Source organism: Kistimonas ophiarachnellae (genome assembly GCF_057552235.1).
The window spans coordinates 1-114606 of sequence record NZ_BAAJPA010000006.1 but is presented as its reverse complement, the minus strand read 5'-3'; the positions used below and the strand labels follow the sequence as shown (position 1 = coordinate 114606).

The following is a 114606-nucleotide window of genomic DNA, read 5'->3' as shown; positions in this document are numbered from 1 at the left end:
CGTTGAATGTAAAAACCATTGCGTTGGCCGTCTTCTCGCCAGCGTGGTAGCAGAAAACAGGAAAGGCCTTTTTCGGTCTGAGCCAGTGCCAGGAAAGCGTCACACATGGGAGCGGAGCAGAACCACTTGTGACCCGTGAGTGTATAGAGGCGCCCGGGGCCACTCTCGCCCAGTGGGCGGGCCCGGGTGGTGTTGGCTCGTACATCCGTTCCGCCCTGTTTTTCTGTCATGGCCATACCGATCGTGACACCGGGTTTCTCGAACCAGGGTTTATTAGCCGGATCATAGTGGCGCGCAGTAATCAGGGGGAGCCAGTGAGCGGCAATATCCGGCTGATGCTGGATGGCCGGCACGGCGGCAAATGTCATCGTCAGCGGACAGCAGCTTCCGGCTTCCACCTGGTTGTGGAGGTACATCATTGCAGCACGGGCGACATGGGCGCCCGGTTGTGGTGTTTGCCAGGGGGATGAGGGCAGCCCGTGTTCAATGGCTGTTTGCATCAACTGGTGGTAGGCGGGGTGAAAATCGACCTGGTCTATCCGATGTCCAAAACGGTCATGGGTGCGCAGTTCGGGCAGGTTTTCGTTGGCGAGAAATCCGGCATGAAACAGTGTATTCCCAGCCAGTTGGCCGTAGCCATGAAGTTCCGTTTCAACCCATTTTGTCTCTACTTGTATGGCTTCCCGAAGGGCGGTATCCGTTGAGAAGACATTATAGGGTTCCAGTGCGGGTGGCTGATTGAGGACTGTGTGGGTTTCTGTGGTATTGCAGGGATCGTTCATGGGTGTGTTCCCCGTTGACCTATCTGCTTATTGTTATCAGTTTGTTGAGGGTTTGGTGGGTTTATAGGCCAAGGTTCATGGCAACCAGTTTCTTGATCACAAAGCCCAGTACGCCCAACCCTAAAACGCCAAAAAGTATTAATGTCCCGAATTTGCCGGCGTTCGAGTGCTTTGCCAGGTCCCAGACAATAAAGGCCATGAACAGGATAAGTCCGGGTACCAGTAGTGTCAGCATCAGATCATCAAAGGCGGCTATATCCATGGTTCGTTCCGTATTTGAAGTTTGGCTGGATTATATCGGCTGGCGGCTGTTTTGACAGTCAGACTGCGGTCATAAAACTGTCACAACAGGTCAGGGCAGCGTGACCGTTTTTGTCAGGCCAGATTGAGGGTGGCCATGAAATAAAAGTTGAAAGTATCAATGGACAGATTGATTGCACATTAATTGATCGATTGCCTGATCTATTCTGTGACAGTGTTGGCATTTTGGGTGGTGTTTGCGGTGCTGTGAAAAGACTTGTCTTCAGTGGCACAGTCTGTGCGATAAGGCGCTGCAGACAAGAATAAATATAACAGTCGCATGGCTTTTTGCTGTCACGGGGGAGGGAGTATGAGTCAGTCTGTCGAGGCCGTTGCCTTTAACGGCTGGCGAGAGCTGCTGGACAGGGAAGATCTGGGGTGGGATCCGGGCAGTATTGATAATCGTTCCGAGGCGCTCCATTTTTTAGCGCGATTCGAAGGGTGCTTTTGCCTGTATTCCCGTTCAGAAGAAGTATTATATACGCAATACCGGTTTGTTCTGCCGGATGAGGCGGAGCAGTCCGTGATGATCCTGCTGCCGGATGATGCCATGAATGCCTGCTTCCGGCCGTTGCCGCCAGACGCTGTGGTAGATACTGGGATCAAAGTGTTTCCCGGTGAATGTGTGGGTGCTTCGGGTCTTTATCTCAAGATTCCGGCACAAAACAAGCTGGTGGGTTCTCGCGAAATGCCTTTTCAGGTGGGGCTCAAGAAACTGGTGAATCGTTACCTTACCCTGGGGCAGGATTTCCTGCCGGTGCTTGTCCGGGAAGAGCTGGATGATTATGAGCAGGGGATGCCGGCGCTAGCACTTCATGCACTGGATGTTAGCCAGCCAGCTGGCTTGTCGGCGATAGATATTGGCAATGTTCGGAAAGTGATTGTGGAAAACCTGGAAAGGCTTTATCGGTAAGCGTTGCCCCTGTTGTGACGGTAAGGCCATAACAGGGGATGGGTTGCCCATTAACCGTCCAGGCTGATGCCCAGGTGGCTGGTGTTGTCGTTGGCGGCCAGTTCCCTGAGGGTTTTCTTCATTTCAGGCTTTTGTGTCGGCGCCTTTTCCAGGCAGCTGATGACTTCACTGATGAACGCCTGTTGTGCCTCATACAGTTCGTGTTCTTCAATGTACTGGGCGAGTTCTGTACCGCTCAGTTCATCGGCCTCGCGGAAGCGGATAAAGCGACCGATCGTGGCCAGCGTCAGTGCACCGGTACTGGCGGCTTCTTCCAGTGAGGGCTGCATGGCGCACTGAACCGCGGTGGTGATGGCAACAATCGCGTCCAGTGCGGGGTAGACGCCATACATGTCAAACTGATCCACATCCGGTGTCTGGTCTTCCAGCCGTTCCAGCAGTCGCTCGAAATTTTTGGATGACTGTTGTCCTGCCACATAATCCCAGAGCATATTGAGGCAGTGGCGGACTTCGTCCGGCTCGCCAAATTCAGCCACATCGGCAAACAGGGCGAAGTTGGGCCAGCCCCGTTCCGCCATGGCAATGGCAAAGGCAGCCTGCTGCCAGGGTTTCAGTGTCTTCAGTCGGTGGCTTAGCTGGCGGGCGTTGGCCCGGCTGTCGAGGAGGGTTGCTTGTGTGTTCACGGTCATCAACCTGTGCGTGCGATCTGACCGGCGATGGTGCCGGTCATCCCTTTCAGTATCCTGTCCTGACGATTTAAGCCCGGGACATGAATTTGCCGGTTTCAGTGTTAATCTTGATTTTTTCACCCTGCTCCAGGTATTCCGGCACCTGAACTTCCAGGCCGGTGGCCATGCGGGCCGGCTTGGTGCGCGCCGCCGCGGTGGAGCCCTTGATGGCCGGGCTGGTTTCAACCACTTCCATGATGACGGACTGGGGCAGTTCCAGTGCCAGTAGGCTGTCGTCTACCAGCAGGGCGGTGATGCCTTCCATGCCGTCCTGAATGTAGGGCAGCTGGTCTTCCAGTGCGGAGGCTTCCAGGGTGTACTGGCTGTAGTCTTCCTGGTCCATGAACGTGTACAGGTCACCTTCCTTATAAAGGAAGGAAACCGGCTTGCGCATCATGTTTACGTCGGTCAGCATGTCGTTGCCGGTAAAGGTGTCGTCGTATTTACGGCCACCGGGCACCTGGTTGAAACGCACCTTGTAAAGCGTCTGGGCACCGCGGGATGACGGGCTCTTGGACTCGACGTTTTTGACCATGTAATAGTGGCCGTTGATTTCAACAATCTGGCCTTTCTTGAGTTCGTTGGCGCTAGGCATTGTCAGTCATCTCTGATAAAAGTCTGTGGTGCGCTCTGATGTATTAATGCACTGTCTGATCGGGTTGCAGGTATAGCTGATGGGGTGACGAGTGTTCATCTGTCGTCTCATCGGGCAGGTCCAGGTGAAGATCCAGAACTTGCCGTCTGACAATGCAGAAGTAGCCGGCATATCGCTGTTCCCCTGTTGTGGTGAACGCAAACCGGTATTCCCGACGCAACACCCGTGGCCCGCCATTGACTCGAACCAGCCGGCTGCGTGTCCGCTCGACGGTCTGGTCGAGCAATTGCAGACCGAGTTCCCTGCAGGTTCGACGACACTGGCGCAGGGCGATCTCCCGGGCCAGGGCGGTGTCCTGCCAGTACCAGATACCGGCAATCAGCAACAGCAGTGCTATCAGTTCGCTCATGGCGCGTATTGTATGAGAAAGCCGGGCCGGTTGCGACGGATTGCGCCTTTATAAAGAAGGTATAGAAAAGACGGCGGTTCGGTTTGCCGCATATTGACTCAAACAGCGCGTATCTCTATAGTTCGCATCCCGTAAGGAAGTGCGCTCGTAGCTCAGCTGGATAGAGTACCTGGCTACGAACCAGGCGGTCGGAGGTTCGAATCCTCCCGAGCGCGCCATGCTTACTCAGGCAATATCATGCGATGTTGGCTGACAAGTCTGCAGTTTAATGTGCGTCCGTAGCTCAGCTGGATAGAGTACCTGGCTACGAACCAGGCGGTCGGAGGTTCGAATCCTCCCGGACGCGCCATTTCCTGACAGTCTTTTGGGTGATTTCATCATCCTGATTTATTTTTGCGCGCTCGTAGCTCAGCTGGATAGAGTACCTGGCTACGAACCAGGCGGTCGGAGGTTCGAATCCTCCCGAGCGCGCCATACTTGCTCAGACAATATCATGAGATGTTGGCTGGAAAGTCTGCAGTTTAATGTGCGTCCGTAGCTCAGCTGGATAGAGTACCTGGCTACGAACCAGGCGGTCGGAGGTTCGAATCCTCCCGGACGCGCCATTTCCTGACAGTCTTTTGGATGATATTAATCATCCTGAATCCGTTTTTGCGCGCTCGTAGCTCAGCTGGATAGAGTACCTGGCTACGAACCAGGCGGTCGGAGGTTCGAATCCTCCCGAGCGCGCCAGTTCATTAGGGTATTGCTTCAGGCGGTACCTGGTGAAATTGCAGTTCATGTGCGTCCGTAGCTCAGCTGGATAGAGTACCTGGCTACGAACCAGGCGGTCGGAGGTTCGAATCCTCCCGGACGCGCCATCTTCTGCAAGTCAATTCGACAATGTAATGTTGTCACATCTTTTGCGCGCTCGTAGCTCAGCTGGATAGAGTACCTGGCTACGAACCAGGCGGTCGGAGGTTCGAATCCTCCCGAGCGCGCCATATTCACTTTAGTTCCCCGTTTGTTGGCATTGAAAAAGCTGCAAAATGTTTTTGTAGTCTTATGTATCCGTTTCGATGCGGCAGTCAGTTGTACGTAAGACTCCGTAAAGTCGGTGGTCAGTCACCGGACGCCACGTTATTCTGGGTCTGTCATCGGTTGCTTCTCCAGTGCCTGTCATAGGATGACAGGTTGCACCGGTGGTGTGGCTCAAACCCCATATCTATGGCCGCCTTGTGCGGCCTTTTTTTTGCCTTCGCTTTCTGCATTTTGTTTGTATTTCTGACAAGGATGTTATTACCAAAGGACTGTTGCCAATGTAAAAAATAGCATTGGCTATTCAGTTCATTCTGGTCGATAGCTATAGCTAATTTCATTTTTTCAGTTTCTGGTGAGACTGATTTTTTCATAGGTTAATGCTCATGGAAGGAGTGCGATTAATTCGCGAAGGTGGTTATTTATCAAGTAGCTACGAAGGAGGATCGAGCACTGAGTCGGATTATGATTCATCCTCGACGGAGGGGGCTTTAGTTGCCTTGCCCGACGATAGGCCCGGCACAGCCGGATTATCAGCTCGCACGACGCATGAAGTGGATCCGGTCAGTAGTGCTTTATTGATGGAAAGTCCGCAAATTTCAGGTGGGGCAGTATCGAAACGGTGCATCACCGGAAAAGCGAAAAAAAGAAGAGGTAGGAAGACCCGAGGGGAAACAAATGCTGCGGAAAGGGAACGGCAGGAGATAATACGAGGGATCCTGGATGAGCTTAGAGATATTCTGCCCGATGAATTCAAGGAGCATCATTATCGGGCGGGTTATTATCGGTATCGAAACATGCCGAAGAAATTTGTGATTGCCTGCACGGTTGATTTTCTCAATAGATTGTGGGCTGAAATTGTTTGGCTGAAAGAAAATATAGATTACAAGCATGCAGTTCCAATGTTTTCTGAGTCAAAAGTGATAACGGAAGTTATTAAGGAGAGCGATAGAAATAAGTTCGAAAAGTTACGACACGATGTTATTGCTGATGCATTGGACACCTTGAGAGAGTTGCTTAAGAGTATGGGGATTAATGCAGTAAACGGTATGACAGATAGTGACTTGGAAAATATGGAAATAGATATCGACAGTGATAATGTCGAAGAGTTAAAACGAAAGTTCAGTGAAAAAATAACCTTGAAAGTGTCTTTGGAAATGATTTATGCGTTGGTTGATCAGTGTATTGAATTATTCCAAGTTACCGGGCAGGGAGAGCGAAAATAATTTGTCGTACGGATTGCTTTTAGTGAGCAACTGTTGATAGATAAAGCTTGTGTGTTTTGAGTGGCAAGTCAATAGCGTCGAGATATAGTCAAATCTGGTGTTTTCGATGGCGTCAATTCCGCCATGAAAACAGCTGGTTTGGTTTTTAAACTGTTTGAAATCGATAATTTCAGCCGCCATAGCCAGTGCTCCTGCTCTACCGTTGGTCCGACTGGGGATGCCTTTTTGGTATATGCAGGTGTTCCCTCAGTTGGAATATCCCACTCCCAAAACAGAATTGTACCATCCAGATTTAAGCAAGTTATTCAGGTCCCGGGCCCCTGTTAAATGTATGGCGTCTAAAAGCAGTTTTGTCTCTGTAAGTCGCGATCACAGGCTCAGCAAGGTTCAGGTGAACAGGTTGAAAGAATGCTTAAGAACGCCATTAAGAATTGAGCCGGAGAATGCGCCCTGGGAGGTTGTCGGGGTTGTGGAGACAACGACGATCCAGACGTCGCTGAAGTTGGGAATGGGTTACCAGAAGTGGTGGCGAATGTTGCTTCGCAGGGTGGGGAAATACTAGTGCATTACTGCAAAGTTTGGGTGTTTCTGATCAGGAGCTTTACCAAAGCTTTACAGATAACTGTGATGGGTCGCAGGTATGATGCGTGATAGCTTGATACTGTTCACAGTAAAGAAGTCAGTCGTCTGTTAGGCTGTGGTTAACAGTCATTGCCCGATAGCAGGACGCTGGAGTGGGTGTCAGATATACGCCTGGTGTGGGGGGGCTATGGAAACGAATACGGATTTGCGCTGGGATTTGAAGCATATTATTTACCAGCAGAAAGCCTACGATTACATGCAGCAGTTTCGTGATGTGTTCTGCGTTTATTCTGAAAGCGTCTGCCAGCTGTACAGTAATTACCGCCTGCATTACACCGATGAATACGGCGACAACGAGATCCAGATTCTCCCTGATGAGCAGGCCTGGCATGAGACGTTTGATTCCGTCAGGGCGGAAGCGGTCAGGCCCTCCAATATCATGCTGTTTCCCGGCGAGCTTCTGGGAAAAGAGGGCTTTTTCATGCGAATGCCTGTCAAGGGAAAAGAGAAATGGGTGACTATGCCGCTGAGCGAAGCCTTTAACCGGGTGCTGAGTAAAAAAGACAGTTTCCTGCCGCTTATCAAGAAAGGTGATCTGCGTGAGTTCAAGGCCCGATCGCCTTATCTGCACCTGCATTGGCTGGATCTTGAGAGAATGAGTAATTTGTCAGCCTTTCAGCGGCTGGATATTGCTGACACTATCCTGTCCCGTTTCCATGAGATTGTGCGCTAAACATCGCATGTTTTAACCATAAAAAATGCCCCGGAAGGGGCATTTTTTGCATCAGTCTTTTTTCTGGCCCCGGATTGCGTCGACCAGTCGGTGAACGGATTTCCCGAGGTCTTCCATCGCAGACTGGGTCAGGGTGCGGAAGTCGCTGATGTGAGGTTGTGCCTTCTCGATGTATTCCTCAAGATGGTCCACTTCCTCATGTTGCATCTCGTGCCGGTCTTCCTCCAGCTCCGCCTCAAGGCGCTCCAGCAATGCCCGGGTTTCCTCAATCTGTTTTTTGAGGGCTTTCCGGTGGGCCTTGTATTCCTTCATTGTCGTCATGGCAGGATTCTCTTATGCAGTGATAACAATCAACAGGCCGGGAATAATAAAGAAGACCCCGGCAACATAGGCCAGAACGATCCACTTGCGACGGCTGGCAATCTGCGCAAAACGCCGTGCGGTGCGCAGGGGAATCTTCCGAAGCTGTGGTATGCCATAAATAAGGATAACGGCACTCAGGTTAAAAAGCAGGTGTACCAGGGCAATCTGCAGGGCAAAGAATGCATGGCTGCCTGAAACTGCCGTCGCTGCCAGCAGGGCTGTAATGGTAGTGCCGATGTTGGCGCCCAGGGTGAAGGGATAGATTTCCTTCAGTTTGAACAGTCCATTGCCTGCCAGCGGTACGATCAGGCTGGTGGTGGTGGAAGAAGACTGTACGGCGATGGTCATCAGGGTGCCGGAAGCGATACCGGTGAGAGGGCCGCGGCCAATCGCCTTGTGCAGAATCGCCTTTGCGCGCCCTACCATCAGACGCTTGAGCAGTTTGCCCAGGAAAACGATGGACAGGAAAATAAAGGCCAGACCGGTCAGGGCCAGCATGATGCCGCCAGTGATGCCTGGCAGACCAGCATAGAGGTCCTTGAAGACATCCAGCACTGGCTGGGTCATTGGCTTGATGAAATCCAGACCCTTGATGCTGACGCTGCCACCACCTGCCAGCAGGCTGGCCAGGTATTCGGACGTCTTGCCCAGGTATCCCGTCATGATTTCCAGTGGCAGGAAGATCGCCACGGCCATCAGGTTAAAGAAGTCATGTACCGTGGCGGCAGAGAATGCCCGGCGGAACTCCTTACGCTTGCCGACATGGCCCATGCTGACCAGGGTGTTGGTCACAGTGGTGCCGAGGTTGGCGCCCATGATCATGGGGATGGCTGTGGGTACCGGCAGGCCGCCAGCCACGAGGCCGACAATGACGGATGTCACTGTGCTGGAAGATTGTACCAGTGCGGTAGCCATGGCGCCGACCACCAGGCCCATCAGCGGATTGGTGGCGAAAGCGAACAGCTGGCGGGCGCCTTCAGCACCACCAGAGGCCCATTTGAAGCCCGAGCCGATCATGCTAACCGCTACGAGCAGCAGGTAGATCAGGAAGATGACACCCAGCCAGGGGGCGAAGTTAGGTTTGGCTGCCGAACGGGGAGCCGCTTGCGTCGATTGCATCTTTATACCTTTACCATGGAAATGCAAAAACCACCCGTTGTGGATGGTTCCTGTATTCGTTCAAGGTTGTCAATTCACCTGCAGGCAGGATGAGCGCGCACTTTATTCAGGCGACAGGTGTGCAACAATAGTGGTTGGCGACATGTGCTTGCGGATTGTACCTACGATGTATTGGAGGTATCTAGGTGGTAGTAAGCGGCAGAGGATATTATTTTGTGCAGAACTGCGATGAAAAAAACCCGCCGAAGCGGGTTTTTTAGGTTAAGCTAAAGCTGCTTTATTGTGACCGCTAAGAAACCTTAGGCTTGGGTGGGACAGGGGGAGGTGTTCTACGGGCATCAGCATCACCCTCACTGTTTTTACTATCTGTAAACTCTGGAAGGACAAATGTGATAGGTGCAGGTTCTTTATCGTTAACCCGTGCAGGGTCAAATGAAAGGCGACTTTTCATATTTTCAATAAACTGAGTTTGTTCGCTTTCGTCCGATATGCCTTTAAAGTGAGAGATTAACTCGTCACCTTCAGATTGAGAGCATGTATGGGAAAACTCAAAAATATCTTTGGCAAGCTGTAATAGTTCTTTCTTTTTAGGAGATGCAGTATCTTGCGTACCATTACCGGCGACATCTTCCCACGCGTCGAGTTTGCTGTTGTAGTTTACAAGCATTTCTTTCAAGCTGCCTTCGCTATGCTCAATTAGATAATCAGGCATTTTCTTGAAATCCCTTTGTGTCAGCTTTTCTGGATTGTTATGTAGTCGTAATGCGTTGAAAAATCGTTTTATTCCTTGGAAAAACATCCAGGCCTTCGAATGCTTTTTGATACCTGCTTTTGTTTCTGGTGAGGCTGATACAAGCTTTTCAGTTTCAGCGTCTGTTTTAACTAGTACATCTTCGTAAATGGGTAATTCACTGTCTTCGTTAATTTCGCTATCGGAAACGGTGATTTTTGATCTTGACTGGAGCGTTTTATCGCTAACAGCAGATTCAGCGCCAGAGCTGCCAACGTTACTTGTACCTTCAGTACGATCAACATCTTTGCTTAGAGTATTTGAGTGACCAGTAGCGGTCTCTTCTGTCTCATTTGTAACTTCATTATTGGCTGTTGGTTGTGTTATGTGTGTGTTGCCGCCTGAACCTACTGGACTTTGCATAGTGCTCTCCTCGCTTCCTTAACGTTATTTATTTTGACACTGGTTAGTATAGATAATGAATGGAGTTGTTATTTTTTTGAGGTTTTAAATTTTTTCTTTTGGAGGGAGCGATTAATTTTTTATTGGAATTTGGTTTTGAATTTATCTCTTATATGACAAAACGTTTTCTTTTTGTATAGGGAGGACATTAAAAACTTCCTGTAGCAACCAATCCCAGAGCTGAACGCCCGGTACGTCTGTCGCGAGCGACATGTTTACGCTTTCCGTTCTTGGCCGGAATTTGAGCACTTTTTCAGAGCGATGAAAACCCTGCGCCTGCTCTTTGCAAGTAAAGCCAGCATCGGTTTTCAGAAAGAGTTACCTGCAAACGGTGTTGAATAGAACTAATCTCGGAGTGATTCATCTCGGGCGCCCAGTAAGGCTTGTTTTGGGTATGTCAAGTTTGTCGAACGGGATGAGCCTCTGTGTTTCAGGCAGGTTTTCTGCGGCTGATGGGCTTAATGTCCTCCCTATGATAAATAACTAAAATCTAGCTTTGATACTCAGCAGATTGCACTGTTTGGAGAGGTGCTTGAACAGATGACGAGAAAGAAAGGTATTTCTGTTAGCTCTGTGGCGATGGGGGTTGCCAGTTGTCAGCGCTAGTGCTGCTGAATAAGACTTGGATGCGTCCCTACAGCCTGAACTAGCCCTGCATCTCATTAATTGAGTGAGTCGTTTAGGTTTTTGTATCGTTCATTTTCAGTTGTATAGGTTTTCTCCATTAAATCACATACTTTTTTATAAGCGCTGAGAAATAGAAAGTCTATCTCTGTATTGTCTTTCCATTTTGCATTGCTTGCCCGTAGTTTTGTCATTTCTTCTACGATTTCAATGTTGATGGGGGTTAAGGCAGTTAAGCTAAGCTTGCCTTCTCCAGCTAGATTTATGATTTTGTCAAATTTTGTGTAGAGAGAACGCATTTCCCTTGTCGTTTTTTCATCAGGATAACGGTCTAATTTTTTTCTGATTTCAACGACGGTGGATCGTAGTTTTTTATTTTTTACTGCTTTCGCTTCATTTTCACTGAGTCTTTGTTTTTTTTCGTTAAAGTTTTTTAGAATTTGGTTGGATTTTTCGTTAAGTTCATCCATTCTCTCTTGTAATTTGATACATTTTTTGTGCAGATAGTTTGGGTTTGTGGATGTTTTTGATGGCCATAAATTATTTACGAAGAATTCTGCGCCACCTTGTTCCAGTGCTGTTAACACCATGCCGACACAATTTTTGTGTTTGCTGAACATTTTATACGTTGCCATGTATTTTTCGTCTGTTTCATTTTTTGTGTTTTTAATGGTTTTCCAAAATAAATCCATTTTGCCCTCTTGTAAGCCGAATACAGTAAAGAATTGGCTGTTTTTTTCTCCCTGCCGTTTATTTTGGCCTAGTAACGGGACATATATCTTGTCAGCAGCAACCCCCCATGGATTTTTATCAGTGGTATCATCACTTTTCTTGATATCCCGTGATAATGGCTTTTGTCTTTCTCTTGGTTTTGTTGTTCCCTCCCTCAGAAGTTTGCGGGCACTATCAGAAAGTTCAGAATATTTGTCGTTCGCGTAGCCCTTAGCTGATCTTCCCTTTCTTACAGTGATGAGTTCCCCTAAACGGGAGTTGCTCGATAAATGATTACTAATACCACCGATTCGCCTTGTTGTGGGCCACCAGCTAATGTAAGTGTGTTTATCGTCACATTCAAGGTTGTTTTTCACTGATAAAGCCGCGTGACCGGGATGCATGATGCCTTTGAACGGCCATGTCCTTATAACAGCCTGTCGCTCGTAATTCATGGCTTTTCCTCTTTTTACGCGAGTATCAAAGCCCCGGGGGGTTATGACCCTGTCGACAAGATTTTTGTTGAGTGCGGTATCAACTTTTTCTTTGCAATCTGTCATGTAGTTTTCGGTCTTTTTATTGGCGACAATTGAGACCTTTAAACTGAAAAATGCTTTGATGGCTTCAACGATGGCTTGTTTCCCACTGTTGATCTCTATTGCAAATTTTGCTGCATCTGTCCGGTGTTTTTTTGAGAAGATAATCGTTTCACCGCCTTTGATATCAAACATGACCTGATCACTTGTAAAATGTTGATGCTATTTGTAATGGTAGAGTTTTTGCGGGCTTACTGGGTTGGGTGAAAGGTTTGTTTGTTTTTTAACGGAATTTAAACTTTGGGCGTTTTTTTTAATTTCGTTATGTTCTATTGGGTTTGGTTTTATTGTCTGAATATTGTTTTTGATAAGGTTTTTAAGGCTGTTTATCTATAATCACAACAAAGAATGGGTGAAAGCACGGAGCATTTTATGTCAAGACAGAATAATAGTATTACTGGTAATACCACTGGTGTTTCTTTTCCTGTTGGGGGGGAGGATGCCGCTTCGCATGAGGACAGCGCTTCAGAGTCAAGAGGGCGTACCAATCGATTTGATGTTGAAACAACAGAGGTTGAGTCTTCTGTGGGTGCAGGTTCTGAAAGTGGGACTTCTATGGCAAGCTCCGCGGTAAAAACACTGCAGGAGCGCAAAAATGCACTGATGGAAAACGGTCAGGGTCTGAAGATACCTATGCCGGGCAATGCCGGTAACCTGAAAACGAAAATCAGGACCGCTTCTGACACGGAAGCCATTGTTAATGAACCTTCCACTGTTACCGCTGATGCTGAACAGGTTTTACTGTTTGCATCGGTGCTCAAGCAGTTAACGAAAGAGAAAGGGTTTACTGTTAACTCGGCGGTAAAGGATGTTGCCTGTGCAGCGGCTGATGGCCCACAAGCCCTCGCACCATCTGAGCTTGATGCGATTGGTAAGACTTATGAGTCCATTGATGATTTAGTCACTGAGACAACAAAGGTTAATGAACCGACAATCGGTAAAATAAAACACTACAGTCGTTTGTGGATATTCTTTCAGGTCGTAAAGCGTTCACTTCGTACCCTTGTTATCAATACGTCTGACGGCGTTAAAGCTAAGGATTTTCGCCAGGTTAAGCCAGAGACCATGGTGTTCCTTCAAGGAACTGCGCTTGAGAACCTGGCAATACGGTATAATGAGCTGTGCAAAGAGCTGGAAAAAACGGATAAATCCTCTCTACTACGTAACCAATTGAAAGAACAGCTGTTGGCGCAGGTCAGTTGTATGGATCAGGAGATTGATCGACTGATCTCGTGTTCAGATTATCTGTTGCGTGAGACCTGTGATGACGTGAGTGCAACTGACAGGGCGATGTTGGCTGAGAAGCTACGCAGCAAAGTAGGCTTTAATCTTTCACTCTCAAAAACGATAAAAACAGCTGAGTCAGCCGCATCTGTTGATGATTCGATAGCGAGTAATGCGGATTCAACGTTGGCTGGAACGGTGCTGTCTCAATCCATGTTGCCAGAATCCGTGGAATATGATGTGCCGCCTCCGCCTCCGCCTGCCATGAGTGATGAGGAGCTTCAGGCTTTTGCTGACAATCAACATCTTGATACGTTTCCTGAACCCCCTCCGCCTCCTTCGCCGTCAGTGGTTGATCAAGCCGCTTTCGAGGCCAGTCAACGGGATGATTTTCCGCCCCCTCCTTCGGTGGAGCAGGTCAGTCAGGTCAGGCGTAAAGGCGACCGTCCTGAAGTGCCTCCTCGGCCTGCTTCTCACCCCAGGAAAGGCGAGAATCGAAACAACTGAGTCAGGATGTATTAAGACCTGCTCCGGCGGGTTTTTCTTTGTATGGGTCTATTATGGCTGCAGCCATTTTTTTGTCGATGATGTAACACCGCTGCATCCTGTCCTCCCGCTGTTCAAGTCCCGGCATTGCCGGTAAACTAGCCCGTTTTGCATCACCCGTGAATCAAGGTTCCGACGCTCAAATCCCATGGAAAATCTCGAAGTTCTGACCAACGCCGCACTGGAGGCCGTCGCCGTCGCCAGTGACGCCGCCAGCCTGGATCAGGTACGTGTGCAGTACCTGGGCAAAAAGGGTGAAATCAGCCTGCTGATGCAGAGTCTGCGTGACGTGCCGCCTGCCGAGAAACCGGCCGCTGGCGCTCGCATCAACGCTGCCAAGCAGCAGGTGCAGACCGCCATCAACGCTCGCCGTGAAGCGCTGGAAAATGCGGTGCTCGAAGCCCGCCTGGCCAGTGAAACCATCGATGTCACCCTGCCGGGCCGCGGCCAGGCCATTGGCGGCATCCACCCGGTGACCCGGACCATGGAGCGGATTACCGAATACTTCCGCACCATCGGTTTCGAACAGGCCGACGGCCCTGAGATCGAAGATGATTACCACAACTTCGAAGCGCTCAATATTCCGTCGCACCACCCGGCCCGTGCCATGCACGATACCTTCTACTTTAACCCCGGCACCGTGCTGCGAACCCATACCTCACCGGTCCAGGTGCGGGTGATGGAAAGCGGCAAGCCGCCGTTTGCGGTCATCTGCCCAGGTAAGGTTTACCGCTGCGACTCCGACCAGACCCACAGCCCCATGTTCCACCAGGTGGAAGGCCTGTACGTGGGTGAGAAGGTCAGCTTTGCCGATCTGAAGAGCGTGCTGGTGGACTTCCTGCGTGTCTTCTTTGAGCGTGACGACCTTCAGGTGCGTTTCCGCCCGTCCTACTTCCCGTTCACTGAGCCTTCTGCCGAGGTGGATATCGAGTGGGGCCGCAATGAAGACGGTTCCATCAAGTGGCTGGAAGTGCTGGGCTGCGGCATGGTACATCCGAAGGTGTTCGAATACGCCGGTATCGATGCCACCAAATACACCGGTTATGCCTTTGGTCTCGGTGTTGAACGCTTCGCCATGCTGCGCTACGGCGTGAAGGACCTGCGCTTGTTCTTCGAAAACGACATGCGCTTCCTGGAGCAGTTCCACTGATCACCTTTCCGGCAGGAAAGGGCGGGATTTGACAGTATTTGAGTGTGTCCTGACGGCATCAAAACACCGTCAGGCGATGAGGACGAACAAAGCATGAAATTCAGTGAACAGTGGTTGCGCCAGTGGGTGAACCCTGAGGCGAGTACCGAGGAACTGGCGGCCAAGATCACCATGGCCGGCCTGGAAGTGGATGGCGTTGAAGCGGTTGCCGGTGAGTTTACCGGTATCGTGGTAGGTGAGATTGTCGCCTGCGAACAGCATCCGGATGCGGACAAACTGCGTGTGACCCGTGTGTCTACCGGCAGTGAAGAGTTCCAGGTGGTCTGTGGTGCGCCCAACGCCCGTGTTGGCCTGAAAGCCCCGTTTGCCACCATCGGTGCGGTATTGCCCGGCAACTTCAAGATCAAGAAAGCCAAGCTTCGTGGCGTGGAATCCTTCGGCATGCTCTGCGCTGGCGAAGAGATGGGCATGGATATTCCGTCCGATGGTCTGATGGAACTGCCTGCGGATGCGCCTGTGGGTCAGGATATTCGTGAATACCTGAATCTGGATGATGCCATTATTGATGTCGACCTGACTCCGAACCGTGGCGACTGCCTGAGCATCGCCGGTCTCGCCCGTGAGGTCAGCGCCAACTACCTGGCGGACGTCAGTGAGCCGGAAGTCGCAGAATGCGCACCGCAGATTGATGACACCTTCCCGGTAAAACTGGAAGCGCCGGCGGGGTGCCCCCGTTATGTGGGTCGTGTGATCCGTGATGTGAATGTTGCTGCAGAAACTCCGTTGTGGCTGAGCGAACGCCTGCGCCGTGCCGGTATCCGTTCCATTGATCCGGTGGTGGATGTCACCAACTACGTGATGATTGAGCTGGGTCAGCCCATGCACGGTTTTGACCTGGATACCCTGTCCGGTTCTATTCGTGTACGTATGGCCGAAGCCGGTGAGCCACTGACTTTGCTGGATGGCTCCGAAGTGAAGCTGACTGACGACACGCTGGTCATCGCTGACGAAAGCAAAGCGCTGGCTATTGCCGGTGTGATGGGGGGCGAGAATACCGGTGTGAGCACCGAGACCCGCAACATCTTCCTGGAAAGCGCGTTCTTCAATCCGATCACTGTCGCTGGCAAGGCTCGTTCCTACGGCCTGCATACAGATTCTTCCCACCGTTTTGAGCGTGGCGTGGATTTCCAGCTGCAGCGCAAGGGCATTGAGCGTGCCACTCAGCTGATCCTTGAGATTTGCGGTGGTAAGCCGGGTCCTGTCTCTGAAGTGGCCAGTGAAGCGGATCTGCCGTCCCTGAAGCAGGTCAATCTGCGTGCCGAAAAGGTAGAATCCCTGCTGGGCGTGGCCATTGAGAATGACCACATCGAAGCCCTGCTGAGCCGTCTGGGCCTGACCCTGACTGCAACCGGTGAAGGCACCTGGACAGTAGCCGTTCCCAGCTGGCGTTTCGATATCAGCATCGAAGAAGATCTGGTCGAAGAGCTGGGCCGTATCTATGGCTACAACAATCTGCCGGAAACGACGCCTGTCGCGCGCGTACAGCTGAAGCAGATCGACGAAGGCCGCAAGGGTATTGAAGTCATGCGTCGTGTACTGGTGGCCCGTGGTTACCAGGAAGCGATCAACTTCAGCTTCATCGATCCTGCGCTGCACAAAGCGTTTGAACCGGAACTGGAACCGGTGGCTCTGTCCAACCCGATTTCCAGTGAAATGTCCGTTATGCGCACCAGCCTGCTGCCGGGTCTGGTAAAAACCGTTCAGTACAACCAGAACCGTCAGCAACAGCGTGTTCGTCTGTTCGAATCTGGTCAGACCTTCGTCACCAGAAACGGTGAACTGGCGCAGGAATTGTGGCTGGCGGGTGTTATCACCGGTTCTCGCGAGCCGGAAGGCTGGACCGGAAACAACACACCTGTCGATTTCTACGACATCAAGGGTGATCTGGAAGCGTTGCTGGCCCTGGGCGGCGATGATCGTGCCTGGTCTTTCCGTACTGCACGTCGTGCCAACATGCACCCCGGCCAGTGTGCAGAAGTATTGCGTGATGGCAAAGTGATTGGTGTAGTGGGTGCGCTGCATCCGTCCCTGGTCAAGCTGATGGACCTGAATGGTCCTGCGTACCTGTTCGAAGTGAACGTGGCTGCCGTTGAGCAAGGGCGTGTGACTGAATACCAGGCACTGTCCAGGTTCCCGGAAGTGCGTCGTGATATGGCGTTGATTGTTGATCAGTCGGTTGCGGCTGGCGACATCGAGCAGATTATCCGTGAGCAGGCCGGTGAATGGCTGAAAACGGTGACGGTGTTCGATGTTTACACCGGTCAGGGTGTCCCGGAAGGACAAAAAAGCCTGGCCCTGGGGTTGACCTTGCAACATCCTTCCCGCACATTTAAGGATGATGAGATTAACGCGTTATTTGCCAGTGTCGTCAGTGCACTGGAGAACGGGGTTAAGGCAACACTGAGGAAGTAAGGGATGGGGGCGCTGACCAAGGCGGAAATTGCCGATTATCTTCATGAAGAACTCGGCTTCAACAAACGCGAGGCCAAGGACCTGGTGGAGCAGTTTTTTGAGGAAATCCGCCAGGCTCTGATCGAGAATGAACAGGTCAAACTGTCCGGTTTCGGCAACTTTGACCTGCGCGACAAAGGTGAGCGCCCCGGCCGCAACCCGAAAACGGGTGAAGAAATCCCCATCACTCCCCGGCGGGTGGTGACGTTCAAACCCGGCCAGAAACTCAGGGCGAGAGTAGAGGCCTATGCAGGAAGCGATACCAGCAATTGAGGAAGGGGAAGGTTCCCTTCCTCCTATTCCCGGCAAGCGCTACTTCACTATCAGTGAGGTCAGTCAGCTTTGCGATGTGAAGAACCACGTGCTGCGTTACTGGGAGCAGGAGTTTCCCCAGCTCAAGCCGGTTAAGCGTCGTGGTAACCGCCGTTATTATATGCGTCAGGATGTGCTGACCATCCGACAGATCCGCAGTCTTCTCTATGAACAGGGTTACACCATCCCCGGTGCCCGCGCCCGGTTATCCGGCGAAGAGGAAAGCCAGGATGCCAGCCAGTTCCGGCAACTGGTCAAACAGATGAAAGCCGAGCTGGATGATGTGCTGGATGTTCTGAAATCCCGCTGAAAATTCCCTCCCCAAAAAAATTGTATAACAAACCTGTTATTGTCGGGTGTTGCGTGGTGCGCTACGCTTTCATTCATGATTAAATCATTAAACACAAAGGGCTGAAACAGTTCTTTGAAACGGGCAAAAAGTCTGGCATCCAGGCAAAGCACGCGAAGAAGCTGAGAATGCAGTTGACTGCAATCGACACCGCCCAGATGCTGGATGATATTGATCTTCCCGGTTTTTACTGCATCCGCTGAAGGGGGATCGTTCGGGGATATGGTCAATTTCAGTGAGTGGTAACTGGCGTGTTACTTTTGAGTTTCGGGATGGCAATGCGTACATCCTTAACTATGAGGATTATCATTAATGGCTATGCACAACCCGCCACATCCGGGTGAATTTATTGAATCTGTCTATATGGAGTCTTACGGGCTCAGCTGCCGGTATCTTGCCGAATAGCTGGGGGTTGCAGCCTCTACGTTAAATCGTGTTATCAAAGGCAAGAGTGCGGTGTCTCCTGAAATGGCATTACGCCTCTCTAAGGTTCTGGGGCGTACACCTGAGAGCTGGTTGAGCATGCAGGATAATTATGAAATCTGGCAGGCAAGAAAAAGGGTAAACCTTTCCAGGCTTCAACCCCTTAAGTTCGTCACAGGCTGATGATATCAGGCGTTGGGCTGACGCTACATTCCAAATACGGTATGCAGCACACCTGATTCGATAGGCTGCTTATACATTCCTGAAAATTTCTTTTCCTTTCACCACAGCCTGTCGTTGGCTGCTCTATATTTCCCGCACTCACATTCATAGACCTTCGGAGCCTGATGTGCGGCAGTTATTGCTGATTACCTGCGTAGGCGCAGTACTGGAATTCTTTGATTTTGCCATTCTGTTCCTGTTTGCGGATGTTTTGACCCGGGTGTTTATTCCGGGGGAAGAGGGCAGTCGGCTCTGGATTTTTGCCATTTTTGCGCTGGGTTATCTGACCCGTCCCCTGGGTGGTTTGCTATTCAGTCACTTTGGTGACCGGATTGGTCGTAAGCGACTGTTCCGTTTGTCGATTTTGCTGATGTCTTTGGCAACACTGGGTATTGGACTGTTACCGGGTCATGCGCTGGTGGGGGGATTGGCACCGGGATTGCTGGTGGCGTGCCGGATTGTTCAGGGATTGTCAGTTGGCGGGGAGTTGCCCGGTTCTATCATTTATGCCGCAGAGCAGGTGCCACCCAACCAGCGCGGATTGGTGACGGCTTCCATTATTACCTCAGCCACGCTTGGGCATGTGCTGGCTGGTGCAGTTGCCATGTTGATTGCCGCGACGCTGACGGAAGCAGAAATCCAGCAGTGGGGTTGGCGTTTGCCATTTTTTACCGGAGGTGCGCTGGGAGTGGCCGGTTACCTGGCGCGACGACACATTGCAGAAACACCACTGTTCATCGCCATCGTGGAGCGTGGAGAGATAGCAAAAGTGCCCTTCCTGCAGCTATGGCGGCATAACCGACAGAACCTGCTAATTGCCATCGGGCTGGTGGCTATTGCCGGAACTGTATCTGCCTTTTGCCTGTTCCTGCCATCCATGATTGCCCAGCACCTGCATTACAGCCATCTGAGTGCTTACGGATTTACGACAACTGCAATGTTGTTATTGGCGGCGGGTACGTTTTGCGCGGGTGTGGTTTCCGACAGGATCGGACGTCGCAGGGTGATTGTTACCGGTTGTGCCGTGTTGCTGTTGTGTATGTTGCCGGCGATTCACTGCCTGTTGGACGGCCACTTCTGGGTACTGTTGATGGTGACGGTCCTGCCGGCATCATTGATCAACGGCTGTTACCAGGCGGCGATTACTGAATTGTTCGATACCCCGGTGCGTTATTCCGGTCTGGCTATCAGTCATAACCTGGGTATTTCGCTTTTTGGTGGTGCGTCGCCTTACCTGATGGAGTTAATGTGTGGTCAGGGTTTTCTTCAGGCGCCGGTGTTATTTCTTGGGCTTGCTGCTGTACTGGCAGGACTTTCCGGGCTGGCTATGCCTTGCCGTTTCCGCATGGGGCTGGATCACTCCATGGAAAATGCAGCTTAAATTTTCCTTTTATTGATGGTTGTCTGGAGACTGCGCAGGCCGTTGAAGGCGCAGTATGGTCCGGCACCATGAAGTGCGTTTCAGGGGAAAGAACTAACGTGTGAATTAAACTATTGTTTGAATTTCACAAGACGCCGTCTATATACTCGGGGAGAAATGTCAACAATAAGAAAGAAGTGTGTATTATGGCTGTAAATAAAAATTTCAAGCGCTCTTTGTTGAGCCTCGCGATTGCTGCTGTTACCTCTTTGTCTGTTTCTACCGCTTCCGCCAGCCAATGTTCGGGCACCCCTGCTTCAGAGGGCGGTGATGTTGTTATCACTACCGATCAGGGTGAAACCTGTGCAGCGGTCACCGTCAGTGCAACACCGGATAACGACGGCAAAGGTCGTGTTGGTAATGTGGCTGTTGAAGGGGCTATCGATGATTCAACTGGTAATCCCGGTCTTTATATTGATGCTACAAATCCGTTTGCAGATGGTGAACCGAATATTGGGAATATTCTGAATACTGGCTCTATTAGTTCCACTGGTGATGGTATTCAAGTGGGTGACTACGATCAGCGTGCAACAGGCATTATTGGAAATATCATCAATGAAGGTGATATCAATATTGAGAAAAACGGGATTGATGTAACGCTCGGTGGCAGTGGTCAGGCAGGTGCTATTGAAAATCGCAGTACTATCCAGTCCTCAGATTCCCGAGGCATGTTTTTCGGTCTGTATGGTACAAGCAGCGTTGAAAGTGTGGTCAACACCGGCTCTATACAGAGCGGTAATGACGATGATGCCGTGGTTATATTTGCAAGAGAAAATAGCTCTGTTGGTTCTGTCACTAACAGTGGTGATATTCAGTCTGGCTACTGGGGTCTGCACGTTAATACAGAGGCGGGTAATGGTGCTGAAGGTGGTCAGGTTGGTTCTGTGACCAATACCGGAACCATAAACGCTATACAAGATGCGCTGTACGTCTTTGCCGAGGCAGGCGCAATCGGAGATGTATTGAATTCCGGGACGCTTGTTTCCCAGACCGAGCATGGGCTTTATATTCGGACTAGTGATGGAGGCACAATTGGTACGGTTACTAATAGTGGCACTGTGACATCTCTTGCGGATGACGATGATGGTGATGGCGCTGTAAGAATTCAGGGAGGAGGGCATACATTCATCAATACCGGTACCATAAACGGAGATGTAGAATTCAGGGATACCGGTAATACCTTCATCCTTGCTGGTGGCAAGGTGAATGGGGACATTGAAGCGGCCCTAACAATGCAAGTGACAGGAAGTGCAGAGTTAACCGGTAATATCGTCGGTGTTCAGCCTTATTACAGTAATTACAACGGGGTAGGATACGTAAACTATTCAGAAGCTGATTACAATGCATTTATTGCAGATGCGACTGCAAGTGCACTGACTATTACTGATTCCGGTCGTTTACAGATTGGTGCTGGCGGTAATGTATCCTATGAAATTGATTTGAACCAGCAGGGTACGCTGGCCGTAACTTTGGGTTCTGAGAATAACCTTCAGAACCAAAGTGCAACCGCGAGGCTATCTCTTGCATCCCAGATCATTAGAAAGGGGGATGAAAACGCTTCCGAACTGGTCACGGTCACTACTCCCAAAGCGACTTTCTCTGATGGCTCTTCTGTCCTGCTAACACCCGATTATCGCGGCGATTTTGCTTATGGTGACACCGAGCAATACCGTGTGCTGAGTGCCGTAGGCGGCATCAGTGGTACACCGACGATAGCGTCTTCTTCCATTCTCTATACTGCCACAGATTCCGGCATCACCGATGGCCAGCACTTAGATGTCACCCTGTCAACAACGGACCTCAGTAACGTCGTGCAGGACAGCACCAATGATGCCACCGTCGTCCAGGTCGCCGGCTTGCTGGAAAGCTATCTCACCAGCATGAACCAGCAAACCGCAGCGGACTTTATTGAGAATGAAAAACTGCTGGATATTTCTGATGCCGATGGGCTGGTCGATTACCTGAAGCAGCAGTATCCGGATACTGATACCAGCGCACTGGCAGCGGTGATTGCCGCCACGGAACAGATGCAGGGCGAGGTGTTCAGCAATGTGCTCGCCCACCTGGCCAGTCTGCGGAACGGTGGTCGTTCGGGTGTGGCGGCAGGTGACCTGGTTGAGGAAGGTGGTGTCTGGCTCAAGGCTATTGCGTCAGAGGCGGACCAGGGCCGCCAGACCAGCAAGGGCGTCAGCTACAACGGCTACAAGAGTCGTTTGGCCGGCTTCAGCCTGGGCGGAGATATCAACCTCAATGACACTTACACGGTGGGCAGTTCCTTCAGCTACGCCGCCGCGGATGTGAATGTGAAAAATTCTTCGTCCAGCAGTGATATCGAAAGTTACCAGGTCAGTCTCTACAGCAACTGGCAGCAGGGTGACTGGTTTGTGGATTCTGTGCTGAACTTTGGTCTCAACAATACCGATAGCACCAGCTACAACGACAGTGTCAAAGGAAGTGCGGACTATGACAGCAAGCAATATGGACTGCTGGTAACGGGCGGTAAAGAGCTTTGGTTCAATAACAGCGATACGCTGGTAGAGCCTCGGGTCAGCCTGGAATACAGTCTGCTGCAAACGGACTCCTATAACCAGACGTTCAGTGATGGCTCGTCGCCGGTTCGGGTCCAGTCTGATGACTTCACGGTTCAGGAGCTGGGTGCAGGAGTGCGGTTGAGTCACCTGTTCGATGTGGAGGGGGGCATCCTGTTGCCGGAAGCGAGCTTCATGGTGTACCACGATTTTGCCGGAGATACCGTGGACTCCACCTTGACCGCAGAAGTGTTTAATCAGTCGCTGACCCTGCGTTCCATTGGTGTAGACCCCGAGCAAACCTCTTATATGGCGGGCCTCGGTGTGGATTACTGGATGGATGATCATCTGAGTCTGTCCGTTAACTATGAGCATCGTTGGGCATCCGGGTTTAAGTCAGACAGCCTGCAGGCCAAGATTCGTTACGATTTTTAATTAACGAGTAATGTCCGCCTCCGATTGGTGTAGGCGTTGAAAAAATAGCGATAGACGTTTTAGCGTCTATCGCTATTTTTCTTTCAGTTGTTTTATCTATTGTCATAACCGTGAATCTTCCGATCAATGTGCCTGATATGCAGGTAGCCAGAAGTTGCTGCAGATGGTGTGCGCCTATTTCTTTCTCTATGTCTTGGACTGTATCTGTTGGTGAACAGTGATGCTTCGTTAGCGCCTTTCAAGGAAGGCTGTGCAGTAGTGGATAAATATAATTGCACGTTCTTCACGAAACATGTCGAAACACTACCCGGGCAAGAGTGGCATAGAGAGACTGTATTCTGTCCTTGTTACAACGTCTGAGCGGGTTATCTCGGCTGGTGTCAAAATAAGGATGCGTGCCAACAACCTGAAAATCGCTAACACCTTGATAAAAAACATGTTAACCACATTGGCCGAAACTGCCGGTCATGGGAGTGAGTGCCGCCGTCGATAGTAACAGCAGTGAACACCACTGGGCCAACAAGGACGGACGCAACATGTTTGACAAGGAACTGGCACACTACCGGCAACGGCTGTTTTCCCACCCACTGTACGAACGCATTGATACCCGGGAAAAGCTGGCCACCTTCATGGAAACCCACGTGTTTGCGGTGTGGGATTTCATGTCGCTGGCCAAGCGCCTGCAACACGACCTCACCGGCATGGCGTTACCCTGGCGCACACCGGTGGATGCCAATGCGGCACGGTTTATCAACGAGATTATCCTCTGCGAGGAAACCGATAAGGATCGTCACGGCCACCCGGCCAGCCATCTTACCCTGTACCTGGAGGCCATGCGGGAGATCGGCGCGGATACATCGGTGTTTGAGGCCTTCCACGACGCCCTGCACAACGGCGTGCCCTGGCAGACCGCTATTCACACCAATGGCATACCGGCCCATGTGCGCGCCTTCGTGACCGATACCCTGACCGTCGCTATTGAGGGCAGCAGCGCGGATGTGGCCAGTTATTTCCTGTTCGGGCGGGAGGATGCCATTCCGGAGATGTTCTCCGCGCTGCTGTCGCAGTGGGGCATTGAGCCTGCCAGCATCCCGGGCATGATGTGGTACCTGGAGCGCCATATCGAGCTGGACGGCGACGAGCACGGCCCGGCGGCGGAAGCGATCCTGCGGCTGCTGACCCAGGGTTCCGAGGATGGCATGGCCCGGGCGCTGGTCATGGCGCGTCAGGCGATTTCGGCGCGTATGGATCTCTGGCAGGGCGCGCTGGAAGCCATCACCGAAACCCGGGTCGGGCAGACGGACCGGCAGCAGGAAGATTAGGCAGGAAAATGGGCCGGAATGTGCGAATCGCAGTTGCCTCGGGACGGTGGTTTGGGTATGATTCGCACCCGTCGTGAGGGCAAGCCTCGCGGTTGTGTCGGAGCGTAGCGCAGCCTGGTAGCGCACCACAATGGGGTTGTGGGGGTCGGAGGTTCGAATCCTCTCGCTCCGACCAGTATTGTCCCTTCAATGCTGGTCTGATTTCTCTTTCCGCTGTTCATCTTCACGCTGTATTACATCATTACAATTGTGCAGTAGCCTGATTACGTGGTCAGGACAATATTTCTGAATATTACGAACTTTCATACATCGGTAAGGCAGCTTCGCCCGGTATGATTCCGTTGCTGTTCGATGCCTTTTGCTGATTCATGACAGTACCCTTATTTCGGGTATGGTTTCACAACGGTTCTGACGCTAATTGTGCTAACAGTGATCTATTCACTGCTGTATTGAATCAGCTTCAACTGATTGAGCATAAAGGAAATGATTAATTGTCATGTCAGCATGGAGGCTATAGACCTGTTCTGTATTTTGTATGAAAACAGGTCTATGAGGCATGTGTCTTTGATATTGGTGTCAGGTTAAAACAGGCAAAGCCTCCCATCAGTGGATGCTCTGAGTTTCATCTTTACGTTTTTCATCAGAGCCCACAACTTTGACCATGATTTGATTATCCGCTGCCGTCATGACGGCAGAAAATATTGTTTGAGTATTTGCCACTGGGGCACTTTGAGTTGGGGTTGATATATATTTGAAAATCGATTCCTGTGTATCGGTCTCAGTAATTTTAAGATAATCAACCATTGCCTCTCTTCGCGATTTTGGTCCCATTCCCATTTTCTCATTCAACAACATATCGTTACCTCCCCATCCTTCTGCAGACTGTCTCTTGTTATAACCGGACGATTCATCCCAATCGATATTTGTTTGCACAACAGCTTTTTTTTCAAGCCCTTCTTGAATAGTGTGCATGGGTTGAGATGTCTGTGAGTGTTTGTCCCTGGAAATAACTAAACCGCCACCGTACTCACCAACGGTTTTATTCGCAACAATAAAGTATACAGGGCTGATTAATGGTTCATCTTTCAGCCTTTTAATGGTGGATCGGAAATTCTCGCTTTTTTCGAGTACATGTCTTAAGAGCATACTCGCTCCCCAGCGATTTGCGTGCCACATTTGTCCCATGGCATTCTTCAACATGCCTGTTGTTTCAGCAAGATCCCCTGGGGAAGAGTCAGGAGTGCGTCGATAGTTTATGCAAACTGCACACTCGGAATTCACTCCGGTAAATAGACCAACCTGCCCTAAAAAAGAAACGCCCTTGAAAATAATTTGTCCATTTCTGACGGCATTGATCTGTAATGTGTAATTGCGGAAAAAGTCTTCATCCCAATCAAGGTTTCTAAATAAAAAAGGTCGGTTTTTTTCATCAATCAAAACACCTGAGGTGCAATACGCACAGGTTTCCATGCCCATATTTATCGCGTAAAGGTCATTAACAGAAAAACCTGTCTGTGATGAGCCTTCAGGAAGTTTACTAATCAACGCCTCAGATAAGCCTTTTAGCTCTTCCCAATATACTCTGTCATGACCTGCAAAAAACGCCCAGCTGGCAAATCCGGTTAATAGTCGTGTGAAGCCAAGTACTGTAGCATTTTTAAGTATCCGCTCAAGATCGTTCCTGAGGTCGCCGATTTGTTCATTAGAATAGTTGCTGACAACTGATCTCCATCTCTCCCTGGGGGGTAAATCCAGGTTTAATTCAAAGTTACAGTGTTGTACTTTAGAGGGCGGATTAAAATCGGCATCTTTGGATGCATTTTTTTGTTCATTTTGGGTTACTTTTCTATTTCTATGATTTATATTTGGTGCTTTTGCGGTTGCTTCTTTTTTTCCTAATATTGATTCGCTAGGAAGAGGTTGTGTATCACCAGAAATAGTATCTAATTCCTGTTTTTCGGGTGTTTTACGGATAGTGCTTTTACAGGATACGTCAATTGATTGCATGCATTACTCCTTATAAATCCAGTAAGAAAACTTTATTAACTTCCTTTGTTGGCACATACAAATATGAGTGGCAATTGTGGTGTCTTATTTGATCAGAATCCATAACAAGATGGTTGGTAATACTAAAACCTGGTCATAAGTCATAATCTGTTGGTTCTGTAGAATTTGCGCTTTTGAGTGATGCATGGCTGGTAGAACGCTTTCTAGATATAATGGCTGCCGCTGACCGGTAAGAGCTGACCTCTGAATTAGATGCGGGCTAGCTTTCATCAGGGCCTCATCCGGCAAGCCTGAGAAAATGATCAGAGGTCAGCGATGGGTATCGATAGCACTGTGTTTGTCGGGCGGGATATGCACAAATATCCATTCCTATTGTCTGTATTGGCAGTGACCATGCTGTAAATAATGACAGTACCACCGGATCATTACATCGCGATATTCATAGTCTGAACCGCTACTGTAAAACAAGGCATTTCGGTTTGTATTTGTAAACAGTCAGCAGTTTTACAGGCATGATATCTACTGCTGACGTATGCCATCTGGAGCTTTCGCTATATAGGGGGTTATTTACGGGGCACTTAATATGTGCTCTGCATACTCGCAGAATCTATGGAATATTTTGCACAACTCGGTTATTTCGGCCTGTTTATCGCCGCCTTTCTTGCCGCGACGATTTTGCCCCTTGGTTCGGAACTGGTGTTGGGGGCATTGTTGCTCGGCGGGCTGTCTCCCGTTGCGCTGGTTGTTGTCGCCACCGTGGGCAATGTGTTGGGTTCGCTGACCAACTATGCGCTGGGCTACTGGGCCAGCAAAGGGGTGATCCAGAAATGGCTGAAAATGTCTGATGAACAATTCCTGCGGGCGGAACAACGTTTCTCCAAATACGGTATCGCCTCGCTGCTGTTTGCCTGGGTGCCGGTGATTGGTGACCCGCTGACCGTGATGGCGGGAATTCTGCGGATTCACCTGCACTGGTTTGTTCTTCTGGTTGCCTTGGGCAAGTTGCTGCGATATATCGTCATTACTTACATGACGTTGCAGGTCGGTTGATTGGGTACTAACGCGTGATACCTCCCATAGCGAGAGTCACCTCTTTCGCATGGGCAAACCTTGCTGTTTTATCGTTTAGTGATCCTGCTGTGGGTCTGTCGTTCGGAGTATCAATGAATATCAGACCTTCAACCCCTGAAGAATCAGACGTTTTCCCTACGTTATATAAAACCACCTTTGATCCCTCCGGGGCTGATCTGGTCGCTAAACTGGCCTGTGATCTGGTCAAGAACCCTTCCACCCAACCGTTGGTCTCCCTGGTTGCTGAGCAGGATGGAACGGTTATTGGTCATGTGATTTTTAGTAAGATCCACACTGTATGTCACTATTGAATATGCGTTTCTCTGTACAAAATATCGTCACGCTGTTTTTGCTGTTGACCAGTACATCTTCTGCCTGGGCGATTGGTATTGACTCTATTGAGCAGGCGGTTAGCCGTGTAGAGAAAACACTCACAGCTCATGTGGGTGTATCGGTGTACGACACTGCGACAAAAGAGAACTGGAGTTATAAGGGGGACAAACGTGTCTCTTTGACGAGCACATTTAAAACCCTTGCCTGTGCCAAGCTGTTGAGTGAAGTGGATAAAGGTAACAGCACACTGAATCAATCGGTGAAAGTTGAGAAAACATCGCTGGTTACGTGGTCTCCAGTGCTGGAAAAGCAGGTCGGTCAGAGCATCACACTCGCACAGGCCTGCGCTGCCACAATGAGAATGAGTGATAATTCAGCAGCCAATATCATCCTGAACCATACCGGCGGACCGCAGGCGCTGACACAGTTCCTCCGTGACCTGGGCGATAAAACGACCAGGCTCGACCGCTTCGAAACCACACTCAACGAAGCCCGCCCGGGTGATCCGAGAGATACAACCACGCCCAATGCCATTACAAGCACTCTCGATAAGCTGCTCTTTGGCAAAGCGTTATCACCAGATGCGCAAGCGCAGTTGATACAGTGGATGAAGGACAATCGGGTGGCCGATAACCTGCTGCGCTCGGTGTTACCACCCCGCTGGCAGATTGCCGACCGTTCCGGTGCCGGTGGTTATGGCTCCCGGGGTATCACCGCCATCGTCTGGCCTGAGAGCAGGGCACCCTTTATCGTGAGCGTCTATATCACGCAAACGGATGCGTCATTTGAGCAGCGTAATGCCGCGATCGTCGAGATAGGAAAAGCGATTTTTTCACACTACGTATCTTAAAAAAGCATTAAAGCATGCTGTAATCCGTCGTTAATCAGGCGGAACGTTGCCTGGTTGTACGGTCGGCGTGTAGTGTTCAATGGTGATAAACACCGAATCGGTATCATTCATCCATGAAAACAATAGGGCTCCTTGGCGGTATGAGCTGGGAATCTACCGCCAGTTATTATCGGGCCATCAATGAAGGTGTCCGGCAGGCGCTGGGTGGTCTGCATTCGGCAAAGATTTGCCTTTACAGTGTGAATTTCGAAGAAATAGAGATTCTGCAACAGCAGGGACGCTGGGACGAGGCGGGCGCCATGCTTGCCCGTGCGGCCCGGTCGGTGGAGGCGGGAGGGGCGGATTTTCTGCTTTTGTGCACCAATACAATGCATAAAGTCGCGCCTGCCATTGAGGCAGCGATTTCCATTCCGCTACTGCATATTGCCGATGCCACGGCGCAACGGCTGGTCAACGACAATGTCAGGACTGTTGGTCTGCTGGGTACACAATTCACCATGGCGCAGGATTTCTACAAGGGCCGGATTAAACATCAGTATGGTGTTGAGGTCCTTGTGCCGGATGAGTCGGCTCAGACTATTGTCCACAGTGTTATTTATTCAGAACTCTGCATGGGCAGAATGACGGATGAATCCAGGCAGCAGTATCTGGCAATCATTGATCAGTTAGTTGCTCAAGGTGCCGAAGCCATTATTCTGGGGTGTACGGAAATTGGTTTATTGGTGAAGCCACACCATACATCTGTGCCTTTGTATGACACCACTCTCATACATGCCGAGCGGGCAGTCAATCTTGCTACAGGACAGGATAATGGTGACAAGCCGGTATGAGTGATAGCTGTATGCCGCATCGGTGTGGCGGGGGAAAGAGACGGTAATGCTTATCATAAAGGGTTTACGGTATCTCCCTATCTTGCATCAACCGGGAGGCTGACGTAGTATGCATCCCGCAGCTGGCAAGGGCTATGTCCTGTTTGGTTGTCGTCGGAGCGTAGCGCAGCTTGGTAGCGCACCACAATGGGGTTGTGGGGGTCGGAGGTTCGAATCCTCTCGCTCCGACCAGTTTGAAAAAAAGCGAGCAATGTGAATTGCTCGCTTTTTTTGTGCGTGCATTTTCAGTGGTTCCCTTCCTGTCGTTTTCCCGGGTTTCAAAAGCAGTCCTTTATATAATGTTATCCGATGCTGAGGATTCATTTTCCCTGGCAGAGGATGATAGAGACTGCACACTATGCTCATCGACCTTGCAGGCTTTTTTCATCTTGTCCTGGTACTTGGCATGTTTGTAATGCTGTTGTACTTCCCGCCAGTCACAGAGTGCCTGTTTCGAACAGGGCGGGAAGGGAAACGGTACCACCTTTTCATTCAGTAGCATTCTCAACTTGAGACCGTCGCGGCATTCATACAGTTGCCAGTAAAGGTTTGCGCCCATCGGTAGTTGCCGGGATGTGTTCCAGCTAAGGTAGCGCTCCTCTTCCGTCCCGCTGGTTTTGATAACGCCAATGCTTTGCAGCAGTGGTGCCAGCGTTGCGTCATGTGCAAAACGGAAATGCGCCCTGACGTCTGACTCATCCTGTGCAGCCGCACCGGTGGTATCAAGAAAGTGCTGAAGAATCGGCATGCCCATACTGGACTGGATATTATCCATCACGACAGCCGGTCCCATGTTGTAATAATAAATATGATTGGTGATATCGCCGAGCCACTGTACGAGCGTTAGCCAACTGTCATCGGGTGTCCACTCGGTTAAGGTGTCGCAAATGCCAAAAGACTGGTCCAGCGGGTTTTCAATGCGGCATAACTGAAAAAGGTTCACTGCAAGGCGTACGGATTTTTCATCGGACAGACCGGCAACCAGGTGATCGGCAAATCGGGTGGTACACTCCGGTCGTGTGTTGCCCAGGTGGTTGATGAAATCGGCGGTGGCTGATTTCGCCTGGGGTTTGAGGACGCGATCCAGGCGTGGGCAATGGAAAAACGGGCTGAGCATCTCGGTCATTTTCTTTTCTGGCATGACGGGTCGAATAACCACGTGCATGTTTTCTCCCAGCTCCCGGGCCAGCCCTTCCTTGAATATTCTCAGGCTGTGTTCTGTCCTGTCCGTCTTGCTGGTGCCGTTTGCTATGCTGAGCTGTTGGCTGTTACGGGTTTCAGGTCTCAGCATCCGGGCAGCGCGTTGCCCCAGTGCGAGCTGTTCATTGATTCCCTTGTGAGTCAGCTGGGCCATCAACTGGGGATTGTTGCGAAACCAGTCTTCCATGCGCTGAATGTTGTAGCGTAGTTGGGTACCGGTCGGGGTCAGGGGCCGGGTGCCAACCAGTGTTTCAAACTCACCGATCAGTGCTAATACATCCTCCAGTTCAATCGGGTAACGGGAGCCGTGCCGGCCCAGGTGGTTGAGATGCAATAACTGGCAGCCGGCAGGTTCTGGGGGTATGGCACGGGGTTTGGGATAGGCTCTGTGGGTGCCCAGGTAGGGCTGGAGCCGGGTGTTCCGTTGCGTGTTTTCACTGTTTTTCCCGGTTGGTTGCTCTGCCATACTCCATAAGGGCACCAACAGAAGAAAGTAAAGACAGGTGAGAACGAGCGAGCAATGCTTGGCTGACACGGAATGGCTCCTTCATGATAGAGCAAGGCAGCATAGACCAATTGCACGGGTTAGCTAGGCATTGATTGTAGCCCTTTGCACTGAAGCCATTAGGAAGAATCCGTTCGGGAAAGGCTACCCGCGACAGGGTTTGTCGCGGGTAAGGATCAGGCTGATGTGCGTTCGCCGAGGTAGTAATCGCTCAGGTAACGGGCAACACCATCGTTGTTGTTCGAGAGGGTCATGTTGAGATCCGGCAGCTTGGCTTTCAGTAACGGATCAGCGTTTTCCATGCAGACACCGCGTCCTGCCAGTGTCAGCATTTCCAGGTCATTGAGGCCATCACCAAAGGCCATGATGTCACCCGGTTTTGCGTGTAGCCGAGGCAGAAGCTCAGCCAGCGCCTGGCCTTTATTGACACCGGCAGTCATGACCTCCAGGCAGCCCGGCAATGACCAGGTGCTACTGACCCGGTCACCGAACGTATCCCGGATGATCGCTTCCAGCGGTAGCAGTGTTTCCCGGTTTCTGGCGTTGAAAAAGACTTTGCAGACCCTGTCGACCGGCATGTCGGCAGCGGCGCTGACATGATAGGTGAATCCGGAATCCCGGTGGTATTCGGCCAGCTCGGGAAATGCCCGGGTGACAAACCAGCGGTCTTCCTGGTTGACGCTCATCAGGGTGCTCTCGGCAAACTGCTCGGAAATGGCATACAGTTCGCTCAGCAGGCTGGCATCCAGATCGTGCCTGACCAGCACTTCATCCTCCGGGCTGTGGATACGTGCGCCATTGGAACTGATCAGGTACATGGGGATGCCAAGCTGATCCCGGAAGTAACGGGCATCCCCCCAGGGGCGACCGGTTGCCATGATAAAGCGGATGCCACCGCTCAGTTGGCGAAAAATGGCGAGTGAGGTGTCGGAAATGGCATGATCCTGGTTAAGCAGCGTGCCGTCCAGGTCGGTGACAACAATACGGTACATCGAAATTCCTTGGTCAGGCTGGGGGAGCCAGTGTCGTTTTTATGGGTGGCGCATGATTTGGATGTTGTTGTTGGCCAGCTGAAAGCCCGATTGTATGCGGCGAATCCGACGGGCTGTTATGACATGGGGCAAGGTTTTGTAATGGACATGAATGCGCAGAATGCCAACGTGTGAAGGCGCCATTTGTCGTAAACGGAAACCATACTGGTTATCCGGTCTGTCTATGATTGAAGGGTTACCGCTATACTCCTGCCTTTTTCAGCCTTACCCTGGCCCCGTGGAGAGAGCCTTTGCTCAGTTACCGTCACAGTTTTCATGCCGGCAATCATGCCGATGTGCTCAAGCATGCCACCCAGGCATTGATCCTTGAAAAGCTTAAGGCCAAGGACAAGCCTTTTGTTTATCTCGACAGTCACAGTGGTGCAGGTCTGTACCGGCTGGATAGTGAAGAAGCCCGCAAGACAGCGGAATATGAAACCGGTATTGGTCGGTTGTTTGCGCAATTGGGCGATTATCCTGAACTCTCATCTTACGATGCCGTGATCAGACAACTGAATCCGAAAGGAGCGTTGCAATACTATCCGGGTTCACCTGCCATTGCTGGAGCCATGCTGCGTGAACAGGATCAGCTGGCGCTGATGGAGTTGCATAACCGCGAGATTGACGTGCTGCGGAAAAACATGGGACGTGACCGGCGAGTCACTATCCATCACCGTGACGGTTTCGAGGGATTGTCTGCGATTCTGCCGTTGCCGGTGCGTCGTGGTCTGGTGCTGATTGATCCTTCCTATGAAATCAAGGAGGACTATCAACATACGCTTAATGCCGTGGTTTCGGCCTGGAAGAAATGGCCGGTGGGGATTTTTGCGATCTGGTATCCCATTCTTTCACGCCAACGCGACCGGAGTCGCTGGTTGCTTGAGCAGCTGGCCCGAGAGCCGTTTGCCAATCTTCTGGTGGCGGAGCTGGCGGTTTCAGAACAGGCCGAAGATTATGGTATGCACGGTTCCGGCATGGTGATTGTCAATGCTCCCTGGCAATTGGATGAGCAGTTGTCGGCATTGTTGCCTCGCCTTCAGGATTGCCTGGCGCCGAACGGGCAGGGACAGTGCCGGGTGGAATGGCTGATCGAGCCAAGGTAACAGACGGCTTCTTGATCCGATTGCTTGTTCTTCTGATGGATTGTCAGGAGGCCTGAATCAGGAAGCGAATTGGGTCGGTGAATGCGTTGTCCTAGGCTTGTACCTGACCACCATTCGTAGTGGTCAGGTTGTTTAATATCCGGCGAACAATTTTTATTTGGGCAGCTTGCCGTCAACCCCTTCAACATACCAGTTCATGGAGAGAATATCCGGATCGGTCAGTGTGGTTCCCGCTGCCACCTTTACTGAACCATCCTGGGCTTTAATAGGGCCCTGGAAGATAGCCAGTTCGCCGTTTGACAACTCGGCTTTAAGGGCTTCGACCTGCTTGACTACAGATTCGGGGATGGCTTTGTTGTACGGCGCCATTTCAATCATACCGGCGGCGAAACCGCCCCAGACATCACCGGCTTTCCAGTTCTTGTCCAGCACAGCTTTGGTTGTATCGGTGTAATAACCCGACCAGTCGACCAGGCTGCCGGTCAGGTGAGCATCGGGACCAAACCGGGTCATGTCGGTGTCATAGCCAAACGCGTAAACGCCTTTATCCTGGGCGGCTTGTACCGGCGCCGGTGAATCCGTGTGCTGGTTAATAATGTCAGCGCCTTGTGCGATAAGGCTTTCAGCTGCCTCGCGCTCTTTGGCGGGGTCATACCAGCTGTTGATCCAGACCACTTTCACCTTGGCGTCCGGATTAACGGAGCGCAGTCCCAGGGTAAAGGCATTAATACCCTGAACAACTTCCGGTATCGGGAAGGAGCCCACGTAACCAATCGTATTGGACTGGGTCATGTGGCCGGCGATCACACCCGTCAGGTAGCGTCCTTCATAGAAACGGGCGGAATAGGTGCCAACGTTCTTCGCCCGCTTGTAGCCGGTGGCGTGCTGGAACTTAACATTAGGGAATTGCTTCGCTACTTTCAGGGTCGGGTTCATGTAGCCGAACGAGGTGGTGAAGATGAGGTCATGGCCCTGTTGCGCTAATGTGCGAATTACCCGCTCCGCGTCGGCGCCTTCAGCGACACTTTCAACGAAGGTGGTTTCCACTTTCTCTTCACCGAGGCTTTCCAGCATTTCGCGGCGGCCCTCGTCGTGGCCATACGTCCATCCGGCGTCGCCTACCGGGCCGACGTAGACAAAACCGACTTTCAACGGTTTTTCCGCACTGGCCATGGCCAGGCTTGAGAGGGCAGCGGTCATAAGTATGGCCGCAGTCTGTTTCAGCAGTTTTTTCATTGTGACTCCCGTGTTGTGACTGCTTGTTGTCGTTATTGTCTGCTCAATGATGGATGGCACCGTGTTTAATGACCGGGATGCCAGGGCTTGCCAAGTGACATGGGCGCCATCAGGTGTTTTCGTGCCTGGTTCTGTGACAGCAGAACCAGTACAACGATGGTCGCAAGATAGGGCAGCGTTGCCAGCAGGTTGGATGACACACTGACACCGGTACCCTGCAGCACCAGATGCAAGATACTTGCCGCGCCAAACAACCAGGCACCCAGAATAATCCGTCCGACCCGCCAGCTGGCGAACACCACCAGTGCCAAGGCAATCCAGCCTCGCCCGGCGGTCATGTTTTCAGTCCACAGCGGCGTGTAGGCCAGTGACAGATACGCGCCGCCGAGACCCGCCATGGCACCACCAAAGAGCACGGCCAGGTAGCGCACCGGCATCACCGGAAGCCCGACAGCTGTCGCCGAGTGAGGGTTTTCTCCAACCGCCAGGGTTGTGAGGCCTGCGTGCGTAAAGCGGAAAAAGCACCACACCAGCACGGTCAGAATCAGTGAGACATAGACCAGGGGGTCTTGTGTGAACAATGCCTTGCCGATAACGGGAATCTCAGACAGCCAGGGAATGACCATGGGCTGAATGCCAGTCAGGGCACGACCGACATAATCACCACCAATCCAGGCGCTGAGGCCTGTGCCGATAATGGTGAGCGCCAGCCCCGTGGCAACCTGGTTGGCGCGCAGGTTTAGTGCCACCAGTCCGAACAGCAGCGCCATGGCGACACCGGCTGTCATGCCTATCAAAACACCGAGGGTCAGGCTACCGGTGGTGACGGCGCCCATAAAACCGGCCACGGCCCCCATCAGCATCATGCCTTCCTGGCCCAGGTTCAACACACCGGATTTTTCACAGACCATTTCGCCCAGCGCTACCAGTAACAGTGGGGTGCCGGTACGCACCATGGCAAACAGAATGCTGGTTAGCAGATCAATATCCATGTCAGCCCTCCACAGCGTTGGTGATGGTTGCAGCAGGTGATTGCTCGACGACATTGGTCGAATGTTTCAGGCGTATGCGGTATCCGACCAGGAAGTCGCAAGCCAGCAGGAACATCAGCAGCATCCCCTGGAACAGGCTGCCCAGGGCTAGCGGTAGGCCGAGGCTGATCTGACCCATCTCTCCGCCCATGTAGACCAGCGCCATCAGTGCGCTGGCCAGGGTAATACCCACGGGGTGCAACCGTCCCAGGAAAGCGACGATGATGGCAGCATAGCCATACCCCGGTGAGACCTGCGGCACCAGCTGGCCAATGGGGCCGGTCACTTCACTGATGCCGGCAAGGCCGGCCAATGCACCACAAAAGAGAAAGCTGAAATAGACCAGTTTCTTTTCGCTGAAGCCGGCGTATCCTGCCGCGCCACGATCCAGCCCGATGACCCGCAACTGGAACCCGATAAATAACCGGCTCATTAACACCCAGACAACCACAACAGCCAGCAGGGCAAACAGCAGCCCGGGATGGAGTCGGGTACCTTCAATCAGTATGGGTAGTGTGACCGCGTCTTCAAACAGGGCGGATTGCGGGAAGTTAAAGCCATAGGGGTCCATCAATGGGCCATGTACCCCGAACAGCAGCAGGTTCAGGGCAATATAGTTGAGCATGATGGTGGTCAGGATTTCATTGGTATTGCAGTGGTTGCGCAGAAAAGCCGGTATTGCTGCCCAGGCGAGTCCAGCGGCGGCGCCTGACAGGAGCACAACCGGCAGTGCAACGACGCCCAGTGTTTCAACCCATTCCAGGGCGACATACCCGCCGATCAGGGCGCCCATCACGAACTGGCCTTCTGCCCCGATATTCCAGATGCTGGCCCTGAAGCAAATGGCAAGGCCCAGTGCGCAGAGCAGCATAGGCGCTGCTTTAATACAGAGTTCCGCAACGCCGTACCAGGAGCTGATGGGCGCAATAAAAAAGGTGTAGAGACCATTCAGCGGATCCTGTCCCTGCCACAGGAAAATGAGTACACCGGCTGCCAGGGTCAGCAGGGTCGCCAGCACCGGTGACAGGTAGGCTATCACCCGGGAATCCTGCGGCCGTCGTTCAATGCTCAGGCGCATACGTTTCCTCCGGGCTTTCTGGTGTTGGATTGGCAGGTGTTAAAGTGATGTCGTCTACGGTGAACAGACCGGCCATCCAGCTCCCCACTTCATCAAGGCTGACGTCAGTGGTCGGTTTTATAGGTGACAATTGACCATTACACAGTGCGCCGATTCGGTCGCTTATCTGGAACAGTTCATCCAGGTCTTCAGAAATAACAATGATGGAAGCGCCCGCATCACGCAGGGCAACCAGGGCTTCATGAATGGTGTTGGCTGCACCGACATCGACGCCCCAGGTAGGATGTGCACAGACCAGCACCTGGGGACGCTGCAGAATCTCCCGACCGATAATGAATTTTTGCAGGTTGCCGCCGGACAAGCTTTTGGCCGCCGCTTTACTGGTGGACGTCTTGACGCCAAAGTGTTCGATGATGCGGTGGGCGAACGCCGTGACGCGCCGGTTGCGGACAAACCCGCCGGTCACGGTATCCTGCAGAAAACCGGTCAGCAGGGTGTTGTCGCGAAGGTGCATATCCGGCACCGCGCCGCGCCCCAGGCGTTCTTCCGGTACCACGCAAATGCCGTTTGCCCGTCGGCGACGGGGTGACCAGTGGCCGATAGGCTGATCGTCCATCTGTAAACTCTGTTTGACGCTGGCGCGTCGTTCACCGCTAAGCAGTGATAACAGCTCTTTCTGACCATTACCGGCCACCCCGGCAATACCCAGGATTTCACCACGTAAAGCAGAAAAGTGAACTCCTTTGAGGGTTGTCCCAAAGCTGTGATCCGCCGGTTCGGACAACTGGTCAATAACCAGTGCAGCGTTTTTGCCGGTCTGGCTGGGATAGCGGGTATGCAGGCGGGCATTGTTGCCGACCATCATCCTGGCCATGGCCTGGGGCGCGGTGGTTTTGGGATTGCACTGACCGGTGATGCGGCCATGACGAAGGATCGTGGCGGTGTGGCAGAGTGCCTGCACCTCGTGCAGCTTGTGGCTGATAAACAGAATGCTGCAACCTTCCTGGCTCAACCGTCGCAGGACAATAAACAGTTTGTCGACTTCAGAAGGGGTCAGAACCGATGTGGGTTCATCCAGGATCAGCAGGCGGACTTTCTGGATAAGGCAACGGATAATCTCCACACGCTGTCGTTCACCCGTCGAGAGTGTATGGACATGGCGGTCAGGATCGACCGGCATCCCATACTGTTCAGCGGTTTCGGTAATGCGCCTGGCCAGGGCTTTCAGGTTGCCGGTACTTTTTTTGCCGAGGGAGAGGGCAATGTTCTGTGCGACGGTGAGGGTTTCGAACAGGGAAAAATGCTGAAACACCATGCCGATGCCCAGCTGCCTGGCCTGTGCCGGTGAGTTCAGTCTGATGGGCTTTCCGTCCCACCAGATTTGTCCTCTGTCTGGTTGGGTGACGCCGTAGAGGATTTTCATCAACGTGCTTTTGCCCGCGCCGTTTTCACCCAGCAGGGCGTGGATCTCGCCGGGTTGAATCGACAGGGCAATATTGTCGCTGGCAATGACGCCGGGATAGGTTTTGGTGACGCCCTCGCAACGGATGCGGGGGATGGCATCCGTTTCCGTGGGATGGCCTGAATCCATAAGCGTGCTGCTCCGGTTGTGTGGCACGGTCTGATTCCTTTCAGCCCTGCTGTGTTGTTATTGGTCTGTTTGGCGCAGGTGGTCGGTGATTATTGGGATGATGGCCGACCATTCAAAACGGTTGTTTGTCTGTTACACGTCAGTTTTTGACGACAACCGTTTCTCTATGAGGCGATATTGTATGACAAAACGCGGGTTCTGAAAGCCCGTCAGGACGCTGAACGGGATTATCTTTTGATAAACAAGGAAGAAGTTAACGCGATTTAGGTGAGGAGTGTCTAAAAACAGGGTGTTCATGCGCATGTTCTCTATCGGCGAGCACATGCGCAGTGATCTTACAAAAGAGATGTTAGCCTTCGACCTTTTCCCAGACCTGGGAACGGCCAATCAGTGCAAAACCAATGAACCCACGGACTTCCAGCTTCTTGCCGCCATCCAGTACTTTCATGTTGGCGGAGTAAACCTTGCCGTTTTCCGGATCCAGGATCTTGCCGTCTTCATACTGGCCATCCTTGTCTTTCATGTTCCAGATAATGGTCATGCCTTCGATGGGCTGATTCTTGCGGCTGCCATCGCACTTCTTGCAGACTTCCTGGCGCTTGGTTTCGTCCATGATCTGCAGAACTTTGCCGGTCAGTACGCCATTGTCTTCCTGGATGGTAACGATGCTTTTCACTTCACCGGTTTCATCATCAATGGTTTTCCACTGGCCTACTGCTGTTTGTGCCATGACCTGGCTGGTGGCGAAAAGTGCGGCCAGAACAATCATGACCTGCTTGATATTGGGCAAAAAGGCAGAGAATTTCATGATGACATTTCCTTGTTGCAATCCGACAGTTGGGTTCTTGAAATCGGTGGTGCGAAAGTCTATCACCAACCCGACAGGGCGATCAGTGGCTGAATCGTAAAGTTGTTTACGGCGTGTAAGTCAGTCACAACAGAAAGGGAGATTATAGTTTGAATAATTTCCCTCTGACACTCAGGCGATAGTCAGACGGAGTCACCTGGATTTTCTGTTTGAACAAGCGACAGAAGTAGCCGGTATCCTGAAAACCGGTATGCAGGGCGACTTCCGTGATACCCAGGTTGGTGGTTTTCAGCAAATCCCTGGCTGCTGCCAGCCGGAGGTTGTTCAGATATTCCAGTGGTGTGACGCCGGTTGCTTCCTTGAAACGTCGATTCAACGAGCGTTGGCTCAGGGAGAAGTGAGCGGCCAGTTCGCGCATATTCACGAGTTCACCCAGGTGCTCATGCAGCCATTGCTGGATGGTGATAATGGTTTCATCCTCATGGGCACTGTCTTGCTCGAAAGAATAAAACACGTCATTCAGCGGCCGGCGAATTTCCGGGGAGAACTGCCGTTCAACGCGGGCAGCGACGGTGTCATCAAAGAAGTGACTGATCAGATGCACCATCAGGTCGGCAACCGAGTTGACGCTGCCGGCACAGTAAAGTTGGCCGCTCTGGGTAATCAGGTGGTGTCGTTTCAGGATCACCCGGGGAAACAGGTGCTCAAACTGATCCAGGTAGTGCCAGTGGGTGGTGGCTGGTTTTCCATCGAGTAGTCCTGCTCCTGCCATCAGGTAAACACCTGTGCCAGCGGCGCAGATCAGTGCGCCATCCTGATAGCGCTCGCGCAACCACTCAATCAGATCCGGATAGCGCTGTAGCAGCGGACGGGGGTTACGCCACAGGGCAGGCAGGATAATCAGATTGCAGTGCTCTATATCCAGATAGCTGCAATCGGGAAGGAGTCGGAGGCCGCCACTCAGAGTGAGGGGCGCGCTGTCATGGCTTGCGGTTACCAGGGAGAGATTCGGATAGCTGGCATTCAGGCTGTCACTGATCGTTTTCGCGGCAGACAGCATCTCGGCAGGCAGGCTGATGCTGGTCCCGATCATGCGGTCAAGCGCCACCATGCAGACAGAGAGGGTGGCAGGATTCTCGATAGGTATTTCCACGGTTTTTGCCTGTTTTGGCCAATATGTCTAATTATATGGCCAAAATAGCGAATTGGTAGGCGGTCGCCCTGAATACACTATGAATTAAAGACATTTAGTCATTACTTGATTCAGAGGGCGGAATCACCAATTCCACCCGGGTCGGCGTCTGCTCCGGCCCTGGATATCCGGAGGTTGTTAGGTTGTCCAGATTACCCGTTATCGTTGCCCAGGGCGGCATTGGCCCGGCGGGCCGTACATCCGGCTTTAATGCCTATTGCCGTCTCGTGTTCGAAGCCCTGGGGCAGGAACAGGCCGATCATACCCTTTCCAGCCTGGCGGCTTTGACCGGTGGCGATTCTGCCGATCAGAAGCGGCTGCTGGATGACACGCTGATCCGGAAGCTGGATGGCACCCTGTTTGATCCTGATCATACGCCACTTCACAACCTGCTCAAGGTGCAGGATGGGAGCCAGCTGATTCTCCGTCGTCGCCAGCTGCCAAAAGATTTGCCATCCGGATGGCAGGTGACCGAGCTCGATAGCGACCGTGTTCTGGTGAATTTCGGTAGCGATCAGTCACTGTTGGTGCCAGCGACGCAGCCTTCACCGGTGTATGCGGCGGGTCAACTGCCGACCGGTTTCCATCCTGAAAAGCTGTATCAATCCCGCAACCATCCCCGTGGCCTGGCCATGACCGTGTACGGGGCTTCTGATGCATTGATGTCACTGGGGATTCCGTTCGAAACCCTGAAGCAGCAGATCAGTCCTGACCAGATTTCAGTGTATGCCGGCAGCAGCATGAGCCAGCTGGATCACAACGGCAACGGCGGCATGCTGCAGGCGCGTCTTCAGGGTAAGCGGGTGACGTCCAAGCAGTTGCCGCTGGGCTTTGCGGAGATGCCGGCGGATTTCATCAATGCTTATGTGCTGGGCAGCTTTGGTAGCACGGGCACGAATATGGGCGCCTGCGCTACCTTCCTGTACAACCTGCGTCAGGGTATTAATGATATTCGCTCCGGCCGTGCGCGGCTGGTAATCGTCGGCAACAGTGAGGCCCCACTGACACCCGAAGTGATTGACGGTTACACCAATATGGGGGCTCTGGCTTCTGACAAGAACCTTCGTGTGCTGGACCGTCTTGGCAAAAATGACATTCCGGATTACCGCCGTGCCTGCCGTCCGTTTGGCGAGAACTGTGGCTTTACCCTGGCGGAATCTGCCCAGTTCTTTGTGCTGATGGACGATGAACTCGCCTTGCAAACCGGCGCCCCTATCCTTGGTGCGGTGGCCGATGTGTTTGTGAACGCCGATGGTCACAAGCAATCCATCTCCGGCCCGGGTGCAGGCAACTACATTACCTTTGCCAAGGCCGTGTCGCTGGCCTGCAGTATCTTTGGCGATGAGGTGGTGCGTAATCACTCCTTTGTTCAGGCTCACGGTTCCGGTACGCCGCAGAACCGGATTACCGAATCCCATATTCTGGATGAAGTGGCCCGTACCTTCGGGATCACACGCTGGCCGGTCACCGCGATCAAGAGCCGGGTTGGGCACTCACTGGCTACGGCAGCCGGAGATCAGCTGATGGCAACCCTGGGTGTCTGGCAGCACGGTCTGATTCCGGGCATCCCCACGATCGACCGTATTGCGGATGACGTGCATCAGGAACGTTTGCAAGTGGTGACTGAACACTTGGCGGCGGGTCGTGATGGTCTGGATATGGCTTTCCTGAACGCCAAGGGCTTCGGCGGCAATAACGCAACCGCCATGGTGATTGCGCCACAGCGGGTGCACAGCATGCTGGAGAAACGCCACGGCCAGTCCGCCATGACGGCATGGCACCAGCGTAATGAGTCCGTCGTTGAAACTGCGGCTGCCTATGAGCAGGGCATGTGTGCGGGAACCGTCTCACCGCTGTACCGCTTTGGTGAAAATGTCATTACCGACAGCGAGATCCGCCTGAGCCGTGAGCAGGTGGAACTGGGTGACGTATCCGTGTCGCTGCGTATGGACAACCCTTGGGCTGACTGCGTTTAATACCCCCCTTGCAGGCTGGCGTCCGTCCAGCCTGCCACGATCATGACAACATCCATTCCAAGCTGATAACCCGCAGGACGTTCCTCTTGATTAAAACCGGTACGCCATCGTTACGTATTTCCCGTCGTCAACTTGAACCTGTCATCCTGCTGCTGGTGCTCGGAGGCCTGTTCGGTTACCTCGGGCAGACCATGGGGGTGACGAACATGTTCAACACCCTGATGAAGACCGCTCACGAGCTGCTGTTGAACACCGTGCTTTATCTCATGGGTGTGACGGTATTAAGCGGTGCGCTTGGCCGGTTGCTGCTGGAGTTTGGTGTCGTCGGCCTGCTTGAAAAGCTGCTGGCTCCCCTGATGCGTCCGTTGTTCAACCTGCCTGGCCGTGCGTCACTGGCAGCGCTGATGACCTTTTTCTCCGATAACCCGGCGATCGTCAGCCTGGCCAAGGATGAGCGCTACAGCAAAGGTTTTACCGAGCGGGAGCTGATTTCCCTCAGTAACTTTGGTACCGCCTTTGGTATGGGGCTGGTGGTGATCACCTTTATGGCCACCCTGCAGGATGGTCCTGCAGGTCAGGTCGGCGGATTCTTCATGCCAGCCATGATCGGTCTGGCCGGCGCAATGATTGGCGGGATGGTGTCTACGCGCCTGATGCAGTGGTTTATTCGTGATGATGTCAGTGATGACCGTTCAGCCATTGAATCAGGCCTGCCGGATGAGGACGCGGACGCCGGTCCCCTGCAGCCGGTCTGGCTGCGTTGCCTGGATTCGCTGCTGGATGGCGGTAAGTCCGGTGTTGAGCTGGGTTTGGCGATCATCCCGGGTGTACTGATCATCAGTACGTTTGTCATGATGCTGACTTTTGGTCATCCGGAAGGTGGTTATACCGGCAGTGCGTTTGAAGGTGTGGCGCTGTTGCCTGAGCTGGCAGGCCACGTTTCCGGACTGTTTTATCTGCTGTTCGGCTTCCAAAGTCCGGAGCTGGTTGCGTTTCCGGTGACCTCGCTGGGTGCGGTGGGTGCAGCTATCTCCATGGTGCCGGCATTCCTGCAACAGGGCATTGTGACGGGCAGTGATATTGCTGTCTTCACCGCCATGGGCATGTGCTGGAGTGGTTTCCTAAGTACTCACACCGCGATGCTGGATACACTCGGTAAGCGGATGCTGACATCCAAGGCGATACTGGCCCATGCGGTTGGAGGTATTTGCGCGGGAATCGCGGCACGTTACCTCTTCCTTCTGATTACCGCCCTCTAATGAAAAAAGGCAGCGTAAGCTGCCTTTTCTTTTGCCTATTTCATTGTCAGTGTCGTGTGCAGGCTGCGGTGCCTGCGGCGAGCGCTTTAAGAATATCCTTGCGCCGGATCATGCCGCTGATGCGACCGTTGTCCACGACGGCAAAGGTGGTGGTATCAGGCTTTTGTTTCAGGGTATTTGCCAGGGTAAGAATATCGGTTTCCGGTGAGACGTTGATCTCAGGGGAGGTCATGATATCCGTAGCCTGAAGATTCAGGTCACAGTGGTAGCTGGCCAGCATCGCCTGTTCCAGTACGGATTGCTCCATGATCACGCCCAGTAGCTGGCCGGTGGCATTGCTGACAGGCAGTACGGCAGAATCATTCTGCATGAAGGCATCCAGCACCTGTGACAGCGTGGCGTCCGGTGATACAGGCTTAATGCTGGTCTGCATATAATCCTTCACTTTGATGGCAGGAATCATCATGTCTCTCCTTGTTGAATCGTAAAGCGAAACCCGGTTTGTGGATCAAGTCAGATCCTTATCGAGCGGGTTTAACGTCAGTATGGAGAGCGCATTCTGATAATCCCAATCAATGCTATTAATAATCGGGATAGTTTTATTTGATTGGGAGAAGTGTGCCCCATGGACAGGTTTCATCAACCTGTCCATGCTGCGGATTGATCAGATGTTGTTGAGTGAAGGGGCTTTCTGGGCGGCGGGTGTCATGGTGATATAGCGCTGCAGAGTCGACAGAATGACACCATAGAGTGGGAGCATCAGTACCCCTGAAATCAGCATTTTGAAGCCAAAATCCACCCAGGCGATTTCGACCCAGTGCGTGGCCATGAAAGCATCGGTGCTGTGGTAAAACGCCACGGCAAAGAAAACGACAGTATCCAGTGCGTTACCGATAAACGACGATGCTGTTGGCGCTACCCACCAGGCTTTAAGCCGACGCAAACGATTGAAAACCGTGACATCCAGCAGCTGACCCGCCATATAGGCAGAGAAACTGGCAAAGGCAATCCGCGCCACAAACAGGTTGAACTCGCTCAGTGTGCCCAAACCCTGGAAAGTGCCTTCATGGAACATCACCGAGATTGCATACGACACCAGCAGTGCAGGCAGCATGACCCGGGCAATAATACGTCTTGCCAGCGTGGCGCCATAGACGCGGACGGTCAGATCCGTGGCGACATAAACCAGCGGGAACGTGAACGCGCCCCAGGTGACATGAAAGCCAAACAGGGTGAAGGGCAGCTGAACCAGGTAATTACTGGCCGAGATCACCAGTATGTGCAGGACGACCAGGATCCACAGGGTATGTTCAGGCGCAGCTGCCAGGATCCCTGTTGTTTTGCCTGGTGAACGAACGTTGTTTTCCATCGGCATTGACGAGATTTGCGTAAAACCGGGCATCCTAATGGAACCGCGGGATGGAAACAATCAGGGGCGCGGTGATTACGCATTACACGGCCATTCTCCGTCAGTTTTCATAGGGAATGATGATGTGCGGTGAGCGTTGATTCAGGGTTCTGCCTGGATGTTGCGGTAACGGGTATGGAAGCGGATACTTGCAGAGGTCGTTAATACACGGAAACAGTCTCATGAACTGTCCTGGACTCTCACCTGCCTTACTGGCGGCAGCCATCTTGCTATCAGGTGGTGTTGTAGTTGCGGAACCCATCAAACTGGATCCCGGTGGTGATGCAACACAAACCCAACTGATTCTCTATACCGACCAGGGCGTTGTTGAGCAAAAAATGCCTGTACGGCTGCCAGCAGGGCAGAGTCAGCTCTCCTTACGACCTGATTACCCTTCCTGGCAAATGGACAGTTTGCAACTATGGACTGAGAGTAAAAAAGGCGACCACTATGCCGACAGTATCAGCTGGCTCCAGCCGCCGGATAACCGCGACCAGCTGATTGCCGCTATGCTGGGCAGTGAGGTTGAAGTCTATCGCAATGGCGTAGAGGCGCCCAGCAAAGGGCGACTGGTCTACTGGCGCAATGGCACCGGTATCCTGCAGTGGGCGTCAGGACGGCAGGAGGTCTTTTCGGCAGATCGTGATGTGATGATCCGCAGCCTTGACCGGGGGCCGCTGGGTAACCCGCGCCTTTCACCACCGCTTGTCGCCGGCTTCGGTCTTGAAAGACCGGCAGAGGCTGTTTCCCTTTCGTATATCAACCAGAACCTGGGGTATCAGACCTGGTACCAGTTGATTACGAACCGCGAGGGTGAGGGCATGACACTCATTCATGACGCCCAGCTGGCCAATAATTCAGACAGCAACTACCGGCAGGCATCCATTCAGCTGGCATCGGGTGATACTGGCATCGTGCCAAAGGTGATGATGGCCAGAAGTTATGCGGCGGGTATGCCGGAAATGGACAACCCGTCACGGCGCCGGGGAGATCTCTATTTCACCCGTGTACCGGGGCAACATGACCTGCCCCCCCGCAGTCGGCAGAAAATCCGTCTGTCGCTGATGGATAACCTCAGTGGCGGGCATTATTACCAGTACCGTTTTTATGGTCAGTCTCAACCGGGGAATCGTCCGGTTCAGGGGCATCCGACCCAGATGATCCGCTTTACTGCGCCGACTGACCTGCCAGCAGGCCGGGTGCGTGTGTTTGAGGAAGACAGTGACGGGCGGTTGTTCATGACCGGTGAAAGTGTCCTCGAACAATCTGCCGCCGGATCACGTGTGCTCCTGGGACAGGGTGAAGCTTACACCATAGAAATTGAACGTAGCCGACTGGATGTGCGGCAACAGGTCAATCAGCTGATCGTTTCCTGGCAGCTGGTTATCCGGAACCGGAAGAAAGAGATGGTGCAACTCCGCATTATGGATGAGGACAGGGATCTGCTGCGGGTTGACCAGCTGAAAGGCGTTGAACTGGCGGAAGATGGCGCGCTAACCGTCAGCCTGTCTGCAGAGAGTGAGAAAAAGATTTATTTCTCAACGGTCTATCAACGGAAACAGTAGCCAGGGGAAGCTATGGCGGGATATCGGTCAGTGGTCGTGTTGACGGGAGCCGGCATTTCGGCGGAGTCAGGCCTGCACACCTTCCGCGCCAGTGATGGCCTGTGGGAAGACCACCGGATTGAAGACGTGGCGACCCCGGAAGGGTTTGTCCGCAATCCCGCCCTGGTGCAGGACTTTTATAATCAGCGTCGGCGGCAACTGGCCAACGTGGAACCGAATGCTGCGCACCGGGCGCTTGCAGCGTTTGAGCAACGCTTTGACGGCCAGTTTCTGCTGGTTACCCAGAATGTGGATGATCTTCATGAACGGGCCGGCTCAAGCAACCTGTTGCATATGCATGGTGAGTTGCGCCGTTCCCGCTGTGTGGTAACCGGCGAGGTGGAGCTGCAGGAAGGGGATATTCTTCCCGAGTCACGTTGCCGTTGCTGTGATGTTGCGGGCAATTTGCGTCCTCATATCGTCTGGTTCAATGAAATGCCGCTGTATATGGATACGATTTATGAGGCCCTGGCAGAGTGTGACTTGTTTGTTGCCATCGGCACGTCCGGAAATGTTTATCCGGCAGCGGGTTTTGTGCTGGAAGCAAAGCAGCACGGTGCCAGAACGCTATTGCTAAACCTGGAACCTGCTGACAATGCTGCAATGTATGACCAACAGATCATTGGTTCAGCGACACAAACAGTGACGGAATTACTGGCACAGTTATAGCGGCTGCTCTGCAGGCAGCCATGTCTGTAAATTGATAGGGCGAGTTTGTTATTAATAAGTTTCTGCTGGAAATGCACGGTTGCCGGTGATGTTGGATATATCCAATCCAAAGCGATGTTTAATCTATTTTTAAAGAGTGATGGCGCAAAGTGAATCGACATAAAAATTTCTGTGTTGATTTGAATCTATTTACAGCTAACCAGTTCTTTCTACACTACATCCTTTCATAGCCTCCCGGATACGTAAGCAGATTTGCTGAAACAGGTGTATCGACGTGATGAGCAAGCCACTGCTGGTTTTGATGGATGACAATCGTTCACTGTATGAGAGTGTACAGGCCAGTCTTGACTATGATGGCTGTGAGCTGGAGTGGCGATCCTTTCCGGATGGGGAAACCTGGTTGAATGTGCTGAGTGACTGCCACGGACGTGATGTGGTGATCCAGTGTACGTTGAACAATCCTGACAGCAAATTACTGCGACTCTTTTTCCTGGTGGAAAATCTGCGTGAAATGGGCGCCCGAAGAATTGGCCTGGTCGCCCCTTACCTGTCGTATATGCGACAGGATGACCGTTTTTCTCCGGGTGAGGGCGTGACCTCCCGCTATGTTGCCAGGATGCTTTCATCCTGTTTCGACTGGATGCTAACCGTCGACCCGCACCTGCACCGTTATCATTCGCTTGATCAACTCTATAGCCTGGAAACGGTAGTCTTGAATGCCTGCCACGCCATATCACCCTGGCTAATGAAAAAAGTACCCAATCCCGTACTGATCGGGCCGGATGAGGAGAGCGAACAGTGGGTCAAAGCCGTTGCCGAGATCTGTGGCGCACCTTACCTGGTACTGGCCAAGGAGCGTTACGGGGATAGAGATGTCAATGTTGGCCTGGTTGACACGGCAGGTGAACAAGCCAGCGAGCTGGCCCGCTACCGTGAACATACCCCGGTGATTATTGACGATATTGTCTCGACCGGTTCTACCGTGCTGCAGGCTGCCCGCCTGCTGCAGGAAAACGACTGCAAACCGGCTGTCTGCGTTGTGATTCATCCCCTGTTTGCCGGTCGTGCCATGCAGGCCCTGCAGGAAGGGTATGTGGATGAAGTGATCAGCTGTAATACCATCCGTCACGAAAGTAACCAGATTGATCTGACAGATTTACTGGTTTCAGCGATCAGGGATATGGCCATCCGCTGAGTACAACGGATGACAGAATCATAACCATTTATTACCGAATACCAGACGGTTGACTGCTATTCTTGCCCTGAACCTATCCCATTGCTTGAAAGAGAGATTTCATGGATATTGCGCGTATGAGCACCGAAGAAGTGCTGGAAGGCTTTATGGCGGGTTTTGCCCGTCGTAATCCGGGTGAAGAGGATTTCTACCAGGCAGTGCATGAACTGGCCACGGATGTTCTCCCTTTCATGAAAGCGAATCCACGGTATCAGCGTATGGATCTGCTGGAGCGCCTGACAGAGCCGGATCGTATCATTACCTTCCGGGTCAACTGGGTGGATGATGAGCATAATGTGCGTACCAACCGGGGTTACCGGGTACAGCATTGCAATAGTATCGGGCCTTATAAAGGTGGCATCCGATTCCATAAGGATGTCACGCTGGACACCCTGAAGTTCCTGGCTTTCGAACAGACTTTCAAGAACAGCCTGACAGGCCTGCCCATGGGCGGGGCAAAAGGTGGATCAGATTTTAATCCCAAGGGTAAGTCCGACCTGGAAGTGATGAATTTCTGCCAGGCATTTATGACGCATCTCTACCGATATATTGGACCTCATACCGATATTCCGGCCGGTGATATCGGCGTTGGCAGTCGTGAAGTGAGCTACCTGTTTGGGCAGTTCAAACGAATGACTAATGAGCTGACACCCGTGATGACCGGCAAGGACCTGGCAGTAGGTGGCTCATTGATTCGTACCGAGGCGACGGGTTATGGCGCAGTCTATATGGCTGAAAACATGCTGGATGTGAAAGGTGAACGGTTGGATGGTAAAACCGCGATCGTTTCAGGCTCTGGAAATGTGGCAGTTTTTGCGGCAGAGAAATTGTTGCAGAAAGGGGCGAAGGTGCTGACCTTGTCGGATTCATCAGGTTACATTCTGGACAGGCAGGGCATCACGCAGGAAAAGCTGGAATGGATCAAGGCATTGAAATTTGAACGTCGTGGGCGCATTGAGGAATATGCGGCGGAATTCCGTGATGTGGAATATCATGCGGACAGACGTCCCTGGGAAGTCACTGCTGAACTGGCCTTCCCCTGCGCAACACAGAACGAAATTGATGAATCAGATGCCCGGGAACTGGTCAGCAATGGCTGCAGGCTGGTGGCCGAAGGCGCCAATATGCCGACCCGTGAGGCTGGCGTGAAAGTCTTCCACCAGGGGGGTGTCATGTTCGGGCCTGCCAAGGCGGCGAATGCCGGCGGTGTTGCGGTATCCGGCCTGGAAATGTCCCAGAACAGCATGCGCCTGAGTTGGTCCCGTGAAGAAGTCGACAGTCGTCTGCAGACTATCATGAAGGATATCCATGCCCGGATGCTCCAGTATGGCCGTGACGGTGACACAATTAACTACCAACGTGGCGCGAATATCGCGGGCTTTGCCAAAGTGGCGGATGCGATGATTGCACTGGGTGTCATTTGATCCAATGTTTAGGTGAGATCTATTTAAAGAATAGATCTCACCTGCATTTGATGATTAAGTTGTCCGAAAAGGAAGATAGAGCATTGAGAATACTATTTGACTGAGTCTAACGTGATTGTGACAACTCCTATGGGGAAGGATTAGCTCAGGAGTAGTTAAACATGGAGGCATGCCTTTAACGTGTTACGTGGGTAGGTAGTAGTCCCACATTTGTCTTACACTGTACAAGGCTTGAAGATGATTAAATCGATCAACTGATATAGGGCAGTCTGTCTCGATAGCCGTGAGTATTGAAAAATACTTGCGACCGATTAGATCTAGTCTTTTTACTTCTTCAGCACAGTCTTTATCAAGAACCGGTAGCACAACATCGGAGCGGAATACTTCTCTAATACGATTAAGGCATTGTATCTTTAATCTTGGTGGCTGCTTACTTGACTGTATATTTTCAATGATTTTGTCCTTGGCTGAACTTAACCTGTCACCACTAAAGAAAAATGATAACAAACAACAAAATCTATCAATTAATGGTTGTTGATTGTCACCTAATATTTCACATACTCTGTCTACATCATCTCTTGCCCTGTCTCCGTTGTATAGTTCTATTAGTTTGTTTTTTATCTCTATAATGAGGTTCTCATTATCTTCGAATAGTTGGTACGAGCCAGTGTCACCTGTTTGAATTAATAGCCAGGCAATTTTTGCATAATCTTCCTTGACAGGATCTCTACCTAAATGGCCAAGAGCAAAATGAATGAAAGTATATAGTGGTGATTGTTTTTCCTTGTTAAATGTGGGGGTGATGATATGGTGGCTAAGTAAATAGGCTACTATCATGAGATGTTCATTATTAGCATCTGGGGTGGTAAATAACGATGCATCTTTCAGGTGAAGTAAGCTGTTTCCTGTTTGTTCATCTATTTCATTGATATTGGCGCCATGTTGAATAAGTAATTTCACCATTCTAAAATCAATGTATTCTGTAGCCGTTCGTAGTGGTGTTAGACTGCGGTCATGGTCGCTATATTTTTTGTTTATATCTATGGCTCCAATTTTTATTAGCTCATTAACAATATGCTCAATCTGTGAATTTCTTCCGGAGCCTATTCTTAAGATGTGTCTATATCTTATCAAGTGTCCAGTCAAGCTTTTTTGTGGATATTTTACATAGTTTGTATTTGCACCGTTCTCTATAAGTAACTTAAAAAGCTCCAGGTTTTCCGGTAGGTAAGTATCACCTATTCGTTTTAGTAGCGTAATTAATGCTGGTCCAAAATAGTGGGTTTTGGATTTCTCTTTGTTAATGAATGCGCTTCTTGCATTTTCAGGTATTTCATTTATTACTTGCTTAATGGTTTCAAATCTGCATGTTGAAACAAGGTGGTGGATGATCGGTATTGGTTTAAAAGGGTATTCGGGTTGATTAACAGTTGTTGCTGTGAAGTCTACGTCTTTAAGTAGTGCATTACTTGTAAGAAGTGTTAGGTATTCATTGTCTTGGTGCTCCAGGAATAAATAAAGTGCTTCGCCCGTCACTTCACAGCCTGATCTTATTAAAATTTCTATCATTGCTCTGATGTTTTCAGTCGGGGGGTTAGCTACTATAATTTTATCGCGTTTTCTTCTGCAGTATCGTAAAGCTAGAGTTTCGAAAGGAGATGTTAATGGTGGGGGAAACTTATTTATTTTCGTCCCTGCTTTGATAAGCAAATCAACACCTTCTATATTACAACCCATTATCGCCGTATCGATGGGTCTTGTTCCATATGGTTTGAGTTGATTAACACCATCGGGGTTTGCACCAAGTTTCAGTAATAATTCTGTACATTCTTTTCCCTCTAATGCCGCATAGCAAAGTGCTGAATTATGTGAGGCATCAGGTTGATCAACCGTTGCTCCATGGTTGGTCAGGAAATGTATTATTTCAGGTTTGTTGTATGCAGCTGCAAAATGTAAAGGTGTTCCTTCTCTTATATGGGCCATGCTACATGTTTCATTAATGTCATAAATACTTGAGAATCTTAACCAGGTGCGAACATGCTGTGGTAATAAGTTAATGGCATGTTCACTGATATACAGATGAATGGTGTCGAAAAAATTTTGAGAGTATGAAGGCGTATCTGCGGGAGATGATAGGCCTGTTAACAAATGTCTTATGATGTTTATAGAGCCATATTTTGCTGCTAAATGTAATGCTTTAAATTGTTGGGTTTTATAATGGCTGGATTTTCTTTTTAATTGTGAGGCTACATGATTTCCCTGTGTGTCAAAACCATTTTCTAAATAGAGTTTTAACATGGCAATGTTATCGCTTCGTATAGCAGCTGCCCATGGTAGGTATTCTAGAATGTCGAACTCAAGGGGTTGATTATTTATGATTTCAGGTATGAATTGGGCGTTGTATTCCAACAATAGTTTAACAGTGTCAACATGACCTGAAAGTGTGCCAATGTAAAGGGCCGTTTGTCCAATTTTATTTTGTTTTTCTATATCTATTCCGCTATTTAATAATTTTTTTGTAATGTCAATGTGACCTCCCATTGCGGCAAAATGTAGTGCTGTTTGTCCTAGTGCATCTTGTTCATTTATATTGGCTTGTTTGTAATATTGAGATTTATCATCTTCATTTGAAGCACGGACTATATGTTGTTCATCATGATTGCCTTCTATGCATTCATAAAATTCATCCTCATCCTCATCGTCATCTGAAAAACTGGCCATGTGCTGTTCATCATGATTATCTTCTATGCAGTTATAAAATTCATCTCCATCTGAATCGACAATGATAGACAATAACTCCATTACTCTTTCTGTATTACCTTGCCACGCTTGCATACATAGTTCGGTATACTGCTCGCTGCATGCTTCTTTGTCTAACTCTGTTATGAAGCGATCGATGTGGAATTGCCGAATTGTGGGCGAAATTCGCGCCAATTCTAACATTTTTTCTGGGTTGATATCATCAAGAAAGTTTAATTGATTTATCAATATAGCTTTATGTTGTTCTAATAAATTGTAAGATTCGATATTGATACCTGACGGCGACCTTTGTGCTAAATGGGTAGATTTGAACGGTAATTTAGGATTAAGTTTGCCAGCGAGCCATGTTTTTCTCTTTGATTGGGCTGCTACGTTTTTTGTGTCAGATGTTGCGGTGTCTTTTCCATGTCTGCTAGTTTGTGCGGTATATCCGATAGTTGACATTGCCATATTAGATGACCTCCGTGTGTTCAGTATTCTTCCACTTGTTATCTAGCTAAAGACGATAACAATAGTTGTTAGGGGGTAAATGCTTGACCGTAAATAATCTACTATTTGTGCAAAGTGTAATATCCACCAAGGTACTTCCCTTGATTGTGTATGCTGTGACCTGATTGCTATCAGGAAGTTCCAGTTGAACAAAATTATTCAGTCTGTTTCTGACGCTGAAAGAGCCAACCTAAATGAACAGTACAGGAACCATCCACATCACCACGTCAGAATAAGAGCTCATGCCATTCTGTGCTGCTTTGTAGGTTTTGTCAGCCGCCTTTACAAAGTTGACAGGAATACTGTCTATACATGGGCTGTAAACATTCCTTTTTTAGTGGCACCCTAAATTAGGGTGTTCCGGCTGCTCGGATTTGGCCAGATATTCCCATGACGTCAAATCACTCAGGGAGCTGTGTGGACGTTTATTGTTGTAATCCCGGATCCAGTTTTCACTTGGCTCCCGGACTTCGTTCAGTGTCTTGAACACGTACATATTGAGAATTTCGTCCCGGTAAGTCCGGTTAAAGCGTTCAACGTACGAGTTTTGTGTCGGAGTGCCTGGCTTGATGAACTCGAGTTGGATCTGATGCTGCTCCGCCCACTCAGCCAGTGTCGTTGAGATGAACTCCGGACCGTTATCCATACGTAGCTTCTTCGGATAGCCGCGCCAGACAACAACCCGATCAAGTACGCGGATCATCCGCTGAGCAGGTAAATTCAGATGGATCTCAATGGCCTGGGCTTCACGGTTGAAGTCGTCCACATTATTGAAGGTTCTGAAACATTTGCTTAAGTCGACGGTGTTCCTCTTCGAGCTCTTTCAGGCGCTTCACGTCGGAGGCTTCCATACCACCGTATTTGTCCTTACAGTTGTAGTAGGAGGCATCTGAAATCCCGTACTCGCGGCAGACTTCCTTAACCAGTCTGCCGCCCTCTACTTCCTTGAGGATCTTTACGATCTGGGTTTCTGCAAAGCGTGATTTTTGCATTTCGTTCTTCGTTTAAGTCGGTGCCAGTCTGAGAACTCTAATGCGGAATGCCCCTGGTTTAGGGGATGATTACAAATTGGGTTGAAGGTCTGAGGAGCTATACCTGTCAGCGATACTGTGTGAGGTTTTCTTGGTTATTTTGGCCTGAATAGGTGTCAATTCTGCTTTTACCTGAAGTGACAACAGTCAGTGCTGATGAAGATCATCGAGGCGATAGTGCAGGCTGATAGTAAAATCTGGAAATACGTCAGTATGCAGCAATCCAGGTAGTGGTAGAGGATCGCTATCGAGCCAGGTAGCGCATGCCATCTTCAATCCCCTTAACCGTTAAAGGATACATCTCGTTATTCACCAGCTCACGGATGATAGTGGTTGACGTCGTATATTCCCAGGAATGCTCAGGGTAGGGATTCAGCCAGGCGATTTTCCGGAATTTCTCGATGAAGCGAAGCATCCAGGCCGAACCGGCCTCCTCGTTCCAGTGTTCAATACTGCCGCCGGGATGGGTGACCTCATAAGGCGCCATGGCCGCATCGCCGACAAAAATCACCTTATAATCACTGCCGTATTTATGCAGGATATCCAGGGTCTGGATACGTTCTGAATCCCTCCGGTAGTTATCCTTCCAGACGGATTCATAAATAAAATTATGGAAATAAAAGAATTCCAGATGTTTGAATTCCGTTCTGATGGCGGAAAACAGCTCTTCGCACACTTTGACGTGGGCATCCATGGTACCGCCGATATCCATGAACAGCAGGACTTTCACGTTATTGTGGCGTTCAGGCACCATCTTGATGTCCAGCATGCCGCCGGACTGCGCAGTTGAACGAATAGTGTCGTCCAGATCCAACTCTTCAGCCGCACCTTCACGGGCAAATTTGCGCAGGCGTCGAAGAGCCATCTTGATATTGCGGGTGCCCAGCTCGACGCTGTCGTCCAGGTTACGGTATTCCCGTTTGTCCCAGACCTTGGCTGCCCGCTGGTTGCGTCCACTCTCCTGGCCAATCCGGATGCCTTCCGGATTATAGCCGTAAGCGCCAAACGGTGAGGTGCCTCCCGTGCCTATCCAGCGGTTGCCACCCTGGTGGCGATCTTTCTGTTCTTCCAGGCGTTTGCGGAATTCCTCCAGCAGTTTTTCGAGGCTGCCAAGGCTGTTGATGTTGGCCTTTTCTTCGTCGGTCAGGTATTTCTCGAACGCCTTGCGCAGCCAGTCTTCCGGGATCAAAGCATCCAGCAGGTTATCCAGGTCTTCCAGTCCCTGGAAATAGGCAGTAAAGGCCCGGTCGAACTTGTCAAAGTGACGTTCATCTTTCACCAGCACCGCGCGGCTGAGGTGATAGAAATCATCCATATTGGCGAACGCAAGATGGGACTTCAGCGCCGCAACAAGATCAAGGTATTCCCGGATGCTGACAGGCACCCGAAAGGTGCGCAGGGTATCGAAAAACGTCAGAAGCATGGTTTTTATCGTCCTGCTCTGCGCGCCATGAACGCCAGTTTTTCCAGCAGCTGTACGTCCTGCTCATTCTTGACCAGTGCACCGCACAGGGGAGGGATGGCCTTGCTGGGATCCCGTTGCTGCAGCAGGTCTGCCGGAACATCGTCGGCCAGTAACAGCTTCAACCAGTCAATCAGTTCGGAGGTCGAGGGTTTTTTCTTCAGTCCCGGTACTTTGCGGACATCAAAGAAGACTTCCAGCGCCTCTTTTACCAGATCCTGGCTGATCTCGGGAAAGTGAACATCCACGATCGCTTTCATGGTGTCCTGGTCCGGGAAGCTGATGTAATGGAAGAAACAGCGACGCAGAAACGCATCCGGCAATTCTTTCTCATTGTTGCTGGTGATAATAACGATCGGACGTTGTTTGGCCTTGATCAGCTGCCGGGTTTCGTAGACATAGAATTCCATGCGGTCGATCTCCTGCAGGAGGTCGTTCGGGAACTCGATGTCAGCCTTGTCGATTTCATCAATCAACAGCACAACCTGCTCATCAGCCGCAAACGCTTCCCAGAGCTTGCCTTTGACGATGTAGTTGTTGATATCGTGAACCTTGTCATCTCCCAGCTGTGAGTCTCGCAGGCGGGATACGGCGTCATAGTCGTACAACCCCTGCTGGGCGCGGGTCGTGGATTTAATGTTCCACTGGATCAGTGGTTTACCCAGGGACTGGGCCACCTGTTCCGCCAGCATGGTCTTGCCCGTACCCGGTTCACCTTTCACCAGCAGTGGTCGCTGCAGGGTAACGGCGGCGTTGACAGCCATGCGCAATTCGTCGGTAGCGATATACTGGTCTGTGCTCTTGAATGTCATCTGCTTTCCGTCGTTTCGGCCTTCCGGGCCTTGCGTTGTACGCTTGTTATTGGTTGGTCTGGCGCTACTTTAAACAAGCGTTTTAATCTTGGCAATTGGCGGAAGGAATCTGTAAGCGTTCTTCGCTGGTTTCAGGATAGGCTCTGTTGCAGGTGTTGGTCGTGGGTTTGTGGGCTGATTAGGCCGGGGGAGGCCAGGTGGGTCCGTGTCCGTTTTTCGCCGCATCGACATGGCTTTCCTGCCATGCGATGCTACCGCGGCATCCCTGCCGCTGCTGCAAACGGACACGGACCCACCTGGCCACTCACAGCGAGTCGCGCTGCCTGGTGAAGGGTTGGATGTGTTTACATATGCATTTCAGTTATTTGTAAATTATCTTTTCATCGTTCAAATGCATACGGTGTTTCCCTATAGTGGTGCATCGCTTCAGTGGTTTTTGTTATCAACGCCTAGCAGAAAGGATCTCGTTAATGACCCGGATTTATGATGATAACTCCCTCTCAATCGGTCATACGCCGCTGGTAAAACTGAACCGGATCGGCAAGGGCTATGAGATTTACGCCAAGATTGAATCCCGTAACCCTGCCGGCAGTGTCAAATGCCGGATCGGCGCCAGCATGATCTGGGATGCGGAACAATCAGGCCGTCTGAAGCCTGGCATGGAACTGGTAGAACCAACCAGCGGCAATACCGGCATTGCCTTGGCCTTTGTAGCATCTGCCCGTGGTATCCCGCTGACATTGACCATGCCATCTTCCATGAGCCTGGAGCGTCGCAAGATTCTCAAGGCGCTGGGGGCAAAACTGGTGTTAACTGAGCCTGCCAAAGGCATGAACGGCGCCATCGCCAAGGCGAAAGAGATTGCAGAGAGTGATCCTGAACATTTCCTGCTGCTCCAGCAGTTTGAAAACCCGGCCAATCCAGGGATTCATGAACAGACCACCGGGCCTGAAATTTGGGAAGATACTGAAGGCGATATTGATATTCTGGTCGCAGGCGTGGGAACCGGCGGTACCATCACCGGGGTTTCCCGTTATATCAAACAGGAAAAAGGCAAGGCGATCACCAGTATTGCGGTAGAGCCTGTGGCATCCCCGGTTATCAGTCAGACGCTGGCCGGGGATGAAGTAAAACCCGCACCGCACAAGATCCAAGGTATTGGTGCCGGTTTTGTGCCGAAGAATCTGGATCTTTCGCTTGTCGATAGTGTCGAGCAGGTCACCAATGAAGAAGCCATGGAGACTGCACTGCGCCTGATGAAGGAAGAAGGCATTCTGTGCGGCATCTCCTGTGGTGCAGCACTTGCCGTGGCCTTGCGTGTTGCAGCCCGTCAGGAAAATGAAGGCAAGAAAATCGTAGTCATCCTGCCGGATTCTGGTGAGCGTTATCTGTCATCCCCGTTGTTTGAGGGGATGTTTACTGAACTTGAAAATGTACAGTAAATCATTAACAAGCCGCCTCTAAAGGCGGCTTGTTTTCAATATTTTCTTTTCTGCAAAGGCTACAAGCTCATTGCTGATAGGTATAAACGGGTTTTATATCTACAGCATGATTTGTGTTTCACCATTCTTAAACACAATCATGTCGCCAGAATGCATGGCATGCCACGCTTCGTTATGTGTCAGTGGTTCTGTGGCAATCACAGAAACAATGTCGTCAGGCGTGGTTTCCTGCCTGAAATCCACGGTGACATCAGTATCTTTTAATTCTGCGGTTGTAAACGGGGAGCGACGGGTGATCCAGCAGAGCTTGGTGCTACAGTAGCAGGCCAGTGCCCGTGAATCACTTAGCAGCATGTTGTAGACCCCAAGTTCACGTAATTCATCACAGCACTGGCGAATGAAACGCCACAGTGTGGTCTGGCGTTTGGGCGGTTCGGGGAAGCGTTCGCGAATCTGACCCATTAACCAGCAGAAGGCATGTTCGCTGTCTGTGGTACCTACTGGCAGATAATGCAGGAGAGGTTTCTTGCGCACGTCCGGTAACTGGCCATTATGGGCAAAGGTCCAGTTTCTTCCCCAGAGTTCGCGCATAAATGGGTGAGTATTTTCAAGGCAGACGCGGCCAGCGTTTGCCTGGCGGATGTGGCTGATGACGATTTGGCTTTTAATGGGATAATTTTGCACAAGGCGGGCAATTTCTGAATCACAGCTGGGATTGGGGTCCCTGAACTCACGAACACCCTTTCCCTCGTAAAATGCAATACCCCAACCGTCGCGGTGGGGGCCGGTGCGACCGCCACGTTGCATCAGGCCGGTGAAGCTGAAACAGATATCGGTTGGCACATTGGCGCTCATGCCAAGCAGTTCACACATGATGGTTTATCCGTACTTCATATCTATTGTGCTGCTTGATAACGGCAAAACGGCAGCACGTTACATCTGATCTGATCGTAACATCAAGCCTATGCTTATAGCGCAGGTTCCTTGCGAGGCCTGTTGGTGCTTTTCGGTTGCCCGGTATCGCTATCGTTTTTCGGTGTTTTGATAAACAAGCCACCCAGTGCAGCCAGTAACGTAGCAACCAGCAGGGCGACAAAGATGACTGGCGTTGTACGCAGCATGGCTTCCGGCCCATGGGAAAGTCCATCGAAAAGACAGACCAGCAGGGCAGGGCCCATAAAACTCATACCTGGGTTCGATATCGCTGGTGTCAGTATCGCAAATGCGGCAATCAGGCGGAGAAAACGGCGGGGAAAGCCTTGCCCGAAGGGGCGGGTCATGCGCCACCAGACAGCCAGGCAACCCAGGGCGCCAACCAGGTAGACGGCCCAGGCGATAATGTATTGGTGAGTAGTCATTCCTTGTCGCGTATCCTGCAAAATCGCTAAGTTTACTGGTGCTATCCCGTTGTTGGAAGCCGCCAGGGTGATTTGAGCTATTCAGTGACACACTACTGTGACAATAGCCTAGCTATTACCGGATGTTTGGTTTTTGCCCAGAAGGACGGTCAACAATCCACCAACGATAACCAGGCTCATACCGGCAAGGCTCAGCAAGCCGGGTTTGTCTCCCCAGATCAGCCACCCAAGCAAGCCGGCCAAAACCACGCTGAAATACGTCAGGGGCGAGACCAGGCTGGCGGGTGCATAGCTATATGCCTTGGTATAGAAGAACATCAGCAGGTAAATGGAAAAACCGACAAAAAACATCAAAGGCCAGTCACCGGGGGCAATGGGTTGCCAGCTATGGGCAGCCAGCGGAACGCTGATCAGAAAAGAAATGAAAAAATAATAAAAGAGGATTCTCTGTGTGGGTTCTGTTTGGGAAAGCCTGCGCGTGCCAACCATCGAAATGGCGAGTGTCAGTCCGGATAACGCACCGACAAGGTGCCATGAGCCAATGGCCTCGTTACCCGGCTGTAAGACCAGAATAACACCGATAAAACCGATGCCCATCGGGAGCCACCGGTTACGTGGCACCATGATTCGGCTCCAGCAGAGTACAACCAGCGGTACCCAAAGCGGCGCTGCATTCCGCAGCAGGACAGCATCCACCAACGGCGTATGGGCCAGCGCCAGGTAATAGGTATAGAAACAGGCCCAGCCTGCCAGCCCACGGATCAGATGCTGACCTATACGTTGTGTCTTGAGCCCTTCCAGACCGTGTTTCAGTAGCCATGGTGTGCAAATCAGGCAGCTGAGCAGGTATTGGAAGCAGACAATCTGGGCAACAGAAACGGAGCCGGCAAGATGTTTGGTGGCAGCGCCTGCGAGGCTGCCAACCACCGCTGTGGCGAGACCAAAAAGTACCCCCAGGGTTGGATTTTGCTGATGTGACATGGTTTTACTTCTTATCAAGAGCGCTGTCGGTAATTCTGACAATTTTTTATAGACAGGCAAAGTAGAAATTATATTGTTATGGATGAATTTGCAGTTTTAATAGAGATTTATTAAAGACGTTTATGCCATCTATATTACAAGTCAGTACTTTCGGGTGGCTTCAGTTGTACTGACAAATATTTACCTTTTAACGCCTTCTCTTTAGCAGGTAACTCTTCTTTGTAGCGAAAAATTCTGAGCGTTAAATTTTCATCAAACATTTTTAAATCTTGTAAAGATAATGCTGGGGTCAGGCTACTAAATAAATGGCCATGCTTAAAGTCAATATCTTTTTCAATCGAATCACATTTTTCAAGTGAGGATATAAATGATTTTACAGATCGATGGAGAGTCTGTTGATAAGAAAGTTCTTGCATATTAGGTATTCCTTTTTTACATTTTTGTTCTCTTTCTTTAATAGATTTCATTATAGATTGACAGGTGTCTTTTAGTTCTTTATGGGTTGGACGGTTCTCTTCGCTATCAAAAAACGGTTTCCTCCTGCTAAAACAAGTAAGATAGGATGCTAGTGCATTACAAGCTATAGATAAGTCAGGGATTTTCTGTGTAAAAATGTGCATAGTGTTTAGAAAAAATCGAGGCTGTCTTCGAAGTGATATTTCAGAGATTGGAGTGTCTTCTTCTATGAGCTTATTTATGATTTTTAAATGATCTTTTAGGTGTATTATTACTGAATCGTATTCGGTTTCCTGAATGATTTGTAATGGCATGTTTAATAGATTTTTGAGCCATTCTGCTGTGCTGCTGAAAGTTTTTACATTGTAATAGCATTCTCTAAGTGGCATGTTGTGGTTTAATAGTATATCACTTTGATCTGTAAAAAATTTTTTGATGGTGTCGTGTATATTAAGTGATGCTTTTCCTAAGCGATCGATCATGCCTATTATATTCGTTATGTGTTTGCAGGACTCCTTTTTAACTTTCGTATACTGAAATGTTTGGCAAAGATGTTCGTGTAGAAAGGTGTAGTTTCTATGAAAATCCTGTGTGTATTGAGAGAGTTTTAATAAATCATCTTGCAAGATTCTTGATGGTGATGGATGAGTGGGCTGTTGTTTTTTAATATTGGTTATAGCGCTAATCACTTTTTCAAAAATATCAAGGTTGCTTAGTGACTTGAACATCATATCTAAAATATCGGAAACTGAAAAATACTGAATATTTATAGTCATGTCTTCAATGTCAGTTGGAAATGTTTTCAAAATGGTTAAATGGGCAGTTTGAAGGTCTTGTTGAACTTGTTGAACTTGTTGAGCTTTTTCTAACTTTTCTAAATATGGTTTGTGTTCAAGGTATAAATTATGAGTGTCTTCTATTTCTTTGTAGGCAGCAACAGTTTGCGCCTTGAGGCTATCAGGGCAAGAAGAACTCTTTGTGAATGATTTATATGTATTTAGGGTATCTTTAAATTTTTGGGTTAATTCGAGCAATGCTTTAGCACTTTCTAACGCATTTACATGTCGCTCTACAGCCTGATGTAGTTTTTTCATATACCTTATGCATTGCTCAAACTGGTGATTAAGAAAACCTGGTGGTAGTGGGTTAGGATGCCCTTCTAATGATTTTGCTCCATCAGGGTGTCTCGTCAGTACACTGAGTAATATGTTTGATACTGACAGTGATGCTTGATCATGCCCGGCGATGCATAGGCAGCGTGCTCTATGCTGAAGAAACTCTACATTTTCATTAATAAAACCATACTGCTGGTTTGCAAGTTGAAAAAGTTCATTGTGATATTCCCTGAAGGTGTCCTCTACGAGGCGGCAGTTTTCAACGCTACTGCCTGCTTCAATGCGGTCTGGCTCTAGTAGAGTCCGAGATAGTGTTTTCCATACAGATAACACTCTAGAACGATTTGGCAGTGGTATATGAGTACTCTTATAAAATTCTAAGAATTGTTTAGAAAAATGTTTTCTAAATATCTTATAGTAAAATAATTCCGTGAATAACGCCTGCCTATATGCAGTTATTGCAGCATGGAGACGCTCTGTGACTTGCCCGAGATGTGCGCTGTAGTGAGCAGAAATCTGGTCACCGATGCCTTGAAGCACTTCGCTATGGCTAACAAGCATAGATGCCACTTCTATTGATGGATTGCGATAATCTTGTTTCAATAAATCTGCGGGATTTATTTTGCAGTATGTGTCATGCAGTAACGTTATTGTTTTTTCTATGGCTAGCTTTTCTAGTATTTCATGAATGGATTGAGCGGATAATTCTTCAGTTATAAGACTTTCTGAAAAATCAAATGCTCTTTTTAATTCTGATTGCTGATTTTTTAAGGCTGAAAGGCAATTTGTAATTTGTGTTATGTGTGGATCAGGTTTGAATTTATTAAGACTCTGCATCCAAAAATCTAAGCTGGATTGGTCAGTTTCCAATGTTAACAATTCTTCCGAAAAAGCTAAGTCCTTTTTCTTGGTAATAAATTTTTTCATTGCGTTACCGAGTGCAAGTTTTGTTTCAGCCCGTATGAGCATAACTTCGCATATTTCTTCTCGGTCTGCCATGAACTGTGTGCCATGCTTGGTTTGGTCCCATTTTAGTTTTACATAAAGCTCTTGCGTATTTTTAAGTAATGAAATTTCAATTTTTGGATCTTTTGTTTTTTGGTTTAGTTGCCAGGTGATGATTTGTGAGGTATATAAGACGCATCCATTTTTGTATAAAATTTCACAGGTTTTGTTTAGAATGTCTGTTAGTTTTTCAGTGCCGATTTTTTCTGCTATTTTTTCAAGTATTGCAATGGTTTTGTCGCAGCAAGGGGTTATGTGCTGATTATGCAGGCATACCTTGCAATAGTTTTCATGGCCAGCGATATAGGACAAATGTTGCTGGTAAAGTGCGAGATGCCAATCAGAGTGTTGTAATGCTGTATTTGTCAATGTTTTCATGATTTGGTGTAATAAATCAGCCAGAAATATGATTAATTCAATGTCATTTTCAATTTTTTCGTTAATGATTGAAATATAGTTTTCTAAACTTTTTTGTAAAATGCTTGCTGGTTTAATATCGGTTTTTTCCAGTTTGCAAGCTTCTTTTGTTAGATCGGATAAGGCTGTACAAGTACGTTTTAATTCATCTTCAGTAAACTGTTTTTTGATATCAGATAAATGATGTGTGATTTGTGGATATTGGCTTTGAAGTTGTTCCATTTGACTGTATATAAGCCATAAACGTGAACAAGTTCGATTTCTTTCAACTCTTGTTTCCAGTCTGTGTAATTGGTTTTGGCATGATTCAGTCATGTCATATTCTGGAGATACGTGAATTTTGTATGCGTAGCATAATAAATGAGCAATTTTCCCAATTCTCTCAGTGAATCTTCCTCTTTTTATTTTTACGCTTCGCTTAAAAGCTTCTTCAATTTGGTGGATTTCGTCAGGAGCTCGGTGGATATCTGAAAGTGTTTTATCAATATTGATCACAGTGGATTGCGTTGGCTTGATTGTTTTTAGCTCTTCTTCTTTATTTTTTAAATCAGCTTCTATTTGCTGTATATCATCATCTAAAGTAGGAGTAGGTTTTTCTGTATCAGTCTTTTTCCTGGTTTCTGGTTTTTCTATGGGGGCCGTTGACGGTTGAACTAATTTTTCTATCTGTGAAGTTAAGGTTTCTAGCTTGGTATGTGTTTCTTTAATATTCTCTACTCTTATTTCATGCTCAGGGTGATGGACTGAACCCCCGCTTATATCATCCTCTAGCTGAGGAATATTAAGGAGTATTAAGCGCGATTTTTCTAGCAGTCTTTGTAGCCTATCGTTCCATTTCTTTGGTTTTTTTGTTGATAAACCTTTCTCACATGCAGCAAATAACTCTTCAATATATAGTACGACGTTTTGTAATGTTGTCAGTAAAGCTATTTTTTTATGTGGTGTTAGGGTGCTCCAGTTGTCATGACAAGACTGTACGTTATTAGAGGCTTCATCAATCAGCTCTAATAATATTTGGGGCTCTTTTCTTTTTTGTATCTTTTTTTTCGGTTTTACTGCAGCGGTAGGTGCTACCTTTTGTTCACTCGTTTTAGTAGTGATATCTTTTTTGTCCAGCAGCTCAACCTGCTGGACAGACTCAGATTTTGACTCCGGTACCATTGTCATCATTGCTGACTTTTGGCCAGTGTCAGATGTTGTCCCTGCTTCAGCCAGTAACTGGGATTCAGTTCTATCTTTGCCTGGTATGCTTTTTGTCTCAGGTGCTTTTTGCAGTGTTGTTTGTTTTACTTGAGTCTTGGTATCACTACGTTTTCCTGGTTTACGCTTTTTCTGCCTCTCTTTTTTTAACTTATGCTTCGATATTGCGGGTTCTTGCGTTTTTTGTTTTTTGTCACTTCCTTTTCCTGGCATGTCGAACGAGAGATCACTATCCGAAATTTGACTTGTCTCAGAAGGTGCTGGTGAAATGCTCGGACTAAGCTTGCTGACTGCCGATAGAGAAGGTATTTCAGGTGTATCTCCGAGTTTACTTGATACAGCGACTTCCACGGTTGCTTTAGGCTCTGTTGCCTTTAAAGGTTGTTCATCCTCTGAAACCAGTGAAACCGGGGAAAAGAACCCTGAAATCTCAGGGGGTTCTGCAACTTCAACCTCTAAGGGCGACATAGCCGTTGCTTTAACTGTTAATGGAGTTAGGTCTTCCGGTTTTACGGATACTGCTTCACTCAATGTGGGTTTTACAGGCTGGTGGATGGTCGTTTCTACAGTCCCTTGTTCAGGAAAAGGGGGTGTTTCATGAATGACTTCTTGTTCAATAATCGTTTTTTCTTCATGAGCCTCAATTAAGGTGCTTCTTTCCTCTGAATCGTATATGGGTTCTGTTTTCGGGAAAGCTTCCTGTGTCTGAGTGGGTTCATGTTCTTGACCGGCTTTCGATTCAAGTAATCTCTGAGCTACTTTATGTTCAGCTATCGCGGTCGTATGTTTAAACCCTACCGATTGTTCATAGTTAAAGCTGCGGGATGTTTCTTCTATTGATAAAATAGTTTCATCTGGTCTTGCTCCTGATTGTAATACTTTCATGGTCCAAGCTATCAAGTTTATAGTGCGCTCTTCCAATTTTATGTTGGGATCTATTTCTATAAGATTATGGAAAACCTTAATGCGTTCGATGAATTTACTTTTGACTTTTTCTCCAGGGTAGCGATAGATTACAGTGAGGCAATGATTCATAAGGATCTCATGTAACGCTCTTACAGGCATGCAGGTTGTATAATCTCCTATTTTGATCACTTGACTGTGACAGGGTTTAAGGCTTTTTGATGCATAGTTAAAATCTATACGAATAATATGGTTTGCTATTTCAAGTGGTGAGGTGGTTTGAGGAGCTCTTAGCCATGGGGCTGCCATGCAGAAGCTCAGTGATCTTGATTTTAAAGGTCTTTTTAATGTAACTATCTCTTTTCTTTCGACAGTTCTTTGATAAATTTCATGCTCTTCAATATTCACCGAGACAGAAGGAATGGCTGCTATTGCTACATCATATTCTCCCATTACATAGCGGACACAATCTGCAAGTTCAGTTATGAATTCTTCAGTACGATCGTCTTCGAAAGATGAGTAAAAACGATCCAGTAGGTCTATGTCTGTTTCACCGGGGATAGGGGTGCAACTTGCTGCACTATATTTGAGTTTAAGAGTATATTCGTTGAAAGCTGCTTTTAAAGGGTTTGTAAGATAATGATATAAAGCATATCTTCCATCAAGAATTGGGCGTTTCTCTGAATCTAACCTGTAAATAAACTCGCATGCAGCATATATGATATAATCATAGAGTATTTCCTTAGTTAGCTGGCTCAATTCATAACCTGATTCATCAAGCCTCTTAATATTCTTTTTAAAGCTCTCTGGTATTTTTGAATCGTCTTTTGGTTTGCTGTAATAATCCTCTTCCAATCTTTGGTAATGGTATGGCTGAACTGTCAATCTAGGTAACATGGTTGCTGTTCTTAGTGAAAAAATATATTACATTGTCTTGGTTTTTTTTAAATAATCATATAACGGAATGGTTATCTTTAGTGTCTGTCAATAGAATTATTTGGCAGTGTTTTGGTTTTTATCTGGACGGTATGAAATTTTTTAGTTCGCTTGAAATTGTCTTGTATGTTTTATGTTGGAGGTCTTTGGTTTGACATATCGCTTTAATCGTCTTGTTTCCATTAAGGCTCAGCCCCTGGAATGGGGCATGTGGTTGGTATGCCTAATAATGCCACTGGTGTAAATATCTTCTCTTCGGCAGAGAAAGCTATGTTCATTGATACATTTGTCTGTGCTTTTTATGATCAATAGAAATGCTTCTCCACCGAATAATTTAGAAACAGTTTGATGGGCGGGGTAGTCCTGCAATCCGTGCTGCCAGTTTGGCAGGGCTTTCCGGAAACAGTTTCATCAGGTAAATACTTCGCCCCTTTTCAGCGCCCAGTGTATTCGAAATGTGTTTAACAAAAGGGCGTTGACTGGGTGACAGGTCATAGGTTTGGTAGAAATCCCGGATAGCATTCAGGACCTCCCAATGCGCAGGGGTCAGGCTGATGCCAGTCGCCCGAGCCAGGGCTTCTGCAACCTCTGGATTCCAGTCATCGAGGTTTTTCAGATAACCCTCTTTATCTAATGGGATAACGTGTTCGTTGACGTTTAGGGTGTTCATCAGTTCCATCAGGTCCAGCTCAGCGTTTTCTCATGGGTTTCGGTCAATTCGACAAAACCGTCATAGTCTACCAGTGTGACCCATTCAGGCAGGTGATTGTTCAGGCCCCGCGCCTGTACGTCTGGTAACAGTGCGGTTATGACGTGGTGGTCGTGCAGAGCCTTGATGTTACTGAACGACTGACTGTTTTCGATGAGTGAAAATACACCGTCTTCTATAAACAACAGCGTATCGCCAGGTGTGAGTGCAGAGTGTGCAAGATCCAGCGCAGGACTGCTCTGTGAGGGCTTGTTAATTGTGTGCAGGGTTTTCATCGTTGCTATCGGTTGGCAATTCACATTAAAAATTAAAGACGCGATCCTGTTGAGCAAGCCAAGATCCAATCGCTTTGCGCGCCAAGAGTTGAACGGGGATTATCAGGTCGCTTTCCTTCAGACCGCGGTCAAGCATATCTTCCTGGCATAACAGTACGTTTTCGATTCCGTACATCTCTAACGCCTGAAACATGGCCCCCGGGTTTTTCTGTGGTAAAGCTTCCGGCTTTTGTCCTTTAATCAGCTGATAAATCCCGTCTCCGAGAAAGAGAAGACTGGTGTCCTGATCATAAGAGGCTGAGACGAGTGCTGTGTCCAAGGCGTCTTTAGCAGCCGTTGAGCCGTATGGGGGGCGTGTACTGATAATGCAGATCTTGGACATATCAGGCTCCAAACGTTATCAGACGGTCGCAGTGAATAGCGCCATCAACCAGCTGACCCAAACCAGATACTGTGAACGCAGGTGACATATTGGCGTGTGGTTTGTCATAGCGCCCACTTTCTCCCTCATCCAACACACCACGTCGCAGAGCGGCGGAAATACAAACAACCATATCTATATCATGTTTTTTTGCCAGTGCTTCCCATTCAGTGTAAAGGTGAGATTCATCCTGGGGTGGCACAGCAAGCGTGGACGCGGTGTGCACAGCATCCTGGTAAAAAAAGACCCGGTAGATGTTATGACCACGCTGTATGGCAGCGCGCGCAAAATTCAGTGCAGTCTGACAGGCCTGGCTGGAGTACGGAGCACCATAGATGGCTAGTGTGTATTGCATTCCCTGTATCCAGAATCGTGACTAAAGTCGTGGCGAAGTGTGTATCTTTCTCCACGCATTAAAGCGGGACGGATTCTAACATAGTGCGTAAAGTTTCAGTTACCCACAAAAAAGCCCTGCTCAAGCAGGGCTTTTTCATTGACGGTTCAGGTCAATCAATCATCACTGGCGCCCAGCAGGTGAAGCAGGGCAGTGAACAGGTTGTAGATGTTCAGGTACAGAGACACGGTCGCACGGATGTAGTTGGTCTCTCCATCATGGATGATCCGGCTGGTATCGAACAGGATCAGTCCGGACATCAGCAGTACGATACCGGCAGACAGTGCCAGTTGCGCAGCAGGTGCGTGGAAGAACATCAGGGCAATACCGGCGATGATGGCGACAATCAGGCCAACCATCAGGAAACCGCCCATGAAGGAAAAGTCCTTGCGAGTAGTGAGGACATAGCCGGACAGTGCAAAGAAGACCAGCGCAGTACCTGCCAGGGCCTGGAAGATCAGTGAGGGGCCGTTAGCCAGTGACAGGTAGTGGTTCAGCATGGGGCCAAGCGCTGCGCCCAGAACGCCTGTGAAGGCAAAAACCGCCACCAGGCCTTTGGCTGAGTCAGCGGTCTTCTGAACAACAAAGATCAGACCGAAGCCCACCAGGCTGAGAACCAGGGCCGTCATACGGCTGATTTCCAGCGCCATGGCGATACCGGCAGTCATGGCACTGAATAGAAGGGTGGCGCCCAGAAGCATGTAGGTGTTCCTTAGAACACTGTTCATGCTCGTACTGACACCCACCTCCCGCTGTGCGTAATTAGTAGGATGCTCGTTCATGATAAAACTCCCTGAGTTATCACTATTGCTTATGTTCTATTGATAAGGATACCGCCGAACAGGACGAATTCAAGAGACAGGCCGTTGACTCTAAAGAATTTTTCAGTATTATTGCCGTCGTCCTGAGCACACAGGGCTCTGCCGGAGGGATGGCTGAGCGGTTGAAAGCACCGGTCTTGAAAACCGGCGAGGGTTAATAGCCCTCCCAGGGTTCGAATCCCTGTCCCTCCGCCAAACGATCAAAGGCTCGAAACTTCTACGGTTTCGGGCCTTTTTGCTTTTCGGCCCTGCTTTCAGTAAGTTACGACAGCCCTTCGCCCCGTCCGGTTCACCGTATTTCTAACAGAATAGCTGATTTTCGGGCTTTTCTGCTCTCTGTTCTCTGCAAAGTCCCTGTTTTGAGTTTCGACTAGGGAGTTTGGTTTCCCTCGAAATATCAATTGGTTATAAGCTCGCGCCAACGCCTTTTCGTAAACATGCTTTTGATAAGCGATAGTAACCAGAACAGTACAATTCTCTGAACATGGCAGGATTTTCCGTGACAAATTACTTCGAGAGTCCGTTTGTCGGCCAGCCGCTGCGCAAGCAGGTGACCAACCCGAATATTATTGTGGGTGATCACAGCTATTATTCCGGCTATTACCACGGTCACAGCTTTGATGACTGCGCCCGTTACCTGGCGCCAGACCGTGATGATGTCGACCAGCTGATAATTGGCCGCTATTGCTCCATAGGATCGGGGGCGGTATTCATGATGGCTGGCAACCAGGGGCATCGGCCCGACTGGGTCAGCACCTTTCCGTTCTTTTACCAGAACCATCCGGAGGCTGAAGACGGTTTTGTTCGCGCAGGCAATACGGTGATCGGGAATGATGTCTGGATTGGCAGTGAGGCCATGATCATGGCCGGCGTGACGGTAGGTGATGGTGCGATCATTGCCAGCCGCGCGGTGGTTACGAAGGATGTGCCGCCTTACGCTGTTGTTGGCTCGAACCCTGCAAAAATCATCAAGAACCGTTTCACTGACGACGCCATCAGTAAGCTGCTGGCGATGCAATGGTGGCACTGGCCTGAGGATAAACTCAAGGATGCGATGCCGTTGATGTGTTCATCGGATATCGACGGACTTTACCAGTACTGGCTAGATTGTGTTGCCTAACGCTCACAGATTGCCGGAAGCAACCTCTTTTCCTGTTCTTCCCAGATGTCAGGAAAAGGCGTCATGACATCGTCCAGTTGCAGCAAGCCCAGGCCTTCACCGGTCAGGATCGCTTCCTGAATCTTCGGGGACAGGCTGACCAGCCGGATAACAGACGACACCCAGCCCTTGGCTGAAATCTTTTCCTGTCTGGCGATTTCCTGCAGGCTGGTGGCCTGACCGGTTTCCAACCGTCGCATCCAGATGTGAGCGCGTACCAGGGCGTCACGGAGGGCAGGGGCCGGGTGCTTCTTGGGCGGCGTCAGGGGTTGTCCGGACGGGTCGGTAATGCACGTCTGGTTACCCTTGCGGTGTAGCCGGATGGGAATCCGGATTTCCAGCTTTTGCCCGTCCTCGCTGAGGGTGACAGTTTCTGGACCTGTGACTGTTATTCTCTTCATGCGCGCTCCTCCGGCATTTGTGCGCCCAGTTCCATCAGGGCAGGGGTTTTAAACGTCATGGTTATGGTTTCTTCCTCAAACGTGATTTTGTCTAATAGCTGGTGGATCAACAGGCGCTGTTCGTTGGGATAGAGTTCCGGCCAGAGTGTACCGAAATCTGCCAGTGCCTCACGGATGATCGACAACTGTTTGGTGTCTGTCGTCGCATCAAGACAGTAGGCCACCTGGCTGACCACCGCCGGCGTTGTGAGCAGCTTGGCAACCTGGTCAATTACGGCTGCTTCAATTTCAAGTGCCGGAATGGGAGGCAGGGCCATGGACTCATAATTTTCCTTCACGCCCTTGCTGCTGACGTAGTAGCGATAATGCTTGCCACGACGCCGGGTGCTGCTGGGCACCAGCGCCAGCCCGTCAGGACCGATAATGAGTCCCTGTAAAAACGCCGCTGAGTTTTTCCATAAAGACTGTTTGCGCCGTTGCTCTCCGTTGATATCGAATACGGCCTGCACCCGGTTCCAGAGGTCTTCCCCGACAATGGCCTTGTGTTCCCCGGGATACCACTTGTCCCGTTTTTTGTCGCCAATTTCTCCGCAGTACAGGCGGTTTCTCAACAAACGGTAGAGTACCGCCCGGTTCCAGCGTTTGCCGCCTTGGGTTAAAACACCGTCCCGATAGACGGTCTTGGTTCGAAGTCCCTGGCGGTTGGCCATGCGACAGGTTTCCGATAGGGAGTGGTTTTCGGCAAACAGTTCAAACAGGAATCTGACCTGGTTGGCCTCGTCCTTGTTGATCACCAGTTTTCTGTTCTTGACGTCATAACCCAGGGCCACCCGACCGCCCATCCACATGCCTTTCTTTTTGGCCAGGGCAAACTTGTCCCGGATCCGCTCACTGGTGACCTCGCGCTCAAACTGGGCAAAGGAAAGCAGGATATTGAGCGTCAGGCGCCCCATGCTGGTGGTCGTATTGAACTGTTGGGTGACGGCGACAAAGGTCACGTTATGGCGATCAAACAGCTCGATTAGTCGGGAAAAATCACTGAGAGAGCGTGTGAGACGGTCAATCTTGTAGACGACGATGATGTCGATCTTTCCTTCTTCCACCTCGGTCAGTAACCGTTTCAGGGCAGGGCGCGCCATTGAGCCGCCTGAGAACCCCCCGTCGTCGAAATGATCATCGACGGCTATCCAGCCTTCATGCTTCTGCGAGGCGATATAAGCCGCAGCCGCTTCTCGCTGTGCGTCCAGGCTGTTGAACTCCTGTTCCAGCCCTTCTTCGGAGGATTTGCGGGTATAGATGGCGCAACGCTTCTTCCGTGTTTTCCCATTACTCATTCTTGTCTTTCCTTAATCCGAAAAAGGCCGGTCCATTCCAGTGTGTGCCGGTGATGACCCTGGCGATACGGCTCAGGTTGGCGTAAATCTCACCCCGGTACTCAAAACCGTTTTTGACCACCAGTACATCATGGCGCTCACCGTTGTAATCCCGGGTAAGGCGAGTGCCAATGGGTAAGTCATCCTGGCGTTTGCGCGCGATCTTTCCTTTCTTCATCCGCTTTCGCAGGTGGGACAGTTCATCCCTTGCTTTCTTTGAGAGTCCTCCGCAGAGAATTTCCTGAACCCGCCAGATCAGGCGCATTCGGAGCAGGTTGGGATGCATGGCAGGCGCCTCTTTAAAGTAGAGGTCCTGCCACAGACTCTTCAGCCCCTGGGTGTTCATTTTTTTGATGCGTTCAATCTGGTTTTCGAGTGCTTCACTGTCGTTCATGGTCCTGTGTCTCCGGTTGTACCTCTTGTGAGGCGGGTGACACAGTGACGCTCTCTGCGGGGCAGTTATCCAGTGGGTTAAGACCGTTTTGTTGTCTGTCCAGACGCTCACGCTGTCGTTCAATGGCAAGGGCCAGTAACTGGCAGATGGTGTGGGTCATGGTGCTTAACCTGTCCTTGGGTAACATCTAAAGTTTCATGTGCCTCGTGTTCCGGGACAATGAGCAGGGAAGGTGTATTAGAGTGCAGGAAAGGTTTGCAATGGGTGTAATGGAGTAAGTTGACCGGTTATTCAATTTTCTGCATGATGCTGTATAAATATACAGTTCTCCGCATTTTGGCATTAGAACGCTCACTCACGGAAAGAGGGCTTAGCCAAGATGAATGAATTGCTCCAGGTCTTTACCCACGCCACTTCTGAAAGTGCCGCCAGGCTTCTGACTTTTCTCAATCTGACCCCGCTGAAAGTGAGTGCGGATGAATCTTCTTCACACATTAAGGAGGAGATTGGCCATTGGGCTAAAAGCGTACTCAATGCATCGCAACGTAATCTGCTGAATGCCAACTGTGAACGGATCCATGGCATGACGGATGACCTTGGGTATCAGGCCCTGTTGGCCGAAGCGGAGGTGAATGACGAAGGGAGAGGACACAGCAATCGCTATGATCTGGGCATTCTGTTGTTTGTCGGCTATCCCGAAGCGTTCCTTCATGCTGAACATATCCGCTATGCCAACCATTATCGGGAAGGCCGTTCCTGGAGCTGTTACCGCACCGCGTTACCCGCCGCATTTTCTGATCAGGTGCCCAGAGATCAGTTTGAGCGATTACTGAAGAGACACTTTGACCTGGACGATGACGATGACCTGCTGGTGGATGTTTTTCCCCGGAAGGAGACCGGCGGTGAAGAGGTGGAGCAGTGGCAGATTATGGTGTACCGCGATGGTCTGGTTACCCATTACAAAACCCTGGATAAAGAGCGTAAAACGCTCCGGGGCGGCATGTACAAGCCGGTACGGGAATATGCCCTGGTCTATACCCCGGACGATGGTTTGCTGGAAGTGATTTCCAACAGTCGTGATGACCGTGAGCGATTGGGCAGAATGTTTGCCACAAGCATGCTGGGCATTAGTGACAAGCTGGCGCCTATCGTTCCCTGTCGTGTAAATCTTGATGTTTTCAGGCAGGAGCCGGTACTGGATTTCAACGATGACCAGCCCATCGAGGAGGACATTGAGCGGATTCTGGTCAGTGGCATTACCCTTCAGTCTATTCAGACCCGGTGTGAATTCGACATCAAACCGTACCTGCGTACCGGTGAGTCCATGGATGTGTATCACGATATGCGACTGAATGATGTGCCGCTTCTGATGCACTATGGCGGCCTGAAAATCAAACGGGTCAGGCTCTCGATTGTTTTCAGGGCCAGTCATGATGGTCAGCACCGCAAAGAAACCCACCATTTCTGGCTGACTATACCCAACAAATGCAGCCTGAAACCACATGATGACAGAATGCGTTATATCCGGGAGGTACTGCTGCCCCGCTGGGGTGTGTTCACGGAGGAACGCGCCCTGTGATCCGACTGCTATCACGTCCGGTTTTTGAAGCGCTGGCGTCATTGTACGACTGCGGCATTGAAAAGGTATCAGGTCCGGATCTGCAGGGTGATTTCAGTCACTGTTTTCAGGATTTGCTTGCCACAGGCATGTTGTGTCCCTGTGAACCGCTGCGCTGGATAGATTGTGATGATCACGATGGGACTATCCCTGTCCAGAAAAGCCCGTATGGATACATGGGCTATCTCTGTCCGGACAGGGGCTGGGTGAAAGTCGAGGATGAGGTTCGCAAGCAATACCGTTTTTATCCGGACATGCTGGTGAATTATCTGCATAAGGAACTGGAATTGGCGGGGAAGCCCTCTTTGTTGCTGACTGGGCTCTGGTCCCTGGGCGCTTGCCAGGTGGGTAATCAGGAAATAGAGGTTTACTGGTCGAGCTGTCTGGTTCCCGCTCACGCTGATGCTGTCAGGCAGACTTTACAGTCGCGCAGCTTGTTGCAACGGGCGGTGGTGTTGTGTCGGGAAACAAACGACCGAACCTGTCTTGGGGATGAGGTCATGCAGCTCAGCCTGGGTGCGGTGTGGAATCATAACGATTTGATTGATGCAAGTCGTCTTTGTCGGGCTGTATTCGGGAGTGGTTACCGGCAGGTGTTGGATGAGCAGGGTTTTCTTTGGTCACTGGAGTCCGGAACCTTTGTTTTGCCAGACCGAACCACAGTGACATTCAAAGGCCAGTACAGTCCCATGATTGTCCAACATCTGGTAGAGCAATGGCAGAAAGGCGACCCATGGATCAATCAGCCCTATCTGCTTAAGGATATGGTTGGGTGTAAGTCTGATCGGGTCAGGGATGTAGTGAAAACAGCCATTGGCTGGGAGAAAGTTATTTTTGTTCAGGATAACCGGTGTCGTCTTAATATCGACATGGCGCTGGATCAATATCCCTGTTAGTCGGTGAGATCAAAATCGAAGACAAAAGCGGCATCAGACCGCTTTTTTTGTGCCCGAATGTCGTTAAATTCCACTTTTCTGCTTTCATCCCCCGTCTGGTCCCCCTTGTCCCCCGGTCATCCCCGGGCCTTTCGTCATCATTAATCCTGCCTCTTGAGCAAAAAAGGAAAAACGATGATGGATTGTTATCTCACACCGTCGGAATTGGCGCGACGCTGGAATTTTTCAGAGCGTTCGCTGGGTGTCTGGCGGGTCAACGGGCAGGGACCGCGTTACCTCAAAATTGGTAACCGGGTTCGTTACCGGGTAGAGGATGTGGAAGCCTGGGAGCAGGCGCATATGTACCGGCAGGTTGGACAGCCTCCGGTGGGCACGGAGGACAAGGCACCATGTCATTAACGCTTAAGAGCCTGCGCAGCATGACACTGTTGCAGATTATCACGCTGCCTGAGCAGGAACTGGACTGCCTTTACCGGGAAGCAGTCCGGGAACTCAACCATGCCAGCCGCTGTTTAAAGCGTCTGCACAATGCCCGTTACCTGCGTCGTTTAACCCGGGCAAGGGAGATTGTCTGCTCGCTGGAGTCAGAACAGTTGGGAGGTGACGAATGAAACTTCCCATTGTCACTGCGGAGCAGCGGCAGCAAGAGCACAAGGGCGTGAAAGCTGTACTGCTAGGCCAGAGCGGCGTAGGAAAAACCTCGCAACTGTGGACGCTGCCGGCGGACAAGACGCTGTTTATTGACCTGGAAGCGGGTGATCTCGCGGTCCAGGGTTGGCAGGGTGACACTGTGCGTCCACCGACATGGCCGGATTTCCGTTTGCTGGTGGCCTTTATCGCCGGTCCTAACCCGGCGCTTGGAGAAAGGCAGCCGTATTCGCCGGCGCATTATCAGGCCGCCTGCGAGAAGTTCGGTGATCCGGCAGGGCTGGATAAGTACGCCATCTTCTTTGTTGATTCGATTACGGCGCTCTCCAGGCTCTGCTTTCAGTGGAGCAGTAAACAGCCTGAGGCTTTCAGTGAGCGAACAGGCAAACCGGATACCCGTGGAGCTTACGGGTTACATGGCAGGGAGATGATTGCCGCACTGAATCACCTGCAGCATGCACGAGGTAAACACGTGATCTACGTGGGCATCCTTGAAGAGCGGGTAGACGACTTTAATCGCCGGATCTTCCAGCCCCAGATTGAGGGCTCGCGAACCGGACTCGAACTCCCCGGGATTGTCGATGAGGTGATCACCATGGCCAGCCTGGCGGACGAGCAGGGCAACCTGCAGCGCAGTTTTGTTTGCCAGACCCTCAACCCCTGGGGCTTCCCGGCCAAGGATCGCAGTGGGCGTCTGGGCCAGACCGAACCGGCCCATCTGGGGAAATTGCTCCAGAAGATCAACCAGCCATTAACTGAGCGACAGCTGCAGTACGCCACCAGCGCACCGGCGCAACCTCAAACAGAACCGCAAAAACAAACGCAACAAGGAGCGTGAGATGAACCAACCTCAACAATCTGGCAATGACTGGAGTGATTTTAACAATGCCACCGTCCAGGAGGATTACGACGTCATCCCCAAGGGAACGCTGGCCAGGGTTCGCATGACCATCAAGCCTGGCGGTTACGACGAACCCCACATGGGCTGGACCGGCGGTTGGGCGACCCGTAGTGAGACCGGCGCCGCCTATCTCAATGCCGAATTTGTGGTGTTGGAAGGGCAGCATGCGAAGCGCAAGGTCTGGAGCCTGATCGGTCTGCACAGCCCGAAAGGACCGACCTGGGCAGAGATGGGGCGCAGTTTTGTCCGTGCGATTCTTTGCTCATCGCGGCGGGTGCGTCAGGACGATATCAGTCCGCCGGCGGTCAAGGCGCGCCGTCTGAATCACTTCGGTGAGCTTAACGGGGTGGAATTTGTGGCGCGCATTGGTGTTGAAACGGACAGCGATGGCGAGCAGCGTAATGTCATCAAGTCCGCCATTACGCCAGAGCACAAGCAGTACCAGGCATTGATGAACGCTGTCGCTCAACCACAGCAGGCGCAGTCTGTCCACCAGCCCGGTAATGCCAACCCTGATTATGCTTTCCAGCAGCCGCCACAGGAGTCGTACTGGGACGGGCAGTAATGAACGACGCCGGTCTTTCGGGGCCGGCTTTTCACGGATTGGCAGTGGTCATATGAACGGATGACAGTGATGAGTGATTGGCTGGATTTTAACGACGCGCTGGTGGCTGATGAATCTGCGCCGGGGTTGGATGTGGATGAGGTGCGCCATCGCCTGCTGCAGCGATTGCCTGAATATCTGCAAACCCTGCTGCCCAACGGGCGAGTATCAGGGCATGAGTTTGCGGTGGGCAATGTGGCCGGGGAAGCGGGTAAAAGCCTCAAGGTGACGCTCAGTGCTGACAACGCCGGACTTTGGAAAGATTTTGCCAGTGATGAGGGCGGCGATATTTTTACCCTGACACAGCAGGTTTGCCAGCTGGACTTTCAGGGGGCGCTTGAGTACGCGGCCCGGTGGCTGGGTGTGACGCCTGAACCTGGAAAGTCTGCGCCAAAACGACAGGCGCCCATAGACGAGCTGGGTCCTGAAACCGGTTGCTGGCACTACCACGATGCCGAGGGGCGTCTCATCGCCACGGTGTCCCGTTACGATCCGCCGTCAGGCAAGGCGTTCCGTCCCTGGGATGTGAAGGCCCGCAGACATAAGGCACCGGATCCGCGGCCTCTCTATAACCAACCCGGTATTCTCAAAAGTCAGGATGTGTTGCTGGTGGAGGGAGAAAAGTGTGCCCAGGCGTTAATCGAGGCGGGCTATTGCGCGACAACTGCCATGAATGGTGCAAAGGCGCCAGTCAACAAGACGGATTGGTCACCACTGAAGGACAAGCGGGTCTTGATTTGGCCGGATAATGATCAACCTGGTCGTGACTATGCCAGGCATGCCGCGCAAGCGGTGGTTAAGGTCGGCGCCCGGGCGGTGGCAATTGTAAAAGTGCCCAATGACAGGCCACCAAAATGGGACGCCGCCGATGCGGTAGAGGCCAGGGAGAACATTCCTCTGTTTCTGTCCCGGGCGGACAAGGCGATTATCAAGTCAGCCGGTCTGGTCATTACCAACTGGACCGCAGAGCGCTATCTGGGCAAAGCCCCTGAACAGTGTTTTCTGGTAGAAGACAGTTTCCCGCTAGGCGTGGTCGCCATCCTGGCCGCCATGGGAGATACCGGCAAGGGCATGCTGACCCTGAAGCTGGCGCTGGAAGTGGCTTGCGGAAATCCTGAGTCATCGGCAGAGGTTTTTGGCGGCAAGGTGCTGGAACAGGGTACGGCGGTGATCCTGTCTGCCGAGGATGATTATGCCGAGCTGCATCGTCGGCTGGAACGCCTGGATCCGGACAACCGTCGTGAGACGGCAGGCAATCGCCTGATTGTGGTGCCATTGCCGGATGCTGGTGGCCCGATGGCCATTGTTCGGGAGCATCAGGACGGGGCTGTGCTGACGCCTGAATACGAAAAACTCCGGCAGCAGTTGATGGCGCTTGAGAATCTCAAGCTGGTGGTCTTCGATCCGTTGTCGTCCTTTGCCCAGGCTGATGTCAACGCGAAAACAGCAGCAGGCTCGCTGTTGACCGGAGCGCTGGCAGGACTGGCCTCCGCCAGTGGCGCCTCAGTGATAGTGGCCCACCACATGCGCAAACCCCAGGGTGCGACGCCCATTGAATCATCGGAACAGGCCCGGGATGCCATCCGTGGCACCACTGCGCTGGTGGATGGTGTCCGTATGGCCTATGCACTCTGGCCGGCGACAGAGGAAAAAGCTCATCTTGTCTTTAACTGCCTGAATAAGCCTTACCAGGAACGTGCTGTATACCAGGGCGCGGTCGTTAAAGCCAACGGGCCGGCCAACCGCAAGGTGCGGACGTTCCTGCGATCCGACACCGGCTTGCTGGAAGATGCCACCCGGCGATTAAAACAACTGGAAGAACCGGAATACAAGCTGCTGGGCATGTTGACCACCGCTATCCGCGAGGCGGCTGAGCGAGGACATCCCTTTACTCATACCGGGGAGAACGGTGTCTACAAGCAGCGCAATCGATTGCCCAGAGCCTTTCACCAACTCTCGAAAAAAAGGCTTGAGGAGATGGTTCAAACCCTCCTTAACGAGCATCCGCCAAGGCTGGTCAAGGGCATGGCAGCGAACTCCAGGGAGCATAAATGGCTGGATGTGAGGAGTGGTCAATTTGCCCAGGGAAAGGGTGTTTTCGGACAGGGAGCGGACATCTTGTGAACCGTCAAATGGCAACTGAATCATACAAATACATAGTCGTATATAAGAGGCTGAAATGGCCTTTTAAACCCTTCAAAAATGCTTCCCAAATGCTTCCCAAAACGGGCTTTGGGAAGCATTTGGGAAGGAGTTATTTTCGAGGACTTTGTTGTATCCGGTTGATATTAAAGAGAAACAAGAGGCAAAAAATGCTTCCCGGTCATTTCCGGTCGGGAAGCATTTGGGAACGGTTAACTTGTTGATATTTATAGAAAATCGTCTTCCCGGGAATCCATACATACTACGTATGTATAGTAGGGCATACCTGAAATATGCCCTACATACGACATACGAATTTCTTAAAACGACAATGGATGTTTAACAGGATGGGCAAGACCATGAACAAAAACATTGAGCAACTGGCGCAGCGCTATCGAGAAGCCTGGCTGACCGCCAGACGATTGCCATCCGGGATTAACCTGGGCCACACATCGGGTTGGCCTGAGATGATTTTCGATCAGCGGGAGCAAATCAGGCGAGCGGAGCGGGAGGTGTTATCGGCACGGCCAACACCTGAGGATGAGGGGCGGATGCTGGAGTGTATCCGTTGGCTGGCTGTGCTGGTGGACGAGGATCGCAAGCTGATCTGGCTCAGAGCTTCCGGTCTGGCCTGGAGAGAAATTGCGCAGTGCACTGGTGTACCCCGGACTTCAGTCCACCGTCGTTGGCACAGGGCGTTGCTGGCCGTTTTGCTGAGGCAATCTCATGGGCAAGTAGAGTGAGTTATATACAGAGATTCCTCTCTATGGTGTGTCATTCGTGTTCGGAGCAAAAAGCATGTGGGACGAATCGCCGGGTTTTGGTGTAGATTTTTTGTATGCTTATGCAGCGCTACGCCGGAAGGCCATGCAGCTCAAATTTCAACGCCCCGGATCGGTTCCGGGGCGTTTTGCTTTCCAGGGACGGAACCCATGTCCGAAGACACTCAGCAAACCCTCGTCGAGAAACTGGAACACTGGCCGGTGGCCGAGCTGGTGCCCTATGCCCGCAATGCCCGAACGCATTCGACGGCACAGGTGACCCAGATTGCCCGTTCCATCGAAGCGTTCGGGTTTGTGAATCCGATCCTGGTGGGACAGGACAAGGTGATCGTAGCCGGCCATGGCCGTTTGCTGGCGGCGCAGGAGCTGGGCATGACGACGGTGCCGGTGATTGTGCTGGGGCATCTGGACGAGTTACAGCGCCGGGCGCTGGTGCTGGCAGACAACAAACTGGCCGAGCAGGCCGGTTGGGATGAGGAACTGCTCAAAACAGAGCTGCAGGCGCTGGACGACATGGACTTCGATCTGGAACTGGTCGGTTTCAGTGACGAGGAGCTTGATGACCTGCTGCTGGAAGAACAAGCTGAGAACAACGGGGATGACGACAAGGTGCCGGAACCTGAAGCGCATCCTGTCAGTCAGCCCGGCGATCTCTGGCTACTGGGCAGCCATAGGGTACTCTGCGGCAGCGCCACCGAAACGACACACGTCGAACAGCTTATGGATGGCCAGTTGGCGGATATGGTCTTTACCGATCCGCCCTACAACGTGGACTACGGTAACAACGCCAAGGATAAACTCCGCGGCAAGGACCGGCGGATCAAGAACGACAACCTGGGCGCCAGATTCCATGCCTTTCTGTTGGCGGCCATGACCAACATGCTCGCGGTCTGCAAGGGCGCGGTATACGTCTGCATGAGTTCATCGGAGCTGGATACTCTCCAGAAAGCCTTTCGGGAAGCGGGCGGCAAGTGGTCCACCTTTCTAATCTGGGCCAAGAACACGTTCACCCTGGGCAGGGCCGACTACCAGCGTCAGTACGAACCCATCCTGTACGGCTGGAAGGACGGCAGTGATCACTTCTGGTGCGGCGCTCGGGATCAGGGTGATGTCTGGTTCTTCAACAAGCCGGTACGCAATGACCTGCATCCCACCATGAAGCCGGTAGAGCTGGTCGAGCGGGCCATCAAGAATTCTTCCAAATCCAAAGACATCGTGCTGGATCTGTTCGGTGGTTCAGGTAGTACGCTGATTGCCTGCGAGAAAACCGGACGTCAAGCACGACTCACAGAACTTGATCCCAAATACGTAGACGTGATCGTACGACGCTGGGAAGAGTATACCGGTCAGGAAGCGGTGCTGACGGCTAACAATCTGACCTTTGCGCAGGTCATGGAGGAGAGGCATGTGACCGCCAGGGATGGCGGAAATATTGGTCCGACAGGAGGGAGAACCAATGGATGCTCTGCAACAGCGGCTTGACCAGATTGACAGCAAACTGGACAAACTCTCCGATGCCGTGAGTCGTTTGGCCGCCGTTGAGGAGCGCCTGATCCACCAGACTACCGCGCTGGATAACCTCAACCGCAAGCTGGAAGACTCGGAAAAGCGCATCCGTTTGCTGGAACACCAGGCCAGTGCCCGGGGCGTAGTGTTGGCCTCGGTAGAGCGTTTCGGCTGGCTGATCCTGACCACTACCATCGGCATTGTCGCCTATACCCTCAAGGACTGAGCCATGGGCAAGCGAAACGAAACCAACGTGGTGATTGTACACTGCTCGGCCACCCGTCCTGACAGCAAGGTCACCTTTGACGACATCCGTCGCTGGCACATGATGGAGCGTGCCTTCATGGACATCGGTTACCACTTTGTTATTGAGCGAGACGGCAGTATCAAGCAGGGTAGGCCGTTGGATGACTGGGGCGCTCATGCAAGAGGCCACAACGATGAAAGCGTCGGCATCTGTCTGGTGGGTGGCATGGACGCCCAGGGTAAGGCAAAGGACAACTTTACGCCGGTCCAGAAACGGATGCTGCGCTTTCTCGTGGCAGGCTGCAGGGGACTGTGGCCTGAGGTGAAGGTGCGAGGTCACCATCACTACAACCGGGACAAGGACTGTCCATCTTTTGATGTGCAGGCGTGGCTGGCCAGCGAGGGTATGGCTCCATGAGCTGGACGCTGGCTCTTCCTGTGTTGGGCAAGCTGATCGACAAGGTATTGCCCGATGCCGAGCAGAAGGCCAGGGCTCACCAGGAGCTTAACACGCTGGCACTCAACGGTGAGCTTGACGCACTGACCAAACAGGCCGGTGTTATCACCGCAGAGGCGAAGGGTGAGGGCTGGCTGCAACGAAGCTGGCGCCCCATGGTGATGCTGATCTTCACGGCGCTGGTCGTTTGTCGCTGGCTGGGCTGGACGACACCGGGTCTGACCGAGGCAGTGGAGCTTAAACTGCTGGGTATCGTACAGCTGGGACTGGGTGGCTACATCGCCAGCCGAGGGGTGGAGAAGGTGGTCAGGACGGTGCGAAATGACTAGCCGGGGACCCTGCGAACCGCTCTGGAATGCGGGGCCACACACTCGCAGGGTTTCGCCAGCGACAGGGCGAAAATCGGGGTTGACAGGTTGACACATCGGTTGACAGATTAATCCACTCCCTGCCTCAAGAACAAGAAGAGCAGGCTGGATGCCCGCTCTGTTTTTTTGGGTGTTGGCTCATGTGGTGGCCGACTCCCCAATGATCCGATACGTGCGATCTTTACCCTCGGGTTTCTCTGAGGTGATAGTCAGCCCAAGCCGTTTTTTCAGAGCGCCGGCAAAGGTGCCTCGAACCGTGTGTTGCTGCCAACCTGTTTCGCCCATTATTTCGGCTATGGTGGCGCCCTCGGGGCGGCTCAGTAGCTCAATGACCCGATGAAGCTTGGTGCCGGGACGGGTAGCCGGTTTTTTCTCATCGGCCTCTGGCTGTTCAACCCCGATGGCCTGTCGCCCCTCCGGTGTCAGTGAGTAATTGATCCAGTTCTTGCAGGGTTTGGCTCTCAACAGCCCACGCTTGATCAGGCTGTCGAGCACTTTCTTTCGAGCGCCGCCGCGCAGCGGGATGTCCTGGGCGGTCAGGTGACCATTGCCGTGGATCAGTTGCAGGATGCTTTGTTGGGTTTCGGTCAGTTTCATGGCGTCTCTCCCTGTTGCCGTGGTTAATCAGGCCAGTTGGCCAGTGCGTCTTCAAGATCCTCTGCCAGACGTGCAATGGCGCCGACATGGCGCCAGTCACATTCCTCTGGCGAGGGCATGGTGAAATGGTTAACCCGCAGTTCGATGAGTTTCGCGGCGAGCGCGTCGATGCGGTGCAGGTGCATCAGCAGGGCTTCTTCGATGGCGTCTTGCCGGTTCATGTTGCTTGTCCTGTCAGGGTTGGCGTTCTGTACATGAAGGCTTCGAAGGGCGCAGTTATCAAGTCATAACAGGCAGAAAAGACAACAAATAAAGGCGTTATCGGGCGCTGTCGGGCTATTGCGGGAGGCATGAGGCCATATGGCGCTGGTTTCACAATCGGAATTTGCCAAACGCAATGGCTGGTCACGGCAGTATGTCAGCAAACTGGTGCGCCAGGGTCGTATAACGCTGGAAAACGGCAAGGTCAATGAAACCACCGCACTGCGGGCGCTGAAGGCCGAAGGTGAGCCTTCAACCGTACTGCGGGAAACGGTTCCGGAAAAGCGATCATTGCCGCCTGTTGCGGCCCCCGTGGCCACGGAAGGGCGCTCGCCGGTGGATTATCTTACGGCCCGCACCATGCGTGAGGCCTACCGAGCCAGGATGGCCCGCATGGAGTATGAGCAGAAGCAGGGCAAGCTGACGGATGCGGGGCAGGTGCGGGAAGATGCGTTTCAGGCGGGGCGGATTGTGCGGGACGCCATCCTGGCCCTGCCTGATCGACTGGCGGACATACTGGCGGCAGAGAGTGAACCGGGCAAGATACACCAGCTGTTACGGGACGAACTTGAGATTGCTCTGGAACAGCTGTCAGGGCGGGAAAACGGATAAACAACAGGGACGGATCAATGGCCAATATCATTCGGATCAAACGCAGTCAGGTGACCGGCGCCCCCACGGCGCTGGAAGAAGGTGAGCTGGCCTACTCGGAAGCGTCCGGGCAACTCTTCATTGGCGCCAGCAATAACACGGTGATTGTGATTGGCGGTTTTGCCGATCACGACAAGCTGGCTTCCATCGAAACGGGCGCCAATAACTACACCTTGCCGGCGGCAACAGACAGCACACTGGGAGGCGTCAAGGCCGGCTCTGGCCTGAGCGTAGACGGCGATGGTTTATTAACCCTGGATGGCAGTTCCAGCATTACCGGCACCCAGGTCGATACAAAAATTTCCGATGCCATCAACAACCTGGTCAACGGCGCGCCGACAGCACTGGATACCCTGAACGAGCTGGCCACGGCGCTACAGGACAATGACAGTGAGATTGCCACACTGGTGACCAGTGTCGCCGACAAACTGGCTAAAAGCGCCAATCTGTCTGATCTTGCGGATGTCGCCGCTGCTCGTACCAATCTTGGGCTGGATGATATGGCCCGGCAGAATGCCGGTGCAGTGGCCATTACCGGTGGCACTATCTCCGGTGTGACTCTGGACGGGGGCGGTTTCTGAGATGGCGGGTATCCAGCTCAGGCGGTCATCAACGTCCGGCGTCGTACCTGCTGATCTGCTGGAGGGTGAGCTGGCCATCAATATCGCAGACGGAAAGCTTTATGCAAAAGTCGGGGGACAGGTAGCGATTATCGGTACGGTTGCCATTATGGATTTTGAGTCCCGAATCACTGCGCTGGAAACCAAAACCAGCAATCTCTCCAGTGATGGCGGCACGTGGTCAGGTAATTTTGTCGCCACTGGCGATGTGAAAGCATACGGGTAACCCCATGGCGCTTCCGACATCCGGTACCCTGTCGTTGTCTGATATTGCGGTCGAGTTTGGCGGCAGTAAACCCCATAGTCTGAGCGAATATTACGGGGCGGCCTCAGGCATTCCGGCCAGTGGCGCAATCAGCCTTGCAGATTTTCATGGCGCAACGGCGTTCATGACGCCTGTCACCGTGAACATCGAATCAAAATGGGGTACCTATTATGACAATGGCATCACCCTTGGCTGGCCAACGGCCAATAACCCCAGCTACTACTTCGGATCGTCAACGCCGGAGACGCTCAACGGCATCAAAATCGGCAGTATTCTGGAAAAGGATTCCCGTAAATACCAAAGTCCGAAATATATGGAGGTCAGGATTGCTTCAAACAGTTTCATTGTGACCGGCCTTCAGATCAATGGAGGATCGTTGATCACACTGAATAAAACAGCGACCTGGACCTTTCAAAGCGCCAGCTATTCATCGGCCAAAATCACATACAACCGCTTTTATGACATCACGCTACATATGGCGCAGATTTGATGCTGACGACAGATAGCCCTTATTTCAGCGGATTCCTTGCCGGTCTCAAGCCTGATACCCGTCTGACCGTCTCTGAGTGGTCGGACCAGCACCGGATCCTGCCCATGAAGGCGGCAAAAGAAGCCGGTCGCTGGCGTACGGCGCGGACACCCTATCTGAAGGAGATCATGGATGCCTTGAGCCCGTCGTCTTCCGTCGAGCGAGTGGCGTTTATGAAAGGCGCCCAGGTAGGCGGTACCGAGTGCGGCAATAACTGGCTCGGGTATGTGATACATCATACCCCGGGGCCGATGCTCTACGTCTTGCCGACACTGGATATGGCCAAACGAACCTCGAAGCAGCGTATTGCGCCGATGATCGAGGAGATGCCAATCCTGCGTGACCGGGTGAAAGATCCCAGGAGCCGGGATTCGGGCAATACCCAAATGGTGAAGGAATTTCCCAACGGGGTGTTGATTATCACCGGGGCTAACTCAGCCACCGGACTGCGCTCCATGCCGGCAAGGTTTCTGTTCCTGGATGAGGTAGACGCCTACGAAGACGATGTAGACGGCGAGGGCAGTCCCATCAACCTGGCCATAAAACGAACCGCGACGTTTTCGCGCAATCGCAAGATCTTCATGGTCTCCACCCCGAATATTGCGGGAGCCAGCAAGATCGAATCGGCCTATCAGGCTTCAGACCAGCGTCGCTTTTATGTGCCCTGTACAGATTGTGGCCACAAACAACCTATTGAGTGGGCGCAGATCCGTTTTGAAGACAAAGACCCGGATACCGCCAGCTTTGAGTGCATCCGCTGTAGCCACCGGATGCGAGAGCATGACAAACCGAAACTGCTGGCAGGCGGTGAATGGGTGGCGGAGAACCCGGAATCCAACGGCAAGGCACGAGGCTACCATCTGAGTTCCCTCTACAGTCCCAACGGCTGGTACAGCTGGCGGGATGCGGTGGCGGATTTTCTGGCGGCCAAAGACGATCCGGTACTTTTAAAGGACTGGACCAACACAGTACTGGGAGAGACCTGGCAGGAAGCCGGTGAAACGGTCGACCATGAACTGCTGTACCAGAGGCGTGAACATTATCCGGCTCCAGTCCCCTGGTCGGTGGAAGTGTTGACCGCCGGCATTGATGTACAGGATGACCGGGTAGAATTTGAGGTCGTCGGCTGGGGCGCTGGTGAGGAAAGCTGGTCCGTAGATTATGTCCGTCTCTACGGGGATCTCAGTCGTCCCGATATCTGGCGGATACTGGCCGATAAATTGCGCCAGTCTTATCGACGGGAAGACGGTGTGTTGATGAATCTGGCCCAGGTCTGCATGGACTCCGGCGGGCATTTTACCGATGAGGTCTACGCCTTTAGCCGCAAGCTGGGCATTGACTGGTTGATTCCGGTCAAGGGTGCGTCGCAAGCGGGTAAGGCTATCGCCACCTTTCCGAAGACCCGCAACCGGAAGGGTGTTTATCTCACGTTGGTGGGCACGGATACAGCCAAAGAACTGATCTACCAACGCTACCGAATTCAGGAACCCGGCGCCGGCTATTGCCACTGGCCGGTAAAAGACTGCTTCGATGAAGACTATTTCAAACAGGCGACGGCAGAAGAAAAAATCCGCAAGTACAAGCATGGCGTCGCCCATTTTGAATGGGACGCAAAAAAACGACGCAATGAAGCACTGGATTGCCGGGTCTATGCCCTGACCGCAGTAAGAATCCTTCAGCAGCATCGAGGACTGGATCTGGAACAGCTGGCGCTGAACCGGCCTGAGCCGGAAACCGTTGAAGAAAAAGACGCTCAGACTCCTCTATTGGAAAACCGGCCAAGGCGCATCAGTCGAAGCACTTACCTAAACGGATAACGTCATGATCAGCCAGGAAGAATACGACGCACTCAAGCGGGCCGTACTGCTTCGTGATACTCGCACGGTGGAGTTTGAAGGACGGAAGGTCGAGTACGCCAGTTTCAGTGAAATGGAGCGGCGGTTACACGCCATAGAGCGGGAACTGGTCAGAAAATCCAAACGACCGAAGCAGTATGGTGTTTATTCAACCCGGGGGATTTAGCGCCACAGGTTCAGAATCACGGTCAGTATCAGACTCACCAGAATCATTGATGTAATGGGAATAAACACTTGGGTTCGTTCGCCGCGAAAATGCAGGTCGCCAGGAAGATGCCCAAACCATTTCAGCAGTCCCGGCGCAAAGTGCAGGATCAGCCCAATGCCCAGAATGATTAAGCATACAACGATAAGCCATTTCGCCATAAAAGCACCTCTTGCCTCTGTTTGTGATCTTGGACAAGGAATATCCTGATTGATTGCATGGATTCGCCAGAAATGGCAACAAAAAATACAGCAAGCGGTGAATCTGGCCTATATCTCGGCAGGTCGTGGTCGCCGCAGCCAGGGATGGAACGCACCGCAATCAGGCCCCAATAATGCCCTGACCGGTAATCTGGGCACTCTGATTAATCGCAGTCGGGCGGCAATCCGCAATGATCCCTGGGCTGCGAGTGGGTTAGATAAACTGGTCTCCAACATTGTCGGGACTGGCATCAAACCCAAATCGGAAGCGACTGACGACAGTGTCAGGAGGGATTTGCAACAGTTGTTTCTGGACTGGACCGATGAGTCCGATGCAGACGGCCAGCTGGATTTCTATGGTCAGCAAAGCCTGGCGGCCAGAGCCATGCTCGAAGCGGGTGAGTGTTTTATTCGGCTCCGGCCCCGACGACCAGAAGATGGCTTGTTGGTGCCGTTGCAGCTGCAGCTGCTGGAAGCAGAGTTTGTCCCTTGGGATTATAACGACGATCTCAAAAACGGCCATGCCATCCGGGCTGGTATTGAGCTGGATAAATTGGGACGCCGGGTGGCCTACTGGATGCACAAGGCCCATCCCCATGATTACACCATTCTGGATACGGCAAACCTGCGACGTATTCCGGCAGACGACGTGCTGCATCTCTACGAGCCTTTAAGGCCCGGACAGTTACGGGGGCAGCCGGTGCTGACCCAGGTGCTTTTGCGGATGCACCATCTGGACAAGTTTGATGACGCCACACTGCTCAGACAAGAGATCGCCAACCTGTTTACAGGGTTTATCACCAAGCCGGCGCCAGAGCAGGAGCGGGTGGATCCCCTGACCGGACGTCCTATTGTTTACGACCTTCAGGGTGTGCCCATGGTAGGAATGGAGCCGGGCACCATGCAGGAGCTTTCACCGGGTGAAGAGATTGTCTTTAACACACCACCCGGGGCGGCCAGTGATTATCCGGACTTTATTCGACAGCAACTGATGGCGGTTTCGTCCGGTATGGGACTGCCCTATGAACTCTTGTCCGGTGATATGAAAGGTGTCAGTGACCGGGCATTGCGGGTGGTGCTCAATGAGTTTCGTCGTCGTATTCAACAGTTGCAGCATAACCAGCTGGTATTTCAGCTGTGTCGCCCTGTCTGGAATCGCTGGCTGGAGCTGGCGGTGCTATCAGGCGCTATTAGCGCACCGGATTATCACCGCAAACCCAACGACTACCGCCGGGTGAAATGGATCCCCCATGGCTGGGCTTATATCCATCCGGTGCAGGATATGCAGGCCCAGGCACTGGCAGTCCGCAATGGTTTCAAGTCCCGCTCGGAAGTGGTATCCGAGCAGGGCTATGACAGTGAACAGGTGGATGCGGAAATCGCCGCGGACAACCGTCGTGCGGATACGCTGGCGCTGCAATACGACAGTGATGCCAGGCAACCAGAAACAACGCAACCTGAACAACCATCATCCGAGTCACTCAAGGAAAAACCCGCCGATGAGTCGAATCAATAAGCCCTGGTACACCCTCAAAAACCAGACCGGTTCAGCCGAGTTGATGATCTATGACGTGATTGGTGACTGGGCGGGACTCTCTGCCCGGCAGCTGGTTGATAGTCTGAAAGCCATCGACAGCAATGAGATCACGGTACGCGTCAACAGTCCCGGTGGCAGCGTGTTTGATGGTATCGCCATCTATAACGCCCTGCGTTATCACCCGGCGAATATCACGGTACGGATTGAAGGGCTGGCAGCCAGTATCGCCAGTGTCATTGCCATGGCCGGCGACACGGTGCAGATGGCAGAGAATGCCCTTTTTATGATTCATAACCCCTTTGGCTGGGTCAGTGGTGAAGCAGATGATCTTCGTCGTACGGCGGGCATGCTGGACAAGGCCCGGGACAGCATTGCCATGACCTACAGTGAACGCAGCGGCCTGCCGGTGGCTGATATCGAAGCACTGATGGCAGAGGAAACCTGGTTCACCGCTGCTGAGGCCAAAGAGAAAGGGCTGATCGACGGCATAGACAAACCAGTCAAACTGGCGGCGTCGTTTGATCTGTCCCTGTTTAATCATGCACCGCCCATCGCAATGGAGCCACCGGCACCAAAACCAGTCCCCCAAGCAGTGAAGAACGAGCCAGAGCAAGCCGATGCGTTGACCATTGTTCGGCTTTGCAATCAGGCCGGTTATCCGGAGATGGCAGAGAGTTGTATCCGCGACAAACTGAACCCTGACCAGGTCAAACAAAAGCTCCAGGACTGCGAAAGCATCAAGTCCCTTTGCGCCGCGGCCCATGTCCCAGACCTGGCCGCTGGCTTTATTCAGTCAGCCAACACTGTGGATGAAGTGAGAGCATCGCTGTTTGAGAAGCTGACGGCCAGTGATGTCACAGTGAACAATACCCTGACACCGGATCAGCAGCAGAACACTATCAAACCTTTGATCGATACCGCAGCCGTCTATCGCAATCGTAATCAGAACCAGACAACCCCTGCCTGAAAGGAATCAGCCCATGCCAGTGATGACCGAACCGGTGCATACCGGAGAGTTTCTTGTATCCGAAGGAAACAACAGCATCAGCCGCGAGAAGGTGGTGCTGGCGCCTAACCAGACATTGCTGCCAGGGACTGTCGTCTACATGGATGCGGCAACCGACCAATACCTGGCGCTGGATGCCGCCGCGGCGGATGCCTTTGCCACGGCAGGCGGCGTTCTGCTCGACCGTGTCGATACCGGTGATGAGCCGGGGGAGGGTGTATTGATTGCCCGGTTGGCGGAAGTGGATGGCACCCTGCTGCTTTGGCAGGACCTCAGTGAAGATCAGATCAACGCCGGCATTGAGCAGTTGAAGCCGCTGAATATCTTTGTCCGGGAAGGAGAACCCGTATGAGCTTACTGGATATCTTCAATGAAGATGCTTTCAGCCTGACCAGTCTGACGGCGACCATCAACAACCAACCCTACAAACCCGGACGGATTGGTGAGTTGGGGCTTTTTGCTGAATCCGGCATCAATACCACCTCGGCTATGGTGGAATCGAAAAATGGTGAACTGCACCTGTTGCCTACCAGTCAGCGTGGGGCGCCGGCCCTGCAGGCCCGGGGTGGAAAGCGACAGGTGCGCAGTTTCGTGATTCCTCATATTCCCTATGACTCGACCATCCTGGCCGATGAAGTGCGTAATGTACGCGCCTTCGGGTCCGAGTCATCCCTCGAAGGAGTGCGGACAGTGGTCAATCAGCGTCTCAGTGATATGAACGCCAACCATGAAATCACTCTGGAGCATTTGCGGCTCGGGGCTCTCAAGGGACAGATTCTGGACGCCGATGGCAGCACTGTCATTTACGACCTGTTCCATGAATTTGGCGTGACCCAGCAGACCCACACCTACAAGTTCAGCGATGCGAGCACTGACGTTCGTATCCAGTGCGTCAAACTCCGCCGCAAGGTAGACGACGCCCTGGGCGCCCAGCCTTACACCGGTTTGCGAGCCTTTTGTGGAGCGGACTTCTACGATGCCCTGGTCGCCCATGACTATGTCAAGGATGCCTACCACCGCTACCAGGACAGTGCGCTGCTCAGAAATGATCCAAAAGGCGGCTTTAACTTTGGGGATATTTTCTGGGAGGAATACCGCGGACAGGTCGATGGCATTCCCTTTATTCCGGCCAACGAGGCCTATGTGATCCCGGAAGGTACCGCTATCTTCCGAACCTGGTTTGCTCCGGCGGACTTTGTGGAAACGGTCAACACCATCGGACTGCCGCGCTATGCCAAGCAACGGGTGATGGACTTTGACAAAGGAGTACAGATCCACACCCAGTCCAACCCGTTGCCGATCTGCCTCAAACCCAGGGCGGTGATTCGCTGCAAGATGTCATGACGGATGCCTTTGCCACCATGACAGCAACGGTGCTGGCATCACTGGGCCAGCGTCTTATGATTACCCGTGTAGATGGCGCCAGCGAGTCCGTTACCGGCATTCTGTCGCGCAATGTAACGCCGGTCGGAAGCTTTGAAGCCGTCATGCAGACCATGACTACCGTTGCCTTTGACCGGATGGTGCCGTTGGAACGGGGTGATCTGGTCAGCACGGGCATGGAGGCCTGGCGTGTGGATCGCAGGCTCAAAGACGATGGCTACCTGACCACCTGGAACCTCCATGCAGCTGACCATTGAGTTGGATGAAACCCTGCACCGGTTAACGGCAGAACTCAAAGATTCACCGGAAAAAGTCAGCCTGGCCATTCGGCGAACCATGACCAAGCTGTCACGCTTTGCCGAACGGCAGGTGTTGCGTGAACTGAGTCGTCGGGTATCCGTGAGCCAGACATTGCTCAAGAACCTCGGTCGGGTCAAGGTCTCGCTGGAGCCCCCGGGACGGCTAGGCAATGACGGCTTTCAGGTGGTGGTCTGGGTGGGGCTGTCCGCTATTCCTGCCCATTATCTCGGCAATCCCAGGCAGACCCGATCAGGCGTCAGAGTCGGGCGCCGGTTCTGGCAAGGCGCTTTTTTGATGCGGCCGGTCAACAGTAACCATGAGATGGTGTTCAGGCGGGCGCAGCACTGGCAGCACCGAAAGCAGCTTTCTCAACGCTCTGGCAAGGTGATGTGGATGGGATTGCCGATTGAGAAACAATCGTTGCCTATTTACGAGCAGGCCGGTGATCTGTTGGCAGCGCTGGAATCCCGTCTGCTGGAGCGTTTCAGTGCATTGCTACAGCAGGAACTCAATTTTGCGTTCAACATTGAGGGCGGCTGATGGACGAGCCAATTCCAGAGAACCGGATTCTGGCGTCACTGGTCGCACGCCTGGCGTCTGTTTGCGATAACGTCAAAGTCGCCTATCCAGCTACCGGTCTTGAAGATGACATTGAAGTGCCGGCCATACTGGTGCAGCTGGAATCACTGACTGAACTCAATCGAACCAGCCATCGTGGGCTTTACCAGCTGGCATTCCTGATCAGTCTGGCGGTTCGAACCAATGATGAGTCTACTGACGCACTGCTGCAGCTGAATCATCAGGTCCGTCAGGTATTGGCGCCGGGTACACGACTTTGTCCGGAAGCCCGCAAGCTCCAGCTTACCGAAACCCGGTTTGATATTGCTCCCGCCCATGGACGGCTGTCGTTTGCGGATATTGGGCTGCAGGTAGATACGGTTCTGGGTTGAGAGTCAATTGAGATCTACCGCGAATGGCTTCAGGTCAGCGAGATTAACGACTTCCAGGGTGGCCTCATGGGTGGATTGCAGTATCACTCTGGGCGCCTTTCCGGCTTCAAAGGCCTCCTTCCAGCGCAGGGCGCAAAGACACCAGTGATCACCGGCTTTGAGTCCGGGAAAATTCCATTCAGGATGGGGCGTGACCAGGTCATTGCCCTGTTTGAGAGAAAATGCCAGAAATGCCTCTGTCATCACGGCGCAAACCGTGTGTATGCCGCTGTCCTGATCGCAGGTATGGCAGAAACCATCGCGGAAAAAGCCGGTTACCGGATCCAGCCCACAGGGCAGCAGTGGCTGGCCCAAGACATTCTTTTGCACGGATTTCTGTGTGGATTGTTGCTGACTCATCGGCATCCTCCGTCGTTTGCCTGTTCACCAAGGATATACCTCAGGGAGAGAACCCATGTCACAAGTTGACCGCAGTTTTATCGGCGCCGGCAGCATCCATATCCAGCCGTATGATCAATCTGCGCCACTGTTGCCGGTGGGCAATGTCAGTGAGTTTACCTTCAGCTTCGAAGAGGAAAAGAAGGAACTCAAGAACTACCTGGGCGGTGGTGGTAACCGCAATGTGGTCTCGCGTATTTCCGGAATTACCGGTTCCATCACCGCCCATGATTTCACGGCTCAGAACATAGCCCTGGCCCTGCGCGCTTCAGTCAGTGAGATTGGTGCCGGTGCGGTGACCGATGAACCCCATGCCAGCCACGGCATCGCCGGTGAGCTGATTCCTTTCGACAAATTGCCAGATCTTGGCCAGACGATCACGGTCAACGACAGTCTTTCAAATCCTCTGACCGAGAATGTTGACTATGAACTCACCAAATCCGGTATCCGGGTGCTGGACGGCGGCGCTATTAACGACCAGGGTATTACGGTTTCCTATACGCATCTGGTCGCTAATGCGGTACAGGCTCTGGTGGAGTCGGGCAAGGAGTTCGCGCTCTTTATGGAAGGACTCAACGATGCCCAGGAAGGTCTGCCGTTCAGTATTCGGGTGCATCGGGTGAAGTTCTCCCCGGTGCAGAACTTGGGCTTTATCTCGGAGGACTTTGCCAGCATCCCGCTGGCTATGGACATCCTGGCCGACCCGACAATTAGCGGCGCCGGCCTGAGCCCGTTTATGCGGCTGGATCTGGCGCAGTAACATGGCGACCCTGCGCGATTCGGCCATCCGGCTCACTCTCAAGGCCCGGGATCTGCTTTCCGGTGTCATTCGCAAATCCGCCGATTCATTGGGTGAGCTGGATGACCGTGCCCGTGATCTCAAGACGGAACTGAAGGCATTAGAGCGCCAGGATCGTTTACTAACGGTGTTCCGAAAACAGGTCACCACAGTACGGGACAGTAACCGGGCCTATCGGGAGGCGCAAAAGCGGGTCGTGGAACTGGCGAGGGCTTACAGCCAGACAGAACAGCCTTCCAAACGATTGCAACAGCAGCTGGCTTCGGCCCGCAAAACCGTCAGCGCGCTCAATGATCAGTACGGAAAGCAGCGGGACAAGCTGGCGGAGCTGCGTCGCTCCCTTGAAAAACAGGGACTCTCGAATCGCAATCTGGCAAGCCAGCAGGCATCACTACAACAAAAGCTCAAGGCGACGGCCGAAGCCTACCAGTCCGTTTCCCGCAAGGCTCGCACCACCCGAGAGACACTGCGTAGCAGCCGGTTTCGACAAACGGCAGCAGACGCGGACAATGCCCGGCAAAGCATTAACCGTCTGTCGGGTTCCTTCCTGCGGCTGGTCACAGCGGCCTCGGGCCTTTACCTGATTAAACGCTCCCTGACCGGTATCCTGGAAACAGGGGATCGATTTGAACGCCTGCGCATCCAGCTCAACGCCATCATGGGCTCCATTGAGGCAGGGGGCGAAGCGACTGACTGGATTCGAGAGTTTACCCGCAATACGCCGCTACGACTGCAACAGGTCACCGAAGCTTTTGTCACGCTGAAGAACTTCGGCCTGGATCCCATGGACGGCACCCTGCAGGCCCTGGTGGATGTGAACAGCAAGCTGGGGGGCAGCTATGAACGACTGCAGCGTATCAGTCTGGCGCTGGGGCAGGCCTGGGGTAAGCAGAAACTACAGGGGGAAGAACTTCGGCAGTTGATTGAGGCAGGCGTTCCAGTCTGGGAGTTGCTGGCCAATGTCACGGGACGTAATGTCACCGAGCTACGCAAGTTATCCGAGCAGGGCAAGCTGGGCACTGATGTTATTCGGGGATTGATTACCGAGATTGGCCGGTCGTCGTCCGGTGCGGCGGCTGCCAATATGCAGCTGTTGTCCGGTTATGTCTCCAACCTCAAGGATCGCTGGGAGGAATTCAAAAACGCTGTAGCCGAGAGTGGCTGGCTGAAATACGTGAACTCGGCTCTGGCAACACTCAGCAACAAACTGGATGCGTTGGACAAGGATGGCAGGCTGCAGTCGCTGGCCAAATCAATCTCAGACAGTTTCATCGCCATAGCAGAGGGTATCCGAGGTGCCTTCGAAGGCATTACCCTGGATGAATTTGTCGAACGGGTTCGTCAGGGTTTTACGAGTATTGCCGAGCAGGCCAGCGGCATTGTTGGCGCCTTTCGGATTATCGGCAATACCATCAGCGTCTTCTTTAACAGCTTTACCCTGGTGGTTAAGGGGGCTGCAACCTTTATAAGCGGTGCACTGGCCCAGATTAGCCAAGGTGTGGCCGATGTGTTGGAAGTCTTTGACGCCGATGAGCTTGCCAAAAAAACAAGGCATTTCAGCGAAGCTGCCCGCGAGGTGATGGCCGGCTTTGCCCGGGAAACGGCAGAAGACGCAAAACAGATCCGGGCAAGCCTGGATAATATGGCCTCTGCCTTTACCGGCAGCCAGCGTCAGATGCAACAGGCTACCCAAAAGACGGCGGCGACCGTCAAATCAACCAACGACACCATCCAGCAGAGCAACGAACAAACCGCTGAATCAACGGCGAACCTGTACAGTAATATCCAGTCCGCCCTGGATGCCATTGATGCATCGGAGACCAGTGCGGAGTTGGCAGATATTGGCGTCATCCTCGCGCGTTCCTACAACGAGCAGAAACTGTCCGCTGAGGATTACCAGAGTGCGGCAGAAAAGCTCAAAGAAAAACTCAGGGAGCTCAAACAGGCTGCCAAAGACACAGCCACCGGCCTGATGTCGATTAAAAGCGACGGTGGTAAAGCTTTTGATGGCGTGAGCAAGGCCGCCGGTAACGCCCAATCCATCACCGGGGTGATGGCTAACCATATCAACGGCATTACCCGTGAACTCCATACCATGAGTCCTGCTGCTGAAGCTGCTTTTCATGTCATCAGCAAAGGCAGCAGCGCAGAGGGGCTTCGTAAAACGGGCGGTGAAATCGAAAAGCTCAAAACGCAACTGGGCAAGGCACGAGAAAAGGCTCAGGCGCTCAATCAGTCCATGGGACACCTGGAAGCTACCGGTATCAGTGACTGGTTCAGGAATACGGCGATAGCCGCAGAAGTCACCAAAGCCAAATTTCTGGAACAGAAAATAGCCTTTGAAGAACTGATGCAATCATGGCGAAACGGTGAGATGACGGCTCAGTCCTTTACCCGTCAGGCGTCTTCCATGGGAAACAACCTGAACCTGCTCAATGAGGCAGATCTTGGTGCGCTGAACAGTGCGCTTGCTCAGGCCAAACAACAGATGGATGCCCTGAACGACAGCACCCGCAATACCCTGGAAAGCCTGCAAAACGAGCTTGATCAGCTGCGTGGCAATACCGAGGCGGTTGAGAAACGGAATTTTGAGCAGCGTAACCGGGAACTGGAGGCGGAACTCAAAGATGCCCGGCAGAAGGGCGATGCCGAATCCATCAACAACCTGGAAAAATCATTGCGACTTAATCGACAGGTGTATAACGAAAAGCGTCGTCAGATCAATGATGAAAAGAACGGGGAGCGGCGTCGTGAGCAGGAACAAAGCCCAGCCAGCTCACAGCCTCTATTTACACCAGCCAAACCGCCTCAACAGAGCAACACCGCAGCGGCGCCCGAGAAGGTCATCCGTCTGGAATATCCCGGTGGACAGGTAGACGTCGGCATTCGAGACAGTGATGAAATGAAACTCCTCAAGGCGTTGGAGACTGCCGGCATGAGATCCATCTGATGACGCTGGATGATATCGAACTGCCGGACGATCTGCTCTGGGTGAATGAATACCAGTGGCAGCCGGTCGCCCAGGAAACCGAACGCACCCTGACCGGCGCCTTGCTGGTTCAGGAACAGGCGAAGCTGTATGGCCGGGAGATTGAACTGTCGGGCGAACAATCGGGTTGGGTGACTCGCGCCACTGTTGATGCCTTGAAAAGCATGGAAGCAGTAGCCGGGAAGGTGATGACGCTTACTTTGCCTGATAGCAGCACTTTTGAGGTGATATTTGATCGCAGTAACGGAGCAGCAGTCGAAGCACAGCAGCTTTTACCCACTGCCTATCCGGATGCGGGGTATATCTACACACTGACGTTACGTCTGTTGACTGTGGGCTCTTGAGTTACAACATGTCGTGTCAGATTGCTGTGCCTGCCCAAATAGCGTTCAGAGATTCTTTGAAAAAAGGAAATGCATTGATTAAGGGAGCCAGCCACTTTTATCCTGTTTCAAAATCCCTTAATTTTGTAATCGCCACAAGCAATAATAAAGAGGTTGGAAGGATGCAATACAGGATCAATGGACTGCTTTTGTGCGCCGTATTTTCCATGGCGCTGACGGGTTGTGTAAAGAAAGCCACGTTGACACCGGAAGAAGAAGCCCAACGCAAAGCGTTAATGGACGCATTCATAGCTCAAATGAATGCCAGAACACAGCAGCTGCAACATCAAACTGCTGCTGAAGAAATGGTCACGGCGTCAGCATCAGCTATTGGGAAAAGTCAGCCGCAAAAAGCAGCAGAATCAGTCAATCTCCCTTCGCAATCCGATGAACAGTTGGCGAAAATGGTTAAGTCCTCAGCCAGTGGACATACAGGCGCGATTTTTGAAAGGCATCGTGATGGATTACTTGTCAATGGCCAGCCATTTCTGGATCCTGAGGGGGAAATACTTCTCTACAGTGCCAGCAATATAACGGGCGAATTTACGTATCTTGTCCAGACAGGCGAGCAAGAAGCCTTGATGAAATTTTCTCGTGCCGGAGCTGCTGGAGAGCCCGTGACTATTGCGAGCGTGAATTACTACAAAGGATCATACAGCGTAAAAACTGCTACAGGAAAGTCGCTAAGAGGTCAGTACGTTATTCCTACGAGTCGCGGGTTTGCTGTTTCCAGAAATGGTTCAATCTTTGTGTATGAAATCGGCAATAGCGCCATTCGCTCTTACAATCCGCCCAAGGGGTATCATGTCGCACGATTCCAGAATGGCGATATTGCAGGAACCGGTTATCTGCTCCTTGAAAAAGATCCGCATGAAAAAGGCTCGGCCAGTGAATTAATGGATTTTGGCACATTAGGTAATTTGATGGGTTTGTCATCTTCCTCTGATTACATGATGGTCAACCTGGAAACGGGTCAGCAAAAACCACTCGTAATGACTCTGGGTGGGAAAAGTACGGGCTTTTACTCTGGATGTGTCCAGAAAAACGACTACATGAATAAATGCGACCAGGCGTCATTCATGGAATCGCTGTATCGTCAGGATGGCAAGCCCAACAAATCGCATTACTTCTGGCGAGTCAGCTGGTATCAAACTCAACATGGGCCTTTCATGGTATCCATGGAACAAGGTAGTAAGAAGATTAACATTACCAACCTGAAAACAGGAGAGAGTGTTACTGCTTTTGAGCGAGCTTTGGGCATTGCGGATTATGAAGTGTCGCAGAATATCAAAGGTGATCTGAGTATCAATGCCTGGATGGCTTTCACTAAAAAATCAATTCCGGACGCGGTTGCTTTCTGGCAGGAAAAGAAAAAGATTCTTGCCAGTAACTAAGTTTTAGTACTTCAAATTTGCTGACAAATAAAAGCCACCAGAATCGGTGGCTTTTTTTATAAACGGAGACCCATGGATGGCGATTCTTCCGGATGACGTCAAACTCTACGCCTCGCAACGCCTGACCGATGAGCCTGACGGCGGCGGTCGTGCGACCGGCAATGAGGTGATCGATGGCGATATCAATAATCTGTTTCGGGATATTTCCCGCATTGATCGCACCCTGGGCGATGTGTCGCTCCGGAAGGTCTATGCCGGTGTCAGCACTGACAATACCGATCCCTACCTTGGCGCTCACCTGATCATTACCGAGCCGCCGCAGGATACCAGGGTCGATGTGCTGCTGTTCAACACCGACAGCCAGACCGATGAGCGTACCGAGGCCCGCAACCGGATTGAGTCCTATGTGGTGCCGGCGGTGGATGCCCCTTGGGAACTGTTGGGCGACCAGCTGGTCGGGCAACGCAGCATGCAGGCAGTGCAACGGCCTGAAGATCGTTTGCCTGAAATTGGTGAGGTCTATCGGCTGCTGGATGAAAACATCGGGCAGGAGCAGTACATCCGCATCACGGATGTTTCGGCCAGCACCGAAACCTTCACCATCAGCCGCAATGACAACTATGTGGACTTTGTCCGCCGTCGTTTGACGCTGGGGATAAGTTCACCGCTGGAGCAAACCTTCCCGGGGGGCACAGCAACCCCCAGCGGTACCGAGCGCCGTGACAGCACCCAAATCACCCGGGTACAAAGTACACAGGTGGCCGATGCCGCCAAATACTATGGCGCTTCCTCGCTCAGGGAAACGGCCAGCGCCGGCAGCACCAAAATCAAGGTCAACAGCATATACGCCCACCTGGTGCCGAGTGCTACCAGTGAAACGGCGGTGATTGATGAGGCGGGTTACAGTGGTAGTCGCCAGATTCTGCCAACGCGCAATAGCACACTGAATACGACACTGGTTTTCGGACATATCCAGGGTAACCAGTCACGTTCCTATCTGGGCGCGGGTGTCGTCAGGCAAAGTCTGGTGTTAGCCATTGAAGGGGGAACCTATGAGGACAATGGCACCGGTGAGTTCACTCATGTTTCAGGCTCCGATCCTTTTGAGCGCATCACCATCGACTATGAAACCGGGCAAATTGACGTTTACAGGACGAGCAGCTATTTCACCGGTAACGCCAGTGCGACCTGGCAGCCGGGAACAGCAGCAAGCGGCATCTGTGTCTCCGAGGTCGTTCAGATTGAGCTGCAGAACCGGGGCTTTACCTACACTTTTGCTTTCCCGGAAGAAAAACCCCGTCCTGGCAGTTTTGTGCTGAGCTACATGGCGCTGGGGAAATGGTATGAGCTACGTGACCCCGGTAATGGACTGCTGACCGGTAATGGCAGCGGCACCATTAATTTCGCCACCGGCTCTGTTGCGGTAACGCTTGAGGCCATGCCCGATGTGGATACAGCGTTGGTGGTCAGCTATTCACTGCCGTTTGCTGATGAGCTGACCATCCATACCGGCTCAGCGGTTGCACAACAGCCGGAGATCCGTCACACCACAGCGCACCCGGGGATTAAACCGGGCAGCGTCACCATAACCTATATCAGTGGCGGCCAGAGCAAAACGTTAACAGACAACGGCGCGGCGATTCTTTCCGGGGATGGTAGCGGCAGCCTGATTTATGCGTCCGGAGAACTGGCCTTTGTACCGGATACCTTGCCTGATGCCGGCACCGCCATCACGGTCAGCTATGAGCAGGGCAACCAGATTACCAGCCCGGTTAGTGTTGATGTGGACGGCAGCGGTACCGCAACCGGCACCATTCCCGGCGCCCCCCTGCTACCGGGCAGCGTCAAACTGACGTTTACCTGTGAGCGAATTGGCGAGGTTCCCAGTGCCTGGAAAGGCACCAATATCAAGCCCATTCAGATTTATGACCGAATTTACAATGTCACCCATACGGTATCCGATGACAGCATCGGGGGCTGGAAGGGGCGCGCCGGTTCCATCAACTATGCCACGGGTGAGTTTTCCATCGAGGCTGAACAGAACTACAGCTATAAGACATACAAGATCAACACCTATAGCTATGAGTTCGCTGGCAAGACCTACACCCGCCAGCGCGTCGAGGGTGATACAACAACTCTGACGGAAACCTACCAGGGCAATACCCTGTCGGTGGCGGCGCAGGAGAACGCGCTTTCCCATCAGCCGGAAACTGAAAGTGTCACTGTGCCTGATTTGCTTATCCGGCTGTTGCCCAATACATCAGAACCGCTGGTACCGGGTTCGTTGATGTTTGAGTTTGGTGGAGCGTTTTATCAGGACCGGGATGGCGCCATTATCAGAAATCTCTCCACCGCCACCAATGCGGGTGCCATCGTCGGCAGCATTGATTATACCGGCTCACAGGTGACCCTCAGCCAGTGGCCGGATGGCGCCAATCCAGCGGTAAACCTGCTGGCCTCTGCCACAACGGCTGCAGGTTATCAGACAGACCGTGTCGCTTTTCGCACACCCGGCGCACCGATCCGTGCCGGTAGTTTGCAAATCAGCGCACTGCGAGCCGACACCGGCGCCACCCTCAGCGCCCAGGCTGATAATAACGGGCTGATCAGCAGCCCGGAGATGCTGGGTTATATCGATTACCAGAGCGGCTGGTGTCAGGTTGAGTTCACCGATGGCGTTAATCCCATTCATGTCATCCCGCAGTCTATCCGCTTCAACAGTGTGGTGCTGACCAGTATTCCACTGGACAGTGAGCTTATTGGGCTGGATCCGGTGCGTCTGCCCGCCGATGGTCGAGTACCCATCTATCGCTCCGGTGATGTAGTAGTGCTGGCCCATACCAACACCACAACGGTGAACTTACCTGCCGCCGGACAAACGGTATCGTTGAGCCGGGATCATCAGGCTGAAATCACGCTAACGGACGACTCCGGTACTTCAATCAGTAGTGCGGATTATTCTGTGAATCTGGAAACCGGCACAGTCACCTTCTCGAAAGACGTAACAGGCACCCTCACCATTCAAGACCGCATTGAGCAGATGGCGCTGGTCAGCGATGTACAGATCAGCGGCGATATCAGTCTGGCCACGCCTCTGGCCTGGGACTTTCCGGCGAATGAAACACTGGTCAGCAGCGCCGTCGTTTATGGCGATCTTCAATCCCGGGTACATGATGAATTCACCCAGCGCACCTGGGATAGCGGCGAGCCCAACTGGAGCAATCATCGCATCGGTGATGACACCACAGCCCAGTACAACCTGATCAACTATCCCATCGAGGTCAGCAACAAAGGCGCAGTAGATGGCCGGTGGGCGATTATTTTTACCAGCAGCAGTACCTTCCAGGTGGTGGAAGAAAACCTTGGCATTATCGCCACCGGCTCTACCAACAGCGATTGTGCGCCGATGAACCCGGAAACCCATGTCCCTTATTTCATTATCCGCTTTGACGGCTGGGGTACCGGCTGGAGCAGCGGTAATGTGCTGCGCTTCAATACCACCGGTGCCCTGGCGCCCTGCTGGCTGGTGCGAACCGTGTTGTCAGGACAGGGTACTACCGATGATGACCGTTTCACCCTGCAGATTCGGGGGGACGCAGACTGATGGCAGCTTTAGCAATTGGCGATGGCAGTCAGAGTACGCCTTTCCTGATCCAGACGCCGGAGGACTTTGAGGCTGTCTGGCATGACTCGGGGAGCTATTACTACGAGCTGACCACTGATCTGGATATGGATGGTCGTGTACTCAATACCAATGGCGATGGTGGTAATTTCCATCTGAACGGCAAAGGTCACAAGGTCATCAACATGACCTGTGGCGCTTACTGGCACTTTTGGGGTAGCGGTGATATTCGCAATATTGAATTCTACATTGTCAGCGGTCTCACCACGGGATTGCACCAGACCTGTTATAACGGGGCAGTGCTTCAAGATGTAAGAATCCACTGGCAGCATAACGGCGACGTCTACCTTTCCCGCGAGTGGCCGCAGGGACAGCCGGTTTATCAGAACGTGGTGCTCAGTGGTCTGGCGACGCTCAAGCACATCGCCAATCAGGGAGGCTTCGATACCAGCGGCTGTTATGTGGCCATGAACCGTGATCCCAATAACAACGATGGTGTGCTGGTCAGTGATATCTATGATCCGGCGGAATACGTCAATCTGGATTCCGCCCTCTGGAACCTGACTCCTGGCAGTGTTCCCTCCCTGATACCGCAGACAGCCGACTACAGTCGCTATACCCATGTACTGGGTACGACGCTGGTAGACGGCAGCCCTGTACCAAGAACGGTTCGGGCAGTAACCATGGAACGCCATGAGTTAATCGCCCAGATAGACAGCGAAAACGATGGCAGCTTTGAGCTGGTCACCAGTCCCTACACTGATGGCATTCTGGTTTATGCCTTTGATGAATACGGTAGCCTGCTAAAGCCTGATACGTCTTATGTGATTGGTGACGTTACCCATCCCCAGACACCCAACGGCTATCGCTATATTTGCATTCAGGCTGGCACGACAGACGCAACACTTCCCACCGCGCCATGGTCAACCAATCAGCTGGCCAGCGGTACAGCCGTCTTTGAAGCCTATAAACTCCGCCAGCCCATGCTGCATGGCCCCGTCACGCCGAAAAGGATTCTCGGCTGATGGCGGGATACATTCCGAACCCGAACGCACTGGTGTTGTCAGTGCAAGATGGTTATGGCACACCGGCTGCCGCCAATGTGGTGCTTGATGTTCCATCACCGGATGCTGCAAAGACCTTTGTCAGTGGTACGGTGTCGTTGAACGGCGAACCGGTTGACAAAGAAATCGTGGTGGTTTCCTACCGGCAACAACAGCGGCAGGGGCAATTGCCGGAACGAACCATTGTTGCAAGTGGTCAAAGTACGACAGATGGCAGTTTTGATATTGACCTGAACGGCTTTGCTGAACCGGTTTTGGTGCTCGCCATGGATGACTATGGTGATACCTGGCAGGCCAGCACCCGTTACATTGTCGGCGATGTAATTCATCCCACGACAGGAAAGTTTTCCGGCTTCGTCTACGAGTGTCTTTCGGAAGGGATATCAGATTCATCAGAACCCGAGTGGTGGGAGGATAACGGCAGCATCAATACTGGACTGGTTGGAACAGCTGTGTTCAAAGCCCGACCATTCAATCAGGCCATAGTCCATGGACCTTTGCTGCCAGCAATAAGAAACGACACTGATAATGGCTGACTATCTTCCTGACCCATCAAGTCTGACGCTGGATGGTGACAGTAATTACCTGGTACCTGATGCAGCAAGCATTACGCTGGATGTTGCGTTTGGAGAGCCAGTAAAACCACTACCTGTCGTCTGGCCGGTAGCGCCATCAATAACCCGCAGTTGGCAAGCATCTTGGGAGCCTGCAGACGACAAACAAAAAGGCGCAGATGTTGGTTGGCGACGAATAATGCTTCAAGCGAGTCATATAGAGCTTCGACTGCAGGTGGCAAGCAAACAGATTGAGCCTGATCTCAAATCTCTCTGGGGAAGAGTCCCTGGCAAAGAAACAGGTTCCGTTCTGGAATGGGCAACTGGTTACCGTTGTAAGTCTGATGCTGTAGGTTTGTGGAGAGACGTTCCTGCCAAAGATGCAGTACCTAATAATTCAGGCTGGGACGACAGCATTATATCAAAAGCAATCAGTCGTGGGATATGGTGGGGCAATCCGCCGGGCCAGGATCAACAGCACAGTGGTGGCTGGTATAGGGTACAGGAGCACTTTTCTGAGGAAACCGAGCAGAATACCTATATCCCGGAACCGGCTCGTTTAGCCTTTGTGTTTCAGGGTGGACGCTACACGCCAGCCAACAATGATGCGGTGTGGTTTACTTTTGGCTCACCGGCCACCCCAAAGTCGAGCAGGCCGCGCAATAGCAGCATCCAGTCGTCGTGGAATTTGGCCGAGCAGTACAATCCTGATTATCAGTTGCCATGGGGAGCAGGGCAGAGCCAGCAACGACGCGATGCGGATTACAGTATTCGGTTCGCATCGAATACTGATTCAGTAGATCCCAGCGATCCAACCGACCCTACAGATCCCACTTCCCTAGAACGACCCGCCGACAAGGATACCTGGCTTATCATGAACACCATTAGTGTTGTCACCCGGTCGGATCAGCAGCCACTCGATGTCACTGAGCTGGCCATTGAACTGGATATTGATAGTTTCACCTGGCAGCTGTCAGCGCAGATCAACAATCGCGCCAGCCTTAACCGGGTAGCGCCTGATCAGAATGGCCCGAAGGAAATCGAAGCCACCATTAACGGCTGGCGCTGGGTGTTTATCGTTGAGCGCTATGAGGCCAACCGTAGTTTCAACCGGGAGCGTTACCGGATTCACGGCGAGAGCAGAACGAAATTGCTGGCAGCACCTTATGCCCCTCTTCGATCCCACAGTGAGAATTCAACCATTAATGCCAGGCAGGCAGCAATCCAGCAACTTGAGAACACGGGTTTTACTCTGGAGTGGCCGAGGGAGGGCGACTTTGTGACCCCGGACTGGACCTTTCCAGAAAACACCTTTTCATACCATGAACAGACGCCCATGCAGGTTATTGCAAGAGTTGCAACAACGGCTGGGGCCGTGGTTATCCCATCTGCGGCAGAAGATGTTTTGACCATTCGGCCTCGGTATCCGCAAAGCTCGTGGGACTGGAAGCCAGAAACTGCGATCAGGCAGCACATTATCTCAGAGAGCATGGTCATCAGCCTGTCAGCCCAATGGAAACCGGAGCCACAGTACAATGCGGTTTATGTGTCAGGGATTCATACAGGTGTTTCGGTAAATGTCAGACGCCAAGGCACTGCTGGAAATGAGGTAGCACCGGATATTTACGATGATTGGCTGGTGGATGTTGGCCTTAATACGGAACGTGGAAGGAATGAACTGGCCAAAGGTGGCAATCAGGCAATCGTGACGCTGGATCTGCCGTTGATTGCTGAAGGTGAAGCGCCAGGGCTTGTTTTGCCGGGGAGGTTAGTAGAAGTTATCGAGGCAGGTGAAATCTGGTATGGGTTGTGCCTTTCAGTCGCTATCAGTGCAGCAGGCGGAGGGAAGGGTAAAGTGCTACAGCGAGTAGAATTGGAGCGTCATTACTGATGAGGGCTGCCAATATCTGGCTGCGGTTCAAAGCTCTATTACCATCCGGTAATCGTACTATCGTTACTATCATTGCCAATAATGGTAATGGTACCAGTCAAGCACAGTTGCGGGATGGCTCGATAGTTGTTGTTGAAGGAGAGATAGTCTCTGGTGGGAGTAGAGCCTTTGTTGTTGATAGGAAAGTGATTGGTATGGCACCGGAGTTGCTACAGTATGAAATGGAGGTTTGATTCAAGCCAGACTCGATCTGACAGACACTGTTTTTAATATCAGTAACTGTCAGATCGGTTTTGAGCTACTACATGCCACCTGATAAAATTCGGTTTTTACGGTGGATACTTAGCTGTTTTTGAATATGTCAACCTTTGTCTCCAGACACTTCCTCAACACCAAATCATTGGTACCAACACTAAACCAGCTATCAGGCTTCTGAAAGAAATCCAGCCCCCGTCCAATCTTGATAATCCAGCCATTGTCGATACGAATTTCCCGGTCATGCATATGCTCATTCACTTTCAAATCAAGCTCAATATCCATTTCCAGCAGGCTCTGTTTCAGCTCTCCCAGCTTGTCTGACATATCCTTAACATCGGTATCATCATCGTAACTGGTGATCAGCCGGATTTTTTTGATGGTCGATGTCTTGATAACGGCTTCACAAAAGCGAACAAAATTCTGTATCTGGTGTGTCAGGCGGATATATGGGTCTTCAATCTCAATGGATTTAGCCCCCTCAAGGTAAGGGCTGATAATCGACTCATAGCTGTAGCCTGTTGCGCCATAGTGAATGGTAAAATGCTGCTCCTGAAGCTGAGCTTCTGGCTCGGCATTTTCGCTCTCAGTCGGGGCAACAGGCTTTTTGAGTACATCATCGAAGACTGATCCCTTTTCGGGAAACTTCGCCACTGGAGTTTCAATAACAACCGTTTCATCTTCACCGTGAATATCCCGGCGAACAGGCTCCTGGGTGGCCGGGGCCAGCCTGGATTCCGGACAGTAAACAACGATTTCCTGACCATCCGCATTAATGTAAGAGAGATTGATTTTGGCAAATTCATCATCGGATTTACGCTTGTTCATCTGCTCTTTTACCCGACGACGAGCCTCTACTGCATAGGCAACATACTCTTCAAATTCTTTATCAGAAGGTGAGCCGCTGGGATGAAGAATTTTCAAGAAGGCCGCAACGGTTTTCTTGATGCCTTTTTCATCGCGCCCTTCCACCGCTTTGCCAAGGCGAATACGCTTGCTGACCTCTTCATAGCGGTTGGTATGCTTCAGCTGATAGTGAAAGGCTTCCGCCAGATAATCGGTAATAAACCCATAATTCCCCGTTAAGAACTCACTGCTGTTCTTGGGCATTTCCCAGCCGGGCAGGTAACAAGCAAAACGATCCATAACCGCCAGGTCAAACTCTTTGGGGAGGGGCTGGAACAGATCAAAAACCTCGGAGTTAACAATCTGGTCCACCGATAAATCCAGGTTGCCAACAAACGCCATGGAGGCATCGGCAATCACTTCAACCCCCCGGGAAAATCGGCCATTGGCCATAAAGTCTTTCATGATCTGGATGGTGTCATGGTCTTTAACCTTGATGCCGCCCACCTCATCAAAGGCCACGGTATCCCAAAAACCCACCAGGCCGATTTTCTTGCGCTGGTTGTTATAGAACAGTGTCGCTTTGGTCGCCTGGCCACCGCTGATCAGTGTTGAATAGGGTGAGAACTCACTGAAGAAGTAGGACTTGCCGGTGCCCCTTGGCCCCAATTCAATAAAATTAAAATTGGGTTCCACCAGAGGTAGCAAACGGGCAATAAAGTGCATTTTTACTCGATGGGAGAGTTTGCCCGGCTCCAGGCCCACGGAGCGGAGAATAAAGCTCATCCAATCATCCCGGGAGCAAGCCTGGTGTCCTTCGCAATACTGATCAAAATTAAAGCGGCTTAACTGAATGGGCCGAAGATCTTCAATGTAAAAAGCGTAATCATCGTCTTCAATTTCGTTATAGGCGATGGTCACCTCTGCCCATAGGCCGCCCTGTAAAAGCCGGTCATTGTCGCGGTAGAACTTTTCACTGATGGCGACTTTTCGAGAGTCAAAGTTCTCCAATGCTGCCCAGTGGCGACGGTTCTTCTCAACATAGTTAACGTGCACTTTGTCGATAAACCGGTACTTGCCTTTGGTGGCCACTTTGGACTGTGCCTTGTTGGCTTCGTTAGGGCGCACATAATTGTCATTAAGCGTATCCAGCACCGCTTCCATACCGGCCTGAATCTCCGCTTCATCATCGCTGGCGCAATACCTTGCCAGTAAAAATTCCAGCACAAAGGTCGGCACATTGGTGCCTTTTTTAATGCGATGCACCAGGTCTTTGCGAACCACCTTGCCATCAAACAGCGAATTAATTTTCTTATCAATGGTATCCATGGCTTATACCGTGTAGTCAGTTTCTAAATCCAACTGGCAGTAAATCGCCATGGTGGAAGGGTTTAGCGCCTTGATTTTAAAGTTGCCTTCAAATTCCATTTGCATTTTCAGGGTAATCTGAACTTTATCCCCGGGCTTCAATGTGATGGTGCCGGTGGCTGGATTTACCGCACCGCCCGGTTTGGCTTCACCGACAATATTGTCTTTTTTATCCTGGGCTTCCAGCAAAATCTCAAAATCACTGCCGGTGGAGAACATATCATCCGTTTCCACCGCGATTTCCACTACCGGCATCCGGGTGGTAATCCGTTTGGCACCATTCTTGTAGTTCAGCACCACTCTGGCCTGCTCGATAGCGGTCTGCTTCGCTGCTTCCAGCTTGACGGTAATCACCGGAACCACACACTCCTGCAAGGAAGCGCCACCATGATAATAGAGCATTCCCGAGCGATAAGACGCCATGGTCTTTGGCCCGGCCAGTTTGGCCATATTGCTGCGGATGCCGGCTTTCTCGGCAGACAACTCATAGTGGTTGCTATCAGCAGCCCCATCCCCCAGCAGGCAACGTTCATGCACCGTTAGCCAATCACCGCTGGCTTTGCCCAGGGTGTCTCCGGCCTGAGCATGGGTATTCATAAAGAAACCGTGGTCAGTGGCAATCACCGCCTCGTTAAACCCGGCATCTTTCAGCTTATGGATGGCCACCCGAATACGCTTCAGCGCATTGATAATTTCATTGGGTGCGGTATCCGGGTTGTTTTCAAAATGCCCATCAATCTCCACACTGCGCAGGATCAGCAGTTCGGTGCCCGCTTCCAGCGTAAGGCGGTTGCGGACAAACGCTTCCAGCCTGCCTTCCTGAAAGCGCTGGCCATAACGCTTGCGAATAAGCTCCATGCGCTGCTCAACGCTTTTCACTTCCTGACCCTTAATGGCGGGCACCAGCTTGTTATCGATATTATTGATGGTAAGTCCGGTACTGGCATCGGGCAGCAGACTGGCCATACCCACCAGGGTGATGCTGGGCAGCTGGGCCAGCGCCGGGGTCAATTCAACCTTGCCGTCTTCCGTCAGCTGTTGCTCAAGGGCAACACCCAGCTCATAGCGCAGGGCGTCCACCATCAGATAGGCAACTTTATGGCCACTCTGGCTCAGTTTAGGGGCAACCAGCTTATCAAATACCTCGGTATTGGCCAGTTGCCCCGATAATGGCCAGCCGGATTGGCTGAGATGCCGGGTGAACAGCTGTTGCAAACTGCCGATCAAACGGCCGTATTGTTGGCGTACCTGCTGTTGCAATGGGTGCATCAGCCCCTGGGTATCTTGCCAGTCATAATCACTGACAGCCTGTTCAAACTCCCGGTGCAGGCGGTCAACCTCCCGGAACTGGCTAATGTAATAATGGATCAGCGAATCCATGGACTGGGCGTGGTCCGGTAACACCTGCTCATTGTCCTGGCACGCTTCCACCAGGGCCAGAGCTGAGCGCAGCAGATCCCATTGCGCCTGGCTCTCGCCTTTGCCGATCCACACGGACTGCACATGGCGGGATAAAATATGACGAACCGGATCCGTATCATCCCGTTGCAGGGCGTCCATGGCCTGGTGTAAAAACGTCCGTTCCTCAAAGGGGAAGGTATCCCGCTCACCCAGATCCGCAATACCCTGGCAATGGGTTGGCAAATCCAGCTCCGCTTCCACCGCTTCTGCCCGTTCAATATAGATGGCCTGGGTACGCCGGTCACTGCGCAGCCGTTCGCAGATATCGTCAATCAGCGGTTTGGCGGCTTCTTCAGCGGCAGGCACATTGGTCAGGGCCGGGGGAAGGTCTTGTGGCAGATCAAAAACAAATTCACTGAACAGCACAAAGCGCCATAACTCATCGGCAATGGCCGACCAGCTTTTGGCACGGGTTTTCAGAGCCAAACCGATACTGGTTTTCAGCAGTTCCTTACTCTCACTGACCCAGCCGTCACTGCTATTCAGTGCTGCTAACTGTGCATCACTGGGTACCAGCAGGCTAAAGAGAATGTCACGGGTGGATTCCACTTTCAGCGTGGCTTTTAAAGTCGGCCAGCTGAACCCGCCACCAATGGCATTGATCACATTGAAATCCGGGTTTTCATTTTGCGCAAACACCGCCCTGACCTGGGTAGCAAACTCCGATTTAGCCACCAGGCAGATATTGAAAAAGCTGTCGCCATCACCACTGGGAAAAACTGCACCGCAGGCACCATAGAGGGCAAAGGGATCTTTCTGCTTCTCTTCATCTTCCATGGGGGCGGGGGCAGGCACATAGACCAGCAGTTGTGTAATGGTGTTTTGGCCTAATGACGCCAGTGCGGTTATTCCCTGTGCCCGGGAGATAATACTGGACTCGGAGGCATCCACCACTTGCAATGATTCACTGGCCATATCCAGGCAAATCTGGCGATAACGCTGGTCCGGGTCATAAACCACCAGAATGTGGTTGTTTTCGTCTTTGCCAAGGCGGGGGGCAAACACCTGAGTTTGTATATATTCTTGAATGGTCATCATTAATTCCAGGCTAATGCGGTGTTAATGGCAGCGACAAAGGCGTTAAAACTGGGGGAGTTATTGTGCGCCGGGTTCATATGCTGGCCAATCTCCCGGGCACATTCGAGCTTATTGATGCCGGTTGAGAAGTAACCCGCTTTTTTCATCTCACGTTCCAGGGCTTCCCAGGTGCCACCGGTAATTTCATCCGGGTTTCGGTACTTGGCCCTACGGGGAATATTTTCCGGAACCCTGGGGTAAGCCTGGCGAACGGCAGGCCAGTCGCCAAAGAACCAGGACTCCAGCTCTTCAATCACCACACGGTTAACCACCTGAAATCGTTCAGCACCTTGAGTTTTGGTCACCAAACCAGCCTCAGTAGCCATCTGCTCAAGCTGTTGTTTCAGCTGCAGGCAGTCATCCCGGTCACGATCCACCAATACCATAATCGCATGTTCGGCGGGCAGCCAGGCGCTATAGCCCCTTAAACGACTGGGTAATTGTTTCAGCAGGTCATCCTTGCACTGAAATTGAATGATTTGAAACTCAACATCACCCAGTATTTTTGGCAACAACTTTTCCAGAGCCGCTTCCATGGAGATCTCTTCAACAAAGACAATGAGTTTCTCCAACATGGCTTACTTCCCTGCTTTGCCTTTGGGTTTAGGGGCTCCAAAGTTGACCAGTGGGTCGCCAATACCAAAGTGACCCTCCATCCATAAATAGCCCAACGAAGCGCCCGCATTCAGCAGCTCTTTTACGCCCTGAATATCACTGGCACGCACTGCCTGGGTAAAGCCCTGCTCATCCCGGTAGAGAATGCGCACCTCTTCGGCCCGCATGGCGTTCAGCAGAAACGGTGAGTGGCTGGTAATCAGCAACTGGGAATTTTGTGCGGCACTGCGGCACTCTTCTGCAAGTTCTGGCAGCAATCGAGGGTGTAAAAAGTTTTCCGGCTCTTCAATACCGATAAAACGGGGCGGTTCCGGATCGTGCAGCACCGTTAAGTAAGCCAGCATTTTCATGGTGCCATCGGAGACAAATTTCGACAGCACCGGTTGATCAAAAGGTGCATCTTTAATCTGCAACAGCAGACGGCCATCGGGCATTGGGTCTGCTTCAACCTTTTCCAGCCGGGGAATACGCTGGCGCAAGTTGGCAAAAATGGCTTCCAGCCGTTCCGGGTGCTGCTCTTTCAGATATTGGATCACATTGGGCAGGTTTTCGCCGCCTTTGCTTAAACGCTCCTGAGGGCCGGCCTCCGGTTGATTGCGGGTTTGTTCAATAGAGAGATAGGAGACATACCAGTCGGTAATAAACTCCCGCAGGGCGGCAATACGCGGGTGTTCCGAAAGCTGCCCCAGGGTGTTGACGGCAATCAAATCCGGTGACCGCAGATTGGTCTCTTCCCGGGCATCATCCACATCGGGGGTTTCACCACTGGCGGCACGACCCTTGCCCCGGCTGAACTCCAGAAAGCGGAACGGCGCACCTTTGGTACCCCGTCGCCACTGTAGCCACTCTTCCACCACTTCCGGGCCTTTAGTACCCTCATCAATGGCCAGATGGTAGGTGATAATGGGGGTGCCGGGCTGCTCCCGGTATTTCAGTTCAAACAGAATAGGGCCGGAGGCGCCACGGCTTTTCAGCTCCTTGCCCCGGCCCCGGCGGTCCCAGGCGTGGCGCAGGCCAAACTGAAAACACTCCGAGAGGAAGTTAAACACATCAAAAATGGTGGACTTACCGCTGCCATTGGGACCCAGCAGCACCGTCAAGGGGGTAAGGTCCTTCAGTTCGATTTTGCGCAGAGCCCGGTAGTTCTCGACCTTGATGGACTCTATTCTGGGAATACCGGGTTGTTTTGTTGGTTTTTTTGTCAATTGCTTTGCCATCATGGCCTCCATTAAACAGCCATAAGCGGAAAATGCCGCTCCCCTCAGGCATTGAAAACAGGAAAGTGCCTGACTGCGGCATTTTCATTATAAATAGCACGATAGTGGATCAGACTCTTTTATCGATCAACTGTTTCACCAGTTCGTTTAATGCACTATCGCTTAAGTCTTTTGGTTGCCATTCCAGCTTGGTGTCACCGGTAAGTTTTTTGCCGCGCTTAACCGGCACTTCCACTTCATGCCAGAAATGGTCTTCCACATCGTGGGCAATGGCCAGGCTGCGATCCTGATGGCATTTGCGCAATACCCGCTCTGGCCAGATACTGCAGGCCAAGTGCGCCCAATCGTAGTCGCCTTTTTCCAGTTTTTGCCAGGTTTCTTTCAGTTTTTTCTGCCAGGCTTTGTGTTGGAACAGTTTCCACAGCGGGGCTGCGGTGATCTGTACGCCGTCGTTCAGGTTGGGTTTCCAGAATTTAGCCAGGCGTAGCAGTTCTTCGCGGAAGTCCCGTAGCTCACTGGTCAGATCGGTCAGTTTGGCCAGCTCTTTTTCTTCCTGACTGCTTCGGGCGGGTTTGCCTTGCAGGGCACTCAGGTCTTTTTCTACTTGCTGAAGCTTGGGATCAACAAAATCATTGACGCAGGTGTAGAGGGTTTGTTCGTTTAAGCGGTGATAGTAGACCCAGAGTGTGTAGGAGCCGGATGGGGTTTGTAGTGGCCAGTAGATAGGGGCTTGGCGGCGGCTTTTAGAATATTGTCCTAAGTGAAAGTCAAAAAAAAGGGATGCTTTATCAAAAATTCTATCAAATTCACTAAATGTTGTTTTTAAGGAATCGAATGAAAGTTCATTAAATTGCTCTTTAAATAGAGTAGTTGTTTCCAATAATAGTTGTTCAGATGTAAATATTAAATTTACATGACTAATGTCCTGTATTTGCTGTGGTGAATAGTAATTTGGCATGTCCAAAGTAGGTGGGCGGGATGGTTGAGGCTTTTTCTCCCATCTATAAAATAACATGCCAACTAATAATGAAAAGAATTCATATATATCTGGAATGCGAATAGCGTTTTTTTGCTCTAATAGATCTGTAATTGAGTCTAATATTGTGTGAATATTTACTTTTGTTAAATGTGAGATTAGCTCAACTTTTTTATCGATTAAATGACAGTGCTTTGTTACAAAACGCTGTTTTATTCCTCTGCTAGACATTATTTGCGCAAGTTCTTCATGAGGTTTGTCAAAAAGCTCTGCTAAATATTCTTTTTTGGCTATATCTATTTCTTTATTTAAAGACCATGTCGGTTGTCCAAGAGTTTGTTCTATCAAAGTAAGCAGGTTTGAATCATTTATTTTGAAAATAGTTTCAGATGTTGATTCTAGTTCTTCCACAAGTATTGCTATTTGCTTAACGGTCTCGTATTTTTTTATGTTGTTTTTTTTGATGAAGTCTTGGAAATCAGATAGATTGTCCGTTTCTTGCAAGCAGAAGTTTCTACAGCATTCATTACTTTCAAATAAAGAGGCTTTAAGAGTAACTAGCTGTCTTACAATACAGCTTAGTTTTTGTGATTCCTTTGAATTTAAATTAGGAAGTTTTAATCGGTTGATCATTCCATTTGTATAATGGCGAGCAGCAGTTCCTGCTACCGATGTATCACCTCCTCCTACTGCAATCTCAATTAATATTTGGCCAAATCGACTTAGTAGTAATCCCATGAATGGGAACTTTAAATCTTCGTCATGAAAAAATACTGCTTGACCCGCAGTCGTAAAGATACATTTGTCAGGTAATACTCTTGGTCCAAAGCTGCTAGTTGTTCTTTCTGGATAAGTTAAGCCCCTTCGGAAGAAGTATTTTTGATTTCTGATAGTTGCTCCACTAGTTTTTAATTCCTCACCAGATTGATTCCAGTTAATAGTAAGATAATAGTCATCATAGAATGGATTCCATTCCCCACCTTTAGCTAAAGGAAAAAACTGTT

General features: G+C 51.5%; 109 protein-coding genes, 10 tRNA genes and 1 pseudogene (1 of these 120 only partly in view). 74 read left to right on the top strand and 46 right to left on the bottom strand.

Annotation, left to right across the window (positions count from 1 at the left end):
- Both AC27K1_RS09200 and AC27K1_RS09195 read right to left on the bottom strand, forming a co-directional pair.
- Positions 1 to 782, bottom strand: the beginning of a protein-coding gene (locus tag AC27K1_RS09200) for an acyl-CoA dehydrogenase family protein (RefSeq protein ID WP_487149992.1). Its footprint begins 865 nt before the window's first position; the window shows 782 of its 1647 coding nt (coding positions 1-782); its start codon is at positions 780 to 782; the stop codon falls past the left edge of the window.
- Positions 783 to 843: 61 nt separating this feature from the next.
- Positions 844 to 1044, bottom strand: coding sequence for a DUF2788 domain-containing protein (locus AC27K1_RS09195; RefSeq protein WP_487149991.1), 201 nt, complete (start codon positions 1042 to 1044; stop codon positions 844 to 846).
- A gap of 348 nt (positions 1045 to 1392) precedes the next feature.
- Between AC27K1_RS09195 and AC27K1_RS09190 the strand changes: the two genes are divergently transcribed.
- A complete protein-coding gene (locus AC27K1_RS09190; RefSeq protein WP_487149989.1) occupies positions 1393 to 1995 on the top strand; it encodes a hypothetical protein in 603 nt (200 codons plus the stop codon).
- A 50-nt stretch (positions 1996 to 2045) separates the two neighbouring features.
- Here the strand turns inward: AC27K1_RS09190 and AC27K1_RS09185 are convergent, their stop codons facing one another.
- The 3 genes from AC27K1_RS09185 to AC27K1_RS09175 all read right to left on the bottom strand — a co-directional run bounded on the left by AC27K1_RS09185 (position 2046) and on the right by AC27K1_RS09175 (position 3727).
- Entirely contained in the window at positions 2046 to 2678 is a 633-nt protein-coding gene (locus AC27K1_RS09185; RefSeq protein WP_487149987.1) for a YjaG family protein, read from the bottom strand.
- A gap of 73 nt (positions 2679 to 2751) precedes the next feature.
- Positions 2752 to 3318: an elongation factor P-like protein EfpL gene (efpL, locus tag AC27K1_RS09180; protein WP_345196946.1), complete on the bottom strand. Its 567-nt coding sequence runs from the start codon at positions 3316 to 3318 to the stop codon at positions 2752 to 2754.
- A gap of 43 nt (positions 3319 to 3361) precedes the next feature.
- Entirely contained in the window at positions 3362 to 3727 is a 366-nt protein-coding gene (locus AC27K1_RS09175; protein WP_487149985.1) for a DUF3301 domain-containing protein, read from the bottom strand.
- Positions 3728 to 3868: 141 nt separating this feature from the next.
- Here AC27K1_RS09175 and AC27K1_RS09170 point away from each other — a divergent pair.
- The 10 genes from AC27K1_RS09170 to AC27K1_RS09125 all read left to right on the top strand — a co-directional run bounded on the left by AC27K1_RS09170 (position 3869) and on the right by AC27K1_RS09125 (position 7285).
- Positions 3869 to 3945, top strand: a tRNA-Arg gene (locus AC27K1_RS09170).
- A 54-nt stretch (positions 3946 to 3999) separates the two neighbouring features.
- A tRNA-Arg gene (locus tag AC27K1_RS09165) sits at positions 4000 to 4076 on the top strand.
- 48 nt (positions 4077 to 4124) lie between these two features.
- A tRNA-Arg gene (locus AC27K1_RS09160) sits at positions 4125 to 4201 on the top strand.
- A gap of 54 nt (positions 4202 to 4255) precedes the next feature.
- Positions 4256 to 4332: transfer RNA gene (locus AC27K1_RS09155), tRNA-Arg, on the top strand.
- 50 nt (positions 4333 to 4382) lie between these two features.
- Positions 4383 to 4459, top strand: a tRNA-Arg gene (locus AC27K1_RS09150).
- Between the two features lie 51 nt (positions 4460 to 4510).
- A tRNA-Arg gene (locus tag AC27K1_RS09145) sits at positions 4511 to 4587 on the top strand.
- Between the two features lie 46 nt (positions 4588 to 4633).
- Positions 4634 to 4710: transfer RNA gene (locus AC27K1_RS09140), tRNA-Arg, on the top strand.
- 420 nt (positions 4711 to 5130) lie between these two features.
- A complete protein-coding gene (locus AC27K1_RS09135; protein WP_487149983.1) occupies positions 5131 to 5970 on the top strand; it encodes a hypothetical protein in 840 nt (279 codons plus the stop codon).
- Between the two features lie 400 nt (positions 5971 to 6370).
- Positions 6371 to 6532 carry a hypothetical protein gene (locus AC27K1_RS09130; RefSeq protein WP_487149981.1) on the top strand — a complete coding sequence of 54 codons (162 nt, stop codon included), beginning with the start codon at positions 6371 to 6373 and terminating at the stop codon, positions 6530 to 6532.
- Positions 6533 to 6739: 207 nt separating this feature from the next.
- Complete coding sequence (locus AC27K1_RS09125; RefSeq protein ID WP_487149980.1) at positions 6740 to 7285, top strand: hypothetical protein; 546 nt, start codon at positions 6740 to 6742, stop codon at positions 7283 to 7285.
- 51 nt (positions 7286 to 7336) lie between these two features.
- On the opposite strand, the gene AC27K1_RS09120 is transcribed toward AC27K1_RS09125, so the two are convergent.
- The 4 genes from AC27K1_RS09120 to AC27K1_RS09105 all read right to left on the bottom strand — a co-directional run bounded on the left by AC27K1_RS09120 (position 7337) and on the right by AC27K1_RS09105 (position 12025).
- Positions 7337 to 7606 carry a hypothetical protein gene (locus tag AC27K1_RS09120; RefSeq protein ID WP_487149979.1) on the bottom strand — a complete coding sequence of 90 codons (270 nt, stop codon included), beginning with the start codon at positions 7604 to 7606 and terminating at the stop codon, positions 7337 to 7339.
- A gap of 12 nt (positions 7607 to 7618) precedes the next feature.
- Positions 7619 to 8767: a Na/Pi symporter gene (locus AC27K1_RS09115; protein ID WP_487149977.1), complete on the bottom strand. Its 1149-nt coding sequence runs from the start codon at positions 8765 to 8767 to the stop codon at positions 7619 to 7621.
- A gap of 289 nt (positions 8768 to 9056) precedes the next feature.
- Positions 9057 to 9920 carry a hypothetical protein gene (locus AC27K1_RS09110; protein WP_487149976.1) on the bottom strand — a complete coding sequence of 288 codons (864 nt, stop codon included), beginning with the start codon at positions 9918 to 9920 and terminating at the stop codon, positions 9057 to 9059.
- A gap of 701 nt (positions 9921 to 10621) precedes the next feature.
- Positions 10622 to 12025, bottom strand: coding sequence for a hypothetical protein (locus AC27K1_RS09105; RefSeq protein ID WP_487149975.1), 1404 nt, complete (start codon positions 12023 to 12025; stop codon positions 10622 to 10624).
- A gap of 213 nt (positions 12026 to 12238) precedes the next feature.
- On the opposite strand from AC27K1_RS09105, the gene AC27K1_RS09100 reads away from it, so the two are divergent.
- From AC27K1_RS09100 to AC27K1_RS09045, 12 genes are all read left to right on the top strand, one after another.
- Complete coding sequence (locus AC27K1_RS09100; RefSeq protein WP_487149974.1) at positions 12239 to 13621, top strand: hypothetical protein; 1383 nt, start codon at positions 12239 to 12241, stop codon at positions 13619 to 13621.
- 187 nt (positions 13622 to 13808) lie between these two features.
- Positions 13809 to 14810 (top strand): phenylalanine--tRNA ligase subunit alpha, encoded by a 1002-nt coding sequence (gene pheS / locus AC27K1_RS09095; RefSeq protein ID WP_345196180.1) that lies wholly within the window; start codon positions 13809 to 13811, stop codon positions 14808 to 14810.
- 93 nt (positions 14811 to 14903) lie between these two features.
- Complete coding sequence (pheT, locus tag AC27K1_RS09090) at positions 14904 to 17282, top strand: phenylalanine--tRNA ligase subunit beta (protein ID WP_487149971.1); 2379 nt, start codon at positions 14904 to 14906, stop codon at positions 17280 to 17282.
- Between the two features lie 3 nt (positions 17283 to 17285).
- Positions 17286 to 17594 carry an integration host factor subunit alpha gene (gene ihfA, locus AC27K1_RS09085; protein ID WP_345196182.1) on the top strand — a complete coding sequence of 103 codons (309 nt, stop codon included), beginning with the start codon at positions 17286 to 17288 and terminating at the stop codon, positions 17592 to 17594.
- Positions 17569 to 17943 carry a MerR family transcriptional regulator gene (locus tag AC27K1_RS09080; protein WP_487149969.1) on the top strand — a complete coding sequence of 125 codons (375 nt, stop codon included), beginning with the start codon at positions 17569 to 17571 and terminating at the stop codon, positions 17941 to 17943. Before ihfA ends, AC27K1_RS09080 begins: the two co-directional genes overlap by 26 nt.
- 83 nt (positions 17944 to 18026) lie before the next feature.
- Positions 18027 to 18185: a type II toxin-antitoxin system RelE/ParE family toxin gene (locus tag AC27K1_RS09075; protein WP_487150265.1), complete on the top strand. Its 159-nt coding sequence runs from the start codon at positions 18027 to 18029 to the stop codon at positions 18183 to 18185.
- Between the two features lie 32 nt (positions 18186 to 18217).
- Positions 18218 to 18295: a type II toxin-antitoxin system RelE/ParE family toxin gene (locus AC27K1_RS09070; protein ID WP_269676005.1), complete on the top strand. Its 78-nt coding sequence runs from the start codon at positions 18218 to 18220 to the stop codon at positions 18293 to 18295.
- Between the two features lie 92 nt (positions 18296 to 18387).
- Positions 18388 to 18588, top strand: a complete 201-nt coding sequence (locus AC27K1_RS09065) for a HigA family addiction module antitoxin (protein ID WP_487150263.1) — start codon at positions 18388 to 18390, stop codon at positions 18586 to 18588.
- A gap of 166 nt (positions 18589 to 18754) precedes the next feature.
- On the top strand, positions 18755 to 20008 hold the full coding sequence (locus AC27K1_RS09060) for an MFS transporter (RefSeq protein WP_487149967.1): 1254 nt from the start codon (positions 18755 to 18757) through the stop codon (positions 20006 to 20008).
- A 185-nt stretch (positions 20009 to 20193) separates the two neighbouring features.
- The gene (locus AC27K1_RS09055; RefSeq protein WP_487149966.1) at positions 20194 to 23010 is read left to right on the top strand and encodes an autotransporter family protein; all 2817 of its coding nucleotides are present in this window, start codon (positions 20194 to 20196) and stop codon (positions 23008 to 23010) included.
- 473 nt (positions 23011 to 23483) lie between these two features.
- The gene (locus AC27K1_RS09050; protein ID WP_487149964.1) at positions 23484 to 24332 is read left to right on the top strand and encodes a DUF3050 domain-containing protein; all 849 of its coding nucleotides are present in this window, start codon (positions 23484 to 23486) and stop codon (positions 24330 to 24332) included.
- Positions 24333 to 24430: 98 nt separating this feature from the next.
- Positions 24431 to 24507 (top strand) — tRNA-Pro (locus AC27K1_RS09045).
- A 428-nt stretch (positions 24508 to 24935) separates the two neighbouring features.
- Here AC27K1_RS09045 and AC27K1_RS09040 read toward each other — a convergent pair.
- Complete coding sequence (locus tag AC27K1_RS09040) at positions 24936 to 26339, bottom strand: hypothetical protein (RefSeq protein WP_487149963.1); 1404 nt, start codon at positions 26337 to 26339, stop codon at positions 24936 to 24938.
- 609 nt (positions 26340 to 26948) lie between these two features.
- Between AC27K1_RS09040 and AC27K1_RS09035 the strand changes: the two genes are divergently transcribed.
- From AC27K1_RS09035 to AC27K1_RS09015, 5 genes are all read left to right on the top strand, one after another.
- Positions 26949 to 27389, top strand: coding sequence for a YqaA family protein (locus tag AC27K1_RS09035; RefSeq protein WP_487149961.1), 441 nt, complete (start codon positions 26949 to 26951; stop codon positions 27387 to 27389).
- A gap of 113 nt (positions 27390 to 27502) precedes the next feature.
- Positions 27503 to 27721: a hypothetical protein gene (locus tag AC27K1_RS09030; RefSeq protein ID WP_487149960.1), complete on the top strand. Its 219-nt coding sequence runs from the start codon at positions 27503 to 27505 to the stop codon at positions 27719 to 27721.
- Positions 27709 to 28593, top strand: a complete 885-nt coding sequence (gene bla / locus AC27K1_RS09025; RefSeq protein ID WP_487149959.1) for a class A beta-lactamase — start codon at positions 27709 to 27711, stop codon at positions 28591 to 28593. Before AC27K1_RS09030 ends, bla begins: the two co-directional genes overlap by 13 nt.
- Before the next feature lie 113 nt (positions 28594 to 28706).
- Complete coding sequence (locus tag AC27K1_RS09020; protein ID WP_487149958.1) at positions 28707 to 29423, top strand: aspartate/glutamate racemase family protein; 717 nt, start codon at positions 28707 to 28709, stop codon at positions 29421 to 29423.
- 154 nt (positions 29424 to 29577) lie between these two features.
- Positions 29578 to 29654, top strand: a tRNA-Pro gene (locus AC27K1_RS09015).
- 100 nt (positions 29655 to 29754) lie between these two features.
- On the opposite strand, the gene AC27K1_RS09010 is transcribed toward AC27K1_RS09015, so the two are convergent.
- Together AC27K1_RS09010 and AC27K1_RS09005 are read right to left on the bottom strand one after the other, a co-directional pair.
- Positions 29755 to 31197, bottom strand: coding sequence for a histidine phosphatase family protein (locus AC27K1_RS09010; RefSeq protein ID WP_487149957.1), 1443 nt, complete (start codon positions 31195 to 31197; stop codon positions 29755 to 29757).
- Between the two features lie 146 nt (positions 31198 to 31343).
- On the bottom strand, positions 31344 to 32159 hold the full coding sequence (locus tag AC27K1_RS09005) for a Cof-type HAD-IIB family hydrolase (protein WP_487149956.1): 816 nt from the start codon (positions 32157 to 32159) through the stop codon (positions 31344 to 31346).
- A gap of 30 nt (positions 32160 to 32189) precedes the next feature.
- On the opposite strand from AC27K1_RS09005, the gene AC27K1_RS09000 reads away from it, so the two are divergent.
- Both AC27K1_RS09000 and AC27K1_RS08995 read left to right on the top strand, forming a co-directional pair.
- The gene (locus tag AC27K1_RS09000; protein WP_487149954.1) at positions 32190 to 32333 is read left to right on the top strand and encodes a hypothetical protein; all 144 of its coding nucleotides are present in this window, start codon (positions 32190 to 32192) and stop codon (positions 32331 to 32333) included.
- A 116-nt stretch (positions 32334 to 32449) separates the two neighbouring features.
- Positions 32450 to 33301 carry a 23S rRNA (adenine(2030)-N(6))-methyltransferase RlmJ gene (locus tag AC27K1_RS08995; RefSeq protein WP_487149953.1) on the top strand — a complete coding sequence of 284 codons (852 nt, stop codon included), beginning with the start codon at positions 32450 to 32452 and terminating at the stop codon, positions 33299 to 33301.
- A gap of 153 nt (positions 33302 to 33454) precedes the next feature.
- Here the strand turns inward: AC27K1_RS08995 and AC27K1_RS08990 are convergent, their stop codons facing one another.
- The 6 genes from AC27K1_RS08990 to AC27K1_RS08965 all read right to left on the bottom strand — a co-directional run bounded on the left by AC27K1_RS08990 (position 33455) and on the right by AC27K1_RS08965 (position 40198).
- On the bottom strand, positions 33455 to 34537 hold the full coding sequence (locus AC27K1_RS08990) for a BMP family ABC transporter substrate-binding protein (RefSeq protein WP_487149952.1): 1083 nt from the start codon (positions 34535 to 34537) through the stop codon (positions 33455 to 33457).
- A gap of 65 nt (positions 34538 to 34602) precedes the next feature.
- Positions 34603 to 35529 carry an ABC transporter permease gene (locus AC27K1_RS08985; RefSeq protein WP_487149951.1) on the bottom strand — a complete coding sequence of 309 codons (927 nt, stop codon included), beginning with the start codon at positions 35527 to 35529 and terminating at the stop codon, positions 34603 to 34605.
- A gap of 1 nt (position 35530) precedes the next feature.
- Positions 35531 to 36646 (bottom strand): ABC transporter permease, encoded by a 1116-nt coding sequence (locus AC27K1_RS08980; protein ID WP_487149950.1) that lies wholly within the window; start codon positions 36644 to 36646, stop codon positions 35531 to 35533.
- Entirely contained in the window at positions 36630 to 38264 is a 1635-nt protein-coding gene (locus AC27K1_RS08975) for an ABC transporter ATP-binding protein (RefSeq protein WP_487149949.1), read from the bottom strand. Before AC27K1_RS08975 ends, AC27K1_RS08980 begins: the two co-directional genes overlap by 17 nt.
- Before the next feature lie 322 nt (positions 38265 to 38586).
- Positions 38587 to 39045: a DUF2147 domain-containing protein gene (locus tag AC27K1_RS08970; protein WP_487149948.1), complete on the bottom strand. Its 459-nt coding sequence runs from the start codon at positions 39043 to 39045 to the stop codon at positions 38587 to 38589.
- Positions 39046 to 39187: 142 nt separating this feature from the next.
- Positions 39188 to 40198 carry a GlxA family transcriptional regulator gene (locus tag AC27K1_RS08965; RefSeq protein ID WP_487149947.1) on the bottom strand — a complete coding sequence of 337 codons (1011 nt, stop codon included), beginning with the start codon at positions 40196 to 40198 and terminating at the stop codon, positions 39188 to 39190.
- A gap of 182 nt (positions 40199 to 40380) precedes the next feature.
- Between AC27K1_RS08965 and AC27K1_RS08960 the strand changes: the two genes are divergently transcribed.
- A complete protein-coding gene (locus AC27K1_RS08960; RefSeq protein ID WP_487149946.1) occupies positions 40381 to 42213 on the top strand; it encodes a beta-ketoacyl synthase in 1833 nt (610 codons plus the stop codon).
- Positions 42214 to 42299: 86 nt separating this feature from the next.
- Entirely contained in the window at positions 42300 to 43472 is a 1173-nt protein-coding gene (locus AC27K1_RS08955) for a CD0519/CD1768 family membrane protein (RefSeq protein ID WP_487149945.1), read from the top strand.
- A gap of 46 nt (positions 43473 to 43518) precedes the next feature.
- Here AC27K1_RS08955 and AC27K1_RS08950 read toward each other — a convergent pair whose 3' ends face one another.
- Together AC27K1_RS08950 and AC27K1_RS08945 are read right to left on the bottom strand one after the other, a co-directional pair.
- Positions 43519 to 43938, bottom strand: a complete 420-nt coding sequence (locus AC27K1_RS08950) for a CBS domain-containing protein (protein ID WP_487149944.1) — start codon at positions 43936 to 43938, stop codon at positions 43519 to 43521.
- A gap of 198 nt (positions 43939 to 44136) precedes the next feature.
- Positions 44137 to 44847, bottom strand: a complete 711-nt coding sequence (locus AC27K1_RS08945; RefSeq protein ID WP_487149942.1) for a 7-cyano-7-deazaguanine/7-aminomethyl-7-deazaguanine transporter — start codon at positions 44845 to 44847, stop codon at positions 44137 to 44139.
- Positions 44848 to 45062: 215 nt separating this feature from the next.
- Here AC27K1_RS08945 and AC27K1_RS08940 point away from each other — a divergent pair, with 215 nt between their 5' ends.
- The 4 genes from AC27K1_RS08940 (at position 45063) to gdhA (ending at position 49811) form a co-directional block, all read left to right on the top strand.
- Positions 45063 to 46445 (top strand): hypothetical protein, encoded by a 1383-nt coding sequence (locus AC27K1_RS08940; protein WP_487149941.1) that lies wholly within the window; start codon positions 45063 to 45065, stop codon positions 46443 to 46445.
- Between the two features lie 12 nt (positions 46446 to 46457).
- Positions 46458 to 47153 (top strand): Sir2 family NAD+-dependent deacetylase, encoded by a 696-nt coding sequence (cobB, locus tag AC27K1_RS08935; protein WP_487149939.1) that lies wholly within the window; start codon positions 46458 to 46460, stop codon positions 47151 to 47153.
- A 277-nt stretch (positions 47154 to 47430) separates the two neighbouring features.
- Positions 47431 to 48348 carry a ribose-phosphate diphosphokinase gene (locus AC27K1_RS08930; RefSeq protein WP_487149937.1) on the top strand — a complete coding sequence of 306 codons (918 nt, stop codon included), beginning with the start codon at positions 47431 to 47433 and terminating at the stop codon, positions 48346 to 48348.
- 101 nt (positions 48349 to 48449) lie between these two features.
- The gene (gdhA, locus tag AC27K1_RS08925; RefSeq protein ID WP_487149935.1) at positions 48450 to 49811 is read left to right on the top strand and encodes an NADP-specific glutamate dehydrogenase; all 1362 of its coding nucleotides are present in this window, start codon (positions 48450 to 48452) and stop codon (positions 49809 to 49811) included.
- 183 nt (positions 49812 to 49994) lie between these two features.
- Here the strand turns inward: gdhA and AC27K1_RS08920 are convergent, their stop codons facing one another.
- The 4 genes and pseudogenes from AC27K1_RS08920 to AC27K1_RS08905 all read right to left on the bottom strand — a co-directional run bounded on the left by AC27K1_RS08920 (position 49995) and on the right by AC27K1_RS08905 (position 56365).
- Positions 49995 to 53021, bottom strand: a complete 3027-nt coding sequence (locus tag AC27K1_RS08920; protein WP_487149934.1) for an ankyrin repeat domain-containing protein — start codon at positions 53019 to 53021, stop codon at positions 49995 to 49997.
- A gap of 373 nt (positions 53022 to 53394) precedes the next feature.
- Positions 53395 to 54052 (bottom strand): annotated as a pseudogene (locus tag AC27K1_RS08915) (integrase core domain-containing protein).
- Positions 54053 to 54335: 283 nt separating this feature from the next.
- Positions 54336 to 55514, bottom strand: a complete 1179-nt coding sequence (locus AC27K1_RS08910) for a vWA domain-containing protein (RefSeq protein ID WP_487149932.1) — start codon at positions 55512 to 55514, stop codon at positions 54336 to 54338.
- A gap of 5 nt (positions 55515 to 55519) precedes the next feature.
- Entirely contained in the window at positions 55520 to 56365 is an 846-nt protein-coding gene (locus AC27K1_RS08905) for an AAA family ATPase (RefSeq protein WP_487149930.1), read from the bottom strand.
- Positions 56366 to 56570: 205 nt separating this feature from the next.
- Here AC27K1_RS08905 and AC27K1_RS08900 point away from each other — a divergent pair, with 205 nt between their 5' ends.
- Both AC27K1_RS08900 and cysK read left to right on the top strand, forming a co-directional pair.
- The gene (locus AC27K1_RS08900; RefSeq protein ID WP_487149928.1) at positions 56571 to 56852 is read left to right on the top strand and encodes a hypothetical protein; all 282 of its coding nucleotides are present in this window, start codon (positions 56571 to 56573) and stop codon (positions 56850 to 56852) included.
- On the top strand, positions 56836 to 57807 hold the full coding sequence (gene cysK / locus AC27K1_RS08895) for a cysteine synthase A (RefSeq protein WP_487149926.1): 972 nt from the start codon (positions 56836 to 56838) through the stop codon (positions 57805 to 57807). The genes AC27K1_RS08900 and cysK overlap by 17 nt, the downstream gene beginning before the upstream one ends.
- A 99-nt stretch (positions 57808 to 57906) precedes the next feature.
- On the opposite strand, the gene AC27K1_RS08890 is transcribed toward cysK, so the two are convergent.
- The 9 genes from AC27K1_RS08890 to AC27K1_RS08850 form a co-directional block, all read right to left on the bottom strand.
- A complete protein-coding gene (locus tag AC27K1_RS08890; protein ID WP_487149925.1) occupies positions 57907 to 58680 on the bottom strand; it encodes a class II glutamine amidotransferase in 774 nt (257 codons plus the stop codon).
- 95 nt (positions 58681 to 58775) lie between these two features.
- Positions 58776 to 59165 carry a hypothetical protein gene (locus tag AC27K1_RS08885; protein WP_487149923.1) on the bottom strand — a complete coding sequence of 130 codons (390 nt, stop codon included), beginning with the start codon at positions 59163 to 59165 and terminating at the stop codon, positions 58776 to 58778.
- Positions 59166 to 59273: 108 nt separating this feature from the next.
- Positions 59274 to 60146 (bottom strand): DMT family transporter, encoded by an 873-nt coding sequence (locus AC27K1_RS08880; RefSeq protein WP_487149921.1) that lies wholly within the window; start codon positions 60144 to 60146, stop codon positions 59274 to 59276.
- A gap of 134 nt (positions 60147 to 60280) precedes the next feature.
- Positions 60281 to 66139, bottom strand: coding sequence for a hypothetical protein (locus AC27K1_RS08875; RefSeq protein WP_487149919.1), 5859 nt, complete (start codon positions 66137 to 66139; stop codon positions 60281 to 60283).
- A 373-nt stretch (positions 66140 to 66512) separates the two neighbouring features.
- Complete coding sequence (locus tag AC27K1_RS08870) at positions 66513 to 66848, bottom strand: TusE/DsrC/DsvC family sulfur relay protein (RefSeq protein ID WP_487149918.1); 336 nt, start codon at positions 66846 to 66848, stop codon at positions 66513 to 66515.
- Between the two features lie 8 nt (positions 66849 to 66856).
- Complete coding sequence (gene tusB / locus AC27K1_RS08865) at positions 66857 to 67162, bottom strand: sulfurtransferase complex subunit TusB (protein WP_487149916.1); 306 nt, start codon at positions 67160 to 67162, stop codon at positions 66857 to 66859.
- A 25-nt stretch (positions 67163 to 67187) separates the two neighbouring features.
- Entirely contained in the window at positions 67188 to 67544 is a 357-nt protein-coding gene (gene tusC / locus AC27K1_RS08860; protein WP_487149914.1) for a sulfurtransferase complex subunit TusC, read from the bottom strand.
- A gap of 1 nt (position 67545) precedes the next feature.
- The gene (tusD, locus tag AC27K1_RS08855) at positions 67546 to 67938 is read right to left on the bottom strand and encodes a sulfurtransferase complex subunit TusD (RefSeq protein WP_487149913.1); all 393 of its coding nucleotides are present in this window, start codon (positions 67936 to 67938) and stop codon (positions 67546 to 67548) included.
- 155 nt (positions 67939 to 68093) lie between these two features.
- Positions 68094 to 68759 (bottom strand): Bax inhibitor-1/YccA family protein, encoded by a 666-nt coding sequence (locus tag AC27K1_RS08850; RefSeq protein WP_487149912.1) that lies wholly within the window; start codon positions 68757 to 68759, stop codon positions 68094 to 68096.
- 143 nt (positions 68760 to 68902) lie between these two features.
- On the opposite strand from AC27K1_RS08850, the gene AC27K1_RS08845 reads away from it, so the two are divergent.
- Positions 68903 to 68993, top strand: a tRNA-Ser gene (locus tag AC27K1_RS08845).
- A 304-nt stretch (positions 68994 to 69297) separates the two neighbouring features.
- Positions 69298 to 69918, top strand: a complete 621-nt coding sequence (gene catB, locus AC27K1_RS08840) for a type B chloramphenicol O-acetyltransferase (protein ID WP_487149910.1) — start codon at positions 69298 to 69300, stop codon at positions 69916 to 69918.
- Here catB and AC27K1_RS08835 read toward each other — a convergent pair.
- Genes AC27K1_RS08835 through AC27K1_RS08820 form a run of 4 tightly spaced genes read right to left on the bottom strand, consistent with a single transcriptional unit; the run spans position 69915 to position 72312 of the window.
- The gene (locus AC27K1_RS08835) at positions 69915 to 70358 is read right to left on the bottom strand and encodes a hypothetical protein (RefSeq protein ID WP_487149909.1); all 444 of its coding nucleotides are present in this window, start codon (positions 70356 to 70358) and stop codon (positions 69915 to 69917) included. The genes catB and AC27K1_RS08835 overlap by 4 nt on opposite strands.
- Positions 70355 to 71692, bottom strand: coding sequence for a recombinase family protein (locus AC27K1_RS08830; protein WP_487149907.1), 1338 nt, complete (start codon positions 71690 to 71692; stop codon positions 70355 to 70357). Before AC27K1_RS08830 ends, AC27K1_RS08835 begins: the two co-directional genes overlap by 4 nt.
- Positions 71685 to 72125 (bottom strand): DUF2924 domain-containing protein, encoded by a 441-nt coding sequence (locus AC27K1_RS08825; protein WP_487149905.1) that lies wholly within the window; start codon positions 72123 to 72125, stop codon positions 71685 to 71687. The genes AC27K1_RS08830 and AC27K1_RS08825 overlap by 8 nt, the downstream gene beginning before the upstream one ends.
- Positions 72112 to 72312, bottom strand: a complete 201-nt coding sequence (locus AC27K1_RS08820; protein ID WP_487149904.1) for a hypothetical protein — start codon at positions 72310 to 72312, stop codon at positions 72112 to 72114. Before AC27K1_RS08820 ends, AC27K1_RS08825 begins: the two co-directional genes overlap by 14 nt.
- Before the next feature lie 192 nt (positions 72313 to 72504).
- Here AC27K1_RS08820 and AC27K1_RS08815 point away from each other — a divergent pair, with 192 nt between their 5' ends.
- From AC27K1_RS08815 to AC27K1_RS08760, 12 genes are all read left to right on the top strand, one after another.
- Positions 72505 to 73704 (top strand): hypothetical protein, encoded by a 1200-nt coding sequence (locus AC27K1_RS08815; protein ID WP_487149902.1) that lies wholly within the window; start codon positions 72505 to 72507, stop codon positions 73702 to 73704.
- Complete coding sequence (locus AC27K1_RS08810) at positions 73701 to 74639, top strand: hypothetical protein (protein WP_487149901.1); 939 nt, start codon at positions 73701 to 73703, stop codon at positions 74637 to 74639. Before AC27K1_RS08815 ends, AC27K1_RS08810 begins: the two co-directional genes overlap by 4 nt.
- 174 nt (positions 74640 to 74813) lie before the next feature.
- On the top strand, positions 74814 to 75038 hold the full coding sequence (locus tag AC27K1_RS08805) for a helix-turn-helix transcriptional regulator (protein WP_487149900.1): 225 nt from the start codon (positions 74814 to 74816) through the stop codon (positions 75036 to 75038).
- Positions 75029 to 75250 carry a hypothetical protein gene (locus AC27K1_RS08800; RefSeq protein WP_487149899.1) on the top strand — a complete coding sequence of 74 codons (222 nt, stop codon included), beginning with the start codon at positions 75029 to 75031 and terminating at the stop codon, positions 75248 to 75250. The genes AC27K1_RS08805 and AC27K1_RS08800 overlap by 10 nt, the downstream gene beginning before the upstream one ends.
- On the top strand, positions 75247 to 76125 hold the full coding sequence (locus AC27K1_RS08795; protein ID WP_487149897.1) for an ATP-binding protein: 879 nt from the start codon (positions 75247 to 75249) through the stop codon (positions 76123 to 76125). The genes AC27K1_RS08800 and AC27K1_RS08795 overlap by 4 nt, the downstream gene beginning before the upstream one ends.
- A gap of 1 nt (position 76126) precedes the next feature.
- The gene (locus AC27K1_RS08790; RefSeq protein WP_487149896.1) at positions 76127 to 76753 is read left to right on the top strand and encodes a hypothetical protein; all 627 of its coding nucleotides are present in this window, start codon (positions 76127 to 76129) and stop codon (positions 76751 to 76753) included.
- 69 nt (positions 76754 to 76822) lie between these two features.
- The gene (locus tag AC27K1_RS08785) at positions 76823 to 78916 is read left to right on the top strand and encodes an AAA family ATPase (RefSeq protein WP_487149895.1); all 2094 of its coding nucleotides are present in this window, start codon (positions 76823 to 76825) and stop codon (positions 78914 to 78916) included.
- 377 nt (positions 78917 to 79293) lie between these two features.
- Complete coding sequence (locus AC27K1_RS08780; protein WP_487149894.1) at positions 79294 to 79677, top strand: DUF6362 family protein; 384 nt, start codon at positions 79294 to 79296, stop codon at positions 79675 to 79677.
- Positions 79678 to 79866: 189 nt separating this feature from the next.
- Entirely contained in the window at positions 79867 to 81198 is a 1332-nt protein-coding gene (locus AC27K1_RS08775) for a site-specific DNA-methyltransferase (RefSeq protein ID WP_487149892.1), read from the top strand.
- Positions 81173 to 81448, top strand: a complete 276-nt coding sequence (locus AC27K1_RS08770; protein WP_487149890.1) for a hypothetical protein — start codon at positions 81173 to 81175, stop codon at positions 81446 to 81448. The genes AC27K1_RS08775 and AC27K1_RS08770 overlap by 26 nt, the downstream gene beginning before the upstream one ends.
- A 3-nt stretch (positions 81449 to 81451) precedes the next feature.
- Positions 81452 to 81886 (top strand): N-acetylmuramoyl-L-alanine amidase, encoded by a 435-nt coding sequence (locus AC27K1_RS08765; RefSeq protein ID WP_487149888.1) that lies wholly within the window; start codon positions 81452 to 81454, stop codon positions 81884 to 81886.
- Positions 81883 to 82254 carry a 3TM-type holin gene (locus tag AC27K1_RS08760; protein ID WP_487149887.1) on the top strand — a complete coding sequence of 124 codons (372 nt, stop codon included), beginning with the start codon at positions 81883 to 81885 and terminating at the stop codon, positions 82252 to 82254. The genes AC27K1_RS08765 and AC27K1_RS08760 overlap by 4 nt, the downstream gene beginning before the upstream one ends.
- 177 nt (positions 82255 to 82431) lie before the next feature.
- Here the strand turns inward: AC27K1_RS08760 and AC27K1_RS08755 are convergent, their stop codons facing one another.
- Both AC27K1_RS08755 and AC27K1_RS08750 read right to left on the bottom strand, forming a co-directional pair.
- The gene (locus AC27K1_RS08755) at positions 82432 to 82890 is read right to left on the bottom strand and encodes a DUF3489 domain-containing protein (protein WP_487149885.1); all 459 of its coding nucleotides are present in this window, start codon (positions 82888 to 82890) and stop codon (positions 82432 to 82434) included.
- Between the two features lie 23 nt (positions 82891 to 82913).
- Entirely contained in the window at positions 82914 to 83111 is a 198-nt protein-coding gene (locus AC27K1_RS08750; RefSeq protein ID WP_487149883.1) for a hypothetical protein, read from the bottom strand.
- Positions 83112 to 83250: 139 nt separating this feature from the next.
- Between AC27K1_RS08750 and AC27K1_RS08745 the strand changes: the two genes are divergently transcribed.
- The 6 genes from AC27K1_RS08745 to AC27K1_RS08720 are packed head-to-tail and all read left to right on the top strand — an operon-like array spanning position 83251 to position 87238.
- Positions 83251 to 83763 carry a hypothetical protein gene (locus tag AC27K1_RS08745; RefSeq protein WP_487149882.1) on the top strand — a complete coding sequence of 171 codons (513 nt, stop codon included), beginning with the start codon at positions 83251 to 83253 and terminating at the stop codon, positions 83761 to 83763.
- A gap of 17 nt (positions 83764 to 83780) precedes the next feature.
- Positions 83781 to 84383: a hypothetical protein gene (locus AC27K1_RS08740; RefSeq protein WP_487149880.1), complete on the top strand. Its 603-nt coding sequence runs from the start codon at positions 83781 to 83783 to the stop codon at positions 84381 to 84383.
- A 1-nt stretch (position 84384) separates the two neighbouring features.
- Positions 84385 to 84648 carry a hypothetical protein gene (locus AC27K1_RS08735; protein WP_487149879.1) on the top strand — a complete coding sequence of 88 codons (264 nt, stop codon included), beginning with the start codon at positions 84385 to 84387 and terminating at the stop codon, positions 84646 to 84648.
- 4 nt (positions 84649 to 84652) lie between these two features.
- Entirely contained in the window at positions 84653 to 85177 is a 525-nt protein-coding gene (locus tag AC27K1_RS08730; protein WP_487149877.1) for a hypothetical protein, read from the top strand.
- Positions 85177 to 87033, top strand: coding sequence for a phage terminase large subunit family protein (locus AC27K1_RS08725; protein ID WP_487149875.1), 1857 nt, complete (start codon positions 85177 to 85179; stop codon positions 87031 to 87033). The genes AC27K1_RS08730 and AC27K1_RS08725 overlap by 1 nt, the downstream gene beginning before the upstream one ends.
- A gap of 4 nt (positions 87034 to 87037) precedes the next feature.
- Positions 87038 to 87238: a phage head-tail joining protein gene (locus AC27K1_RS08720; protein WP_487149874.1), complete on the top strand. Its 201-nt coding sequence runs from the start codon at positions 87038 to 87040 to the stop codon at positions 87236 to 87238.
- On the opposite strand, the gene AC27K1_RS08715 is transcribed toward AC27K1_RS08720, so the two are convergent.
- Entirely contained in the window at positions 87235 to 87438 is a 204-nt protein-coding gene (locus AC27K1_RS08715) for a DUF2905 domain-containing protein (protein WP_487149872.1), read from the bottom strand. The genes AC27K1_RS08720 and AC27K1_RS08715 overlap by 4 nt on opposite strands.
- A 49-nt stretch (positions 87439 to 87487) precedes the next feature.
- Between AC27K1_RS08715 and AC27K1_RS08710 the strand changes: the two genes are divergently transcribed.
- From AC27K1_RS08710 to AC27K1_RS08680, 7 genes are read left to right on the top strand one after another with little or no spacing between them, the layout of a single operon-like run.
- Positions 87488 to 88993 carry a phage portal protein gene (locus AC27K1_RS08710; RefSeq protein ID WP_487149870.1) on the top strand — a complete coding sequence of 502 codons (1506 nt, stop codon included), beginning with the start codon at positions 87488 to 87490 and terminating at the stop codon, positions 88991 to 88993.
- Positions 88977 to 89981, top strand: coding sequence for a head maturation protease, ClpP-related (locus AC27K1_RS08705; RefSeq protein ID WP_487149868.1), 1005 nt, complete (start codon positions 88977 to 88979; stop codon positions 89979 to 89981). The genes AC27K1_RS08710 and AC27K1_RS08705 overlap by 17 nt, the downstream gene beginning before the upstream one ends.
- Positions 89982 to 89994: 13 nt before the next feature.
- A complete protein-coding gene (locus AC27K1_RS08700; protein WP_487149866.1) occupies positions 89995 to 90372 on the top strand; it encodes a head decoration protein in 378 nt (125 codons plus the stop codon).
- The gene (locus AC27K1_RS08695; RefSeq protein ID WP_487149865.1) at positions 90369 to 91364 is read left to right on the top strand and encodes a major capsid protein; all 996 of its coding nucleotides are present in this window, start codon (positions 90369 to 90371) and stop codon (positions 91362 to 91364) included. The genes AC27K1_RS08700 and AC27K1_RS08695 overlap by 4 nt, the downstream gene beginning before the upstream one ends.
- On the top strand, positions 91361 to 91660 hold the full coding sequence (locus tag AC27K1_RS08690; protein ID WP_487149863.1) for a hypothetical protein: 300 nt from the start codon (positions 91361 to 91363) through the stop codon (positions 91658 to 91660). Before AC27K1_RS08695 ends, AC27K1_RS08690 begins: the two co-directional genes overlap by 4 nt.
- Positions 91644 to 92243, top strand: coding sequence for a hypothetical protein (locus tag AC27K1_RS08685; protein WP_487149861.1), 600 nt, complete (start codon positions 91644 to 91646; stop codon positions 92241 to 92243). Before AC27K1_RS08690 ends, AC27K1_RS08685 begins: the two co-directional genes overlap by 17 nt.
- The gene (locus AC27K1_RS08680; RefSeq protein ID WP_487149859.1) at positions 92243 to 92653 is read left to right on the top strand and encodes a hypothetical protein; all 411 of its coding nucleotides are present in this window, start codon (positions 92243 to 92245) and stop codon (positions 92651 to 92653) included. The genes AC27K1_RS08685 and AC27K1_RS08680 overlap by 1 nt, the downstream gene beginning before the upstream one ends.
- Positions 92654 to 92656: 3 nt before the next feature.
- Here the strand turns inward: AC27K1_RS08680 and AC27K1_RS08675 are convergent, their stop codons facing one another.
- Complete coding sequence (locus AC27K1_RS08675; RefSeq protein WP_487149857.1) at positions 92657 to 93052, bottom strand: DUF2237 family protein; 396 nt, start codon at positions 93050 to 93052, stop codon at positions 92657 to 92659.
- A gap of 55 nt (positions 93053 to 93107) precedes the next feature.
- On the opposite strand from AC27K1_RS08675, the gene AC27K1_RS08670 reads away from it, so the two are divergent.
- The 9 genes from AC27K1_RS08670 (at position 93108) to AC27K1_RS08630 (ending at position 106020) form a co-directional block, all read left to right on the top strand.
- Positions 93108 to 93851 (top strand): phage tail tube protein, encoded by a 744-nt coding sequence (locus AC27K1_RS08670; protein WP_487149856.1) that lies wholly within the window; start codon positions 93108 to 93110, stop codon positions 93849 to 93851.
- Between the two features lies 1 nt (position 93852).
- On the top strand, positions 93853 to 96840 hold the full coding sequence (locus tag AC27K1_RS08665) for a tape measure protein (RefSeq protein ID WP_487149854.1): 2988 nt from the start codon (positions 93853 to 93855) through the stop codon (positions 96838 to 96840).
- The gene (locus tag AC27K1_RS08660) at positions 96840 to 97223 is read left to right on the top strand and encodes a hypothetical protein (RefSeq protein ID WP_487149852.1); all 384 of its coding nucleotides are present in this window, start codon (positions 96840 to 96842) and stop codon (positions 97221 to 97223) included. Before AC27K1_RS08665 ends, AC27K1_RS08660 begins: the two co-directional genes overlap by 1 nt.
- 8 nt (positions 97224 to 97231) lie before the next feature.
- Positions 97232 to 98656, top strand: a complete 1425-nt coding sequence (locus tag AC27K1_RS08655) for a hypothetical protein (protein ID WP_487149851.1) — start codon at positions 97232 to 97234, stop codon at positions 98654 to 98656.
- Between the two features lie 76 nt (positions 98657 to 98732).
- A complete protein-coding gene (locus tag AC27K1_RS08650; RefSeq protein ID WP_487149849.1) occupies positions 98733 to 102260 on the top strand; it encodes a hypothetical protein in 3528 nt (1175 codons plus the stop codon).
- On the top strand, positions 102260 to 103303 hold the full coding sequence (locus AC27K1_RS08645) for a hypothetical protein (protein WP_487149847.1): 1044 nt from the start codon (positions 102260 to 102262) through the stop codon (positions 103301 to 103303). The genes AC27K1_RS08650 and AC27K1_RS08645 overlap by 1 nt, the downstream gene beginning before the upstream one ends.
- Positions 103303 to 103878: a hypothetical protein gene (locus AC27K1_RS08640; protein ID WP_487149845.1), complete on the top strand. Its 576-nt coding sequence runs from the start codon at positions 103303 to 103305 to the stop codon at positions 103876 to 103878. The genes AC27K1_RS08645 and AC27K1_RS08640 overlap by 1 nt, the downstream gene beginning before the upstream one ends.
- Positions 103871 to 105787 carry a hypothetical protein gene (locus AC27K1_RS08635; protein WP_487149844.1) on the top strand — a complete coding sequence of 639 codons (1917 nt, stop codon included), beginning with the start codon at positions 103871 to 103873 and terminating at the stop codon, positions 105785 to 105787. The genes AC27K1_RS08640 and AC27K1_RS08635 overlap by 8 nt, the downstream gene beginning before the upstream one ends.
- The gene (locus tag AC27K1_RS08630) at positions 105787 to 106020 is read left to right on the top strand and encodes a hypothetical protein (protein WP_487149842.1); all 234 of its coding nucleotides are present in this window, start codon (positions 105787 to 105789) and stop codon (positions 106018 to 106020) included. Before AC27K1_RS08635 ends, AC27K1_RS08630 begins: the two co-directional genes overlap by 1 nt.
- Positions 106021 to 106129: 109 nt before the next feature.
- Here AC27K1_RS08630 and brxL read toward each other — a convergent pair whose 3' ends face one another.
- From brxL to AC27K1_RS08605, 5 genes are all read right to left on the bottom strand, one after another.
- Positions 106130 to 108217: a BREX system Lon protease-like protein BrxL gene (brxL, locus tag AC27K1_RS08625; protein ID WP_487149840.1), complete on the bottom strand. Its 2088-nt coding sequence runs from the start codon at positions 108215 to 108217 to the stop codon at positions 106130 to 106132.
- 3 nt (positions 108218 to 108220) lie between these two features.
- Complete coding sequence (locus AC27K1_RS08620; protein ID WP_487149839.1) at positions 108221 to 110755, bottom strand: PglZ domain-containing protein; 2535 nt, start codon at positions 110753 to 110755, stop codon at positions 108221 to 108223.
- Positions 110755 to 111369 carry a DUF4276 family protein gene (locus AC27K1_RS08615; protein WP_487149837.1) on the bottom strand — a complete coding sequence of 205 codons (615 nt, stop codon included), beginning with the start codon at positions 111367 to 111369 and terminating at the stop codon, positions 110755 to 110757. Before AC27K1_RS08615 ends, AC27K1_RS08620 begins: the two co-directional genes overlap by 1 nt.
- Before the next feature lie 3 nt (positions 111370 to 111372).
- Positions 111373 to 112629: an AAA family ATPase gene (locus AC27K1_RS08610; protein WP_487149835.1), complete on the bottom strand. Its 1257-nt coding sequence runs from the start codon at positions 112627 to 112629 to the stop codon at positions 111373 to 111375.
- Between the two features lie 106 nt (positions 112630 to 112735).
- The coding region (locus AC27K1_RS08605) for a hypothetical protein (protein WP_487149834.1) at positions 112736 to 114606 on the bottom strand (1871 nt) is incomplete at its 5' end.

What these genes read in the sequence shown, in the direction of transcription:
- AC27K1_RS09195 (WP_487149991.1), bottom strand. Translation starts at nt 1,044, where the DNA reads ATGGATATAGCCGCCTTTGATGATCTGATGCTGACACTACTGGTACCC.
- AC27K1_RS09190 (WP_487149989.1), top strand. Translation starts at nt 1,393, where the DNA reads ATGAGTCAGTCTGTCGAGGCCGTTGCCTTTAACGGCTGGCGAGAGCTG.
- efpL (WP_345196946.1), bottom strand. Translation starts at nt 3,318, where the DNA reads ATGCCTAGCGCCAACGAACTCAAGAAAGGCCAGATTGTTGAAATCAAC.
- AC27K1_RS09175 (WP_487149985.1), bottom strand. Translation starts at nt 3,727, where the DNA reads ATGAGCGAACTGATAGCACTGCTGTTGCTGATTGCCGGTATCTGGTAC.
- AC27K1_RS09135 (WP_487149983.1), top strand. Translation starts at nt 5,131, where the DNA reads ATGGAAGGAGTGCGATTAATTCGCGAAGGTGGTTATTTATCAAGTAGC.
- AC27K1_RS09125 (WP_487149980.1), top strand. Translation starts at nt 6,740, where the DNA reads ATGGAAACGAATACGGATTTGCGCTGGGATTTGAAGCATATTATTTAC.
- AC27K1_RS09120 (WP_487149979.1), bottom strand. Translation starts at nt 7,606, where the DNA reads ATGACGACAATGAAGGAATACAAGGCCCACCGGAAAGCCCTCAAAAAA.
- AC27K1_RS09115 (WP_487149977.1), bottom strand. Translation starts at nt 8,767, where the DNA reads ATGCAATCGACGCAAGCGGCTCCCCGTTCGGCAGCCAAACCTAACTTC.
- AC27K1_RS09110 (WP_487149976.1), bottom strand. Translation starts at nt 9,920, where the DNA reads ATGCAAAGTCCAGTAGGTTCAGGCGGCAACACACACATAACACAACCA.
- AC27K1_RS09105 (WP_487149975.1), bottom strand. Translation starts at nt 12,025, where the DNA reads ATGTTTGATATCAAAGGCGGTGAAACGATTATCTTCTCAAAAAAACAC.
- AC27K1_RS09100 (WP_487149974.1), top strand. Translation starts at nt 12,239, where the DNA reads ATGGGTGAAAGCACGGAGCATTTTATGTCAAGACAGAATAATAGTATT.
- pheS (WP_345196180.1), top strand. Translation starts at nt 13,809, where the DNA reads ATGGAAAATCTCGAAGTTCTGACCAACGCCGCACTGGAGGCCGTCGCC.
- pheT (WP_487149971.1), top strand. Translation starts at nt 14,904, where the DNA reads ATGAAATTCAGTGAACAGTGGTTGCGCCAGTGGGTGAACCCTGAGGCG.
- ihfA (WP_345196182.1), top strand. Translation starts at nt 17,286, where the DNA reads ATGGGGGCGCTGACCAAGGCGGAAATTGCCGATTATCTTCATGAAGAA.
- AC27K1_RS09080 (WP_487149969.1), top strand. Translation starts at nt 17,569, where the DNA reads ATGCAGGAAGCGATACCAGCAATTGAGGAAGGGGAAGGTTCCCTTCCT.
- AC27K1_RS09055 (WP_487149966.1), top strand. Translation starts at nt 20,194, where the DNA reads ATGGCTGTAAATAAAAATTTCAAGCGCTCTTTGTTGAGCCTCGCGATT.
- AC27K1_RS09040 (WP_487149963.1), bottom strand. Translation starts at nt 26,339, where the DNA reads ATGCAATCAATTGACGTATCCTGTAAAAGCACTATCCGTAAAACACCC.
- AC27K1_RS09035 (WP_487149961.1), top strand. Translation starts at nt 26,949, where the DNA reads ATGGAATATTTTGCACAACTCGGTTATTTCGGCCTGTTTATCGCCGCC.
- AC27K1_RS09030 (WP_487149960.1), top strand. Translation starts at nt 27,503, where the DNA reads ATGAATATCAGACCTTCAACCCCTGAAGAATCAGACGTTTTCCCTACG.
- bla (WP_487149959.1), top strand. Translation starts at nt 27,709, where the DNA reads ATGTCACTATTGAATATGCGTTTCTCTGTACAAAATATCGTCACGCTG.
- AC27K1_RS09020 (WP_487149958.1), top strand. Translation starts at nt 28,707, where the DNA reads ATGAAAACAATAGGGCTCCTTGGCGGTATGAGCTGGGAATCTACCGCC.
- AC27K1_RS09005 (WP_487149956.1), bottom strand. Translation starts at nt 32,159, where the DNA reads ATGTACCGTATTGTTGTCACCGACCTGGACGGCACGCTGCTTAACCAG.
- AC27K1_RS08990 (WP_487149952.1), bottom strand. Translation starts at nt 34,537, where the DNA reads ATGAAAAAACTGCTGAAACAGACTGCGGCCATACTTATGACCGCTGCC.
- AC27K1_RS08985 (WP_487149951.1), bottom strand. Translation starts at nt 35,529, where the DNA reads ATGGATATTGATCTGCTAACCAGCATTCTGTTTGCCATGGTGCGTACC.
- AC27K1_RS08980 (WP_487149950.1), bottom strand. Translation starts at nt 36,646, where the DNA reads ATGCGCCTGAGCATTGAACGACGGCCGCAGGATTCCCGGGTGATAGCC.
- AC27K1_RS08970 (WP_487149948.1), bottom strand. Translation starts at nt 39,045, where the DNA reads ATGAAATTCTCTGCCTTTTTGCCCAATATCAAGCAGGTCATGATTGTT.
- AC27K1_RS08950 (WP_487149944.1), bottom strand. Translation starts at nt 43,938, where the DNA reads ATGATGATTCCTGCCATCAAAGTGAAGGATTATATGCAGACCAGCATT.
- AC27K1_RS08945 (WP_487149942.1), bottom strand. Translation starts at nt 44,847, where the DNA reads ATGCCGATGGAAAACAACGTTCGTTCACCAGGCAAAACAACAGGGATC.
- AC27K1_RS08940 (WP_487149941.1), top strand. Translation starts at nt 45,063, where the DNA reads ATGAACTGTCCTGGACTCTCACCTGCCTTACTGGCGGCAGCCATCTTG.
- cobB (WP_487149939.1), top strand. Translation starts at nt 46,458, where the DNA reads ATGGCGGGATATCGGTCAGTGGTCGTGTTGACGGGAGCCGGCATTTCG.
- AC27K1_RS08930 (WP_487149937.1), top strand. Translation starts at nt 47,431, where the DNA reads ATGAGCAAGCCACTGCTGGTTTTGATGGATGACAATCGTTCACTGTAT.
- gdhA (WP_487149935.1), top strand. Translation starts at nt 48,450, where the DNA reads ATGGATATTGCGCGTATGAGCACCGAAGAAGTGCTGGAAGGCTTTATG.
- AC27K1_RS08920 (WP_487149934.1), bottom strand. Translation starts at nt 53,021, where the DNA reads ATGGCAATGTCAACTATCGGATATACCGCACAAACTAGCAGACATGGA.
- AC27K1_RS08910 (WP_487149932.1), bottom strand. Translation starts at nt 55,514, where the DNA reads ATGCTTCTGACGTTTTTCGATACCCTGCGCACCTTTCGGGTGCCTGTC.
- AC27K1_RS08905 (WP_487149930.1), bottom strand. Translation starts at nt 56,365, where the DNA reads ATGACATTCAAGAGCACAGACCAGTATATCGCTACCGACGAATTGCGC.
- cysK (WP_487149926.1), top strand. Translation starts at nt 56,836, where the DNA reads ATGACCCGGATTTATGATGATAACTCCCTCTCAATCGGTCATACGCCG.
- AC27K1_RS08890 (WP_487149925.1), bottom strand. Translation starts at nt 58,680, where the DNA reads ATGTGTGAACTGCTTGGCATGAGCGCCAATGTGCCAACCGATATCTGT.
- AC27K1_RS08885 (WP_487149923.1), bottom strand. Translation starts at nt 59,165, where the DNA reads ATGACTACTCACCAATACATTATCGCCTGGGCCGTCTACCTGGTTGGC.
- AC27K1_RS08880 (WP_487149921.1), bottom strand. Translation starts at nt 60,146, where the DNA reads ATGTCACATCAGCAAAATCCAACCCTGGGGGTACTTTTTGGTCTCGCC.
- AC27K1_RS08875 (WP_487149919.1), bottom strand. Translation starts at nt 66,139, where the DNA reads ATGTTACCTAGATTGACAGTTCAGCCATACCATTACCAAAGATTGGAA.
- AC27K1_RS08870 (WP_487149918.1), bottom strand. Translation starts at nt 66,848, where the DNA reads ATGAACACCCTAAACGTCAACGAACACGTTATCCCATTAGATAAAGAG.
- tusB (WP_487149916.1), bottom strand. Translation starts at nt 67,162, where the DNA reads ATGAAAACCCTGCACACAATTAACAAGCCCTCACAGAGCAGTCCTGCG.
- tusC (WP_487149914.1), bottom strand. Translation starts at nt 67,544, where the DNA reads ATGTCCAAGATCTGCATTATCAGTACACGCCCCCCATACGGCTCAACG.
- tusD (WP_487149913.1), bottom strand. Translation starts at nt 67,938, where the DNA reads ATGCAATACACACTAGCCATCTATGGTGCTCCGTACTCCAGCCAGGCC.
- AC27K1_RS08850 (WP_487149912.1), bottom strand. Translation starts at nt 68,759, where the DNA reads ATGAACGAGCATCCTACTAATTACGCACAGCGGGAGGTGGGTGTCAGT.
- AC27K1_RS08835 (WP_487149909.1), bottom strand. Translation starts at nt 70,358, where the DNA reads ATGAAGAGAATAACAGTCACAGGTCCAGAAACTGTCACCCTCAGCGAG.
- AC27K1_RS08830 (WP_487149907.1), bottom strand. Translation starts at nt 71,692, where the DNA reads ATGAGTAATGGGAAAACACGGAAGAAGCGTTGCGCCATCTATACCCGC.
- AC27K1_RS08825 (WP_487149905.1), bottom strand. Translation starts at nt 72,125, where the DNA reads ATGAACGACAGTGAAGCACTCGAAAACCAGATTGAACGCATCAAAAAA.
- AC27K1_RS08820 (WP_487149904.1), bottom strand. Translation starts at nt 72,312, where the DNA reads ATGTTACCCAAGGACAGGTTAAGCACCATGACCCACACCATCTGCCAG.
- AC27K1_RS08815 (WP_487149902.1), top strand. Translation starts at nt 72,505, where the DNA reads ATGAATGAATTGCTCCAGGTCTTTACCCACGCCACTTCTGAAAGTGCC.
- AC27K1_RS08805 (WP_487149900.1), top strand. Translation starts at nt 74,814, where the DNA reads ATGATGGATTGTTATCTCACACCGTCGGAATTGGCGCGACGCTGGAAT.
- AC27K1_RS08800 (WP_487149899.1), top strand. Translation starts at nt 75,029, where the DNA reads ATGTCATTAACGCTTAAGAGCCTGCGCAGCATGACACTGTTGCAGATT.
- AC27K1_RS08795 (WP_487149897.1), top strand. Translation starts at nt 75,247, where the DNA reads ATGAAACTTCCCATTGTCACTGCGGAGCAGCGGCAGCAAGAGCACAAG.
- AC27K1_RS08790 (WP_487149896.1), top strand. Translation starts at nt 76,127, where the DNA reads ATGAACCAACCTCAACAATCTGGCAATGACTGGAGTGATTTTAACAAT.
- AC27K1_RS08785 (WP_487149895.1), top strand. Translation starts at nt 76,823, where the DNA reads ATGAGTGATTGGCTGGATTTTAACGACGCGCTGGTGGCTGATGAATCT.
- AC27K1_RS08780 (WP_487149894.1), top strand. Translation starts at nt 79,294, where the DNA reads ATGAACAAAAACATTGAGCAACTGGCGCAGCGCTATCGAGAAGCCTGG.
- AC27K1_RS08775 (WP_487149892.1), top strand. Translation starts at nt 79,867, where the DNA reads ATGTCCGAAGACACTCAGCAAACCCTCGTCGAGAAACTGGAACACTGG.
- AC27K1_RS08770 (WP_487149890.1), top strand. Translation starts at nt 81,173, where the DNA reads ATGGATGCTCTGCAACAGCGGCTTGACCAGATTGACAGCAAACTGGAC.
- AC27K1_RS08765 (WP_487149888.1), top strand. Translation starts at nt 81,452, where the DNA reads ATGGGCAAGCGAAACGAAACCAACGTGGTGATTGTACACTGCTCGGCC.
- AC27K1_RS08760 (WP_487149887.1), top strand. Translation starts at nt 81,883, where the DNA reads ATGAGCTGGACGCTGGCTCTTCCTGTGTTGGGCAAGCTGATCGACAAG.
- AC27K1_RS08755 (WP_487149885.1), bottom strand. Translation starts at nt 82,890, where the DNA reads ATGAAACTGACCGAAACCCAACAAAGCATCCTGCAACTGATCCACGGC.
- AC27K1_RS08750 (WP_487149883.1), bottom strand. Translation starts at nt 83,111, where the DNA reads ATGAACCGGCAAGACGCCATCGAAGAAGCCCTGCTGATGCACCTGCAC.
- AC27K1_RS08745 (WP_487149882.1), top strand. Translation starts at nt 83,251, where the DNA reads ATGGCGCTGGTTTCACAATCGGAATTTGCCAAACGCAATGGCTGGTCA.
- AC27K1_RS08740 (WP_487149880.1), top strand. Translation starts at nt 83,781, where the DNA reads ATGGCCAATATCATTCGGATCAAACGCAGTCAGGTGACCGGCGCCCCC.
- AC27K1_RS08735 (WP_487149879.1), top strand. Translation starts at nt 84,385, where the DNA reads ATGGCGGGTATCCAGCTCAGGCGGTCATCAACGTCCGGCGTCGTACCT.
- AC27K1_RS08730 (WP_487149877.1), top strand. Translation starts at nt 84,653, where the DNA reads ATGGCGCTTCCGACATCCGGTACCCTGTCGTTGTCTGATATTGCGGTC.
- AC27K1_RS08725 (WP_487149875.1), top strand. Translation starts at nt 85,177, where the DNA reads ATGCTGACGACAGATAGCCCTTATTTCAGCGGATTCCTTGCCGGTCTC.
- AC27K1_RS08720 (WP_487149874.1), top strand. Translation starts at nt 87,038, where the DNA reads ATGATCAGCCAGGAAGAATACGACGCACTCAAGCGGGCCGTACTGCTT.
- AC27K1_RS08715 (WP_487149872.1), bottom strand. Translation starts at nt 87,438, where the DNA reads ATGGCGAAATGGCTTATCGTTGTATGCTTAATCATTCTGGGCATTGGG.
- AC27K1_RS08705 (WP_487149868.1), top strand. Translation starts at nt 88,977, where the DNA reads ATGAGTCGAATCAATAAGCCCTGGTACACCCTCAAAAACCAGACCGGT.
- AC27K1_RS08700 (WP_487149866.1), top strand. Translation starts at nt 89,995, where the DNA reads ATGCCAGTGATGACCGAACCGGTGCATACCGGAGAGTTTCTTGTATCC.
- AC27K1_RS08695 (WP_487149865.1), top strand. Translation starts at nt 90,369, where the DNA reads ATGAGCTTACTGGATATCTTCAATGAAGATGCTTTCAGCCTGACCAGT.
- AC27K1_RS08690 (WP_487149863.1), top strand. Translation starts at nt 91,361, where the DNA reads ATGACGGATGCCTTTGCCACCATGACAGCAACGGTGCTGGCATCACTG.
- AC27K1_RS08685 (WP_487149861.1), top strand. Translation starts at nt 91,644, where the DNA reads ATGCAGCTGACCATTGAGTTGGATGAAACCCTGCACCGGTTAACGGCA.
- AC27K1_RS08680 (WP_487149859.1), top strand. Translation starts at nt 92,243, where the DNA reads ATGGACGAGCCAATTCCAGAGAACCGGATTCTGGCGTCACTGGTCGCA.
- AC27K1_RS08675 (WP_487149857.1), bottom strand. Translation starts at nt 93,052, where the DNA reads ATGAGTCAGCAACAATCCACACAGAAATCCGTGCAAAAGAATGTCTTG.
- AC27K1_RS08670 (WP_487149856.1), top strand. Translation starts at nt 93,108, where the DNA reads ATGTCACAAGTTGACCGCAGTTTTATCGGCGCCGGCAGCATCCATATC.
- AC27K1_RS08665 (WP_487149854.1), top strand. Translation starts at nt 93,853, where the DNA reads ATGGCGACCCTGCGCGATTCGGCCATCCGGCTCACTCTCAAGGCCCGG.
- AC27K1_RS08660 (WP_487149852.1), top strand. Translation starts at nt 96,840, where the DNA reads ATGACGCTGGATGATATCGAACTGCCGGACGATCTGCTCTGGGTGAAT.
- AC27K1_RS08655 (WP_487149851.1), top strand. Translation starts at nt 97,232, where the DNA reads ATGTCGTGTCAGATTGCTGTGCCTGCCCAAATAGCGTTCAGAGATTCT.
- AC27K1_RS08650 (WP_487149849.1), top strand. Translation starts at nt 98,733, where the DNA reads ATGGCGATTCTTCCGGATGACGTCAAACTCTACGCCTCGCAACGCCTG.
- AC27K1_RS08645 (WP_487149847.1), top strand. Translation starts at nt 102,260, where the DNA reads ATGGCAGCTTTAGCAATTGGCGATGGCAGTCAGAGTACGCCTTTCCTG.
- AC27K1_RS08640 (WP_487149845.1), top strand. Translation starts at nt 103,303, where the DNA reads ATGGCGGGATACATTCCGAACCCGAACGCACTGGTGTTGTCAGTGCAA.
- AC27K1_RS08635 (WP_487149844.1), top strand. Translation starts at nt 103,871, where the DNA reads ATGGCTGACTATCTTCCTGACCCATCAAGTCTGACGCTGGATGGTGAC.
- AC27K1_RS08630 (WP_487149842.1), top strand. Translation starts at nt 105,787, where the DNA reads ATGAGGGCTGCCAATATCTGGCTGCGGTTCAAAGCTCTATTACCATCC.
- brxL (WP_487149840.1), bottom strand. Translation starts at nt 108,217, where the DNA reads ATGGATACCATTGATAAGAAAATTAATTCGCTGTTTGATGGCAAGGTG.
- AC27K1_RS08620 (WP_487149839.1), bottom strand. Translation starts at nt 110,755, where the DNA reads ATGATGACCATTCAAGAATATATACAAACTCAGGTGTTTGCCCCCCGC.
- AC27K1_RS08615 (WP_487149837.1), bottom strand. Translation starts at nt 111,369, where the DNA reads ATGTTGGAGAAACTCATTGTCTTTGTTGAAGAGATCTCCATGGAAGCG.
- AC27K1_RS08610 (WP_487149835.1), bottom strand. Translation starts at nt 112,629, where the DNA reads ATGATGGCAAAGCAATTGACAAAAAAACCAACAAAACAACCCGGTATT.